This window comes from Micromonospora sp. NPDC049257 (assembly GCF_040678915.1).
In the GTDB taxonomy this organism is placed as follows: Bacteria; Actinomycetota; Actinomycetes; order Mycobacteriales; family Micromonosporaceae; genus Micromonospora; species Micromonospora antibiotica.
The window spans coordinates 1-114,760 of sequence record NZ_JBFAQU010000012.1; the positions used below are offsets into that span (position 1 = coordinate 1).

The following is a 114,760-nucleotide window of genomic DNA, read 5'->3' on the forward strand; positions in this document are numbered from 1 at the left end:
GCCACGCGGCGGCGAGCACGGTACGGCCGCTGCGGTCGGGCAGCACGTCCGGTGGGGGCGGCGCGGCGACGAGCTGGTCGGACCCGTCGGTCAGGGCGGCGACCACCCCCGGATGCGGCGGGCTGGTGGCGGGCGCCGGCTTCAACCCCGGCGGTACGGGCAGCGCGCTGCCCCTGGCGAACTCGGCCCAGCCCGTGTTCCAGGCCGTCCAGCCGTTGCCCGGCCGCAGCGGCACCTCGGTGCCCTTCACGGTGACCAGGTCGCCGACCTGGGTGACGCCCATCAGCCAGTCGGCGGCGGTGGACGACACGTTGGCGCAGCCGTGCGAGACGTTGGTGTAGCCCTGGTCCCCCTCCGACCACGGCGCGGCGTGGATGAACTCGCCGCCCCAGGTGAGGCGCTGGGCGTCCTCGACGTCGACCACATAGCCGCCGTCGGGCTCACCCCGGGTGTCGAAGCGGGTCTGCTGGTGCTTCTCCATGATCACCATCTTGCCGCTGGAACTCGGGGTGCTCGGCTTGCCGAGACTGACCGGGATCCTGCGGACCAGCTTGCCGTCCTGGAAGACCGACATCTGCTTGGTGGCGTTGTCGATGTCCAGGGCGACCTGCCGGCCGATCTTCGAGGTGGACCGCCGGTCGGCATCACCGACGTACTCCTTGCCGATCGGCAGCCCCTCCAGCGCGGACCGGACACTGATCGTCGTCCCGCTGCGCCAGAAGTCGGGCGCGCGGTAGTAGACCTGGCTGCCGTCCTCCAGCCACGACCAGGTGCCCGGCTGCGGCGGATCGGTCTTCACGAACAACCGTCGCTGCACGGCCGCTCTGGCCGCTGTGGGAACTGCCGGTTCGAACGCCACCGTCACCGGCATCGCGGTGCCGTACGTCTGGTTGCCGGCGAAGTAGAGCACGCTGGTCAACGCCGACCGGGTGGTGTTCGCCACCGTGGTGAACGTGGTGCGCCCGACGGTCGTGCGGCCCGCGTCACCGGTCGCGGTCACCTCCGCGGTGTAGGTCCGGCCACCACTCAACGGGGCCGCCGGCACCCAGCTCGACCCGTCCTCCCGCGGCTCCCCGGCGACGGACCTCCCCTTGTCGTCGGTGAGCTTCACACTGGTCACCCGCCCGTTGTTCACGGTGGTGCCGACCTCCGCGCTGACCGGTACGTCCTTCGCCCGATCGGCCGGCGTCACCGACACCGTGGGGGCCGCCGGCCCACCGGGCGCCGCCCCGGCCGCCGGCTTCCGCTCGGCGGTACACCCGCCGAGGACCAGCGGTGTGGCTGCGATGGTCACCGCCAGAAGCGTCAATCGCCGCCTCACGTCCATATTCCCGTCCCCCCGTTCCCCGTCCCCTTGGCCACATTCTGTACGGCGTTTCTCGGGCCGGGTCACGCTTTCGGGGAACCGGGCGGGCAACGGCCGGCCTTATCGACCCCATCGATGCCGGACGGGCCGGACGGGCACCGGATGTCCGGGATCGACCGCGTCGGGGCGGCACGGACAGTCAGTCCCAGTCCTGGTCACCGTGGTTGCGGTTCCACCGCCCACCGACCGGCGGGGTGTCCAGTCGGATGGCTGCCACCGCGTTACCGGCCAGGTCGTTGTCCTCCACCCGGCAGGAGACACAACTGCCCCGGGAGGTGATCCAGAGCCCGTGGGTCTGGGTGCGTTCGGGATGGTTGTCCCAGATCCGGTTGCCGCGCACCGTCGCCGAGTCGAACGCGGCGTCGATCGCGATGCCGGCCCGGGTCGGCGGCGCGTCAGGCAACTCGTACGGGGTGCCCGGCAGCGGGGTGTCCCCGCTCCACGCGGAGTAGGCGTCCGGGCGGACCGGGGCGAGGTGCAGTTCGGTGGCGGTGTTGGCGGCCACCACCGCCACCCGGGAGCCGACCCGCAGCACCTTGCCCCGGTGACTGTCCTGCGCCCAGTTCGCCGAGCGGTCGACCACGGACCGGGCGCTGTAGCGGACCGACTCGCCGCCGCCACAGGACGCCTCGGCACACTGCCGACCGTTGTTGCGGATCCGGTTGTCGAGCAGCATCGCGTCGGTCATCGGCCGGTCCACCCGGACGGCGTCCAGGCCGTTGCCCCAGAACTCGTTGCTCTCCACCACCACGTCCTGCGCCGGGTGCGGATAGCCGCGACCCAGATCGTGCTGGTGGTAGCCGTAACCGCCGTTGCTGCTGATCCGGTTGCCCCGCACCGTGTACGGGCCCGGCGTGTTGCCCACGCTGATCCCGTCGCCCACGTTGGCGTCGATGACGCAGTCGGTGAGCAGGCCGCCCCGGCCGGCGACCCCGGCGGTGCCGTTGCCGGACACGTCGTAGCCGGCCTCCAGGTTGCCGGTCATCGTGCAACCGGTGACGATCAGCCCGTCGGCACCCCAGTCCGAGATGCCGAAGCGGTTGCCCTGGCTGTGGCAGCCGATGATCCGGTAGCCACGCGGCGGCGTCCAGTGGTCCTTCTGGAGTTCGAGGAAGATGCCGTTGGTGCCGTTGGCGAGGGCCGTGCAGTTGGCGATGGTGAGCCGTTCCATGTCGCCCCAGCCACCGATGCCGATACCGATGCCCGCGCCGCCCATCTGCTCACCGTTGTCCAGCCGGCCGCAGCCGACCACCACCACCCCGTCGACCAGGGTGTCCTGGAGGAAGTCGCAACCCAGGCCGGTCGCACCGGTGTGGTGGATGTAGAGGTTGCGGAACACCCCGCGCACCACGTACTGCAAACCGAGCCCCTTGGCCAGGTAGTTGTACTCGGCCAGCGCCACCCCTGAGCCGTCGATCTCGAAGTCGGCGAAGGTGCAGTCGGCGATGTGCCGGTCCCGGTCCGCGCCGTGCTGCAACACCGTCCAGAACGCCAGCGGCGTCGGGTCGGTGCGGTTGCCCTCGTTGCTGAGCAGAAACCGGGTGGCCGCCGGGCCGGCGCCGATCAACGACACCCCGCTGCGCCACACCGTGCCGGCGTCCCGGATGGAGTAGATGCCCGGCGGGCACCAGATCACCCGGGCCCGCCCGTCGGCCGCGTAGCCGTCACCGAGCCGGTCCACCAGGGCGGCGAGCGCCGGCTGGTCGTTGGTCACCCCGTCGCCGGTCAACCCGTGGTCGTGGGCGTTGCACCACAGCGGTGCCCCGGCGACGGGGGGACGGCGGTCCCGCACGGCGACGGGCAGACCCTGGTACGGCACGGTGGCTCCTCTCGGCGGTGCGTCCACGACCGACGCGGCGGGTTCGCGACCGACGGCGGTTTCCCGGCCCACCGACCGGAAAACCCGCCCGCCCACCGCCGGCCCGTCCGGAACCGGACGAACACCGGGCAGCGCGACGGAGCCGGTCACCCCGCCCAGGGTGACCGGCTCCGGGCGTACCGCTCAGACGTTCGCCACCAGCAACGCCGGCTGTTCGACGCAGTCGGCGACGTGCCGCAGAAAGCCACCGGCCACGCCACCGTCGCAGACCCGGTGGTCGAAGGTGAGGCTGAGCTGGGTCACCTTGCGGACGGCCAGCTGCCCGTCGACCACCCACGGCTTGTCCACGATCCGCCCCACCCCGAGCAGCGCCGCCTCCGGGTGGTTGATGATCGGGGTGGAACCGTCCACCCCGAACACGCCGTAGTTGTTGAGGGTGAAGGTGCCGCCGGTGAGCCGGGCCGGCGACAGGGTGCCGGCGCGGGCGGCGGCGGTGGTCTCGGCCAGCGCGGCGGCCAACTCCCTGGTGGTCAGCCGCTGGGCGTCGCGTAGCACCGGGACGAGCAGGCCCCGGTCGGTCTGCGCGGCGATGCCCAGGTGCACCCCGGCCGACTGGACGATGCGCTGCCCCTCGGTGTCGACGTGCGCATTGAGCTGCGGGAACCGCCGCAGGCCGCTGAGGCAGATCCGGGCCAGCAGGGCCAGCACGCTGACCGGGGCGTCCGGGGTGGCCGCGTTGATCGCCGCCCGGGTGGCCAGCAACGCGGTGGCGTCCGCGTCCACCCAGATGGTGACCTCGGGAATCTCCCGACGGCTGCGGGAAAGCTTGTCGGCGATCACCCGGCGGATGCCGGTCAGCGGAATGACCACGTCGGACGCCTCGGCGGGGGCCGGCCCGACGTGCGCCGCCGGGGCCGGGTCCGCGACGGCGGCGGGCCGGTCCGGGTCGCCGGTGTGCCGCTGCGGCGCGGTGGTCAGGGCGGCCTCCACGTCGCTGCGGCGGATCACGCCGCCGGGGCCGGTGCCCCGCAGCCCGGCCAGGTCGACCCCGTGCTCGCGGGCGAGCCGGCGCACGATCGGCGAGATGACCAGGGGGGCCGTCCCGCCGGCCGGCGCGGTGCCGCCTCCGGCCGGCGGGACGACGCCGTCGGTGGACACCCCGGTGGCCGGGGTGTCCGTCCCCGCGCCGGCCGGGACCCTCGGCGCGGACGACGGGCCGACGGTGCCAACGGGGACGGGCCCGACGGCCGGCTCCGCGACGGGCGCGGCGGCCGGCTCCGGGGCCAGGGTCAGCCGGGGGCGTCGCCGCCGCCGGGTGCCGCCGTGGCCGGTGCCGTACCCGATCAGGACGTTGCCGGAGCCGGCCCGTTCCTCCTCGCGGTAGGTGGCGTGCCCGGCGGGCTCGTCGCCGCCGTCGGCCGGCGCGACGGTGATCAGCGGCTGACCGACCGGGCGCGTCTCACCGGCCGCGCCGTGCAGGGCGACCACCCGCCCGGCGTACGGGCAGGGCACGTCGACCACGGCCTTGGCGGTCTCCACCTCCACCACGCTCTGGTCCACGGTGACCACGTCACCGACGGCGACCTTCCACTCGACGATCTCGGCCTCGCTCAGCCCCTCACCGAGGTCGGGCAGGAGGAAGACCCGGGTGCCGGTGGCGGTACGGGCGCTCACGCCGCGCTCCCCTGGGCCAGCCAGCGCGGATCGGGCCGGTCGTCCCACTGCAGGCGGGCCACGGTGTCGAGGACCCGGTCCACCCCGGGCAGGTGGGTGTGCTCCAGCATCGGCGCCGGGTAGGGGATGTCCAGCCCGGCGACCCGCAGCACCGGGGCGTGCAGGGCGTGGAAGCAGCGCTCCTGCACCCGGGCGGCGATCTCCGCGCCGACCCCGGCGAAGCCCTGCGCCTCGGTGATCACCACGCACCTGCCGGTACGGCGCACCGAGGCGGTGACGGTGGCGTCGTCGAACGGCACGATGGTGCGTACGTCGACGACCTCCAGGTCCCAGCCGTCCTCCCGGGCGGCCTCGGCGGCCTCCAGCGCCACCGGCACCGCCGGGCCGTACGCGACCAGGGTGGCGTCGGTGCCGGGACGGCGCACCACGGCTCGGCCAAACGGGGCGGTACGGGCGGGCAGTTCAGCCTCGCCGCTGGCGAAGTAGAGCTTCTTCGGCTCCAGGAACACCACCGGGTCCGGATCGGCGATCGCCTCCCGCAGCAGCGAGTACGCGTCCTCCACCGTCGCCGGGGTGACCACCTTCAGGCCGGGGGTGTGCGCGTAGTACGCCTCGGACGAGTCGCAGTGGTGCTCCACCCCACCGATGCCACCGGCGTACGGCACCCGGATGACCATCGGCACGCTCAACGCGCCCCGGGTGCGGTTGCGCAGCTTCGCCACGTGCGAGGCGATCTGCTCGAACGCCGGGTAGGCGAACGCGTCGAACTGCATCTCCACCACCGGCCGCAGCCCGGACATGGCCAGGCCGACGGCGAAGCCGACGATGCCGGCCTCGGCGAGCGGGGTGTCGAAGCAGCGCTTGTCACCGAACCGGGCCTGCAACCCGTCGGTGATCCGGAAGACCCCGCCGAGCTGTCCCACGTCCTCGCCGAAGACGAGCACCCGCTCGTCGTCGAGCATCGCGTCGGCCAGCGCGGCGTTGAGCGCCTTCGCCATGGTCATGGTGGCCATCAGGCGTCCCCCTCCGCGTCGGCGGCCAGCTCGGCCCGGACCATCTCGCGCTGCTCGACCAGTTGCGGGGTCGGTTCGGCGTAGACGTGCTCGAACAGGCTCAGCGGGTCGACGGTCGGCTGGGCGTGCATCCGGTCCCGCAGGTCGGCGGCGTACGCCTCGGCCTCGGCGGCGATCTGTGCGACCACCGCGTCGTCCAGCTCGCCCCGGCTGCGCAGGTACGCCTCCAGCCGGGCCACCGGGTCGCGGTCCCGCCACGCCTCGACCTCGTCGGGGTCCCGGTAGCGGCTGGCGTCGTCGGCGTTGGTGTGCGCCTCCATCCGGTAGGTGTGCGCCTCCACCAGGTACGGCCCGTGCCCGGCGCGGGCGTGCGCCACCGCCCGGGTGAGCACCGCCAGGACGGCGACGGGGTCGTTGCCGTCGACCTGCTCGCTGGGCACCCCGTAGCCGACGCCCTTGTAGGCCAGGCTCGGCGCGGCCGTCTGCCGGGACAGCGGCACGCTGATCGCGTACTTGTTGTTCTGCACGAAGTAGACGACCGGGGCCTTGAACACGGCGGCGAAGTTGAGCCCCTCGTGGAAGTCGCCCTCACTGGTCGCGCCGTCGCCGATGAAGGCCAGCGCGACCGTGTCCCGCCCCTGGTAGGACTCGCCGTAGGCCAGGCCGGCGGCGTGCACGCACTGGGTCGCCAGCGGGGTGCACTGCGGCGCGGTGTGCACCACCGTCGGGTCGTACCCGCAGTGCCAGTCGCCGCGCAGCAGGGTGAGCACCTCGACCGGGTCGATGCCCCGGGCGGTCAGCGCCATCGACTCCCGGTAGGTGGGGAACACCCAGTCGTCGTCGCGCAGCGCCAGCACCGCGCCGACCTGGCACGCCTCCTGGCCGCGCGAGGACGGGTAGACGGCGAGCCGGCCCTGCTTGGTCAGGGCGGTGGACTGTGCGTCGAAGCGCCGGCCGACGACCATCCGCCGGTACATCTCGCGCAGCGTCTCGACCGGCGGTTCGGGCAGGTCGGCGCGGGGCGGCAACGGGGTGCCGTCGGGGTCGAGCAACCGGACCGGCGCGGTCTGCGGGAGCAGGCCGGCGGTGGGGTCGGGGGCGACCGGGGTGGCCGGTCGACGGGTACGCGGGGATGCCCTGCGGACCGCCTGGGGTGTGGTCGTCACGGCGGGGACCTCCTGGACGTGTGGTGGCCCTATGCTCCAGCCGTTGGATGATTGACTCAACATTCCCGGTGAACGCGGGACGATTGGCCTACCGAGGAGTATCTGATGAGCCAGCAGACCACCCCGCCGCCGGGCCCACCGGGCGCAACGGGACGTTCGGTCACGCCGCTGGACGAGGTGGACCGACGGGTCCTCGACGAACTCACCCGGGACGGCCGGCTGTCCATGCGCACCCTCGCCGAACGGGTGCACGTGTCGCGCACCAACGCGTACGCCCGGGTGGAGCGGCTGCTGCGCGACGGGGTGATCACCGGGTTCCGGGCCCGGGTGGCACCCGAGCCGGCCGGGCTGGGCACCTCGGCGTACATCTCGTTGACCATCCAGCAGAACACCTGGCGGGAGGTGTCGGCAGAGCTGGCCCGGGTGCGCTACATCGAGCACGTGGCGCTGCTCAGCGGGGAACACGACGTGTTGGCGCTGGTCCGCGCGCCGGACAACGCCACCCTGCGGGACGTGGTGCTCAGCCGGGTGCAGGGCATCGCCGGGGTGCTGTCCACCCGCACCTGGCTGGTCTTCGACGAGTTCGACGGGGCCGGCAGCCCCTGGGCCTGAGTGACGGCCCGGCGCGGTTGGTCAGCGTTCGGGTGGGGCGGCCAGGCCGGCGCGGTCGGCCAGGGCCAGCAGCGGCTCCAGGGAGTAGCGGTCGCCGTCCAGGCCGGCGTGCGGGTCGCCGCGCTCGGCGAACCGGGCCGGCATGGTCAGCACGTCGAAGTCCTCCGGGCGGGCGTCGTCCAGCTCCGCCCAGTCCAGAGGGGCCGACACCAGCGCCGCCGGGGTGGGCCGGATCGAGTACGCCGACGTGACGGTGTGGTCGCGGGCCATCTGGTTGTAGTCGATGAAGACCGGCCGGTCCCGCTGCTCGCGCCACCAGGTGGTGGTGACCAGGTCGGGCAGCCGACGCCCCAACTCGTGGCCCAGGGCGAGCACCGCGCGTCGGCACTCGCCGAAGCTCCACCGGGGCTCGATGGACAGATAGACGTGCAGGCCGCGCCCGCCCGTGGTCTTGGGGTAGCCGACCATGCCCAGCTCGGCGAGGAAGGCCCGGACCTCGTGCGCCACCGGCACCACCTGGTCGAAGCCGACCCCCGGCATCGGGTCCAGGTCGATCCGGAGCTGATCGGGGCGCTCCACGTCGGCCGCCGTCACCGGCCAGGGATGGAACCGCAGGGTGCCGAGGTTGGCCGCCCAGATCACCACCGCCAGCTCGCCCGGCGCGACCTCGTCGGCGGTACGGCCGCTGGGGAAGGTGAGGTGTGCGGTGCGCACCCAGTCGGGAGCGCCGGCCGGGAGCCGTTTCTGATAGAAGGCGTCACCCCGGTTGTCCTGCCGGGTGCCGATCTTCGCCCCCTCGAACACGCCGCGCGGCCAGCGCTCCAGCATCGTCGGCCGGTCCCGCAGGGCACGCAGGATGCCGTCGCCGACGGCGAGGAAGTAGCCGACCACGTCCCGCTTGGTCAGCCCGCGCTCGGGAAAGTAGGGCTTGTCGGGGCTGGAGACGCGGACCAGCCGCTCCCCCACCTGGATCTCCTCGGCCGCCGTCGCCACGCTCACACGGTAACGGCCACCCCCGACACCCGGAGCCGGCTCACCGGATCGCAGCGATACGCGGAGGGCTACGCCTCGGGTTGCCCGACGTAGGTGCCGCGCTGCGGCACGGTGTAGACCAGCCCACGCTCGCGAAGCTCCGCGACGGCACGCCGGGCGGTCCCCCGGGCCACCCCGAACTCCTGCACGATCGCCGCTTCGCTCGGAATCGGTCGATGCGCCGCGAGGTCACCGTTGCTGATCCGACCAGCCAAGATGTTTGCCACCTGGCGGTAGACCGGCACCGGGCCGTCTGGATCGATCATGGCAAGAAACTAATCGAGCCAAGACGAGGCAGGTTCTTTAGCTACGTCCCTAGACGTTCATGCTTGTACACCACTACCGTAAGTGGCAGCTCGTGACGATCAGTCATCTGGGCTGCCGGTAGCGGTCCGGGTACCTGATCGGGGATCGGTGCCCGGATCTGCCCGTACCCGGAGGGGTCCCATGCCGATGGACGACGGACCGGTCACGCCCGCCCTGGTCATCTGGACCGCGCAGCGGGTGGTGGCGCAGCACCACGAGGCACCGGACGGGCCGCCACCCCTGCGCCGTTGCTTCCAGTGCCGCGACGGCGGCTGCCACATGCTGACCTGGGCGCGCGACGTGCTCCGGGCTCACCGGCGACCGCCGCCACTCCCCCACTAGGCTCGCCGCCATGGCGATCTATCTCGACGTACACCCGGAGAACCCGCAGCCACGGACGATCGCCCGGGTGGTCGACCTGCTGCGCGGCGACGGCCTGATCGCCTATCCGACCGACTCGTGCTTCGCGCTCGGCTGCCAGCTGGGCAACCGGGACGGCCTCGACCGGATCCGGGAGATCCGGCACCTGGACAGCAAGCACCACTTCACCCTGGTGTGCCGGGACTTCGCGCAGCTCGGCCAGTTCGTGCACATCAACAACGCGGTGTTCCGGTCGCTGAAGGCGGCCACCCCGGGCAGCTACACCTTCATCCTGCCCGCGACCAAGGAGGTGCCGCGCCGGCTGCTGCACCCCAGGAAGAAGACCGTCGGGGTACGCATCCCCGACCATCCGGTCGCGCAGGCGCTGCTGGCGGCGCTGGGTGAACCGTTGGTGTCGAGCACCCTGCTGCTGCCCGGCGAGACGGAACCGATGACCCAGGGCTGGGAAATCAAGGAACGGCTCGACCACGCGATCGACGCGGTGATCGACTCCGGCGAGTGCGGCACCCTACCCACCACCGTGGTCGACTTCTCCGCCGACGAGCCGGAGATCGTCCGCTACGGCGCGGGCGACCCGACCCGCTTCGAGTAGGCCCGCCGGGTCAGGAACCGGGTTCCACGGGCGGCAGCGGCAACGGCTCGACCACCGGGTCGACGCCGTGGGTGGAGTGCGCGGGTGCCGGGCGGGCCGGCCCCGGGGTCCGGCGGTGCCGGCGACCCGCGCCCACCGGCCCGGCCCGCCGGGCCACCTCGCAGGTGACCAGGTGGATCGGGGCCGGTGGCACGGCGAACCGCCCCGGACCCCAGCGCACCCAGAGGGCGACCCGGCCGGCGTCGGCCTCCGCCGCGAGCTTCTCCCAGGTACGCCGCCGGTCGGTGTGGTCAACCTCGACGACCACCGGCGGGCCGTCGCGGCGGGCACACGCCACGTCCACTACCGAGTGGCGGTCCGTCATCGGCGGCGGCAGCGGCAGCACGCTCGCCGCCCGACGGTATGAGCGCCAGCCCTGCTCGGCGGCCCAGACCAGCACGGCGTCGATGATCAGCGCGGTCACCTCGTCGGTGCCCAGGTCGACGAACTCCAGCCCGGCCAGCCGCCCGGTGAGTGATGCCGCCAGCCGTTCGCCGTCCACCCGGGCAGGATATCGACTCACCGATCACGGTCCACCTCCACCCAGACCCGGCGGGGACCGGGCGGGCCGCCGGGCGGAGGACTCCGGTCGACCGCACCGACCGTGCGCCCGGGATCCGGCTCGCGGCCGGTCAGGTGGTGCTGTTCGGCCGGATCGGGTTCCTCGCCCGCGACCTGCTCGACGAGATACCGCACACCGTCGCCACCGTCTGAGGTTGCCGGACATTCGTCGACCGCGATCCGTTTCCGCAGCTCACCCAGGGGTACCGGGATGGCCGTCAGCCGATCAAGGAGGTCTGCCGGTGTCCACCGACGCCATCGTCCTGCTCAAAGAGGACCACAAGGAGATGCGCCGCCTCTTCCGCGAGTTCGAAAAGGCGCAGGAGGGACCGGCCAGTCGCCGCCGCAAGGTGGTCGACGAGATCGTGGCAGCCCTCACCACCCACACCTACCTCGAGAACGAGGTGATGTACCCGCAGGTCCGCAAGCTCCTGCCGGACCTGGAGGACGACATCCTGGAGTCGTACGAGGAGCACCACGTCGCCGACGTGCTCTGCGCCGAACTGGCCGCGATGGACGCCTCCGACGACCACTTCGTCGCCAAGACCACGGTGCTGATCGAGAACGTCGAGCACCACGTCGAGGAGGAGGAGCAGGAGTGGTTCCCCAAGGTGCGGGAGGCGCTCGGCCGCAACCAGCTCCAGGAGATCGGCGAGCGGATGATCGCGCTGCGCCCGGACGCGCCCCGCTCGCCCAGTGACCCGAAGGCGATCAAGAGCGCCCGGCACGCCACCACCGCCTGACCCGACCGGCAACACCCGCACCGGAGTACGTCAAGGGGCCCGGCCGGCTGGTCGGGCCCCGCTCGGTCCCGCCGGGGCGGTCAGCGAGGGCCCGCGTGGGTCCGGTCAGAGACCCGTGCGGTGCGGCAGGGACGACGCGGGGACGGTGGCCCGGTGCCGGGCGGCGGCCAGCTCGGGCCCGTGGCGGACCGCCCAGTCGGCGAGGCCGGACAGCGGACCGAGCAGGCTCTGCCCGAGCGGCGTGAGGCGGTACTCGACGCTGGGCGGGACGGTGGGATGGACGTCCCGCAGCACCAGGCCGGCCCCCTCCAGGCCCCGCAACGTGCGGGTCAGCATCCGCTGGCTGATGCCGTCGATGGTGCGGTGCAGCTCGTTGAACCGGTACGGCCGGCGGCCCAGCAGGGTCAGCACCAGCATCGACCACTTGTCGCTGAGTAGCCGCAGCACCTCGGTGACCGGGCAGTGCTCGTACTCGTCGGCCGGCACGGGCGTCGGCAGGACCGCCGCCACCAGGGAACGAACCTCCGTGTGCGGTACGGACATGAAAGTGCCTTCTTCCCTCGGTCGCCGAGCCCGAAGAGGATTGTGCCGTCCGCGATCCACGGTCGACGTCCGGTGCCTGACGGGGTCACCGGCCGGCAGCGGCAGGGAGGGGCGGCATGCGCGTCACGGTCATCAGCGGCGGCACCGACGGCATGGGCCGGGCGACGCTCGAAGCCCGGATCCGCCGTGGCGACGAGGTCGTCGCCATCGGCAGCAACCCGGCGAAGGGGCAGGCCGTGCGGGCGCTCTCCGGCCGGGTGCACTTCCTCCGGGCGGATCTGCGCTCGGTGGCGGAGACCCGCAGGGTCGTCGACACCATCAGGCGACGGTGGCCGAAGGTGGACGCCCTGGCACTGTTCGCCAACCGGCCGGTACCCCGGCGGGTGGTCACCGACGAGGGCCTGGAGCAGACCTTCGCGCTCTACTACCTGAGCCGTTACCTGCTCAGTCACGGTCTACGCGACCAACTGGACGCCGCCGAACAGCCGGTGATCGTCAACGTCGTGGGGGTCGGCATCACCCGGGGATCGATCCACTGGGACGACCTCCAGCTCACCCGGAAGTACGGCATGGTCGACGCACAGTTGCAGGCCGGCCGGGCGAACGACCTGCTCGGGGTGGACTTCGCGGCGCGGTCCGGCTCGCGGGCACGGTATGTGCTCTACCACCCCGGCTTCACCCGCAGCGGCGACCTGTCCACCATGCCGGCGGCGATCCGTGGGGTGATCCGGGCGGCGTCGGTCGTCGCCAGGCCGGTCGGGAAGTCGATCCGCCCCGTCGTGGCGTGGATCGACAACCCACCGTCGGATGCCCTGACCGCCAACGACCGGGGCAGACCCGTTCCGCTGTCGACCACGACGCTCGACCCGGCCGCCGCCCGCCGCCTCGGCACGATGACCGACTCGCTGGTCACCCGCCTCGACGCCGGCTGAGCCGGTGGTTCACCAGAGGGTCACCGGTGCGCCCGTCGGCGCGGGCAGGATCTGCCGTACCCGGCCGGGGGCCACACTGCGCTGCCGCCACTCCCGGGGATAACCCACCGAGACCTCCTCGAACCGCACCCCGTCCTTCCAGGTGGTACGCGGAATGTGCAGGTGCCCGTAGACCACCGTGGTGGCGGCGAACCGGCGGTGCCAGTCGGCGGTGGCCTCCGTCCCGCACCACTGGGCAAAGATCGGATAGCGCAGCACATCGGTCGGGTGGCGGTCCAACGGCCAGTGGTTGACCAGCACGGTGGGCAGCGCCGGATCGCGGGCGGCCAACCGGCGGGCGGTCTCCTCCAGCCGGGCCGCACACCACTCCTGCCGGCTCGGATACGGGTCGGGATGCAGCAGGAACTCGTCGGTGCAGACGATCCCCGTCCGGTACGCCTCGGCCAGCGCGGCCTCCCGGGTGTCGAACCCCGGCGGTCGCCAGCTGTAGTCGTAGAGCAGGAACAGCGGGGCGACCAGCGCCGGACCGCCCGGCCCCCGCCACACCCGGTAGTCGTCCTCCGGGGTGACCACACCCAACTCCCGGCACCGTCGCACCAGCAGGTCGTAGCGGTCCACCCCGCGCAGGGTCACCGGGTCGGCCGGCGGGGTCCACAGCTCGTGGTTGCCGGGTGCCCAGATGACGGTGTCGAAGCGTTCGGCGAGCGTGCCGAGCGCCCACTCGATGTCGGCCACGGTGTCCGCCACGTCACCGGCGACGATCAGCCAGTCCCGTGGCGAGGTGGGCCGCAGCGCCTCGACCAGGGCACGATTCTCCGCGTACCCGATGTGCAGATCGCTGATCGCGACCAGACTGCCCTCGGTGTCCTCCCCCAGCATCCGCCGATCGTACGCAGCCGACCGCCCGGCGTGGGGCCACCGCAACGGCCACCGCAAAGGCGGTGGCCGGCCGACCGAGCCGGTACCGGGGCACCGGAGCTCCGCACGATCGGAGAACCCGGCCGGCTGCCCGGCACCGGCAGGTACGCACGGGCAGCCCGAACGGCACCCGGTAGGATCGTCGGTGGGCCGTGACTGGCGCGTGGGGATGGAGCACCATCGGGAAGCGGCCCCGTCATGAGGACGCACGCCGAGCGCCTGGGCCTTCCGCACGTCACCTGGAGGTCGCATGTCGCGCAACGCCGAATCCACCGCTTTCCTCAGCGCGCTCGAGGTGATCCGGGCGGTCGAACCCCGGGTGGCCGACGCGATCGGCGCGGAGCTGACCGACCAGCGTGAGTCGCTGAAGCTGATCGCCAGCGAGAACTACGCCTCCCCGGCGACCCTGCTCACCATGGGCAACTGGTTCAGCGACAAGTACGCCGAGGGCACCGTCGGCCGTCGCTTCTACGCCGGCTGCCAGAACGTCGACACCGTCGAAGCGCTCGCCGCCGAACACGCCAAGGCGCTGTTCGGGGCCTCCCACGCCTACGTGCAGCCGCACTCCGGCATCGACGCCAACCTGGTCGCCTTCTGGGCGATCCTGGCCGACCGGGTCGAGTCCCCCGCCCTCAAGAAGGCCCAGGTACGCCAGGTCAACGACCTGACCGAGGCGGACTGGTTCGCGCTGCGCCGCGAGCTGGGCAACCAGCGGATGCTGGGCATGTCGCTGGACGCCGGCGGGCACCTCACCCACGGTTTCCGACCCAACATCTCCGGCAAGATGTTCGACCAGCGCAGCTACGGCACCGACCCGGCCACCGGCCTGATCGACTATGACCGGGTCGCCGAGGCCGCCCGGGAGTTCAAGCCGCTGATCCTGGTCGCCGGCTACTCGGCGTACCCCCGGAAGGTGAACTTCCGGATCATGCGGGAGATCGCCGACTCGGTCGGGGCCACCTTCATGGTCGACATGGCGCACTTCGCCGGCCTGGTCGCCGGCAAGGTCTTCACCGGAGACTTCGACCCGGTGCCGCACGCGCACATCGTCACCACCACCACCCACAAGTCGCTGCGCGGGCCGCGCGGCGGCATGGTGCTCTCCGGCCCGGAGCTGGCCGACCAGGTCGACCGGGGCTGCCCGATGGTGCTCGGCGGTCCGCTGCCGCACGTGATGGCGGCCAAGGCGGTCGCGCTGGCCGAGGCCCGCCGGCCCGACTTCGCCGACTACGCCCAGCGGATCGTCGACAACGCCCAAGCCCTCGCCGAAGGGCTGCTGCGCCGGGGCACCACCCTGGTCACCGGCGGCACCGACAACCACCTGGTGCTGCTCGACGTATCAGGCTACGGTCTCACCGGCCGGCAGGCCGAGCAGGCGCTGCTCGACTCGGGCATCGTGACCAACCGCAACGCCGTCCCGCAGGACCGCAACGGCGCCTGGTACACCTCCGGCATCCGGATCGGCACCCCGGCGCTGACCACCCGGGGTCTGGGCACCGCCGAGATGGACGTCACCGCCGAGCTGATCCACACCGTGCTCAGCCAGACCACGCCGGGCGCCAACGCCGACGGCACCCCGTCCAAGGCCAAGTACGTCCTCGACCCGGCGGTCGCCGACAAGATCAGCAAGCAGGCCACCGACCTCCTCGCCGCCCACCCCCTCTACCCCACCATCAACCTGGGCTGACTGTAAGCCCGGCCCGGCCCCGCCATTCCGGCACCCCGCCCCGCCCCGCTCCCTCGCGGTGATCAAGAGGTTTAGGTCACGAAAGCCCTCATCAGTGACCCAAACCTCTTGATCACCGACCCTCACCACCGTGCCGGCCCCACCACCGTGCCGACCCCGACCAGGGACAGCCGGAGGGTGGGGGTGAGGCCGGGTTGGGCTGCTGGGGTGATCAAGAGGTTTAGGTCAGGAAAGGTGGTTCTGGTGACCAAAACCTCTTGATCAACCGGGAGACCGGGGGCGGAGGCGGGGGCGGGGACGGGCGGGCAGGGGTGGGGGTCAGGGGAGGGGGCGCTTGAGGTGGTAGCGGTGGACTTCGGTGCTGCCCTGGATGTTGTTGACGTCCTCGGCGGCGGAGACCAACTCCCAGCCCTCCCGACCGACCCGGTTGAGGTGGGCGATGGCGGTGTCGCCGTAGGCCGTGACGTCGGTGCGTGAGCCGTCCGGGCCGTACCAGACGAACGAGACGTGGAACTGGCGTCCCTGCCCCTGGTAGCGGCGGACCAACAGGGCGTACTCCCAAGCGATCATGCGTCCATTATGGCCACCGGCCCATCCGTCGCACAGCACGGGAGGTGGCGGTTCGATGACACGCGGTGCCGGTCGGCGCGGTGACCGGGTCGGCCGGAGCACGGCAACCGCGCGGTCAGCGGAGGCCGGTCAGTTCGTCGGTGATCAGGGCGGCCAACCGGTCCAGCCCGAGGTCGATCTGCTCCGGGGTGACGGCGCTGACCGACAGTCGCAGCGCGTCGACCGGGCGGCCGTCGTCGTAGAAGTGCGCCATCGGCGTCCAGAGCACACCGTACCGCTGCGCGGAGCGCCGCAGCAGCGCGTCGTCGACCGGGAACGGCACGGTGACCACCACGAAGAAGCCACCGGCCGGCGCGTTCCAGCGCACCGGCGAGCCGGCCGGGAAACGTCGCCGCAGGCCGGCCAGCAGGTGGTCCCGGTTGCGGGTGTACGCCGCCCGTTCCCGCCGGTTCGCGGTCACCAGTGAGCAGGCGTGCTCCAGCAACGCCCCGCCGATCACGGCCTGGGCCAGCGGCGACGTGTTCACCGAGACCATGCTCTTGATCTTGGCGAGCTGGTCGGCGAACAACCCCACCGCACCGTCGAGCCCGCCGACCCGCTGGTCGGCCACCAGATAGCCGATCCGGGCCCCGGGGAGCACCGTCTTGGCGAACGAGCCGAGGTAGACCACCCGGCGTCGGGTGTCGAGCGCCTTGAGCGTCGGCACCCGGTCGGCGTCCCCGGCCGGGAAGAGGCCGTACGGGTTGTCCTCGATCAGCAGCAGGTCCTCCTCGACGGCCAGGCCGAGCAACCGCCGCCGGTCGGCCACCGGGATGCTGGTGCCGGACGGGTTGGCGAAGTCGGGCATCACGTAGCAGGCCCGGGGCCGCAACCCCTCGTCGCGCGCCCGACGCACCTGGGCCCGCAGGTCGGCCAGGTCGATTCCGGTCGGGCCGGCGGCGACCGGGCGCACCGGCAGGTCCACCAGCCGGGCCGCGCCGGTCAGCCCCACGTACGTCGGGGCGACGGCGAGCAGCACGTCGGTCGGGCCGGCCCGTAACGCCCGCAGCACCAGCAGCATCGCCTCCTGGCAGCCGACGGTCACCACCACCGCCTCGTCGTCGACGTGGACGTCCTCGTCGACGGCGAGGTTGCGGGCGATCAGATGGTGGATGATCCCCTTGGTCCGGCCGTACTGGAACAGGGTGCGGCGGACCTGGTCGGGGCTCTGCCCGAGGTCGTCGGCGAGGTGCCGGCGGAACCGGTCCAGCCAGCGGCCCGGCGCGTCGTCGTCGAAGAACTCCTCGTAGGGTCGCCCGGCGGCCAGCGACACCGCGTCGGGCCAGTGCTGGGAGACCTCGTTGAGGAAGTTCATCGAGTTCAGCGCCGGGTCGTCGACCGCCGGGTGCAGGGTCGCCAGGTCCAGGTCCACCAGATGCTCCAACGGGTCAGCCTCCGGTCAGGGTACGCAGCCGCCGGGCCTGCCCCGGGTCGGCGCAGCCGGTCAGGGTCAGCGCGTCGCGCAACTCGACGGCGAGCAGGTCGAGGGCGGCCCGCGCGCCGGCCCGGCCACCGGCCGCGAGCGCCCACAGCATCGGGCGGCCGAGCAGCACCCCGGTCGCGCCGAGGGCGAGCGCGCGCAGCACGTCCGTGCCGGACCGTACCCCGCTGTCCAACAGCACCTCGATCCGCTCGCCGATGGCCGCGACCACCTCGGGCAGCATGGTGGCGGTGGCCGGTGCACCGTCGAGCTGCCGGCCGCCGTGGTTGGAGACCACCACGGCGTCCACGCCGACGTCGGCGGCGCGGACCGCGTCACGCGGGTCGAGGATCCCCTTGACCAGCAGCGGCAGCCGGGTGCGCTCCCGCAGCCAGGCCAGGTCCGCCCAGGTCAGCGCGGGGGCGAAGGCGGCTTCGGTGTGCGCGGCGATGGCGGACACCCCGGGCGTGCCGGTGTGGGCCAGGTCGTCGCGGCCGGCAGGCAGGTTGGCGGCGGTCACCTCCGGCGGCAACGCGAAGCCGTTACGCACGTCGCGCAGCCGCCGGCCGAGCGCCGGCACGTCGACGGTGACCATCAGCGCGGCACAGCCGGCAGCCTGTGCCCGGTCGAGCAGATCGGCGACCAGGCCCCGGTCGCGTAGCCAGTAGAGCTGGAACCAGACGGGCCCGTCGGTGGCGGCGACGACCTGTTCGATCGGGGTGCTGCTCAACGTGCTCAGCACGTAGGGCACCCCCGCTGCGCCGGCCGCCGCCGCGAGCGCCGGTTCGCCGTCGGGATGCAGCAACCGTTGGTACGCCATCGGCGCGACCGCCACCGGCATCGCCTGTTCCCGCCCGAGCAGCTCTGTGTCGGTGCGGGGCCGCTCCACCCCGGTCAGCACCCGGGGTAGCACGGCGACCCGGTCCAGGGCGGCCCGGTTGGCGGTGAGGGTGGTCTCGATGCCGCTGCCCCCGTCGACGAAGTCCCAGACCCCGGTTGGAAGGGTCGCCCGGGCCAGGTCGGCGAAGTCCGCCAGGCTGACCGGCGGCCGGTCCGCCTGGCCGGCGGTGGCTGACCCGGCACCGACCGACCCGACGGACTCCGACCCGGCACCGGCCGAGCCGACGAGTGCCGAGCCGACGGAATCCGACCCGGCGGTGGCCGACCCGGCGGTGCCGGGGTGCTCCGTCACCGAGCGTCCCCGACCGTGGCGGCGGCCGGGGCGTCCGCCGCCGGGGTGGGCAGCCCGAAGACCTCCCGGAGGAAGGCGGCGGCCTCGTCCTGGGCACGCCGACCGGCGTCGAAGACACCGGGCATGGCGAAGAAGCCGTGGATCATGCCGGAGTAGCGGGTGGCCCGCACCGGCACGCCGGCCTCGCGCAGCCGCTGCGCGTACCGCTCCCCCTCGTCGCACAGCGGGTCGTGTTCGGCGGTGACCACCAGGGCCGGCGGCAGGCCGGACAGGTCGTCGGCGAGCAACGGCGAGGCCAGCGGGTCGGCCGCGTCCGCCGGGTCGGCCAGGTAGTGACCCCGGTACCAGTCGACGGAGTGCCGGTTGAACAGCAGCGGGTCCTGCTCGTCGGCGGCGGCCCGGGGGTCGGCGGCGGTTGCCGGGTCGACGGCGGTTGCCGGGTCGACGGCGGTTGCCGGGTCGGTGCCCCGGCCGGGGCGCGGGCGGTCGGCCCGCTGGTCGGTGTTCGGATAGACCAGCAGCTGCCCGGCCAGCCGGGGGCCGCCCTCGGCGCGGGCCAGCAGGGTCACCGCCGCTGCCAGGTTGCCACCGGCGCTGTCCCCGCCCACGACCAGTCGCTCCGGGTCCACCCCGAGGTCGGCGGCGTGCTCGGCCAGCCAACGGGTGGCGGCGTGGCAGTCCAGCACCGCCGCCGGGAACGGGTGCTCCGGGGCCAGCCGGTACCCGGCCGTCACCACCTGGCAGGGGGTGGCGTTGGCCAGCCGGCGGCAGATCCCGTCGGCGGTCTCCACACTGCCCAGCGTCCAACCACCACCGAAGAAGTAGACCAGAGTGGGCAGCGGGCCGTCGCCGGCCGGCCGGTGCACCCGGACCCGCAGGTCCCCGGCGGGGCCGGGCACGGTCGTGTCGCGTACCTCGTGGACCGGCTCGACGTCGCCGCCGCCGGCCCGGATCGCGGCGAGGTCGGCGGCGCGGGCCTCGGCGAGGGTCTGGGTGTACAGCGGTGGGGTGCCGGCGGCGGCCCGCGCGGCCCGGTAGGCCACCACCTGGGGATCGAGGGACATGGGATCGGCTCCTATCCGCCGGTGGTGACGAAGAGCTTGTCGATGCCGCGCAGGAACAGGCTCCCGCTGTAGTCGGGCCGCTGGCTGACCGCGAGCCCGGGGAACCGGGCGAACAGCCGGGGCAGGCCGATGCGGCCCTCCAGGCGGGACACGGCCGCGCCGAGGCAGAAGTGCGGGCCGACGCCGAAAGCCAGCGACGGGGGGCCGTCGCGGCGCGGGTCGAACCGGTCCGGCTCGGGAAACCGGCGCGGGTCCCGGTTGGCCCCGGCGATGATCAGCAGCACGTTCTCGTCCCGGGCGACCGGCACGCCGCCCAGCACGGTGTCCCGGGGCGCGGCGCGGGCCAGGAAGTGCACCGGGCTCTGCAGCCGCAGCACCTCGTCCACGCAGCCCTGCGCCAGGGTCTCGTCACCCGGCAGCGCGGCCACGGTCTCCGGGTGGGCCAGCAGCACCGGCAGGCCGTTGCTGAACATGTAGACGGTGGTGACGAAGCTGGCGTTGAACAGCACGATCAGGTTGCTGATCAACTCCTCCTCGGTCAGGTCGACCTCACCGGAGTCCAGCGCCTCGACCAGCCCGGAGATCAGGTCCTCGCCCGGCTGGCGACGACGGTGCACGATCAGGTCCCGGTAGAGCGCCCGCAGCTCCTCGGCAGCCTGGTTGGCCAACGCCAGCCGCTCCGGGGTCTTGCCCGCCACGTCGAGAAACTCGTCGATCCAGTCGACCCGCTGCCGGTACCAGGCCAGCTCGCTCTCGGGCAGGCCGATGAACTCGGCCATCACCAGCGCCGGCACCGGGTAGGCGAAGTCCGCGACGAAGTCGACCTCGGAGCCGTCCGCGCCGGCGTCGGCCATCCGGTCCAGCAGGGTGTCGACCACCCGGACGATCACCGGTTCCAGCGCGCCGAGCCGGCGCGGGGTGAACGTACGGGAGAACACACCCCGCATCCGCCCGTGGTCGGGGGCGTTGACGAACATCATCGACGACTGGAAGGTCCGCAGGATCTCCTCGTCCTGCCAGCCCGGTGGGGCCTGCTTGTACCACTCCGGGTCGCGCAGCACCTGGTCGACCAGGTCGTAGCCGACGGCCACCGCGCTGACCGTACTGTGCTCCGGGCGGTTCGGGATGACGCTGATCGGCCCGTGCTCGTGCAGGGCCGCATACCACGGATAGGGGTCCTGCCGGCCGGCCTCGCTGTAGAGACCGGTCAGGATCTTGTCGACGTCCACGATGGTGCTTCCTCCCCAGGAATGACCGGGGGGCGACGGGGTCACCCCCGCCGCCCCACCGGTGTCACAGACCGAGCAGTCGAAGTGGTACGGCGTCCGCCAACGCCTGGTTGCCGGCGTCGTTCGGGTGGATGTGGTCACCGGCGTCGTACGCGGGCAGCAGCCGGCTCGGCTGGGCCGGGTCACGCAGCACCGCGTCGAAGTCGAGCAGCCCGTCGAACTCGGCCGCCCCCGGGCCCCGCAGCCAGGTGTTCACCGCCTGCCGGGTGGCGTCCTTCTCCGGCGTCCACACCCCCGGGTTGCCGTGCCCCTCGTACGGGGTGAGAGTGACGGCGAGGCTGCGCAGGCCGCGCGCCTTGGCCTGCTTGTTGATCTGCCGCAGCGAGGCGATGATCCGGTCGGCGGAGTCGTCGGACATCCAGATGTCGTTGATGCCGAGGTGGGTCACCAGGGTCTTCACGCCGGTCTGCGGGAAGACGTCCTCGTTGAGCCGGGCCAACGCGTTCGGACCCAGCTCGTAGTAGCCGGGGAAACCGCCCGCGCCGGGCTCGGTGCCCTCGTGGTTGAGCCGGTTGCCGGCCAGGCTCAGGTTGAGCACCCCCGGGGTACGCACCTCGGGACGGGCGGCGACCAGCCGCCCGGCGAGCAGCTCCGGCCAGCGCTTGTTGGCGTTGACGGTGCTGCCGTTGGCGTCCCCGATCGAGTCGCTGAGCACCACCACCGCACCGGGGTTAGCCGGACGCAGCACGTCGATGCCGGACAGGAACATCCAGCAGCAGTCCGGACGGATGGTGAAGCCGGCGCCGTCGGCGGCGGTGGTCAGGTCGTTCGCCCCGATGAAGGTGGTGACCTTGGACTGGCCGTGGAAGGTGACCGGCCCGGTGAGCACCGGGAAGTGCAGGGTGACGACCAGGTCCTCCTGCTCGGCCACCTGGTAGGTCAGCGGGTCGCTGAGCAGCTCGGCACCCTTGTTCATGGTCGCCGAGGTGGCACCGCCGAACTTCAGCTCCCGCAGGGTGCCGGGGACGATGTCCGACCGGTCGGTGACGGTGGTCTTGTCGGGACGGGCGACGGTGGCGTGCCCGACCTGCACCGCCTGCTCGCCGTAGAGGTTGCTCAGCCGGACCCGCAGCCGCTCCCCGCCCACGGTGGTGCGCACGGTCATCCGGATGCTCTGGTTGTTCAGGCCGGTGTTGGTCAGCCCGGCGGTGTTGCCACGGGTGACCGCCGCGGCCCACGTACCCGCCCACTGCGGCCGGGCGGCTGCCTCGCCGCCGGCGTCGGACGGTCCGGCGCTGGCCACCACCGCCGGGGCGCTCACGACCAGCAACACGGCCGCGGACGCTATGACCTGCCATCTCTTCGGGGTCGACATTGAACCTCCATGTTGGGCCGCCCAGGGCCGGCGCCCATTGACGGCACCGCCCGGACGATGGTCCAGAAACCTAGCGGCGACGTCTGACAGGCGTCAATCAACCCGATAGACATGATCAAAAGTCCATGATGGCCGGTCACTCGCCGTTCGGCTCTGTCCCCCGGCGACACCGTCGGCCTAGGCTCGCTAGCGGCGGCGGTGCGGTCGCCCACTTCCCGCACCCCGTCGCGGGCCGGGCTCTGAACTGCTCGGACGCCATCCCGGCCGGTCGCCACGGCGGGTCCCACCGGGCCGCCGACGACCCGCCGCATCGACCTGGGGGCTGTGCGATGACCGACGGGGCCGACCGATCCACCACCTACGTACACGACGCGCTGGAGTTGTTCGCCGGGTTCGGCGACCGGGAGGCGCTGGTCGGCGACGGCCGGCGGCTGACCTACCCGCAGGTCGCCGCCGAGGTACGCGGGCTGGCGCACGCCCTCACCCGCCACGGGGTACGCCCCGGCGCGGCGGTGCTGGTGATGCTCGGCAACGCCGTGGAGGGCCCGCTGCTCCAACTCGCCCTGCACCTGCTCGGCTGCCGGACGATGTGGATCGCCCCGGTCACCTCCCGGCGGGAGATCGACGAGTTCGTCCGGCTGGCCCGCCCCGACGTGTTCGTGCACCACGCGTACGCCCCGGACGGGCTGGGTGACCAGATCGCCGCGTCGCTGCCCGGGGTGCCGGTGCTGCGACTGGGCATCGAGCTGACCGCCACCACCCCGCCGGCGGACCCGGACCCCGCCACCACCCCGCAGGTCGGCGTGGGCCTGAGCGCCGACGACCCGTCGGTCGGCCTACCGGCCGGGGTGCCCGTGCCGGAGTCGTTCCTGCAGACCAGTGGCACCACCGGCACCCCCAAGCTGGTGCACCACCGGGAGAGCTTCTACCGGCAGGTGCTGGCGCTGGCGGCCGACTTCCGGGCCGCCGGCTTCCCCCTGCTGCGGCACCTGTCGCACTCCCCGATGTGGCTGGCCAGCGGGCAGATCACCACCCTGTTCAACCTGTTCACCGGCGGCGTGCTCTTCCTGCGCCAGCAGTGGGACCCGGCCGCCTTCATCGCCACCGTGGACGCCGAGCGGCTCACCTCCACCTTCGTCACCCCGCCGATGCTCTACGAGGTGCTCGACCATCCGGCCCTGCCCGGCGCGGACTTCTCCGCCATGTTCATGTTCAACGTGGGTGCCGGGCCGGCCGCGCCCGCCCGGCTGCGCCAGGCCATCGCCCGGTTCGGCCCGTGCCTACGCATCGTGTACGGCCTCAGCGAGGCGGTGGTGATCTGCGCCCAGCCCGGCCTGACCGAGGACCCGGCGCACCCGGAGCGGCTCGGTTCCTGCGGCCGGCCCTACGGGGACGTCACCGTGGAGATCCGCGACGCCGACGGGCAGGCGCTGCCGGCCGGCACGGACGGCGAGGTGTGGGTGCGGACGAAACTGAGCTTCCACGGCTACCACGGTCAACCCGAACTGACCGCCGAGACGCTCGTCGACGGCTGGGTACGCACCCGCGACATCGGCCACCTCGACGACGACGGGTTCCTCTACCTGGTCGACCGGTTGCAGGACCGAATCCTCACCCGCCAGCGCAGCTGGCCGATCTACTCCCGGCCGATCGAGGACGTCCTCGCCGGGCATCCGCAGGTACGCGCGGCGGCGGTGATCGGGGTGCCCGACCCGGTCGCCGGGGAGCTGCCGTACGCGTACGTGGTGCGGACGCCGGGGGCGACGGTGACCGGGGCGGAGCTGATCGACCTGGTCACCGCCGAACTGAGCGACACCTGGGCGCCGGGTGCGGTGGAGTTCGTCGACGCGCTGCCCCTGAACCGGTCGGCGAAGGTGGACAAGCGGGCGCTGCGCGAGCGGTACACCACCGGCGCTCCCGCCGATCCGGTCGGCAGCCCGTCGTGACCGCCGACGCCGACACCGGCCCCCGTACGGCCACCGACGCCGACGGCGACCCCCGTACGGCCACCGACGCCGACGGCTACCCGGCCGACGGCGACGCCGTCGGGGCTCCCGGCGGGGCGTCGGGCCTGCGGGCGGGAGCCGACCCGACCGGTCCCGGACCGGCCGCCGGTGAGGAACACACCGGAGCGGGTGGCGCCCAGGCGGGTAAGGCCGGGGCGGGCGACACCGGGTCACTCGCCGCGCCGCCGGGCCCCGAGCGGCGGGCCGCCCGGCGGGAACTGGTCACCCTGGTCGCCGCCGACCTGATCTCCAACCTGGGCAGCCGGATCTCGGTGATCGCGATCCCCTGGCTGGTGCTCACCACCACCGGCAGCCCGGCCAAGATGGGCATCGTCGCGGCGGCGGAGTTCCTGCCGTACATGCTGTCGAGTTCGTTGGCCACGCCGTGGGCGGACCGGTTCGGGGTACGACGTACCTCCATCACGGTGGACGCGGCGAGCGCGGCCGTGATCGCGGTGGTGGCGCTGGCCCCGTGGCTCGGCTTCGGGGCGCTCGTCGCCCTCGTCGCGGTGGCCGGCGGACTGCGCGGCATCGGCGACCGGGTCAAGCACGTGATGTTCCGGCCGGCCGCGCAGCGTGCCGGGGTGGAGCTGATCCGGCTCACCTCCGCCTACGACGGGCTGGCCCGCGGGGTGGCGCTGTTCGGCACGGTCATCGGCGGTCTGCTCATCGACTGGGTGGGGGTGACCCGGGCGATCTGGATCGACGCGGGCACCTTCGCGGTCTGTGCGCTGCTGGTCGGGGTGCTGGTACGCCCACCCGCCAGCGACGCGCCCGCCGCACCCCGGGAGGGCTACTTCCAGGCCCTGCGCACCGGATTCGGCTACCTGCGCACCGACCGGGTGCTGCTGACCATGCTGGTGGTGGTCTCCACGCTGAACATGTTCGCCGCCGCCAACACCGCCGTCTGGGTGCCGCTGTGGGTCCGCGACGAGTTCGGCGACCCGGCCGGGTTCGGCCTGGTGCTCGGGGTGTTCGGCGGTGGCGCGCTGCTCGGCAACGTGGTCTTCACGATGCTCGGCCCCCGGCTGCCCCGGACCCTGATCTTCGCGGCCGGGGCGGCGTTGAGCGGTGCGCCCCGGCTGCTGGTGCTGGCGCTGACCGACCACCTGGTGGTGGTGCTGGTGGTGACGTTCCTGTCCGGGATCGGCATCGCGGCGGTCAACCCGCTGCTCGGTGCGGCCCTCTACGAACGGGTGCCGGACGCGTTGCAGACCCGGGTGCTGGGGATCTCCGGCTCGCTGGCGTTCGTCGGACTGCCGGTGGGGGCGCTGCTCGGCGGCTGGTCGGTGGCGGCCCTCGGGCTGCGGCCGGCGCTGCTGGTGATGGCGGTGGTGTGCGCGGTGCTGACCGTCGCGCCGCTGGTCGCCGGGCCACTGCGGATGGGACGGTCCACCCCCGCACCACCCACCGTCAAGGCCTGACCCGGGCCCAGAGGTGTACGGCGTCGAGGGCCGATCCGGGGGCCAGGTGACCGGCGTCGACGCGAGTCGGCGCACCGGGACGACCATCAGGCGATCCGCCCGGTCGCAGTGATCGACCACGCCGGTACGGTCGGCTAGATTGCCGGCCATGTCATCGATGTTGACCGAGGCCACCGATCCGTACTGCCTGCGTGAGGGGGAGAGTGCCGCGCTGCTGCGCGACCATCCGTGGCACCGGTTCGTGGTGCTCGGCGACAGCGTCGCGGAGGGCATGTGTGAGCCGGTCGAGGGGTACCCGGACGTGCAGTGGGCCGACCGGATCGCGGCCGAACTGGCGGCGGTACGCCCCGCGTTGGCGTACCTCAACCTGGGTCGGCGCGGGCTGCGGGCGCAACAGGTCCGGGCGGGCCAGCTGGACCGGGCGCTGGCCTTCTCCCCCGACCTGGCGCTGGTGGTCTGCGGCGGCAACGACGCCTTCCGCACGGCGTTCGACCCGGACGCGGTCGACACCGAGCTGACCGCGATCGTCGGCGCGCTGCGCGACGCCGGGGCCGACGTGATCACGGTGGGCATGTTCGACGTGTCGCACAGCCCGGCGGTCCCGGCGGCGCTGCGGCCCGGCCTCGGTGCCCGGATGCGGCTGCTCTCCTCGCGTACCGGCCGGCTCGCCGACCGGCTGGGCGCGCTGCACGTGAACCTGACCGACCACCCGGCCGGCACCGACCCCTCGATGTACAGCAGCGACGGACGGCACGGCAGCGCCCGCAGCGACGCCATCGCCGCCGCCGAAACCATCCGCCGCCTCGCCACCCACCTCGGCACCCACCCCTGACACCCCACCGCCCGCCGAAGCTCAACCAGCCCGCCGGGCCTAACCAGCCCGCCGGGCCCAACCGGCCCGCCGAGGCCCGGCCTACCCGCCGGGGCCAATCGGCCCGCCGGGGTCGATCAAGAGGTTTACGTCATCCGAAGCCGCTATCCCGCCCCAAACCTCTTGATCACCGCACCCCAGCCCGGCCAGCGCCGGGTGATCAAGAGGTTTGCGTCAACATTCCGCGATCTGGTGACGCAAACCTCTTGATCACCGGGGCGGGGGGCGGAGGGGGGCAGGGCGGAGGGGGCGGGGCGGGGGCGGGGCGGAGGGCGGGGCGGGGGGCGGGGTGGGTCAGTTGGTGAGGAGGATGCCGGTGAGGAGGACGCCACGGGCCAGGTTGAGGACCTCGTCGCAGCCGGGGAAGCCGACCCGGGCCAGGGCACCCGAGCCGGTACGGCCGAACAGGTACGGGGCGATGCTGTAGGGCACCTCGGCGGTGACCGTCTCGCCGGTCTCGATCTGGACGAAGTCCATCTCCACCCGGTCGGCGGGCCAGTACCGCTGGAGGATGTCGCCGCCCCGGTCGAGGGCGGCGCGCAGGCCCTCGACCCACTCCGCGTCGCCCATCTCCCGGCCGATGAGCACCCCGTGGCCGGCCGAGCCGTCGGCCGGCTTGACGACCAGGTTCTCCCGGTCGGCAAGTGCCCGGTCCAGTTCGGCGTCGGTGAACGCCACGGTGTGCGGCACGTACCGGCGGACCAGGGCCTGGTCGTCGGCGGAGAGCAGGTCCAGGTCCTCGTAGAGCCAGGCGAAGTTGATTTTGTTGCCGAGCAGCCAGGCGGCGGTGCTGACGAACATCGGCAGGGTGCCGGCGTCGAGCGCCCCGGCCACCGCGTCCAGGCCGGCGCTCGGGGTGACCCGGTTAGGCACGAAGAGCCGGAACAGCGCGTCGACCGGTGCGCCGCCGACGACCAGCCGCTTCGCGTCGTCGAGGGTGGCCGTGCCGACCGGGGCGATCACCAGGTCGATGCCGAACCGGCGGGCCTGGTCGATCAGCGGCGAGAGGATCTTGATGAAGTCGTCCGGGGTCTCCAGGCCGGGGTAGTCGGCGTCGAAGTCGAGCAGCAGCGCCACCCGGGCCCCGTCGGGCAGGGACAGCCCGTCGCGGATCGCCACGAACCGCTGGTCCAGCAGGGAATCCGCCGGCCGCACCGGCAACCCGTCGAGGATGCCCTGCTCCTGGTAGAGCGCCGCGTACCGGCGGACCACCGTGTCGGCGTCGAAACCGCCGCCCAGGCTGCTGTCGATGTTGTACTCGACGATCCTCGGCACCCCACCGGAGATCAGCACGTCGGGCCGGTAGGCGGCGAGCAGCTCCTCGGACAGCTCCTCGGACTCGTCGAGCAGCCGCGTCGCCCCCGCGGGCACCCCGAGCAGCTCGCGCAGCTCCCCGGCGGTGCGGGCCCGCCGCCGGCAGGCGTCCAGGATGAGCTGGGCGATCCGGTCGCAGACCTCGTTCAGCTCACGGAACGCGTCCGCCGGCATGACCGGGGGCCGGGCCAGCCGCCACTGCTTGTTGTACGTCGCACAGCCGTAGAAGATCTCCCGCCAGGCGGCGGCCCCGCTGGACACCATCGCCGTACGGGCCGGCTCCGGCAGCTCGCGCCACGCCTGACCGGGCTCGGGCCAGAGGTAGTTCGGATCGGTCATGATCTGTCCTTCATGGTCAGTTGGATGGCGGCGGTGAGTTGCTCGCGGCCCGGCTGCACGGCCCGGTCGAGCACCGGCGCGAAGGGCAGCACCGCACCGTCCGGCCGGGTGACCCGGCGCGGCGGCGCGACCAGCGGCACCCGCTCCAGCACCGAGGTGATGATCTCGGCGGCGATGCCGCAGGACCGGTTGGAGTCGTCGACCACCACCAGCCGGCCGGTACGGGACACCGAGTCCAGCAGGCCGTCGAGGTCGAACGGGTAGATCGTGCGCGGGTCGAACACCTCCACCGACACCTGGTCGGCCAACTCCTCGGCGACGGCCAGCGCGTCGTGCACCAGGTGCCCGACGGCGACGACGGTGACGTCGTCGCCGGCCCGGCGGACCACCCCGCGCCCCAGCGGCACCGGGGCGAGGGTGGCGAAGTCGACGTCGTCGCGGACCTCCAGCGCGGCGGCCGGGGCGAAGACCACCACCGGGTCGTCGTGCCGGATCGCCGAGGCCAGCAGCCCGTACGCGTCGGCCGGGGTGGCCGGCACCACGGTGACGATCCCGACGTGCGCGAACAGCGAGTACGGGTGGTCGGAGTGCTGCCCCGCCCAGCCGGTACGGGAACCGGAGCCGGGCACCAGGTAGGTGACCGGCACCGAGCACTGCCCGCCGGTCATCATCGGGAACTTGTGCGCGTGGTTGACGATCTGCTCGAAGACCAGAAACAGCAGGGACGGGATCTGGAACTCCACCACCGGCCGCAGCCCGGCCAGCGCGGCCCCGGTGGCGAAACTGGTGAACGCCTGCTCCGACAGCGGGGTGTCCAGCACCCGGTCCGGTCCGAACCGCTTCAGCAGGCCCGGGGTGACGTTGGACGCGCCCACCCGGATGTCCTCGCCGAGCAGGAACACCGACTCGTCCCGGGTCATCTCGTCGGTCAGCGCCCGGGTGAGCGCCTTGCGGTAGGACAGCCGTGGCATCTCAGGAGCCTCCCCGGGCGGTCAGCCCACTGGCGTACAGGTGGTCCAACGCACCGGCCGGGTCCGGTTCGGGGCCGGCCAGGGCGAACGCGACGGCCGCGTCGAGGGTGGCCTCCACCTCGGCGTCGACCGCCTCCCGGTCGGCCGGGGACAGCCGGGCACCCTGGATGTCCACCGGGTCCCGGGACCGGCCGTCGGCCACCTCCTGCGGCGTGCGGTACGCCAGGCGTACCGCGTGTTCGAAGGTGTGGTGGGCGTCGAACCGGTAGGTGCGGGCCTCGACCAGCTCCGGCCCGCCGCCGTCGCGCATCCGCGCGACGGCGGCGGCCGTGACCTGCCGGACCGCCTCCGGGTCCTGTCCGTCGACGACGACGGCCGGGATGCCGAACGCCTCGGCCCGCCCGGTGATGGTGCCGGCGACCGCGCCGGCCACCGGCATGGTGGTGGCGTAGCCGTTGTTCTCGCAGACCAGCAGCACCGGCACCCGCCAGAGCGCGGCCAGGTTGAACGCCTCCAGCAGCATCCCCTCGTTGACCGCGCCGTCACCGAAGAAGCTCGCCCCGACCACGGGGTTGCCGCGCTGCCGGTGCGCCCACACCGCGCCGGTGAGGATCGCCGGGGACGCCCCGACGATGGCGTTGGCGCCGAGCACCCCGATGGAGAGGTCCGCGGCGTGCATCGAGCCGCCCCGGCCCCGGTTCAGTCCGGTTTCCCGGCCGCACAGTTCGGCCATCATCCGGGCCGGGTCGGCACCCTTGGCGAGCACGTGGCCGTGCCCCCGGTGGGTGCCGGTGACCAGGTCCCCCGCGTCGAGTGCGGCGCACACACCGGCGGCGACCCCCTCCTGACCGAGGTAGGGGTGGATGCCGCCGACGATGTGCCCGGAGCGGACCAGGGCGATGGCCCGCTCCTCGAACCGACGGATCAGCCGTACCGTGCGGTAGAGCCGGGCCGGGTCGGCGTCGGTCACCGGTCGCGGCCCTCCTTGACGGCGGCGAGGATGTCGTCCCAGAGCTGCGCGCGGGCGGTCAGCGCCAGGTTGACCGTGTCGGCGCACTCCTGCCACTTGGTGTCGTCGTCGCCGCACAGGTCGGCGAGCATCTGCATCGCCATCGGGGTGTGCTGCTCACCGTCGACCTCGATGTGCCGCTCCAGGTAGTCGACGAAGGTGTGCAGCCGGTTGCTGCGCTCGTTGACGGCGACGACCTGGGTGAACATGTCGGGGATCAGGTCCTCCCGGCCGAACGCGAACGCGGCGGCCTGACAGTGCACCGGGGTCGAGGAGATGATCTGCCAGGTGGTGGCGGCGAAGGCCCGCGACGGTGCGGGCACGCCCGCCTCGACCAGCGCGTCGGTGACCGACGAGCCGGCGCGCAGCAGCTCGACCAGCCGGTCGACGGCGGTGGTGTCCGCGCCCGCCTCGCCCATCCCCCGCACGTACAGCTCGAAGTGGCTGATGAAGCCCTCGCCCAGCTCGTCGCTCTCCTCCACCATGACGATGTCGTTGATCAACCGGCGGCTGCCGGTCGGTCCGGTGGGGATCCACGGCACGTCGACGCAGGTGAGTTGCCGCTGCAACGACTTCAGCAGGGACATGAAGTCCCAGACCGCGAAGACGTGGTGCTCCATGAAGGTGACCAGCGCCTCGTGGGTGTCCAGGTTGGCGTAGAGCGGGTGCTTGACCACCACGTCGCGGCGGTCGGTCACCGCCTTCTCCAGCCGCTCGATGCCCGGGTGTGTCTTGCCCCAGTCGTACCGTGACATGTTTCTAGCCTTCCTGCTGGGCGCGCTCGCGCCAGATGACCGGGCAGTAGTCGGGGTCCGCGTAGTCCGGCCGACCCTCGGGGGTACGGCGGACCAGCACGTCGTGGTTGTACGCGGCGAGGGTGCCGTCGGAGAGCGGGAACTCCCGGTGGGCGTTGTCGCCGTCCTGCAGGTGCAGCGAGATCGCCCGGCGCGGGCGTCCGCTGACGTTCGCGCCACTGCCGTGGTAGGTGCGGCAGTGGTGGAAACTCATGTGCCCCTTGGGGATCACCATCGGGATCTTGCGGATCTGTGCGCCGTTGTGCGCCGCGTTCTCGGCCAGCATCTCCTCGAGCTGGTCGCGGTCCCGGTCGGCGAAGTGCCGGACCACGGTGTCGTCCGCGCCGATCTCCGACCACCGGTGCGAACCGTCGACCATGGTGATGGTGCCCATCTCCTCCCCGCAGTCGTGGAACGGGATGAACGCGGTGAGCATCCGCTCCGACGACGAGGACGACCAGTAGTGCTTGTCGAAGTGCCAGGGCACGATGTTCGACGGTTCACCCGAGATCGGCGGCTTGTAGATCAGCGTGGACTGGAAGATGCGGATCTCGTCGGCCTGCGCCAGCCGGGCGGCGACCGCGCCGATCAGCGGCTTGCGCAGGATCGCGGCGATCCCGTCGTGCTCGTAGTGGACGTAGTCGTTGTGCCGCTGCACCGGCCCCTTCGACGGGTCCCAGTAGGCCAGCTTCGGCGGGCGCACCGGCAGGGTGCGGTCCCGCTCACCGTCGTAGTAGCGGTCGGTGGCCGCGGTCAGGGCGTCCACCTCGGCGTCGGTGAGCAGCTTCTTCGTCAGGTACCAGCCGTGCTCGGCGTAGTGCCGCACGTCCTCCGCTGAGGGGAGCAGTGACTCCTCCTCGGCGGTCAACGTCGGATGTGTCGTGGTCATGCCCCTACTCCTCGTGCCGTGCCGACCGCGACGGCGGGGGTCGCCCCCGCCGCGGCCAGCTCCCGTTCCTTGGCCTCGTAGAGCGCCCGGATGTTGCCGCTGCCGAAGGTGCGCGCCCCCCGCCGCTCGATCAGCTCGAGGAACAGGGTGCGGCGGACGTGCATCGACTCGGTGAAGATCTGCAACAGCTGCCCGCCGTGGTCGGCGTCGACCAGGATGCTGAGGTCCCGCAGCCGGTCCAGCGGCGCGTCCACCTTGCCGACCCGCTGCTCCAGGGTGTCGTAGTAGGCGGCCGGCGTGCCGGCGAAGCGCACCCCGCGGGCGCCCAGCGCGCCGACCGCGCCGACGATGTCGTCGGTGCGCAGCCCCAGGTGCTGCACCCCGGCCCCGTGGTGCTCGGTGAGGAACTTGTCGATCTGACCGGGCCGCCGACCGGCGTCCGGCTCCAGCAGCACCAGGGTGACCCGCCCGGAGGCGTCCTGCACCACCTTGGAGTTCATCGCCTGCCCGGCGACCTCGATGTGCTCCTCGAAGATCTGCGCGAAGCCGAACACCCGCTCGTAGAGCGCGACGGTGTCGTCGAGCTGACCGGGCGGCACGCAGACCGCCAGGTGGTCGATCTCGGCGAGCAGCCGCGGGTCGGTCCCGCCGGCCGGGGTCGCCTCGATCGCGCCGGGCAGGAAGTCGTCGGAGTCTCCGCGCCGCTCCACCAGCCGGTGCAGCACGTCACCGAAGCCGCCCACCTCGGCGGTCACCACCTCGGCGTCCGCGCCGGTCCAGGTGCGCGGCGGCGTCACCGGCGTCGCACCCCGGGCCACCAGCTCCGCGTACGCCCCGGCGGCGTCGCCGACCTCCACCGCCACCACCGCGATCCCGTCACCGTGCCGGGACACGTACGTCGAGGCGGGATGGTCGGCGGTGAGCCCGGAGGTCAGCACCATCCGGATGTCGGCCTGACCCAGCAACAGGGAACGCTGCCCGACCAGCCCGGTCTCCGGACCGCCCTGGCCCCGCAGGGTGAAACCGACGGCGGTCCCGAAGTAGAAGGCCGCCTGTCGGGCGTCCCCCACGTACAGTTCAATGTGGTCTATGCCACGAATATCCATCTCTCCAGCCCTTCCCCATGTCCCCCCGTGACTGCCGTCCGGGCGCGTGCGGCCCGGGTCGCAGCGTCGATCACCTCCCCGGCCCGGCGGGCCGGACGCCAGCCCCGGTGGTACGCCGCAGCAGCAGGCTCACGTTCTGCCCGCCGAATCCGAAGGAGTTGGTGAGCGCGAATTCGGCCCGGCTCGCCCGTGGCACGTCGCGGACGTGGTCAGCCGGGCAGTCCGGGTCCGGGTCGTCCAGGTGGTACGTCGGCGGCAGCAGGCCGGCGCGCAACGCCAACGCGCAGGCCGCCGCCTCCACCACCCCGGACGCGCCGAGCAGGTGCCCGGTGAGCGCCTTGGTGGAGCTGACCGGCACCCCGCCGACCCCGAAGACCTTGCCCAGCGCGGTGCTCTCGGCGATGTCGCCGAGTTTGGTGCCGGTGCCGTGGGCGTTGACGTAGCCGACCTCGGCCGGCGGAACGTCGGCCCGGGCCAGGGCCTGCCGCATGCAGTCGGCCGCCCCCTCACCGTCGGGCCGGGGCATGGTCGGGTGGTGCGCGTCGGTGGTGCTGCCGTAGCCGGCCACCTCCGCATAGCTGCGGGCGCCCCGGGCGGCAGCGTGCCCGGCCCGTTCCAGCACCAGCAGGGCGGCCCCCTCGGCGAGCACGAACCCGTTGCGTCGCCTGTCGAACGGTCGGCTCGCCTCGCTCGGGTCGGCCCAGCCGCGGGCCAGCGCGCGGGCGTTGCCGAAGGTGTCGGCGAAGGTCGGGAAGAGCGGCGCCTCGCTGGCCCCGCAGAGCACCACGTCGGCCTCACCGGCCCGGATCAGCCGGGCCGCGTCGGCGACCGCCTGGGCCCCGGAGGCACAGGCCGTGCCGACCGACGAGCTGTAACCCCGGATGCCGTGGGCGATGGCGATCCGCGCCGACGCCATGTTGGGCAGGATGCCGGTCAGCAGGTACGGGCTGACCGCCGCCCGGCCCCGCTCGGTGCGGGCGATCACCTGCTGCTCCAGGGTGGACATCCCACCGACCCCGCCGACGATGACGCCGATCCGCGCCGGGTCGACGTCCCGGCCCACCTCGATGCCCGCGTCGGCGAGCGCTTCGGCGGCGGTGAGCAGGGCGAACAGCACGACCCGGTCGAGTACCTTGGTTTCCGGGCCGGTGGCGACCGTACGCGGGTCGATCGGCGGGAGCACCCCGGCGACCTCGAGCGACTCCCGGGCCGGGTGTCCCTCGGGCGGCCGGCTCAACCCGGACGTCCCGGTGGTCAACGCGGCGAAGGTGGCGTCCACCCCCCGCCCGACCGGGCTGAACAGGCCCATCCCGGTGATCACGACGGTCATGATGACGACCCGGCGAGGTAGCGTTCGCGCAGCGCCACCTTGCGGACCTTGCCGGTGACGGTGACCGGGATGTCGTCGGCGCTCACCGGCACCACCCGACGCAGGGTGGCTCCCACGTCCGCCCCGAGCGCGGCCCGGATCGCCTCGGTCCGGTCGACGGTCGGGTCCGCCCCGGCGGCCAGTTCCAGCAGCACGTCGGTGGTGACCGTGTCACCGTCGGCGACGATCAGCACCGTGCAGTCGGTGACGTCGGGGCAGGCGGCGAGCACCCGTTCCTCGGACAACGCGGTGAAGTAGCGCCGCCCGTCGGGCAGCGTCACCGAGTCGACCGCCCGGTCCAGGTGGTAGTAGCGACCGTCGGCGTCGGCGTGGACCAGGTCACCGGTGAGGTACCAGCCGCGCAGCCGGAACCGGTAGCTGGTCACCGAGTCGTTCCAGTAGCCCCGGAACAGCGACGGCGAGTCGATGCCGAGGAAGCCGACCTGACCGGGGGGCAGCTCGTTGCCCTCGGCGTCGAGGACGGCCACCCGGGCGAACCGGTAGGGGCGGCCCACGCAGCGGCCGTACCGGTCGGTGTCGGTGGTGTGCGTGATGTGGAACATCGAGTGCCCCATCTCGCTGGAGCCGAGGCCGTCGATGAAGACGGAACCGGGGACCCGGGTGACGCCCTGCCGGGTGAACACGTCCCGCGAGCCGACCGCGACGAGCCGGCGTACGTGCGGCTCGTGCGAGCAGTCGCCGGTGTTGAACCACAGCCGCACCGAGTCCAGGTCGTACCCGCTCAGGTCGAAGCGGGCCAGCTCCGCCCAGGTCATCGAGAAACCGAAGACCCCGTCGGGCCGCCACTGCCCGATGGCGTCGAGGACCCGCTCGCCGCCCTGCTCGGACAGCAGGAACATCTCCGCCTGGTTGCCCAACGCCTGGTTGACCATGAGCACCGTCGCGGTGTGCGGGGCGGGCAGCGCGTTGAGGATCCGCCGGGTGCCCTGCGCCTGCGGCATGGACAGCAGGTGCCGGGTGGCGGCGAAGAGGCTGGCGTGCGAGTGCAGCACCGCCTTCGGTACCCCGGTGGTGCCGGAGGTGTGGGTGATGACGATCGGGTCGTCGGGGTGGTGCCGGTAGTCGGCGGGGGCCTGCGCCGGGTCACCGCTGCCGGCCTCCTGCGGGGTGCCCAGCAGGGGTGCGCCGAGGTCGTGCCCGGCCAGCAGCTCGGTGTGCGCGGCGTCGGTGAGCACCCCGGCACCGCGCAGCCGGCGGATGTACTCGGCGGCGATCTCGGGGCGCAGCTTGCCGTTCATCAGCGCCGGGATCGCGCCGAGCCGGGCCAACGCCAGGAAGCTCAGCACCATGTCGGCGGCGGCGGTGGCCCAGACGGCGACCGGGTCACGGGGCCGCACCCCCCGGTCGTGCAGCCAGGCCGCCCGGGCGGCGACCCGCTCGTCGAGCTGACCCAGGGTGAGCGGCTGCCCGGCGGGGTGCCCGTCGACCGGGGTGTCGAAGGTCAGCCCCGGCCCCTGCGGGTCCGCACCGTGGGCGAGCACCCGGGCCAGCACGTTTCCCGCGCCGAGTTGCGGATCGGCGGCGAGCGCACCCCGCAGTCCCTTCGTCCTCATTGACTGTCTCCTCCCCCCAGCAGCACCGCGACCGCACCGGTAGGCGTCGCGTCGGGTGCCTCGTCGATCAGGACCAGCAACGCCTCGTCGGCGTCGCCGTCGTACAGCAGCAGTTCCCCCTCGGCGGTGGCGTCGGCCCGTGGGTCGCCGGTCGGGCTCAGGCACACCACCGGACCGGTCAGTCCCCAACGGGCGGCGACCTGCCCGGCCACGCTGTTGGGCACCGACTGGAAGAAGAACAGTGGACCGACCCGCCCCCCGGCGGCGACGGTCGACCGGACGTGCGTGGCACTGGGCCGGTCCCCGGCGGCGCTGACCAGCACCACCGCGCACCGGGCCCCGGCCGGGGCCGGGCTCGGGCGACGTTCCAGGCACCGCCCGGCCGCCGCCGCGACCAGCGGCGCGAACGCCGAGTGCACGAACCCGGGCAGCGGCGGTGGTGGCCCGTCGCCCGGCTCCGGCCAGCGCGCCTGCGCCAGCACCCGGGGTGCGCCGTGGCCGGCCGGACGGCCCGGGACGATCCCGTGCCCCGGGCCGCGCGTGCCGGTCACGGCGCACCCACCAGCAGTGCGGTGTTCGCGCCGCCGAAGGCGGCGTTGAGGCTGAGCGCGTACCGGCTGGTGACCGGGCGGGGCGCGGCGGTGACCACGTCCAGCGGGCAGGCCGGGTCGGGGCCGAGCCAGCCGGCGTTGACCGGCAGTTTCCCGTGCCCCAGCGCCGCCACGGTGACCACCAGTTCGAGCAGGCCGGACGCTTCCAGCGCGTGCCCGTGCAGCGCCTTGGTGGAGCTGACCGGCACCTGCCCGGCCTGCTCGCCCAGGGCCAGTCGCAGCGCCGCCGCCTCGGAGGCGTCACTGAAACCGGTGCCGGTGGCGTTCGCGTTGACGTAACCGACCGCCCCGGCGGGCAGGCCGGCCCGGCCCAGCGCCGCTCCGACCGCCCGGGCCAGCCCCGCGCCCTGCGGATCGGGTTGGCAGGGGTGGTGGGCGTCGCCGGCCCGCCCCCATCCGACCAGCGTCGCCACGGGGCTGCCACCCCGGGCGCGCAGCGCGGCGGCGGACTCCAGCACGACCGCGGCCACCCCGTCACCGAGCAGCAACCCCTGCCGTCCGACGCTGAACGGACGTACCGCCCCGTCGGCGGCGAGCGCACGGCCGGCGTCGAAGAGCGCGAACTGGTCCGGTTCCACCAGGTAGCCGGCGGCCACCACGACCCGGTCGGTGTCCCCCCGGTGGATCATCGCGGCGGCGTCGGCCACCGCGCTGCTCGCCGAGACGCAGGCGGTGGTGTAGACCCGGGTGGGGCCGCCGAGGCCGCACCGCCGGGCCAACCGGACGGCCAGTGTGGGCAGCTCCGGCCAGGCCGGACCGGCGTCGTCGCGTTCCCCGTCGGCCCACCACGGGTCGTCGGTGTCCGCGACCGGCCGGTCGTCGGTGTACGGGCCGGCCAGGGTGGCCGGGCCGCCGTGGGTGGCCAGCAACAGCGCCGCACCGGCCCGCTGTGCCGGGTCGAGCCCGGCGGTGACGCAGGCCGCGTCGACGGCGTCGGCCAGCTCCTGCGGCAGGGTCGCCACGTCGGGCCGGGTGGCCGCGACGGTCACCCGGCGGCCGGTGGTGGCGAAGCGGCCCACCGGCCGGAACGCCGGTACGCCGGACAGGACCCCGGCCAGCAGCGCGTCCACGCCCCTACCGAAGGCGCTGACCGCGTACGTGCCGGAGATCGTGACGGGTGCCCGCTCAACCATCGGCGGGGGCGGGTAGGTAGGTGTGGAACACGGTCAACGCGTCGTCGACGGTACGGATACCGGCGAGCTGGTCGTCGGTGAGGTCCAGCTGGGTGCCGTAACGCTGTTCGACGAGGTGCACCAGCCACGCCAGTTCCATCGAGCCGACCCGGTGCGGGACCTGCTCGACGGGTTTGCCGGTGAGTTCGGCGAGCATGCTCACCAGGTCAGCTCGCCCCAGGTCGGGCTGACCGGACATCAGCGGTTGTCGGTGGTCGCCCCGGCGACCCGGTCGGCGACCATGGTGGTGAACTCCCCCACCGTCATCAGGGCCAGCTTCTCCGACTCGTCGTCGGCGAACCGCAACCCGTACCGGTCCTCCACCCGGACGGACAGGTCGGACAGGGCGAGGGACTCCAGGTCCACCCCGGACGGGCCGAGGGTGGTGTCGTCGTCGATCCCGTCGACGTCGTAGTTCATGTCCTGGAGCTGCTCGATGACGAAGGTTCGGACCTCGTCTCGCATGACGGTTACCTCTCTCGATGGGCGAGTTGCCGGCACCCGGTCGGGGCACCGCGCGGGGACGGTTCGGGCGTACCGCCGACGGTCGGCCGGTGGCGACGCGGTGGTGACTCCCCGGCGGTCCTCGGGGACCGGCCGGGGGGTGGGATGGAGCGGACCGCTCACGGGGCCGCCGTTCGCAGCACGTCCAGCGAGCGGACCAGTTTGCCGGTGGTGGTACGCGGCAGTTGCGCCACCATGTGCAGGGTGCGGGGCCGCTTGTAGCCGGCCAGTCGTTCGGCGAGCAGCTTGTCCAGTACGTCCTCGGACAGCGGGCCGTCGGGCTGCACGAAGGCGGTGATCCCGTCGTCGTAGGTGACCACGGCGGCGGCCACCCCGGGCAGGCCGGTGAGGGTGGCCTCGACCTCGGTGAGGTCGACCTTCAGGCCCCCCACGGAGACCTGCGAGTCGAGCCGGCCCCGGACGGTGACCAGGCCGGTGTCCGGGTCGACGGTGCCCGCGTCGCGGGTACGCAGCCAGCCGTCGGCCCAGCGGTCGGGGTCGCTGAGCCCGACGTACGGCGAGGCGGGACAGCTGATCAGCAGCTCACCGTCGGACTCGCGGACCTCGATGCCGGGCGCGGGCATGATCGCCGGCCGGTGGCTGCCGTGCAGGTCGGTGCCGATGACACCGACCTCGGTCATCCCGTACATGTTGCCCAGTGGTACGCCGTGCCGGTCGGTGAACGCCTGCACGACGGCCGGCGGGACCAGCTCCCCACCGGTGGTCATCCGCTTGAACTGGGGCAGGGGCCCGTCCGGGCGGGTGGAGGCGAGCAGGCCGATGTGGAAGGGCACGCCGAGGACGGTGGCCGGGGTGTCCTGGGCGGCGATCGCGGCCAGCACGGCGTCGCCGCCGAGCCGCTGCGGCGGGACCAGCTCGACGCGGGCGTGCAGACCGTAGAGCAGCCCCCCGACCAGGCCGAGCACGTGCACCATGGACGGCAGCAGGATGATCCGCTCGCCGGGCAGCGCCACCCCGTCGATCCGGGTGTAGCGGTGCACCTCGGCGACCAGGTCGGCGGCGGTGCGTCCGATCACCTTGGACGGTCCGGTGGAGCCGGAGCTGAGCTGGATCACGGCGTGGCCGCTGACCGCCGGGCGGTCCGCGTAGCCGGTCACGCTCTCGGTGACGTCGACGAAGACCTTCAACGCGCCGCCGGTGGTGCGGGCCGGGGCCACCACCACCTGCGGGGTGAGCCGGTGCAGCGCGCGGTCGACCTCGTGGTCGGTGAGCCGGTGGTCGAGCAGCACCGCCTGGCCACCGCTGCGCCACGTGGCCAACAGATTGACCACATAGGACAAAGAGGGCGGCAGACGCAACGCGACGGCCCCGCCGGGGCGCAGTCCGGCGGCGCGCAGCCGGTCCTGTGCCTCGACGACCAAGCGGTGCAGGGTGGCCCGGTCCACCGGCTCGGGCAGCCGGAGACAAATGTCGGTCGGACGGCCGCAGAACAACACGTCGTCCACCCAACCGGGGTCTTGCGCCGCAGGATCTTCCGTCGGGCGATACATGGTCACCGCCGGTCACCGTCCAGCATAGAATCGGGCAAAAGCGCCCATAAATGATGTCTCTTGGCGTGCTCACGGCACCCTACGACAGCCCGGAAGAGCATTTCTAGATGCGAATGGCTAGATCATAAAAGGCGGCCGGCCGGATTGCCGCCGCTCGATCGGCCGGGCAGGATCGGGCGCGTACGCCGACCCGGGACACCGCCGGCGGCATCGCCGTGCCCGCCGATCCGATGTGGAACCAGGCAGCCCGACGACGCCCCACCCCTGGTCAGCACCGGTCATCATGGACGGTGGACCGGGCACCGCAGGCGGCACCGGCGGATGCGGACGGAGGTGTGCCCGGCGACAGGTCCCTGCCGCCGGGCACACCCCCGGAAGTGACGCACAGTGATCAGTCGGTGGCGCTCCTCGGTCGTGGGACGGCACCCCGCAACACCAGCGCGCTGTTGAACCCGTCGAAGCCACGCGCACAGACCAGCGCCACCCGACTGACAGGCCGACGCGGGGCCCGCAGGAAGTCCAGCTCGCAACCCGGGGCCGGATCGACCGGACCGGCCGAGGCGGGCAGCGTGTCGCGGTGGAAGGCGAGCAGCGCGGTCGCCACGTCCAGGGCCGACCCGCCCTGGTGGGCCCGACCGGTCAACGACTTGTGGGTGCTCACCGGCGGCGGCCGGTCACCGAAGACCGCCCGCAGCGCCGTCGCCTCACTGCGGTCGTAGCGGGGCACCCCGAGGGCGTCGGGCACGACCAGGTCCACCTCGTCGGCGGTGCTGCCGGCGCGGGCCAGCGCCAGTCGCATCGCCCGCGCGTACGTCGCCGGGTCGCCGGCGGTGTCCGGGCCGGTGTGCACCGCGTCGTGGGTGGCCGCCCAGCCGGTCACCTCCCCGTAGATCCGGGCACCCCGGGCCAGGGCGTGCTCCCGCTCCTCCACCACGAAGACCGCACCCCCCTCGGCCGGCACGTACCCGCCGGCCACCCGGTCGAACGGCCGGTACGCCGCCGCCGGCTCGTCGACGGCGCTGAGCAGCCCGGAGCGGAGCTGACAGGCCAACGCGTACGGGCTCAGCGGGCACTCGGTCGCCCCGGCGATCACCACCGACGTGCCCCGCCGGATGGTGCGTACCGCGTGCGCGAGGCTGTCCAGCCCACCGGCGGCCTCGGCGACCAGCACCCCCGACGGTCCCTTGAACTGGTGGTGGATGGACAACTGCCCGACGCTTGCCGCATAGAACCAGGCGATCGACTGGTACGCCCCGACGGTGCGGCTCGACCCGCCCCAGAGCCGTTGCAGCTCCCGCTGCCCGAACAGGTTCCCCCCCGACGAACTGGCCAGGGTGACCGCCCAGTCGTACGGGTCGGGGGCGCGGGCGGGCAGTCCGGCGTCGGCGAGCGCCAACGCGGTCGCGGCGAAGCCGAGCTGGGTCCACCGGTCGGTCTGCACGAGCTGCCGGGTGTCCACGTACGCGGCCGGGTGGAAGTCGGGGACCTCGCCGCCGACCCGGGTGGGGTAGCCGGTCGGGTCGAACAGGGTGATCCGCCCGGTCCGCCGGACGCCCCCGGTCACCGTCCGCCAGTGCGCGTCCACGCCGATGCCGCTGGGCGCGACCACCCCGATCCCGGTCACCACCGCCCGCCGGTCCCCGTCCGGGTCACCGGGGGCGGTCGCCCGGGGCGGGCCGGAACCGGCAGCGGTCACCCCAGCAGCGGAGCGCGTCACCGCGTCACCGCCAGCCGACGGAAGAGCATCGCGGACTGGAAGCCACCGAACCCGCTGCCCACCGACAACGCCACGTCGACCGGGGTCTCCCGGGCCACGTTCGGCACGTAGTCCAGGTCGCACTCCGGGTCCCGGGTGGTCCAGTTGGCCGTCGGCGGCACCACGCCGTACTCGATGGCCAGGGCGCAGGCGGCCATCTCGATGGCGCCGATCGCGCCCAGCGAGTGCCCGACCATCGACTTGATCGAGCTGACCGGCACCCGGTACGCCGTCGGGCCGAGGGCCCGCTTGAACGCCGCCGTCTCGTGCCTGTCGTTCTGCCGGGTCCCGGACCCGTGCGCGCTGACGTAGGAGACCGCCGACGGGTCGAGGCGGGCCTGCCGCAGTGCCGCCGCGATGGCCAACCCCATCTCCACCCCGTCAGGTCGCAACCCGGTCATGTGGAAACCGTTACTGCGGCTGCCGTAACCGGCGACCTCGCAGTAGATGTGCGCGCCGCGCCGCCGGGCATGCTCCCACTCCTCCAGCACCAGCACCGCGGCCCCCTCGGCCAGCACGAAACCCTGCCGGTGGGCGTCAAAGGGTCGGCTGGCGTGCCCCGGGTCGTCGTTGTCCGGGCTGGTCGCTCGGATCGCGTCGAACGAGGCGACGGTGACCGGGGAGATCGGCGAGTCGGCGGCACCGGCCAGCACGATGTCCGCCTCCCCGTCGACGACGAGCTGGTGGGCATACCCGATGGCGTCGATGCCGGAGGTGCAGCCGGTGGAGACCACCTGCGCCGGGCCGTGCAGCCCGTGCCGGCAGGCCACGTCGGCGGCGAGGCTGCTCGGCACCAGCGCCTGATAGAGGTACGGCCCACCGAGGGCGTGGTCGACCAGCCAGTGCCGACCCGAGTCGCTGACCCGGACGTACTCCTGCTCCAGGGCGGTGGTGCCGCCGACGGCGGTGCCCAACACCACCCCGGCGACGTCCCGCTCGGCGTCGGCCAGGTCGAGCCCGCTGTCGGCCAGCGCCTCCGCCGCGCAGGCCAGCGCGAACTGCACGTACCGGTCGGAGCGTTGCCGCTGCGCCGGGGTGAGCCCGGCGGCGTCCGGGTCGAAGTCGCACTCGGCGGCGATCTGCGACCGGTACGGCGACGGGTCGAAGAAACTGATCCGCCGGGTGGCCGTGCGCCCCTCGGTGAGGGTCTTCCAGAACCGGTCCCGGGTGACGCCGCCCGGGGCGACCACCCCGACACCGGTCACCACCACGCGGCGGCCGGTCACGACGGGCCCCGCTGCTCGACCAGCTCGGTGTCGACATGGCCGAGTTCCGGGCGGGGGGCGAGCGGACCGAGGTGGAAGACCACCTCGGCGGCGACGTCGCCGGTGTTACGCAGCCGGTGCCGCACGTTGCGCGGCACGAACAGCGCCTCCCCGGCGGCCAACGGCACCGGCACGTCGTCCAGGTCGACGATGATCGCGCCGCGCACGAGATAGAGGAACTCCTCGCTGTACGGGTGGTAGTGCTCGGCCACCCGGTCACCGGGGTCCACCGTCACCACCCCCATGAACCCGGAGGTGCTGCCGACGGTACGCGGGCCGAGCAGCACCCGCAGTTCCCCGCCGCGCCGCCGGTCGGCCGGCACGTCCCGGGCGGCGACCAGTCCGGTGGTGACCTCACTCATCGCCGCCTCCCGCGTACGCCCGCTCGATCCGTTCCTTGATCACGGCCAGTTGCACCCGGCTGTTGGTGTTGATCCGCTCGGTCATCGCCGCGTCGTCCACCGGGGCGGTCGGCTTCATCGCGAAGTCCTGCACCCAGGTCATCCGGGTGCCCGCAGGCTCCGTGTCGTAGTACCAGTGGATCCGCATGTACTCGAACGGACCGGTCTCCACCCGGCGGGCCCGCACCTGCCAGGTCGCCGGATCGGTGGTGCGCTCGCTGACCCAGCTCCACGCGACGCCGTTCTCGTCGGGGTGCATGGTGAGCCGGAACCGCACCGTGTCCCCGTCGCGGTGCAGGATCTCCACCACGGCGTACTCGGTGAACAGGTCCGTCCAGCGCGCCACGTCGTTGGTGATCTCCCAGACCAGCGGCAGCGGGGCGGCGATGAGGATGCTGTTCTCGGTGTGCCCGGCCGGCCCGGCGGCGGCCACCAGGTCGGCCACACCGCCGATGCTGAGCTGCCCGGCCTGCTCGGGGATGCGTACCCGCCAGCGGTCGGCGACCACGGCGGACAGCTCCAGCAGGGCCAGCGAGTCCATGCCCAGTTCCTCCAGGCTGGCGGCGGGCGCGCGGGCGGCGGCGGCGGCGTCGAGGCCGCACCGGGTCACCAGGATCTCGGTGATCTCACTGGTGAGTGCCGTGCCATGGGTGACGGTCATCTCGGGTCCTCCTCCACCGGGCGGCTCACCCCGGTAGCCGTCACCTTCCGGCCGGGCCCGTCACCCGGGCGTCACCCGCCGACCCGCGACACCCCCACAAAGTGGTGACGTTGCGTTGACGCAGGCTGTGTATCGGCTATGCGAGAGCTGTCCATTGTGATGGAGGTTCGCAGTTCAGAGGCAATATCGCCCAGTCACGATACCTACACTATTGTTGACTGAGAGTAATCACATTGGTAGTGTTCGTGCCGGCCGGTCCGGTGGGAACGGCGGGTCCGGCAGCACAGCGAAGCGACCCGGCCACCGCGTCACGACCGACCGCGTCGGGACACCGGACGATCTGGACCCAGGCTTGCGTGCAGGGGGTGCGCCGTGACCGGTCATGCCAGCACGCCGACCAGTGACGTCCCGGCCGACCCACCGGTACGCCTGCACCTGCTCGGCGGCTTCCGGCTGCTGCACGGCGACCACCCGGTGGTGGTCCCCCGAGGGCTGCAACGGGTGATCGCCGTGATCGGCCTGCGCCCCGGCGCCACCCGCAGCAACCTCGCCGGCCTGCTCTGGCCCGAGGTGCCCGAGGAACGGGCGTTGTCGTCGCTGCGCACCGCACTGTGGCGGCTGCGCCAGGACCCCTGCTGCCCGCTACTGATCAGCGGAGACACCGTCCGCCTCGACCCGACGGTCCGCCTCGACGTGGACGACCTCGTCGCCACCGCGGCCCGGGTCCGCGACGGGGACGACCCGCGCACCACCGCCGTCGCGCTCGCCGCCGGCAGCCGTGACCTGCTCCCCGGCTGGTACGACGACTGGGTGCTGCTGGACCGGGAACGACTGCGCCAACTCCGCCTGCACATGCTGGAACAGCTCGCCGTCGACCACCTCGACGCCGGCCGGCACGGCGAGGCGTTGCAGGCCGCCCTGGCGGCGATGGCCGCCGAGCCGCTGCGCGAGACACCACACCGCCTGGTGGTACGCATCCACCTCGCCGAGGGCAACGCGTTCGAGGCGGTACACGCCTTCTACGTCTACCGGGACCTGCTCATGCGGGAACTGCGCCTGGAACCCTCCCCCACGATGTGCGCCCTGGTCGACGAGACCCTCGCCCCCATCCGGCAGGCCACCCGCCGCACCCCGGCGGCCCGCCGTCACGATCCGGACGAACGGTGTGACGACCAGGTGACACCTCCTGCGCCAGGGTGGATCCACCGAGAGCCCTGGACCGATCGGGGCGCACCACCGGCGAGAGGGGTCCGATGAGCCGTCTGGTGATCGTCAGCAGGATCATTCCCGGCGCGGAGGGGCGGGTCGCCCAGATCTTCGCCGAATCCGATGCCACCGAACTGCCCGGACTCACCGGGCTGCGCCACCGCTCCCTCTACCGCCTGCACGACCTGTGCGTACACCTGATGGAGACCACCGAGGTCGACCTGGACACCCTGGTCACCGCGTACAACCACCCGCTCTACCAACGGACCAACGAGCGGTTGTCGGCGCACACCTCGGCGTACCTGCCGACCTGGCGCTCCCCCCGGGACGCGCCGGCCGGCTGCTTCTACAGCTGGGACGTCTCCGACGCCCCCAGCCCGGAGGCCCTGCGCTGAGCAGCGCGGACACCGCCTCGGGCCACCACCGGGCCCGGTCACCACCACCGGTGGGTACGGCGACGGCGACACCGTGTCGTGACGTCGCCACCGCCCGACACCGGTCATTTCACCTGCGCAACGAGGGGCGGTCCTCCCTGTCGTCCGACATTCGCGTGTGCAAAGCTGCGGCGGGTCTTCGCGTTTTCCTCGCGACTTCAACGACATACGCAATAGGGAGGTAGCCGTGCCGTCGACTTTCGGGCAATGGCTGATCGTGATCCTGGCCCTGCTGGTGGGCCTGGTCGGAGGCTGGGCGCTGTGGGGACGGCAGAAGCCGGCCGCCACCTCGCCCATCGTGGAGGGTGACCCGGTCGTCGGGCTCTCCGCCGAGGAGAAGGCCGCCGCCGCCACGATCGACACACCGCGCCCGATCGCCACGGTCGACACCTCCCCGGCCCCCGCCGCCGTCGTGGACCAGCCCACCCCGCACACCGCGCCGGACACCGACCACGCCGCCCCGGCCACCGACTCGACCACCCTGACCGCCGACTCGACCGCCTTGACGACCTCGACCGCCGACTCGACCGTCGACGAGCACGCCATCACCGCCGTCGACGGCACGCCCACCACGATCGCCGCCGAGCGGTCCGCCCCGTTGGCCGACATCGACGACGAGTCGACCACCGCCGACCTGACCGGTCGTACCGTCTCGGACGAGAAGCCCGCGAGCACCGACGCCGACGAGACCGTCGCGCCGGTCCCCGCGCCCCGGGCGACCGTCGAGGACACCCCCGACACCCCGGGTACGGCGACCGCGCTGCCGCAGCCGACCACGGTCGACCCGGACGGCCCGGCCGCGAGCAGCACGGAGACCGGGGCCGACCCGCTCGCGGCTCCGAGCGCCGAGACCACGCAGCCCGCCGAACCGGCCATCGAGCCGGCCGCCGCCGAACCGGCCGCCGAACCGGCCGTGGCCGAGCCGGCCATCGAATCGGTCGCCGCTGAGCCGGCCATCGAGCCGGTCGCCGCTGAGCCGGCCACGCAGGTCTCCACCGTGGCGGACGGGGAGTCGACGATGCCGGCGAGCGTGCCGGACCCGGACCTGTCGGGCGCGGACGACGTGGACACCGCCCCCGTGGCCGTCGCGCCGGCGGTTCCGGCGCAGCGCACCTCCGTCGAGGACACCGCCCCCGCCGCAGAGGACACTCCGGTCCCGGCAGCCGCCCCGCTGTCGGACGCCTCCCCCACCCAGGGCGGGTCGGCGGACGACTTCCGTCGCATCCAGGGTGTCGGCCCGAAGATGGCCGCCGCGCTCCAGTCCGCCGGCATCCACACCTACCAGCAGCTCGCCGCGCTCGACGAGACGGGCCTGCGGGAGACGATCCGCGCCGCCGGACTGCGCGCCACCGCGAGCCTGGCCACCTGGCCGCAGCAGGCGAAGGTGCTGGCCGGTGCGGGTGCCGAGGCCGAGCGGGTGCTGCCCACGCCGACCGGTGGCGACACCCGGGACTGATCCAGCTCACCCGACAGGGCCGGTGGGCGGGCGTCATGCGCACCTACCGGCCCTGTCGCGTTTTCGGCCGGAACCCCGCGATTCGGCCTGAACCCCGGCTCCTGCGGTCGCGCGACCGCACCAGACGCGGCACCGCGCCGAAACCCGTGGACTTCCACATGTGCCCAGCCGCACGGGCGTCCCCGGTGCCGGGTCGACCTTCAGCCGGCTGGGTGGGGGTCACCGACCACCGTCGCGTCGGGTCGATCGCCGGAGAATCCAGCATCATCGCGCTGACCGTTCCGGAATACCGTTTATCCGGTCCCGGCCGGTGGGTACATGGGCGTCACCTCGAACACAACACAAGCCGGGAGGCACCCCCATGCGCGGTTCGTCGATCCTCGGAGTCATCGTCGTCATCTGGCTGGTCATCGGCGCCATCGCCGCTGGTCAGCGAGGCTATTACGGAAACGATGACACCAACTGTGCCGAGGCCGGCACCATCCTGGTGACCATCGTGGCCGGGCCGCTCAACTACATCGGCGCCAACCCGAAGATCGACTGCAAGCTCCCCGAGCCGTCGAAGTAAACCGTCGCACCCCGGCCCGCGCCCACCCCTCGGGGCGCGGGCCGCATCATGTCCGCTCCAGATCACCCCCACCCACCCCGCCCTGAAACCCCCCACCCACCCCCTAAACCATCCTAGGAGCCTACCCCACTACCCCCACCTCCCGCCCCCACCTCCGCCCACCCCAAGCCGCCCCAAGCGCCCCAGGCCACCCCAGGCCGGTGATCAAGAGGTTTACGTCACGCCGACAGGGTTTTCTGACGTATACCTCTTGATCACCTGACGCAAAGCTCTTGATCACGGGAGGGAGGGAGGGAGGGAGGGGGGAGGGGGAGGGGGAGGGGGAAGAGGGGCGGCGGGAGGGGGTGGGTCAGCCGCCCACGTGGATGCCGGGGCGGCGGGAAGGGTCGGGTTCACTCTTGCGGATGATCTCGCGGACCACGGGTGGGGTGTCGCCCCGACCGAGGATCAGGTAACGCAGCAGGTGGGCGAGCGGGTTGCCCTCGGACCACTCGAAGTGGGCGTGTGGTCGGACGCCGGTACCGTCGCGCAACGCCAGCAGGATCGCGGCGATCGCGTTCGGCACCGCCGGGCTGCTGGCCCGCAGCACCCGGAAACCGCCCACCTCGACCCCGTGCACCCGCAGCACCCGGCTGAACTCCGACGGGTCCACCACGTCGATCTCCAGGAAGAGCACGTCGGAGGCGCCCGGCACCGGGTTCATGCCCCGCTGGACCCGCTCCTTGACCCGGTACTCCTTGAGCGCGCCGGTGTCCCGCTTGTTGGCGATCAGGTGCAGTCGACCGTCGTGGGCCAGTGACTCGGCGACGAACCGCCGGGCCGGCCCGTCGAAGTCGATCCGCTCGGCCCGTAGCTCGGTGGTGCGGGTGATCCGGGAGACCAGCGAGACCACGACGATGCCGGCGATGAACAACCCGGAGATGGCGATCCCGTCCGGCTTCTCGATGACGTTCTCGACCAGCGCGTAGAGCAGCACCGCGGTCAGCACGGCGAAGCCGGACGCGGCGAACCGGTGCCGGGCCCGCAGGGTCGCGATGGTCACCGCCACCGCCCCGGAGACCATCATCGCCAGGATGCCGGTGGCGTACGCGCCGGCCTGGGCGTTGACGTCGGCCCGGAAGGCGACGGTGATGACGATGCTGATCAGGGTGTAGACCAGCACCACCGGCCGGACCGCCCGACCCCACTCCGGTGCCATCCCGTACGACGGCAGGTAGCGCGGCACGATGTTGATCAGGCCGGCCATCGCCGACGCCCCGGCGAACCAGAGGATCAACACGCTGCTGATGTCGTAGACGGTGCCGAACCCCTCGCCGAGGCGGGCGTGGGCCAGCCAGGCCAGCGCCCGGCCGTTCGCCGCGCCACCCGGCTGGAACTCCCGGGGCGGGATCAGCACGGTGGTGACGAAGGTGGTGGTCAGCAGGTACCCCGACATGATCAGCGCGGCGGCGGTGAGCAGCCGGCGGGTGTTGCGGATCCGGGCGGCCAACCGCTGCTCGCGGTCCGCGCCGGCCCCGCGTACCAGGGGCATCATGCTCACCCCGGTCTCGAAGCCGGACAGGCCCAGGACCAGCAGCGGGAAGGCCAGCACCGCCGGGCCGAGCAGATCCCCCACCCCGGAACCCCCGGCGGTCAGGGCCGCCGTCCAGTCCCGCACGGTGCCCGGATCGGCGGCGATCTCGGCCAGACCGACGGCCACCACCACCGCGTTGAGACCGAGAAAGACCACCACCAACGGTACGGCCACCAGCACCGCCTCGCTGAACCCGAGCAGGAAGACCCCACCGAGGACGAGCAGCAGCGCCACCGTCACCAGCACGGCCACCCCGTCACCGTGCGGTGCCGACGACGGCAGGTACGGGTTCTCCAACAGGTGCACCGTCGCGTCGGCGGCGGAGAGCGTGATCGTGATGATCCAGGAGGTGGCGACGAAGCCGAGCAGCACCAGCACGAACAGTTTGCCCCGCCAGAACGGCAGCAGCCGCTCCAGCATCGCCACCGACCCCTGCCCGTGTGGGCTCTCCCGGGCCACCCGCCGGTACATCGGCAGCATCCCGAGCAGGGTGAGCGCCACGATCAGCAGGGTGGCCAGCGGGGAGAGCGCCCCGGCGGCGAGCGCCGCGATGCCCGGCAGGTAGGACAGGGTGGAGAAGTAGTCGACCCCGGTCAGGCACATCACCTGCCACCAGGGGTGCCGGCGTTGGCTACCCTCCTCGGTCTCCGGGCCGACCGGCTGCACCCGGTACGCGAACAGCCACCGGCGCAACGCGCCACCGGGCTGCGCCGGCCGGGCATGGCTGTCCACGCACTCCGGGAGCCCCACCGGTCCCGGCCGGGTGCGTTCGCCCTGCCCGGCGGCCCGTGCCTCGCGCAGCGCCCGCCCATGCCCCGGCGGCGGCGTGCTCCCCCGCCGTTCCCGGGTCCGCCGCTCCCGCGCCCCGTCCCGCCCGTCCGCCATCCCCCGACCGCCCTCGTAGGCCCTGACCCGACGGTAGGCGCTGAACCGGCCCCCACCGGCCAGAACAGGGGAAGCCGGGCGGACCGGCCCGGCGACGCTACCCCGGGCGGGGCCGGCCCGGCAGACCGGGCGGGCCGGGCGGGCCGGGGCCGTCAGACCGGGCAGAACGGGCAAAACGCTGGGGAGGGCAGGGCCGGGCCGGGTCAGGGCGGTCAGGGCGGGACGGTCGGGCCGGGACCCGCCGGCCGGACCGGGTGGATGGCCGGTCGGGAGCCGGGCGCGGCCACCGGGCGGGTAGTCAGGTGCGGCGGGGATGGCCGGCCGGCACGCGGCGCAGGGCCGCCAACAGGGCCGCCGGGTCGGTCACCGTGACCGTGGCCGCCGGATGGCGCAGCCACCGGCCGGGGGCCAGCCCCGACACCGGTGTGCCGAAGCGCAGGCACACCCCGGCCGTGGTGCCGGTACCGAAGGTCACCCCCCGGTCGGCCAGGGACAGGTGCGGCCCGACCGCCCGCCACCAGCGGTACGGCCCACTGCGCTGCACGTCGACCACGTTCCCCCGCCCGGTCCGCAGCTGCCAGCGGCCGAACCGGATCACCAGTTCCTCGTCGTCGAGCAGCACGGCGCAGGTCTGCGGACGGATGCCGAGCAGCGCCAGCGGAACCCGGAACCCGGGGTCGAACCGGAAGGCGAACCGTTGTACGGGCATGACCGACGGGTACCCCGCGCGCGTGGCCCGACACCCGAACGGGCCGAACCGGTGGGGCCGCCCGAGGGCCGCCCGCGCACCGTGCGAGACGGCCGCCCCGGATGCCGCCCGCCGGGTCATTCCAGGGCGCGGGTCCAGTCCTCGACGTGGGTGCCCAGGTGGTCGGCGACGGAGCGCCAGTAGGGGCCGTCCTCGGCGTGGATCCGGACCCACGGCTGCACGCCGTCGCGGGCCCCGGCGCACAGCAGGTCGTACATCGCCCGGGCCCGGGGGGCGAGGGTCGCGGCGAGCGCGGGACGCTCCGCCGCCGGTAGGTCGTACCCGTCGACGAGGGTGCGCAGCCGGTGGGCCGACTCCGCGACCGGCCGGTCGGGGCGCATCCCGGCCATCGCCTGGGCGGCGTACGCCAACTCCCAGCGGCGGGTGCCGGGGCCAGCACCGTCCCAGTCGATCAGCACCCAGCCGCGTGGGGCGCGGACCAGGTTCCACGGTGCCGCGTCGTGGTGGCAGAGCAGGTCCGCGCCGTCGGGTCGGATCGGCACCTGCCAGCGGGCCGGCCCGGGGGGCGTGAAGTCGGCGACCGCGCGGTGCAGGTCGGCCAGCAGCCGGCCGATCGAGGCCAGTTCCGCCGTGCGGTAGAGACCCGAGGGGTGACCCAGCTCCCCCGGCACGTACTCCAGCACCTGGCGGCCCTGGTCGTCGCGGCCCAGCGGGCGGGGCGCACCGTCGAAACCGACGTCGTGCAGGTGGGTCAGCAGGGCGTCGACGGCGTCGGTCCACGGGCCGACCGGCCGGCGGACGGTGTCGCCGATGCGGACCACACCGGTGGTGACGTTGCCGGGCAGCGGTTGTTCGATCGGGCTCACCCGGCCATCCTGGTCGAACGGACGCGTCCCCGCGCGCCGGTTTCCCGGCGCGCGGGGACCCCCCGTCCCGGCTGCTACTGCAGGAACGCCCCCAGCGGTGAGAGCAGCAGCCGGCCGAGCGCCGCGGCGTTGTCGTCCAGCCGCGCGCGCTCGCCGTCTCGGGCCTGCGGGTCGTGCCGGCAGCGCCAGATCTTCTGCGCGTTGCGCCAGGCCACGTCCCGGGTGTACTCGACCAGTTCGCCCTGGTACCAGTCGTCGATGTCGCCGTTGAGCATGTCGAGCAGCAGTTGCCACCGCTCCAGGTAGCCCCGCCGCAGCGACGGGATCTTGTCGGCGAAGATATCGTTGATCTTGAGATAGTCGCGGTGCTGTTCGGTGCCGTCCACCGGCTCGGACTCCAGGTGGTCGAACGTGGTCACCAGGGCGAACGGCAGGTCGAAGTTGATGTGCGCGTTCACCCCCGCCGCCGCCGACGGCAACGGCCGGGCGTCCGGGCCCTTCATCCGCTTGAACAGGCACGACCAGGCGCGCGGGGTGGTCGGGCTCGACTCGGTCCACAGCCGCATCGCGTCGAAGTAGCGGGCGGCGAACTCCACGTCCAGCCGGGACAGGAACACCGGGTCCGCGAAGTAGTCGTCGTAGAGCCCCTCCAGCACCCGGCTGGTGATGGTCAGGTAGAGCCGGTTGAAGTCGGCCAGCGGGCAGCTGCCCTCCAACGGCGGTAGCCGGACCAGCAGGTCCTGAAGTTTGGTGAGGTGGTCGACCACCGCCGGGACGTCCTCCGGATGGTCGGCGAGCAGATCGACGATGTCCACGTGGACGGGGCCCCAGACCGGTTCCGTCATGTCTCCTCCACAGTGGTCGGGGCAGCGCCGTGCCGTCGTTGACGAGGGACAGCCTGGCAGCGTCGACCGGGCGCGGGATCAGTAGAACGACGTATTCGACCGCGCCGTACGTACGCTCACTCGCCCCGGTTACGCAGGTGGATGGCGCTGGCCTGGACCCGGGTGCGCACCTGGAGCTTGTCGAAGATGTGCGACACGTGCACCCCGATGGTCCGCTCGCTGATGAACAGCCGCTGACCGATCTCCTTGTTCGTCAGACCTTCGGCCACCGCGGCGAGCACCTCGCGTTCCCGGGCGGTCAGCGTGGTCAGCTCGTCGACGACCGGCCCGGCTACGACGGTTACCGACCCCGACCCCGACCCCGCGGGCCGGCGGTGCCCCACCCCGGTCGACCGGGGACGGCCCTGCCTGCGGTCGACCCCGGTGGGTTGGGCACGGTCGGTCAGCTCCACCCGCGCCCGGCCGGCCAGCGTCCTGATCTCGCTGGTCAACGGCACCGCCCCCAGGCTCAACGCCATCTCGTGGGCCTGTCGCAACAACGTGCCGGCGGCGCTGCTGCGACCACGCCGGGCCAGCAACGCCTCAGCCTGGCGCAACCGCGAGTAGGCAGCCGGGTAGGGGTGGTTACGCTTGTCCCACTCGGCTGCCGAACGGGCCCAGGCGTCCGGGTCACCCCGGCCGTCGAGCCGGGTCAGCTCGGCCGTGCACAGCGCCAGGAAACCGTCGGCGACGACCCGTACCGGCCCGGCCGCCGTCGCGCTCTTGGCCGTCACCCGGTCGACCGCGTCGCGCAGCCGCCGCACCGCCGTCGGGTCCACCGCCACGGTACGACTCGCGTGCGCCTCCGCCTCCGCGCGCAGCCCGTGCCAGGCCAGCGTGCCCAGCAGCACCACGTCGTCGGAGCGGCTCTCGGTCATTCCCCGCTGCACGGCCTGCCGGGCCACGTCGTGCCGGCCCTGCCACATCGCCAGCCCGGCCCGCAGGATCAGCATCGGCAGGACGTGCCGGGGCGCACCGCCACCGGCGAGCATCGTCGCCACCGCCTCCAGGTCCCGGTCGGACGCCTCGACGTCGCCGTACCCGACGGAGAGCCGGCAGCGGGCCAGCAGCAGCTCCACCGCGTCGGCCCCGGACGGGCGGTGCCGCAGCGCCGCAGCGACGACCTTCTCCGCCTCCGCCCACTGGCCGACCCGGAACAGCCCGTTGGTGGCGATGGCCAGCAACCGGGTCTCGTAGGTGCGGCCCAGGCCCAGCTCGGCGACCCGCTCGGCACCCCGGCGGGCCACCACCACCCCCTCCTCCAGGATGTTCAGCGGCCCGGTCAGCAACTCCGCCAGGTGCAGGTACGCGCAGGCCACGTCCTCCGGGCCACCGGAACGTTCGGCGGTCTCCAGGGCCCGGCGGACCACGGCCAGGCCCGAGTCCGGGTCCTCCAGGAACGCCTCGCTGAAGCCGAGCGCCGCGCTGGCCAGCACCACCGAGTTGGTGCTCCCGTCGACCGTCGCGGCCAACTCCAGGGCCTCCCGGGCGCGCTGACCGGCGTCGGCGTAGCGGCCCTGGAGCACCAGCAGATGGGCCAGTTGGGCGGCGGCGGCGGCCCGTTCCCCCGCGGTGCAGGCGACGGACTCCAACACCCCCCGGTACTCCGCCTCGGCGGGCGCGGACCGGCCGGCGGCGGCCAGGTAGCGGGCCCGCCGGATGCGCACCCCGCAGGACGGATCGAGCGGTTCACCCCCGGCCAGCTCGGCCAGCAGGGACAACGCCCGGGCGTGCTCGCCGCTCTGGTGGGCGGTCTCGGCGGCGTGTTCGAGCAGCACCGCCCGGTCGACCTCGGGCGGTACGCCCCCCGGCCCGCTGGTCGGGGTCGCGGCCAGCTGCAACGCCGCCGACCAGTGCCGGTGCGCCTCGGCGAAACCGTGCAGCCGTTGCGCCTCCCGGGCGGCGGCCATCGCCGCCGGCAGGGCCCGGGCGGGCTCGCCGGCCAGCCGCCAGTGATGGGCCAGCCGGGCCTGGTGCAGCTCCGCCGGGGCCTGGGTCAGCGCCTCCGCGTAGCGGCGGTGCAGGCCGGCGCGCTCCGCCGGGAGCAGTTCGTGGGCGAGCACCTCGGCGACCAGCCGGTGCCGCAGCCGGTAGCCGTCGTCCGCGCCGACGAGCAGCCGGTGGGCCACCGCCTCCCGCAACGCCTCGATCAGTTCCGGCTCGGGCAGCCCGAGCACCTCGGCCAGCAGCCAGTGCTCGACCGGCTCGACCCCGGCGGCCACCGCGTGCACCGCCGCGTGCGCCTGCCGGGGCAGCACGTCCACCCGGGACAGGAAGATCTCCCGCAGCGTGTCGGACAGCCCGTCGCGGCCGTCACGCAGGTCACGGGCCAACTCCTCGACCACGAACGGGTTGCCGCCGCTGCGCTGCCAGACCTGGTCGGCGGCTTCCGGGGCGAGGGGTGTACCGACGATCTCGCCCGCCAACCGGTCGGTGTCGGCCCGGTCGAGCGGGGCCAGGTCGAGCACCCGCACCGACCGCAGCCGGCGTAGCTCGGTGAGCACCCGGCGCAGTGGATGGGCCCCCTGCAACGACTCGGCCCGCACCGCCGCCAGCACCGACAGTTGCAGGTCACCCAGGCCGGCGAGCAGGTAGAGCAGCAGTTGCCGGGTGGTCCGGTCCACCCACTGGAGGTCGTCGAGGACGAGCACCAGCGGCCGGCCCTCGGCGATCAGACTCAACCCCCGGGAGACCCGTTCCAGCAGCGCCCCGGCGCTGTCCGCGCCGCTGCTGTCCTCGGCGAAGGTCCGCAGCAGTCCGCGTACCGCCGAGGAGGTGCGGGCCTGCGCGGCGGTGAGGTCGGCGTCGAAGCGGCGCAACGCCTGGAGCACCGGATGCAGCGGGGAGGCGTCGCCGATGTCCAGGCAGGAGCCGGTGAGCACCACCGCTCCCGCGTCCCGCAGCCGTGCCGCAGCCTCGGTCAGGAGCCGGGTCTTACCCACCCCGCTCTCCCCGGTGACGAAGACGGCGGCGGTCTGCCCGGGGCCGATGTCGTCGTGGAGCGCGGCGCGCAGCGTCGCCAGCTGGTCGGCACGGCCGACGAGCGGCGCGCTGTCCACTTCGCTGGCCATGTCCGCAGCCTAGTCACAGGTCCCCGCACCGTTCTACGGGCTTGATTCGTCTCTGGTACCTCTCGCGTCGAGTTTGCGACTAAAGGTGGTCGCCCGCCGACATACGTCGTTCGGCAGATCCCCCGTCCTACCGGTGGTGACACTCTCCGGAAGTCATCAGACCACTGCGGAGGAAGGGTGGGTGGGATGCCACTGTCCACGGTCGGTACCGGTCGGGAAGACGTCACCACGACGCCCTGGCCGGTCCCGCAGGAACGCCGAACGCTGACCGTGCTCTTCGCCGACATCGTCGGCTCGACCGCGCTGACCGAACGGCTCGACCCGGAGGACGTCCGGGCGGTGCAGTCCGCCTACTTCGACACCGTCGCCGGGGTGCTGCGCCGCTGGCAGGGCACGGTGGAGAAGTACGTCGGCGACGCGGTGATGGCGTTGTTCGGGGCGCGTACCTCCGATGGTCTCGACGGTTACCGGGCGGTGCGGGCCGCCCTGGAGATCCAGGCCGCGCTGGAGCGCCGGGAGCTGCCCGGTGGGGTGACGCTGCGGGTCCGGGTGGGTGTCGCCACCGGCGAGGCGGTGGTCGACCTGGCCGCCGCCCGCGACGGTGGCCACGGCATGGCCTCCGGCGCGGTCCTCACCACCGCCGCCCGCATCCAGGAGTACGCCCCGCCGGGCGGCGTGGTCGTCTGCGCGGCGACCCACCGGGCCACCGCCGGCCTGGTCGAGCAGCACGCCCTCGCCCCCGCAGCGCTCACCGGCAAGGCCCGGCCGGTCGACGTCTGGCAGGTCACCCGCACGGCGAACCCGCGCCCGCCCCGCCACCACGGTCCGCTGGTCGGCCGACGCCGTGAACTCGCGACCGCCGTCGAACAGCTCACCCGGGTCGCCCGGGAACACCGTCCACGGTGGGTGGCCCTGGTCGGCCCGGACGGCATCGGCCGCAGCCGGCTGCTGGCCGAGCTGCGCCACCGGCTGCCGGCGGTCGACGGCACGCCGGTGCGCTGGGCGGTGGGGCACTGCCCGCCGTACCCGGAGCAGGTGTTCGGGCCGGTCGCGGAGCTGCTGCGGGACCTGCTGGGGCGGCCGGCCGACGACGCGGCGGGGACCGTCGCGGCACGGCTGGCCGCCCTGGTCGACGGACTGGTCCCGGCGGGTCAGGTCCCGGCGACGGTGGCGGCGCTCACCGCGCTGCTGGACGCGCCGGACCGGTCGGCGGTCGCCGGGGCGGCGGCGGTGCGCCGGGTGCTGCTCGCCCTGGCTGCCCGCCGGCCGGTGGTGGTCGGCGTGGACGACCTGGACCGGGCGGCCCCCGAACTGGGCCACTTCCTGCACTCGCTGTTCGCCGCCGCGACCGCCCGGGGACTGCCGCTGGCGGTGCTGGCCACCCACCGACCCGACCGGGCGGACCACGTCCCCGCGCCGGCGGGCGGACACCACCGGGTGGAGTTGGCGCCGCTGGGCACCCTCCACAGCGGCCGGTTGCTGCGCCTGCTGCTCGCCCACGCCGGTCAGCCGGTCACGTCGGCCGCCCGGATGGTGCCGCTGGTCGCCGGCCGTCCCGGTTACGCAACCGCCTACGTCCACGCGTCGGCGCTCCCGACCGGTGACCCGTCGGTGCGCCCGACCGAGCCGCCCCTGCCCGAACCGCTGCGACGTCGCGCCGCCGCCCGGTTGGACCGGTGTGACGGCCCGCACCGGGCGGTCCTGATGGCCGCGGCGACCCTCGACGGGGAGTTCGCCGCATCGGCGGTCGACGTGCTGCTCGGCTGGGCGGCGGGCCGGGCGGCGCAGGCGTTGCGTCGACTCACCGACGCCGGGCTGGTCCGGTCCGGTTCCCACGGCGGGCACGTCATCGTCGACCCCGCCCTGCGCCGCTGTGCGTACGACCGGCTGCCCCGGATGCTGCGCGCCGAGTTCGCCCGGCGGACCGAGGCCACCCGGTCCGCCGGGGCCGTCCGGCGGACCGGGACGGCCCGGCGCGCGCAGAGCATCCGACGGGCCGGGGTCGACCGGCCGGCCGGGACCCGGCACCGCACCGGTACCGGCTGGTCGGTCGGGGCCGACCGGCCGGTCGGCCACCCCGGGCCGGTCCCGGCCACGGTCAGCTCGCCGCACGGTCGGGAAGCCCGATGGCAGGCGGCCGCCCCCCACCGCGCTCCGCTCCCCGCCGGCACCGCCGCATCCGCCACCGGGAGCAGGACCGGCGGGCCCCGACCGGCAGTCGCGGGCCCCGCCACCGCCGGTCCGGGGCCGGTGGCCGTCCTTTCCGACGGCGGCGGGCCGCGACCGGGGGTCGTCCTTCCCGGGGGCGGCGGGCCCCGACCGGGGGTCGTGGGCTGCCCGGAACCAGGGTTCATGCTGATCGCAGCCGGCCCGACGGGTCTGCCGCCGGCCGGTCTGATGCCGGGCACCGCCATCGGGCGACCGCGCGCCGGCTCGACGCGGGACGACCGGTGGGCGGGGGTGCCCGGCGGGTCCGCCGCCCGACCCGTCGACCCCGGGTTGCCGGGCCCGGGTGGCGTCGTCGTGCCGCTGCCCTCGCGCGGGACCGGCGTACCGACCGGCCGCCGGCCGACGACCGGCGGGCGGCGACGGGGGGAAGGGGTGCCCCGCACCGCCGTACCGTTACCGGCGCGGGCCGCCTGACCGTCGGCGGGCGTCCGCGCCTGACCGTCGGCCGTGCCGGATCCGTCCGGTCCGAGCACCCACCCCTCGTCAGCGGGGCGCCCCGGTGACCGGGGGCGGATCGGCACCCATGGCCCGGACCGCCTCCCCGGCGTAGAGGCAGGCGACACGGTGGCCGGGGGCCACCTCGACCATGGGCGGGTCGGTCCCGGCGCAGGCGGCACGCGCCTGCGGGCAGCGGGTCCGGAACCGGCAGCCGCTCGGCGGGTCGGTCGGGCTGGGCAGTTCACCACTGAGGATGATCCGCCGCCGGTCGCGCTCCACCCGGGGATCGGCCACCGGGACCGCCGACAGCAACGCCGCCGTGTACGGGTGCGCCGGCTCCCGCCAGAGCTGCGCGGGGGTGCCCGTCTCCACGATCCGCCCCAGGTACATCACCGCGATCCGGTCACTGAGGTGTTCCACCGCGGCCAGGTCGTGCGCGATGAACAGGTAGGTCAACCCGAGGTCCCGTTGCAGCCGGCGTAGCAGGTTCATGATCTGTGCCTGCACGCTCAGGTCGAGCGACGCGATCGGTTCGTCGAGGACGATGAGGTCGGGTTCACCGGCCAGCGCGCGGGCGATCCCGACCCGCTGACGCTGGCCACCGGAGAGTTCGTGCGGGTGCCGACCGGCCGTCTCCGGTCGCAGCCCCACCAGGTCGAGCAGTTCCGTGACCCGACGTCGGCGGGCGTGGGCGGAGCCGGCCAACCGGTGCACGACCAGCGGTTCGGCGATGCTCGCACCGACGGTCAGGCGCGGGTCCAGCGACGCCTGCGGGTCCTGGAACACCATCGCCACCCGGCGGCGCAGCCCGCGCAGGCGGCGCCGCGACCACCCGGTGACGTCCTGCCCACCGACCCTGATCCGCCCGGTCGTCGGGTCGACCAGCCGCAGCAGCGCCAAGCCCGTGGTCGACTTGCCGCTGCCCGACTCCCCCACCAGGCCGAGGGTCTCGCCGGCCCGTACGGTCAGCGACACCCCGTCCACCGCGCGCACCGGTGGGCCACCGGGGCTGGGAAACCAGACCGTCAGATCGTCGATCTCGGCGACGGTTGCGGTGCTCATCGGTCCTCCCGGTGGAGCTGCTCGCGGTCACCGGAGACGCGACGGGCGTCCCCCGTGGGCGGGCCGCCGCCGGTGGGCGGGCCGCCGGGGAGGGGATAGAAGGTGCGGACCCGGTGCCCGGGGGTGATCGGCGTCAGCGGGGGCAGTTCGTGTGCGCAACGCGCGTCACCCCGGACCGGGCAGCGGGGCCAGAACGCGCAACCGTCCGGCAGGGCGAGCGGACTGGGCGGCGCGCCGGGGATCGCGGCCAGCTCCTCCCCCGCCGCGCCGGGCCGTGGCCGGGCGGCCAGCAGGGCCCGGGTGTACGGGTGCCCCGGTGCGGCGAACACCGCGTCGACCGGTCCCTGCTCGACGATCCGGCCCCCGTACATCACCGCGACGGTGTCGGCGATCCCGGCCACCACCCCGAGGTCGTGGGTGATCCAGACGACGGCGGTGCCGAGCCGGCGTCGCAGGTCGGCGACCAGCTCGACGATCTGCGCCTGGGTGGTGACGTCCAACGCGGTGGTCGGCTCGTCGGCGATGAGCAGCTCCGGTTCGCAGGCCAGGGCCATCGCGATGACGACCCGCTGCCGCATCCCCCCGGAGAACTGGTGCGGGTGCGCGTCCACCCTGCGGCCGGGGGCCGGGATGCCGACCAGGTCGAGCAGCTCGACGGCGCGGGCCCGGGCCTGCCGCCGACTCATCCCGAGGTGCTCCTCGCACGCCTCGGTGACCTGGCGGCCGACGGTCAACACCGGGTTGAGGGTGGTCATCGGGTCCTGGAAGACGAAACCGACGTGCCGGCCACGCCACCGGCGGCGCTCCGGCTCGGACATGGTGGTCAACTCCCGGCCGAGCAGCCGGACCCGGCCGGTGACGGTGGCGGAGCGCGGGGCCAGGCCGGTGGCGGCGAGCACGGTCATGCTCTTGCCGCTGCCGGACTCGCCGACCAGGGCGAGGGTCCGGCCGGGGGCCACCGACCAGTCGACGCCGGCGACCGCGCGGGCGGGACCGTTGCGGGTGCCGAGGGTGACCGTCAGGTCGTCGATGGCCAGCACCGGCGCGTCCCCGGCAGCCCGGGGCGACGGTACGACGGGCGCGTTCATCGGCTGCTCCTGCGGGCCTCGCTGACGGTGAGCTGACGCGGGTCGAGCACGTCCCGCAGCGCGTCACCGACCAGGTTGAAGGCGAGAACGGTCAGGAAGATCGCCGCGCCGGGGAAGAATCCCAACCACCAGGCGTCGGTGACGAACCCGCGCCCGTCGTAGAGCATCCGGCCCCAGGCCGGCGCGGGTGGCTGGACGCCGAGCCCGAGGAAGGACAGCGCCGCCTCGGACAGGATCGCGAAGGCCAGCGACAGCGAGGTCTGCACGATCAGCGGGGCGGCGATGTTGGGCAGCACGTGCCGGCGCAGGATGCGCAGGTCGGAGGTGCCGATGGAGACGGCGGCCCGGACGAACACCTGCTCCCGTACGGCGAGCACGCTGGCCCGGGTCACCCGGGCGAAGATCGGGGTGTAGACCACCCCGACGGCGACCATCGCGGTGACCAGCCCGGGGCCGAGCACCGCGACGATCGCCACCGCGAGCAGCAGGACCGGAAACGCGAAGAGCACGTCCATGCCCCGCATCGCGATGTTGTCCGCCCAGCCGCCGTACCAGCCGGCGAGCAGGCCGACGCTCACCCCGACGGCCAGGGCGATGCCGACGCTGACCAGGCCCACCTGCAACGACACCCGGGCCGCCACCAGCACCCGGCTGAGCACGTCGCGGCCCAGTTCGTCGGTGCCGAACGGGTGTGCGCCGCTGGGTGGGCGCAGCATCTGGTCGACGTCCACGTCGTTGGTCCCGGCCGGCGCGAGCCACTGCCCGGCCAGTCCGACGACCAGCAGGACCAGCAGGACGACCGTGCCGGCGACGGCCGGCGGGTCGTGCCGCAGCGCGGTCACCGTGCGCCGCAGGGTGCCCGGCTCGGTGGCCGTCGCCGCCGGGTGGTCGGCGCTCATCGCAGCCTGATCCTCGGGTCGAGGCGGGCGTAGAGGACGTCCACCAGCAGGTTCGTCAGCAGGAACAGGGTGGCCACGAAGAGCACCGCACCCTGCAGCACCGGATAGTCCCGGGCCTGCACGGCGTCGTAGGTGAGCCGACCGATGCCGGGCCAGGCGAACAGCACCTCGATCACGATCACCCCGCCGACCAGGCTGGCCAGCTGCACCCCCACCACCGTGACCACCGGGATCAGCGCGTTGCGCAGCACGTGCCGGACGACCACCACCCGGCGGCGCAGCCCCTTGGCCTCGGCGGTACGCACGTAGTCCTCGGCGAGCACCTCCAGCACCGAGGAACGGATGAACCGGGTGAGGATGGAGGCGGTGACCAGGCCGACGGCGGCGGCCGGCAGGGCCACGTGCGACGCCCAGCCGGCCGGGTCGTCGGTGAGCGCGACGTAGCCCGACGGGGGCAGCCAGCCGAGGACCCCGGCGAAGAGCAGGATGCCCATGATGCCCGTCCAGAAGTCGGGGACGGACACCCCGAACTGGCTGAACACCCGGGCGGCGTGGTCGACGAACGAGCCGCTGCGCACCGCGGAGAGCACGCCGAGCGGGAAGGCGACCAGCAGGGCCAGGAGCACGGCGGTCACCGCCAGGGACAGGGTGGCGGGGAGTCGCTCCAGCACGATCGTGGTGACCGGCTGGCCGCTGCGGAAGCTGACCCCGAGGTCACCGGTGAGCGCGTGGCCGACGTAGCTGAGGTACTGCACCACCAGCGGACGGTCCAACCCGGAGCGTTCCCGCAACGCGTCGTAGGTCTGCTGGTCGAAGCGGGTGCCCAGGGCGACCCGGACCGGGTCGCCGGGGACCAGTTGCAGCAGCAGGAAGACCACCAGGGTCACCCCGAGCAGGACGACGACCGACTGGAGCAGCCGCCGCAGGACGAAGCGTCCCACCTCGCCCCCTCAGCGGTTCAGGGCGACGTCGCGGAACCGGATCGCCCGGTCGGTGCGGACCTGGTAGCCGGTGACCTTCGCCGACCAGCCCTGCACCACGTCCGGGTTGTAGAGGTAGATGTAGCTGGCGTCGTCGACGATCTGCTTCGCCGCCCGCTCGTACGTCTGTCTGCGTACGCCCTCGTCGGTCTGGGTGCGGGCCTGGTCGAGCAGGGTGTCGACGGCGGGGTTGCTGTACCCGTGGAAGTTGAACGTGCCGCCGGTGCGGTGCTGGGCGTAGTAGAACTCGTCCGGGTCGATGTTGCCCAGCCAGCCGAGCAGGAACGCGTCGAAGTTGCCCTTGCCCTGCTCGTCGAGCCACTGGGCGAAGTCCAGGGTACGGATCTTCACGGTGATCCCGACGTCCTTCAACTGGGCGGCGATCACCTGGGCGGCGGTGACCGTCTCCGGGTACTCGCTGGTGACCATCAGGTCCATGGTGCGGCCAGTGACGCCGGCCTGGCCGAGCAGTTGCCGGGCCTGGTCCGGATCGTGCCGGTACGGAGCGTAGTCGTAGTACCAGGAGCTGCCCTTGGGGATGGCGGTCTGGTTGACGGTGGCCTGCCCGAACTTGGCGGCCTTGGTGATCGCCTCCCGGTCCAGGGCGAACGCGACGGCCCGGCGCACGTTCACGTCGTCGTACGGTTTGCGTGCCTCGTTGAGGGCGAGGTACCAGTAGTCGGTCGAGGGGGTGGTGGCGACGGTCACCGCGTCGTCCTCCTTGAGGGCCGGCACCTGCTGCGGTGGCAGGTTGTCGGTCCACTGCACCTCACCGCCGCGCAGGTTCTGCATGGCCACCGTCGGGTCCTTGACGAAGGTGAAGGTGACCCCGTCGAGCTTCGGTTTCGGCCCCCAGTAGGCGTCGTTACGGGTCAGTTTGATGGTGTCGCCGGAGGTGTAGGAGGCCACCGTGAACGGGCCGCTGCCCACCGGCCGGGTCTTGATCGCACCGGACTCCACGTTGGACCGCTGGACGATCGCGACGCCCTTGAAGCCGCCGAGGTTGGCCAGCAGGTTGGGGGTGGGCGCGGTCAGCGTGATCACCACGGTGGCCGGGTCGGGCGCGGTCACGGTCTTGACGGTGGCGAACTTGTACGCCGCGTTCAGCTTCTCGTTGATGATCCGCTGGTACGAGTAGACGACGTCCTGCGCGGTCAGCGGCGACCCGTCGGAGAACCGCACGCCCTCGCGGAGGGTGAACGTCCAGGTGAGCTGGTCGCTGCTGGTCGTCCACTTCGCGGCCAGCGCGGGCCCCATCTTGAGGTCGGCGTCCGGCTCGACGAGGGTGTCGTAGACGTTCTCCAGGACCTGGAAGCTGTAGTAGGCCGACGTCCGGTGCGGGTCGAGCTGGTCCGGTTCGCCGCCGATCGCGGCGGTGAGCGTGCCACCGGCCGACCCGGTGGCGGTGGACCCGCCGTCGACGTCGACGCTCTCTCCGGCGCTGCACCCGGCCAGCCCGGTCAGGGCGACGGCGAGCGCCGCCGCGATGATCCTCGATCTGGTCATGGACTCGGTCACCCTTCGTCGCCTGGCAGATCAGAGAGCGAGTCTTCTCCGCCAGGTAGAGCGATGTCAATAAATCCCGGCAAAGTAGGGTGATTTTGGAGGAATCAGCGCGGTGCCGTGACCGTCCGGAGAGGACTGCGGCACCCTCGGCCACGAACCGGTCGCACCGCGCCGAGAGGCCGGGCCGTCACCCGTGGAGGGTGCACCACGGACCACCCTGTTACCCACTGTGGACCTGTCAAACCCTGGGCTGCCGGTCAGTCGTCGGCGGGTCGGGCGAGGGTGCGGCTGCGCCCCCGGAACTCGGCCACCACCTCGTCGCCCCGGGTCACGGTGACGTCGTAGATGCCGCTGCGGCCGTACCTGACGCGTTCGGTGGCGTACGCGGTCAGCAGGTCGCCCTCGCGGACCGGGCGCAGGAAACTGATCTCGCCGCCGGCCGCGACGGTGGCCGGGCCGTGGGTGTTGCAGGCCAGCGCGAAGGCGGTGTCGGCGAGCAGGAAGACGAAACCGCCGTGGCCGATCCGGTGCCCGTTGAGCATCCCGGCGGTCACCCGCATCCGGGCCACCGCCACGCCGTCCCCGGCCGAGACCAGCTCGATGCCGAGCCCCCGGGAGGCCACGTCGGCGTCGAACATGTCGTGGGCGGCCGTCCGCCCGGCACCATCGCCACGCGGTACCCGCCCGGGCACCCGACCGGTGCTGTCGCCGCGCGGCACCCCCTCGGCACCATCGCCACGCGACACCCGGCCAGTGCTGTCGCCGTCGGTCCCCCCGGTCGGGGCGGGTGCGCTGGGGGGTGGACTGTGGTCCGGCACGGGTTCCTCCTGGGGTCACGGCAGCGGCGGCCGGCACGGGCTACCGGCTGCCGCTGCCGACCGTACGCGGACGGGTCGGTCGCCACGCAGACGTGGCGGCGGGGGGTGGCCCCCGGCCTCCGCCTGCTTTCGCGGTGGGGGCCGGCCGGTCGGGCTATGCTCACGGACGTGTCGGCGGTGGGGCCCGCCGTCCCGGTCGGACCGGGAGAACCGCGTCGGAGACGCCAACGGTCCCTGCCAGTGGTCCGGGTGCTGGTGGGGAGGTCCTGATGACGCAGGGGGTACCGCGTCGCGTCGATCCCGACGTCGACCTGCGCGTGCCGGCCGACCGGAGCGAGCTGACCGCGCGGCCGGCGACCGTGCTGGGTGCGATCGCCGTCGGCGGGGTCCTCGGGGCGCTGGCCCGCGCCGGGGTGCAGGCCGCCCTGCCGCACACCCCGACCGGATTCCCCTGGTCCACCTTCGCCGTGAACATCACCGGTTGCCTGCTGATCGGCGCGCTGATGGCGGTGCTCGGCCGGCGTCGGGTCGGCCCGCTGGTCCGGCCGTTCCTGGGGGTCGGCGTGCTCGGCGGTTTCACCACCTTCTCCGCCTACGTGGTCGACGTGCACCGGGCGCTGGACGCCGGGGCCGCCCCGACGGCGTTGGCCTACCTGGCCGCCACCCTGGTCGGCGGGCTGCTGGCGGTCGCCGCCGGTGACGCCCTGGCCACCCGCCTGCTGGCGCGGGGGCCGGGCCGGGCCGGACCGCCGGGAGCGGGTCGGGTGGACGGGGAGGTTCCCCGGTGACCGTGTTGCTGATCGCGCTCGGCGCGGCGCTGGGTGCGCCGCTGCGCTACCTCACCGACCGGGCCGTGCAGGCCCGGCACGACTCCCGCTTCCCGTGGGGGACGCTGACCGTCAACGTCGCCGGTTCGCTGCTGCTCGGCGCGGTGGTCGGGATGCCCGCCGGGCCCGCCGTGACCGCGCTGGTCGGCACCGGCTTCTGCGGCGCACTGACCACCTGGTCGACGTTCGGCTACGAGACCGTCCGGCTGGCCCGAGCCGGCGACCGGTGGCACGCGGTGGCCAACGCCCTGGTCAGCGTGGTCGCCGGGTTGGGTGCGGCGACCCTCGGTTTCGCCCTGGCCCGAGCGCTCGCCGGCTGACCGCGGGCACCCTCAGCGGACCGGGGTCGCGTCCGGCGCGGCCTGCCGCTGACCGTGGTCGTGGGTGTGGGCGTCGTCGTGGGTGTGGGCGTCGTCGTGGGTGTGGGCGTCGTCGTGGGTGTGGTGGCCGTGGGCGTGCCCATGGTGGTGATGATGGTGGCCGTGGCCGTCGACCGGGTCGTCAGGGTGGTCGTGGGGGGTCTGCGGGCGGCCCACCTTGTCGGCGAACCCCGGCATCAGCACCCGGTAGGCACAGGTGTCGCAGTTCATCCGGATGTCCCCGCGCAGCGCCTCGGCGTACCGCTCCAGCACCAGGTCGGCCAAGGCGTCGCAGTCACCGATCAGGTCCGCGACCCGGATGTCGAGCTCGGGATGGTCGGCGGCGTACGCCTGCGACTGCGCCACGATCCGGTCCGGCAGCACCCCGGCGAACAGGAAGTACGGCGCGACCACGATCCGGCGGGCACCGAGGCGGCGTAACCGGTCGAGCACCGCCGGCACGGACGGCTCGGCCAGCGAGATGAACCCCGGTTCGACCCCGGCGTAGCCGCGCCCCTCCCACAGCAGCCGGGCCACCTTCGCCACCTCGGCGTTGGCGTCCGGGTCGGTGGCGCCCCGCCCGATCAACGCCACCCAGGTGCCGGCCCGGTCGGCCCCGGCCAGTGCCGCGTCGATCCGCTGCTCCAGCACGGTGTGCAGCAGCGGGTGCGGGCCGAGCGGTCGCCCGTACCGGTAGGTCAGGCCGGCGTGGCGTTCCTGCTCGCGGGCCATCGCGGCCGGGATGTCGCCCTTGCCGTGGCCGGCGGCGGTGAGCACCAGCGGCAACGCGACCAGCGCCCGGTGACCCTTCGCGACCAGCGCGGTCACCGCGTCGGTCAGCGGCGGCCGGGACAGCTCGATGAAGCCGCCCTCGACGTCGCCGACGACGGCCCCCGCCCGGTCCCGGACCCGGTCGACGAGCGCGGCGAACTGGTCGACCCCGGCCGCGCTGCGCGTGCCGTGTCCGACGATGACCAGAGCGGTCATGTTTCCTCCAGGTAGAGCAGGGCGTTGAGGGCGGCGGCGGCGACCGCCGAGCCACCCTTCTCGCCGATGTTGGACACGGCGGGCAGGCCACTGGCCCGCAACGCCGCCTTGGACTCGGCGGCCCCCACGAAGCCGACCGGCAACCCGACCACCAGCGCCGGGTCGGCGGCCACGCCGATCAGTTCGACCAGGGCCGTCGGCGCGCAGCCGACCACCCAGACCGCCCCCGGTCCGACCCGGTCCAGGGCGATCCGCACGGCCGCCGCCGACCGGGTCAGGCCGGTCTCCCGGGCCAGCGCGGCGGCGGCCGGGTCGGCGACCGGGCAGACGATCTCCCGCCCGGCCCCGGTGATCCCGGCGGCCACCATCGCCACGTCGGTGACGATCGGCGCCCCGGCCCGCAGTGCGGCCAGCCCATCGGCCAGCGCCACCTCGTCGCAGACCAGGTCGGTGACGTAGTCGAGGTCGGCGCTGGCGTGCACCACCCGCTCGACGACCGCCCGGGTCAGCGGCGGCAGGCCGCCCAGGTCGACCCGCTCGCGCAGGATCCGGTACGACTCCTGCTCGATGGGGTGGACGACCCGGCTCACCGGCCACCTCCCGGGGCGGGCCGGCAGCGGGCCGGGTGGGTACTGGTCATGGTGCTCCTCGTCGGTCGGTGACGGTCCGGATGGCGTCCACCGGGCAGACCTCCACGCACTCCAGGCAGCCGGTGCAACGGTCGGCCCGGACGGTCAGGCCGCCGGGCACCGGACGGATCGCGTGGGTGGGGCAGGTGAGCAGGCAGGCCCCGCAGCCCTGGCAGGCGTCGATGGACACCGGTGCCGTGGCCGGGCCGTCCGCTGCGGTGAACGGCGGATCCACCGCGGGCGGGACGACGGCGACCAGGTCGGGCGGGGGCACCTCGGGGGTCATCCGCGCCACCGGTAACCCCGGGGGGTGACCATCCGGCCACCGACCAGCCGGGTCTGCGAACTACCCACCACCACCAGGCCGTACATGTCGACCACGCTCGGGTCGAAGGTGGCGAGGGTGGCCAGGTGCACCCGCTCGTCGGGTCGGCTGGCGTTGCGTACCACCCCGACCGGGGTCTGTGGCGGGCGGTGCGCGGCGAACGTCGCCAGCACCGCGCCGAGCTGCCAGTCCCGGGCCCGGCTACGCGGGTTGTAGAGCAGCGCCACCAGGTCCGCCTCGGCGGCTGCGGCGACCCGTCGTTCGATCACCGCCCACGGGGTGTGCAGGTCGGACAGGCTCAGGTAGACGTGGTCGTGGCCGATCGGCGCACCGAGCAGGGCGGCGGCGGCCAGCGCGGCGGTCACCCCGGGCACCCCGACCACGTCGATCCGCTCGTCGGCGTACTCCAGGGCGGGGCTGGCCATGGCGTACACCCCGGCGTCGCCGGAACCGACCAGCGCCACGGCCTGCCCGGCGGTGGCCTCGACGACGGCGCTGCGGGCCCGTTCCTCCTCCGCGCCGAGCCCGCTGGCCAGCACCCGGGTGCCCGGCCGCAGCAGGTCACGGACCTGGTCGACGTACTGGTCTAGGCCGACGACCACGGCGGCCCGGCGCAGCTCGGCGACGGCGCGCGGGGTACGCAGGTCGGCCGCGCCGGGGCCCAGGCCGACGATCGCCAACCGGCCGCGCGGGGCGTGCCGGGCGACCGCGACGGTGGCCATCGCCGAGGCGGTCTTGGGCACCAGCAGGGTGCCACCGCCGCGCAACGCCGCCGCCTCGGCGACGCTGGGCGTGCCGACGGCGGCCCGGACCACCTCGCTGGGGTGCGGCACGTCGACCGTCGCCAGCTCCGCCGCCGGCCAGGTCCGCAGCGGTACGCCCAGCGCGTCGGCGGTGGCCCGGATGCCCTCCTCGTCGGCCTTCACGTCCACGCTGGCCAGGCAGCTCAGGCTGGCCGGGCTCAAGCCGGCGTCGGCGAGCGCCCGGCGCAGCAGCGCCTCGACCTCGGCGGCGGGCACCCCCCGGCTCGATCCCACCCCGGCGACCAGGGACGGCGGCCGCAGCACGACGGTACGGTCGTCGACCGGCACGACCCGGTCGGTGACCAGCACCCGGTACCCGCCCTCCAGATCGGGCCCGACGGCCCGGTGTTCCCCGGTGGGCGGTTCACGGTGGACGTTCGGCGGCAGGGCGGGTAGTGGCCATACCGCGTCGGTGACCAGCCGGACCGGTTCGCCGTCGAGGATCGCCCGGGACACCGCAGCGACCGCCCCCTCGACCGGCCAGCCGAGGGTGTCCAGGCCGGGCAGGTCGACCGCGTCGGTGGCGGTGGTGACCACCGGCCGGGCGTCGAGCACCGCAGCCACCTCGACGGCGAGCGCGTTCGCGCCCCCCGCGTGGCCGCCGAGCAGGGCGACGGCGTGCCGGGCGGCCTCGTCGACCACCACCACCGCCGGGTCGGTGCGCTTGTCCCCGAGCAGTGGCGCCAGCACCCGCACCACCGCGCCGGTGGCCAGGAACGCCACCACCGCGTCGTACTCCGTCCAGGCCGTCCGCAGCGCGTCGGCGACCCCGTCGGCCTCGACGAGCCGGGCGTGCGGCCAGGCGGCGGCCAGGGTGCGGGCGTGCCGGCGACCGGCGGCGGTGGCCGCGACGAGTCCGATCCGGTGCGGGCCGGTGCCGGGCGTGTCCTGCTGCCGGTGTGCTGCGATGCCGGTCACTGACGCTCCCCGGTGAGGACGACCACCGGGTTGGTGGCCGCGAGTCGGATGGATCCGCCGGGCAGGTCGGCGAGGCGGGCGGCGGTGAGCTGGCTGCCCGTCACCGTGTAGCCGGCGCGGCGCAGCAGGTGCACGGCCGGGGCGATTCGGTCCAGGGCGGCGAGGGTGACCACCACCCGGTCGGGGCGGCGGTCGGCGACGGCGCTCAGCACGTCGGTCCCCCCGCCGCCGACGAAGACGGCATCCGGATCGGGCAACCCGGCGAGGACGGCCGGCGCGTCACCGGTCACCACCCGGACGTCGACGCCGTGCCGGGCGGCGTTGCCGGCGACCGGTGCCGTCGGGTCCCGTTCCACGGCGATCACCGCCGCACCGAGCAACGCGCACTCGATGCCCACCGATCCGCTGCCCGCGCCGACGTCCCAGACCAGTCGACCGAGCCGGGGCCGCAACCGGGCGACGGCCAGGGCCCGCACCTCGGCCTTCGTGATCATCGAGTCCCGGTGCCGGTACGCGGACTCGGGCAGCGCCCAGCCCTCGGCGGGTGCGGCAGCCAGCTGGTTGTCCGCCCGCACCCGCCCGACCCGGACCGGAGCGTCATCGCCGGCCGGAGCGTCATCGCCGGCCGGGCCGGTGTCACCCGACCGGCCGGCGACCTCGCCCCGCTCGGCGGTGCCGGGACGCCGGGCGGGCCGCGCCCCGGGGTCACCGTCGGTCGCGGCCAGGCTGAGCAGGACGTGCGGGTCGGCCCAGGCCCGGGTGGCGGCCTCCTGCGGGGTGGTCCAGGTGACCCGCTCGGCGGGGGTACCGAGGTACTCGGCGACCACCAGGCGGCGGGACCAGCCGACCAGACCGGCCCCGATCTCGGCGGCCCCGGCGTCCGGCGCGGTGAGCACGGCGACGGCGGGCAATGCCCGGCAGGCGTTGAGCGCGGGACCCAACTCCCGGCCGTGGGCGGTGACCACCACGGCACCGTCCCAGTCGAGCCCGGCGCGGGCGAAGGCGGCGGCCACACTGGACACCGCCGGGAGCACCCGGACCGGCAGTCCGGCGGCGCGCAGCCGGCGTACCACGCCGAAGAACCCGGGGTCGCCGCTGGCCAGCACGACGGCCGGCTGCCCGGCGGCGTGCGCGGCGGCGAGCCGGTCCAGCGCCGGGGCGAGCGGGCCGAGGGTGACGGTGTCGACGCCGGGCGGCACCGGCACGGCCGCCAGGTGCCGGGCCGCCCCGACGACCAACCCGGCCCCGGCCAGGGCGGCCACCGCCGACGGGGGCAACGGCCGGCCGGCCGCGTCCATCCCCACCACCACGACCGGCTCCGGCACCCCGACGAGCGACTCCGGCCCGGTCCCGCCAGGCACCGGCTCCTGGCGCGTCACGCCGGCCACCGGCCGGACGAGGCGACCAGGCGGTCGCCGGTGAAGTCGACCATCGCCACGTCGACGGTGAGCGCCGGCCCGGCGAAGCGGCGCAGCACCTGACGGACCCGGTCGCAGAGCAGGTCACCGGCGGGACGCAGCAGCCCGGCGGCCTCCCACAGCTCGTAGGCGTGCCGGCCGGTGTTGGCCGCCACCACCGCCGCCACCAGGTCGGCGTCGCCGCCGGCCTCGGCGGTGACCGCGCCGAGCAGGGACAGGTCCACCTTCGACCGGGTGTAGTGGGTCATCAGGATCCCGGCGGCGAGTTTGGCCAGCTTGCCGGCCATCCCGACGAAGACCACCCCGGTCATCGCGTCACCGACGGCGGCGGTGACGGCCGCGCCGGTGAAGTCGCCGACCTCGACGAAACACACCTCCGGCAGCTCCGGCAGCAGCGCGCGGGCGGCCCGTTCGGTGCGCCCACCGGTGCACAGCACCACGGTCCGCTGCCCCTGGGCGGCCATCACGTGCACCGCCTGCACCACGCTGGCCCGCCAGGAGGCGGTGGAGAACGGCCGGACGACGCCGGTGGTGCCGAGGATCGAGATGCCGCCGACGATGCCGAGCCGCCGGTTGGTGGTCTTGCGGGCCATCACCTCACCGCCCGGCACGCTGATCACCACCCGTACGCCCATCTCGGTCAGGTCGACCACCTCGGCGACGGCCTGGCCGATCATCCGGCGGGGGGTGTCGTTGATGGCCGGACCGCCGACGGCGAGGCCGAGCCCGGGGCGGGTGACGGTGCCGACGCCGTCCCCACCGGCGAGTTCCAGGCCGGGTCGGGGTCGCCAGCCGACGGTGGCGGTGAGGTGCGCGCCGTGGGTGACGTCCGGGTCGTCCCCGGCGTCCTTGACCACCACCGCCTCCGCTGTCGGTTCGGGCCGGGCGGTCAGGTCGCAGCGGGCCACCGCGAAGGTCACCCGCCGGCCGGCGGGCAGCCCGATCTCCACCTCCCCCGGCGGTACGCCGGTGACCAGGGCGGTCACCGCCGCCTTCGCCGCCGCCGTCGCGCACGCGCCGGTGGTCCAGCCGGTCCGCAACGCCACCGGCCGGACCTTCGCGGTACGCGGTAGGTCCGGCTCGCGCAGCGGCGGCTCGGGGTAGGTCACGGTGTCGCGTCCTCCGCTGCGGTGGCCCGGGAGCGGCGCAGCTCGGCGCGGGCGGCCGGCTCGGCCCGGCGGAAGGTGTGGAAGTGCCCGGGGTGGTAGAGGTGCGACCGGGTGCCGGTGGCGGCGAGTGCCGGCCCGACCAGGAACAGGGTGTGCTTCCACAACCGGTGTTCCTTGACGGTGGCCGCCAGGTCGCCGAGGGCGCACCGCACCACCAGTTCGTCCGGCCAGGTCGCCTGGTAGGCCACCACGACCGGGGTGTCGGCCGGGTAGCCGCCGGCGAGCAGTTCGGTCTGGGCCTGCCCGGCGCGGGCGGCGGACAGGAACAGCGCCATGGTGGTGCCGTGCCGGGCGAAGTCGCGGACCCGCTCCCCCGCCGGCATCGGCGTCTTGCCGCCCTCCAGCCGGGTGAGGATCACCGACTGGGCCACCTCGGGGATGGTCAACTCCCGGCCGACGATCGCGGCGACGGCGGTGAACGAGGAGACCCCGGGGACGATCTCCACGGCCAGGTCGAGGGCCCGGCACAGGTCGAGCTGCTCCTGCACGGCACCCCACAGCGCCGGGTCGCCCGAGTGGATCCGGGCCACGGTGAGCCCGTCGGCGGCGGCCCGCCGGTACAGCGGCAGCACCCCCTCGATGGGCAGCTGCGACGAGTCGACGATCTCGGCGTCGGGGCGGGCGTGGGCCAGCACGTCGGCGTGCACCAGGCTGGCCGCCCAGATCACCACGTCGGCGTCGGCGATCACCCGGGCGGCGCGCAGGGTGAGCAGGTCGGCGGCGCCGGGCCCGGCCCCCACGAACCACACCTTTCCGGTGGACGTCACAGTTTTCCTCCCCGCCCGTCCCGGCGGGCCGGGACCAGCAGCGTCGACAGGTAGGGCAGCTCGTCGTCCGGGCCGACCGGCCCGATCCGTTCGTCGGGCAGGCCGAGGCCGCAGCCGAGCACCGCATCGGCGAGCCGGTCGTGCCGGCGCAGCTCGTCGACGAGTTCCCGGTGCCGCCGCCAGCCCTTGTAGACCACGACGGTGCCGGGCCCGGCGAGGGCGTCGGCGACCAGCGCCGGGCCAGCGGTGGCCGGCAGCAGGGTCAGCGGCTCCCGCCCCTGGCACAGCGGGACGCCACTGCGCGCGGCCAACTCCTGCATGGCGGTGACGCCGGGCACGGTCCGCACCTCGACCGCCGGCCGCAGCGCGCGGACCCCGTCGGCCAGGTAGGTGAAGGTGGAGTAGACGTTGGGGTCGCCGATGGTGGCGAAGGCGACCGACCGGGCCCCGGCGGCGAACGCGTCGACCACGGCACGGGCCGCGGCGTCCCAGGCGGCCTCCCGACGGGCGGTCACCCCGCCCCGGTCGTCGAGGGCGAACGGCAGCCGGCGCAGCCGGTGCGCCGGCACGTGCGCGCGGACCGTCGTCTCGGCCCGGCCGGGGGGCGTCGCCGGGTCCGCCGCCAGCCGGTCCAGCACCGGTACGACCACCAGGTCGGCCTCGGCCAGCACCCGGACCGCCTTGAGGGTGAGCAGTTCCGGGTCCCCCGGCCCGACCCCCACCCCGGTCAGCGTGACCGGCCCGGTCGGCGCGGCCCGGCCCGTGCCCCCCTCGACGACGGACGGGCGGTCCGGCCCGGTCGGCGCGGCCCGGTCAGTGGCGGCGACGGGCGGGTGGTCCGCCCCGGCGTCGGTCACCGGGCCGCCGCCTCGACCAGTCGGCGGGCGGCCCGGGGGTGACCCGCCCAGTGGGTGTGCAGGTACGAGGCGTGCACCTGCCCGGTGACGAACCCGTGGGCGGTGTCGTCCCAGCGCCAGGCGGGCCGGTCGCCGTGCCCGGGGTCGGTGACGGTGCGGTGGAACTCGTGGCCGCGTACCCGCTCACCGGCGGGGTGGACCGGGGATTCGGTGGCGGCGACCGCGTCGCGGTAGCCGAGGGTGAGCCGGCCGGACATCCGGGCGTGGTGGTCGAGCCGCCCGCACATCGGCACCCCGTCCAGGGAGCGGCCGAGGTAGAGCAGCCCGGCGCACTCGGCGACCACCGGCCCGGCGAAGCCGGCCAGCTCGGCACGGAGCCCGGTGTTGTCGCTCAGCGCCTCGACGTGCACCTCGGGGAAGCCGCCGCCGATGACCACGGCCCGGGTGCCGGCGGGCAGGGCCGGGTCGGCCAGCGGGTCGAACGGGGCCACGGTCGCCCCGGCGGCGGTGAGCAGTTCGGCGGTCTCGGCGTACGAGAAGGTGAAGGCGGCACCGGCGGCGACCGCGACGACCGGACGGTCCACGCCGGCCGGGCCACCGACGGCGGTGCCCGGGTCCCAGGCGTCCACGGTCAACGGTGGGGCGCTGCGGGCCAGGTCGAGCACCGCGTCGAGGTCGACGGTGGACGCGACGAGCCCGGCGAGCGCGTCGACGACGGCCAGCGACTCCGGTGCCCGTTCGGCGACCGGCACCAGCCCCAGGTGTCGGGCCGGCGCGGCCACCTCGACGGCCCGGGTGACCGCCCCCAGCACCGGTACGCCCACCTCGGCGAGCGCGTCGCGCAGCAGGGTCTCGTGCCGGGGCGAACCGACCCGGTTGAGGACCACCCCGCCGATCCGTACGGCCGGGTCGAAGGCGCGCATGCCGAGGACCAGCGCGGCGGCCGAGCGGCCCTGCGCGGTGGTGTCCAGGACCAGCAGCACCGGCGCGTCGATCAACGTGGCGACGTGGGCGGTGGAGGCGTACCCGGCCCGGCCGACCGCGCCGTCGTGCAGCCCCATCACCCCCTCGACCACGGCGACGTCGGCGGGGGTGGGGACGCTCGCGCCGTGCCGCAGCAGCGGGGCGATCAGCTCCTCCCCGACCAGCCACGGGTCGAGGTTGCGACCGGGGCGGCCGGCGGCGAGCGCGTGGTAGCCGGGGTCGATGTAGTCGGGGCCGACCTTGTGCGGGCTGACCGTGAGGCCCCGGCGGCGCAGCGCGGCGAGCAGCCCGGTGGCGACGGTGGTCTTCCCGTGCCCGCTGGCCGGGGCGGCGACCACCAGCCGGGGCAGCGCCCACGGGCCGACCGGCGCGGCGGGCCCGGCCGACGGTGGCCCGCCCGGCGCGGGGCCGCCCGGGTGACCGGTCGGCGCGTTGCCCGGCGGGCGGCGCTGGTCGGTGCGGCGGGTCGGTCCGGTCACCACTCGATGCCCTTCTGGCCCTTCTGACCGGCGTCCATCGGGTGCTTGACCTTGGTCAGCTCGGCGACCAGGTCGGCCGCCTCGACCAGGCGCGGGTCGGCGTCCCGGCCGGTGATCACCACGTGTTGGAAGCCGGGCCGGTGGGTGAGGGTGTCGACCACCTCGTCGACGTCCACCCAACCCCACTTCATCGGGTAGGTGAACTCGTCCAGGACGTACAGGCCGTAGCGCTGCGCGGCCAGGTCACGCTGGATCTGCCGCCAGCCCTCCAGGGCGTCGGCGGCGTGGTCGGCCTCGCCGCCGCGCTGGATCCACGACCAGCCCTCGCCCATCTTGTGCCAGGCCACCGGGGCGCCCTGCCCGGTGTCGGCGTGCACCTGGCCGAGGGCCCGGAAGGCGTTCTCCTCACCCACCCGCCACTTGGCGCTCTTGACGAACTGGAACACCCCGATCGGCAGCCCGGCGGTCCAGGCCCGCAGTGCCAGGCCGAACGCGGCGGTGGACTTCCCCTTCATCTGCCCGGTGTGCACGATGGTCAGCGGACGGTGCCGCCGCTGCCGGGTGGTCAACCCGTCGGCGGGGACGTGTTCCGGCTTTCCCTGCGGCATCAGCGCACGCTCCGATTCGCTCCGACGGTGGCGAGCCCGGCCAGCGGGTCGGCGGTGACCGTGTCCAGGCGGTGGTGGGCCGCGCCGAGCTGGTCGGCCAGCCGGCGGGCCAGGTGCAACCGGACCGGGCCGGACTCACAGTCCACCACGACGCAGGGTGCGCCGGTGGCGGCGAGCACCGCCGCCGCGCGCGCCGACCGGTCCAGCGGCCGGTGCCCGGCGGTGGCCCGGCCGTCGGTGACGACCAGCACCAGCGGACGCCGGCGCGGGTCCCGCAGCCGCTGCACCCGCAGCAGGTCGACGGCGGCGAGCAATCCCTCCGCCAACGGGGTACGCCCCCCGGTGGGCAGCTCGGCCAGCCGCGCCGACGCGGCCAGCACCGACGAGGTGGCCGGCAGCAGCACCTGCGCCCCGGAACCCCGGAAGGCGACCACCGCCACCGTGTCCCGACGCTGGTAGGCGTCGGTGAGCAGGGCCAGCACCGCACCCTTGACCGCCGACATCCGCTGCCGCGCGCCCATCGACCCGCTGGCGTCGACCACGAACAGCACCAGGTTGCCCTCGCGGCCCTCCCGGACCGCCTCCCGCAGGTCGTCGGGGCGCAGCAGCAACCGCCCGCCGCACCGGCCCCGCCGGGCCTGGTGCGGGGCGGCGGCACGCAGGGTCGCCGGCAGGTGCACCGTGGCCGGCCGGCCGGCGGGCACCCGCGCGCCGGTGGTCCGCCCGCGCCCGGTCCGGGCCCGCGACCGCCGGCCGGGCACCCCGTCACCCACCCCCGGTGCGGTGAACAACCGGGCCGTCAACCCCCGCTGCGGTACGGCCACCGAGCCGGCGCCCGCCGGGTCACCCGGGTTCGCGGTGCCGCCCTGGCCTGGTCGCCCCGGACGGGCACCGGTGTGCTCGGCGGACCCGTCGTCGGGGCGTCCCGACCGGCCGTCGGCGCGGTGTCCGGTGTCCGGCCCGTCGTCGCCGTCCGGTCCGCCGTCGTCGATGCGGTCCGGCCACCGGTCGTCCCCGGACTGTGGGGAGGCCGGACCGGTCCGGGCGCGCGGGTGGTCGTCGTGGCCCAGCGGACCACCAGCGTCCTGCGGCCCACCGGTGGCATCCTGCGGCCCACCGGCGTCGTCGGGTGGCTGTGGACCGGACCCGCCGCCGGGGCCACCCGTCGAAGGGCCGCCCGGCCCACCGCCGTCCGGGCCGCCGGGGTCACCCGGACCGGCCGGGCCGGTATCCGGCGGATCGTCGTCGGGGTGCTCGTCGCGGGCCCGCTGCAACGCCTCGTCGAGGCGTTTCTCGTCCAGGCCGGGGGTGTCGAACGGGTCACGACGACGCCGGTGCGGCAGGGCCAACCGGGCGGCGACCCGCACGTCGTCGGCGGTCACCCGGTCCCGCCCCTGCCAGGCGGCGTGTGCCACGGCGGTCCGGGCGGTGACGATGTCGGCGCGCATCCCGTCCACGTCGAACGCGGCGCAGACCTCGGCGATCTGCCGCAACGCGGCGTCAGGCAGCAGCACCGCGTCGAGCCGCCCCCGGGCGGCAGCCACCCGGGCGGCCACCTCGGCGTCGGCGGCGGCCCAGCGGGCGGCGAACCCGACCGGGTCCGCGTCGGCGGCGAGCCGGCGGCGCACCACCTCCACCCGGACGACCGGGTCCCGGCTGGCCGCCACCTCGACGGTCAGCCCGAACCGGTCGAGCAGCTGCGGACGCAGCTCACCCTCCTCCGGGTTCATCGTGCCCACCAGCAGGAAGCGGGCGGCGTGACTGACCGAGACGCCCTCCCGTTCGACGTGGCAGCGGCCCATCGCGGCGGCGTCCAGCAGCAGGTCGACCAGGTGGTCGTGGAGCAGGTTCACCTCGTCGACATAGAGCACCCCCCGGTGGGCGGCGGCGAGCAGGCCCGGCTCGAAGGCGCGTACCCCCTCGGCGAGGGCCTTCTCCAGGTCCAACGAGCCGACCACCCGGTCCTCGGCGGCACCGACCGGCAACTCCACCAGCCGGGCCGGACGGCGCTCGACCGACGCGGCGGCCGGGTCCTCGTGCCCGGCGACGCCCGGGTGCGGACCGTCCGGGCAGGTCGGATCCGGGGCGGCCGGGTCGCAGCCGAACCGGCACCCGGCGACCCGGTCCACCGGCGGGAGCAGCGCGGCCAGGGCCCGCACGGCGGTCGACTTGGCGGTGCCCTTCTCGCCCCGCACCAGCACCCCGCCGATCGCCGGGCTGACCGCGTTGAGCAGCAACGCCAACCGCATGTCGTCCATCCCGAGCACGGCCGAGAAGGGAAACCCGCTCACTGTGCTGCTCCGGCTCGCGACTGCGGGGCTCGCAAACCCGGCTCACTCCTCGCGCTCACTGCTTTTCCTCCAGGTCGCCCTCGGTGGCCAGGTACGTCTCCCGCAGCCGGTCCAGGGTGGCGGGCTCCGGCGCGGCCCACAGGCCCCGGTCGGCGGCCTCCAGCAACCGCTCGGTGATGCCGCGCAGCGCCCACGGGTTGGACCGTTCCAGGAACTCCCGGGTCTCCCCGTCGAACAGGTACGCCTCGGCGAGGCGCTCGTACATCCAGTCGTCGACGACACCGGCGGTGGCGTCGTAGCCGAACAGGTAGTCCACGGTGGCGGCCAGCTCGAACGCGCCCTTGTAGCCGTGCCGGCGCATCGCGGCGATCCACTTCGGGTTGACCACCCGGGCCCGGAACACCCGCCGGGTCTCCTCGCCGAGGGTGCGGGTGCGCACGTCGTGCGGCATCGCCGAGTCGCCCACATAGGCGGCCGGGGCGGCCCCGGTCAGGTGCCGCACCATCGCCACCATCCCACCGTGGTACTGGAAATAGTCGTCGGAGTCGACGATGTCGTGCTCGCGGGTGTCCTGGTTCTTGGCCGCCACCGCGATCCGGGCGAAGGACCGTTCCATGTCGGCCCGCGCCTCCCGCCCGTCCAGGCCCCGGCCGTAGGCGTAGCCACCCCAGACGGCGTACACCTCGGCCAGGTCGGCGTCGGTGCGCCAGTTCCGGGCGTCGATCAGCGGCAGCAGCCCCGCCCCGTACGCCCCGGGCTTGGAGCCGAAGATCCGGGCGGTGGCCCGCCGCTCGTCGCCGTGGGTGGCGAGGTCGGCGGCCACGTGCGCGCGCAGGTAGTTGTCCCCGGCCGGCTCGTCGAGGGCGGCGACCAGCCGTACCGCGTCGTCGAGGAGGGCGACGACGTGCGGGAACGCGTCCCGGAAGAAGCCCGAGATGCGGACCGTGACGTCGACCCGGGGCCGGCCCAGTTCCGCCACCGGCACCACCTCGACGCCGGTGACCCGCCGCGACCGGTCGTCCCACACCGGCCGGCAGCCGAGCAGGGCCAGCACCTCGGCGATGTCGTCACCCTGGGTACGCATGGCGCTGGTGCCCCACACGGTCAGCCCGACCGACCGCGGGTACTCGCCGGTGTCGGCGAGGTAGCGGGCGAGTAGCGAGTCGGCCAGCGCGACCCCGACGTCCCAGGCGTTGCGGCTGGGGATCGCCTTCGGGTCGACGGAGTAGAAGTTGCGGCCCGTGGGCAGCACGTTGACCAGCCCCCGGGTGGGCGACCCGGACGGACCGGGGGGCACGAACCGGCCGTCGAGCGCGCCGAGGGTGTGGGTGATCTCGTCGGTGGTGCGGTCCAGCCGGGGCACCACCTCGCGGGCGGCGAACCGCAGCACCTCGGCGGCGTCGGGGCAGGACCCACCGGTCACCTCGGTGACCACCTCGTCGACCCGGGCGGGGTCCCAACCGAGGGTCTCCATGCCGAGGACGAGCCGCCGGGCCAGCCCTTCGATCAGGTCCACCGCGTCGGCGGCGGTGACCGACGGCCCGTCGACGACGTCGGTCAGCGCCGCCGGCACCGCCACCCGCGCCCCGGGCTCGGCGAGCAGCGCCTGCTCGTCGAGGTCGTAGCTGGCGGCGAGGGCCTGACGCAGGCCGGGCAGGGCCTGGGCGCCGCCCCACACCTGGGGGGCGCGCAGCACGGCGAGGACGAGGTTCACCCGGGGCTCACCGGTGGGCACCTCGGCCAGGATGTGCAGCCCGTCGCGGATCTGCACGTCCTTGACCTCGCACAGGTAACCGTCGAGGTGCAGCACGAAGTCGTCGAAGTCGTCGGCGTCGGGCATCGCCTCGGTGTGCAGGTCGTGGTGCAGTTCGGCGACGCGCACCAGCTCCCAGATCTGCCCCCGGACCACCGGCACCTTCGCCGGGTCGAGGGCCTGCACGGTGGCGTACTCGTCCAGCAGTTGTTCGAGTTTCGCCAGGTCGCCGTAGGTCTCGGCGCGGGCCATCGGGGGCACCAGGTGGTCGACGACGACGGCGTGCGCCCGCCGCTTGGCCTGGGTGCCCTCGCCGGGGTCGTTGACGATGAACGGGTAGACCAGCGGCAGGTCGCCGAGGACGGCGTCGGGGGCGCAGTCGGCGGCCAGGCCGAGGCCCTTGCCGGGCAGCCATTCCAGGGTGCCGTGTTTGCCGAGGTGCACCACCGCGTCGGCACCGAACCCGCCGTCGGCGACCGGCGCGGCCAACCACCGGTACGCGGCGAGGTAGTGGTGGCTGGGTGGCAGGTCGGGGTCGTGGTAGATGGCGATCGGGTTCTCACCGAAGCCGCGCGGCGGCTGGATCAGCAGGGTGACGTTGCCGAACCGCAGCCCGGCCAGGACGATGTCACCGTCGTCGGTGTAGAGCTGGCCGGGTGGCTCACCCCAGTGTTCCCGCATCCGGTCCCGCAGGTCGGCCGGCACCTGGTCGAACCAGCGCCGGTAGGTCTCCCCCGGCACCCGGGCCTCGGCGGCGGACAACTGTTGCGGGGTGAGCCACTCGACGTCGTGACCACCGGCGGCGATCAGTGCGTGGATCAGGGCGTCCCCGTCGGTGGGCGGGGGCGCGTCACCGAGGTGGTATCCGGCGGCGGCGAGGGCGGCGAGCAGGCGTACCGCCGAGGCGGGGGTGTCCAGGCCGACGGCGTTGCCGACCCGGGAGTGCTTCGTCGGGTAGGAGCTGAGCACGATCGCCAGCCGCCTGTCGGCGGGGGGCAGGTGCCGCAGCCGGGCCTGTCGGACGGCGATCCCGGCGACCCGGGCGGCCCGCTCGGCGTCGGCGGCGTAGACCGACAGCCCGTCGGCGTCGATGCGTTTGAACGAGAACGGCACGGTGACGATCCGGCCGTCGAACTCGGGGATCGCCACCTGCATCGCCGCGTCCAACGGGGACAGTCCGGCGTCGCTGCCGGCCCACTGGTCCCGGGTGCTGGTGAGGCAGAGCGCCTGGATCACCGGCACGTCGAGGGCGGCGAGCGCGCCGACGTCCCAGGCGTCCTCGTCGCCGCCACCGGAGGCGTCGGCGGCGACCGTCCCCCCGGCGGCGAGGACGGTGACGACGAGCGCGTCGCAGCGGGCGAAGAGGTCCAGCGGCCCGGCACCGGGGGTGAGCCCGCGCAGCGATCCGCAGTAGATCGGCAGCGGGTTCCCCCCGGCCGCGTCGACCGCGTCGGCCAGGGTGTGCACGAAGTCGGTGTTGCCGGCCAGCGCGTGCGCCCGGTAGAACACGATGCCCACCGTGGGCCGCCCGTCGCCGTCCGCCCGCCGCCCGTCCGGCCCGGCCGCCGGTTCCGCCGGGTCGATCGGGTCGACCGGGGCGGTCGGGTCGACCGGGGCGGTCGGGGGTCGACGGTCGAGAATGCCGTACGGCGGGGTGGGGGTGGGCGGGTCGAAGCCCTCACCGGTGAGCAGGACCGTGTCGGACAGGAACCGGGCCAGCTGGGCGAGGTTTGCCGCACCCCCCTCGACCAGGTAGGACAGGGCTTCGGTGGCCACCCCGGAGGTCACCGTGGAGGCCGCCATCAGCTCCGCGTCGGGCACCGCCTCGCCGCCGAGCACGATCGTGGGGACGCCGGAGCCGAGCACCGCCGCGAGGCCGTCCGGCCACGCCTGCCGACCACCGAGCAGCCGTACGACGGCCAGGTCGACCCCGTCGAGCAGGGCCGGCACCGCGTCCACGTCGACCCGGGTGGGGTTGGCGAGCCGGTAGTCGGCGGCGCTGGCCCGGGCGGCGAGCAGATCGGTGTCGGCGGTGGACAGCAGCAGGATGCGCACGTTCGGCTCCGGAGAGTGACGTCCGGCTCGACCACAGGGCCGGGCCGAGCGGGGCGGGAGGGACGCCGGTCAGCGGCGGCGGAGGTACGACGCACCCGCCTGCGGCGGGGTACCCGGACCGGCCGTCAGCGGTACGTGGCAGGCCGACCGCCCCGGCGGCGGCCGGCGACGGTGGGAGAGGTGGGAGCACGCGGCGGCGCGGGCTCGACGGTGATGCAGAAATCACCGACCGTGATGGGGTCGGCAGTGACGCTGTGCGTCATCGGGTCCTCCTCGGGTGTCCACGCCCTGGGGTTCTCCGACGGCCGAAGTATCCTGGCTCCCGGATCGACGCTCACCCCCGGCCTTCCAACCGTGCACGCACGGTCGTGACTCACGAGGGGGGATCGCTCCCCGGTGACAGTGGCGGGACCGCGTCGGAATCGCACCGACTTCCTTCACTGCCGTCAGGCCGCGAATGCTGCCATACTCCTCACCCCGAGGTCAACGGTGGCCACCGGCCCCGCGACGGCACCGATCGACCCCTGTGGCGAGGCCGGCAGCCGCCCGCCCCGCGCATCCCACGGGTGGGTCCGGCCCCGCCCGACGGCCGACCCGCAGCCGCCCCGTGCGGCGCACCCGCAGATCCTCCGAGGCGACCCGCAACCCGCCTGAGGGAGGTCCGCCGGCCGCCACCAGCCGGTGCGGAGCCGATCGAGGCACCCATCCCGGGACCGACCGTCCCGGGACCGACCGTCCCGGGACCGACCGTCCCGGGACCGACCGTCCCGGGACCGACCGTCCCGGGACCGACCGTCCCGGGGCCGACCGTCCCTGGCGGTCGGAACACCTCTCTCGCACCCTGTCGAGCTGATGACGTCAACGACTCGGGGTCGGCACGGTCCGACCCGACCGGACGGGCGTCGGGCCGGGCCGTCCCACCCGGGGGGACCGATCCGTCACCGTCATCAGCTCGAAAGGGCCCGCGACGACATACCCACACACCCCTGGCCCGCAGCCGCCGGCGCGGCCAACGGCCGCGCCCACCACCACGGCCGCACCCCACGGCCCGCCCCCACAGACACCCACCCCGCAGACCCCTGGCCACCCTCTACGCAGCGGCTGAGGGGTCAGCGGAGGCGACGCTCGGGGTGGGTCCGGTTCCAGGCCCGCATCCGCTCCGGGTATCCGGTCTTCGCCGCCTCGTAGAGGGGCACCGCGTGCCGGTGGGCCAGCTTCGCCGCCGTACGTGGGGAGCCGGTGCGGCGGCGGATCCACTCCCCGTCGTGCGCGATCGCCACCACTGTGGTGTCGGTGGCGGTCGTCTCGGGTTCGAGATAGAACTCCACCCCCCGGTGGGCGGCCACGAAGTCCGCCAACGCGGTCAGGTCGTCCCGGGTGGCCTCCCGATCGAGCTTGGTCGGGATGCCCTCGTCAGCCCGGGTCCGTCGGCTGAACCAGCCCATCTGCCCGTCCTCTCCTCGGCGTCCCTCCAGTGGAACACCCCTGCCTGGCAGGGCGCTGCGAGCCCGGTGACAACCGGCTGGACGGGGCAGACCTCGACGCCCCCGGGCGTACGCGCCACGCCCGGGACCGTTCAGCCCAGGGCGGCCAGCTCGTCGGGGGTGAGTCGCAGCGCGGCGGCTGCGACGTTCTCGGCGAGGTGGGCCGGGTCACCGGTACCGGGGATGGCCAGCACGTGCGGGCCCTGGTGCAGCGTCCAGGCGAGGCGTACCTGCTGCGGGGTGGCGTCGTGGGCGCGGGCGACGGCGCGTACGGCCGCGTCGTGGTCGGTACGTGCCCCGCCTTCGCGGTTGACGCCGGTCAGGGAGAAGAACGGCACGTAGGCGATCCCCCGGGCACCGCACTCGCGGACCATGGCGTCCTGGTCGCCGCGGTTGTCCAGGGCGTAGTTGTTCTGCACGCAGACCACCGGGGCGATGGTCTGCGCCTCGTCGAGGTGGTCGACGCGGACGTTGGACAGGCCCAGGTGCCGGATCAGACCGGCGTCGCGCAGCTCGGCCAGCGCACCGAAGCGTTCGGCCACGGAGTCCGGCGCGGGCCGCTTGACGATCCGCAGGTTGACCAGGTCGAGGTGGTCGCGGCCGAGCCGACGCAGGTTCTCCTCCACCTGGGCGCGCAGCTGCGCCGGGCTGGCCTCCTCGCGCGTGCCGGTCGTCGGGTCGGCCCGGAAGCCGACCTTGGTGGCGATGACCAGCCCTTCCGGGTACGGGGCGAGGGCGGCACGGATCAGTTCGGTGGCGTACCGGGCGGGGCCGGTGCCGACCTTCAGGGTGCCGCCCGGCGAGACGTAGAACGCGGCGGTGTCGATGTGGTCGACGCCCAGTTCGACGGCCCGGCGCAGGACGCGCAGCGCCCGGTCCCGGTCGGGGTGGGCGGTGAGCCGCATCGAGCCGAAGCCCATCCGGTGCACGGTGCGGTCGCCCAGGGTCCAGCGGCCCGCCGCTGCGGCGGTGATCTCAGTTGGCATCCGGCGACCCTAGCCAGCGGCGACGACCCGGCGTAACGGCCGCGCACCCGATACCGGTGCGGGCCGGGAACTGTTAGTTTTTCTGTACTGGAGCGGTGTGTTCCGACGGCCCGACGCCGGCCGGTGGACGAGTCGCCGGCACCAGGGCCAGCGTCGGGATCAGCAGCACCGGCACCACCAGCAGGGCATGCAGGATGCCGACGTGGTCACCGAGCAGGCCCAGCAGCGGCGGGCTGGCCAGGAACGACGTGTAACCGATCACCGCGACGACGCTGACCCGGGCGGGGGCGTGCTCCTCGTCGTCGGCGGCGGCGCTCATCCCGACCGGGAAGCCGAGCGACGCGCCGAGCCCCCAGAGGACCACCCCGACGACGGCCAGCGGGCCGGAGCCGGCCAGCACCGCCAGCAGCGAGCCGGCGGCGGCCAGCAGGATCGTGCCGATCAGCACCGGCACCCGGCCCCAGCGGTCGATGGCCACGGTGCCGACGGTCCGGCCGATGGTCATGCCGGCGACGAAGACCCCGAAGACGGCTGCCCCGGCGGCCTCGCTGACCCCGTAGCCGTCGACGAAGGCGACCGCCAGCCAGTCGTTGGCGCTGCCCTCGGTGAACGCCATCACCAGCACCAGTGCGCCGATGAGCAGGGTGCGCGGCTCCCGCCAGGCCGCGAGCAGGCCACCCCGGCGGGCCGACGCGGCACCGTCCGCGGTGGAGGCGGGCAGGGCGGGCAGGAAGTTCCGCGCCCCGAGCAGGGTGCCGCCGAGCACCACCGCCGCCAGCACCGCCAGGTGGACGGTGATCGGCACACCGAGCCGGGCCGCACCCGCGCCCAGCCCGGCACCGGCCACCGAGCCGAGGCTCCAGGCGGCGTGGAAGCGGGGCAGGATGGTGCGGCCCAGCCGTTTCTCCACCGCCGCGCCCTCGACGTTCATGCCCACGTCGCAGGTGCCGGAGCCGTAGCCCAGGGCGAACAGGCCGACCGCGACGCCGGGCAGCGAGCCGAGCGGGGTGGCGACGCCCACCCCGGCCAGCCCGACCGCGACCAGCACGGTGGAGGCGACGACGGTGCGGGCCGGGCCGAGCCGCTGGGTCACCAGGCCGGCGCTGGTCAGCGCCAGCACCGCGCCGCCGGACATGGCCAGCAGCAGCAGGCCGAGCCGGCCGGCGCTGAGGCCGAGCGCGTCGCGGACCGCCGGGACCCGGGAGAACCAGCTGGCCACGGCGAGGCCGTTGAGGGCGAAGACCACCGCGACTCCGGTACGGGCGGCCCGCACCACCCGGGGCGCGACGGTACGGGGCTCGGTGGCGGCGTTCACGGCAGTGCGGTCCCTTCGGCCGGGGGCCCGTCCCCGGGGTGGGCACGACGGTCCTCACCGGAGATCTCACACCGGTTTCGTCACGGCCACAAGCACGATGTGCCCCTTACCGCAGCCCACTGCCCCGACGCCCCCACCCCCACCCCGCCCCCCACCCCCACCCACTCAACGCCCCCGCCCCCGGCTTTCCCCGGTGATCAAGAGGTTTGCGTCACCTGCCGAGGATTTTCTGACGCAAACCTCTTGATCACCAAGCGGGGTACGGACCCAAGGGGGCGGGGACGGGGGTAGGGGGTGGGAGTGGGAGTGGGAGGGTCGGTTGTTTCGGGTTGGTGCCGTCGGGGTTCGATGCGGATCCGGTGCGCGCGGAAACGGAGCGGATAGTGTCGACAATGGTGGTCAACCGTCCAGGATATCTGCCTTTCACCATTTCCGTACTGTCCGAACAGTTGGGCATTCCGGTAAGATCGGAGACAGGCGGATGACCGATCTAGGACTGCCGACTGTGAAGTGGATCACACACAATGTGACCATGACAACCGGACTCTGGCGCGGCCGGGCGGTACGGGCGGTGGCGTGCCTCGCCCTGGTGGCGTCGCTCGCCGGCTGCATGCAACTCAACCTCGGCCTGACCGTCAACGCCGACGACACCATCGACGGGCAACTCCTGTTGACCGCGGACAGGTCCGTGCTCAGCAACCGCAACAAGAACATCGCGGTGGCCTACGCCGAACTGCGGGAGAACATTCCCAGCCTCCCCGTCGGCGAGGAGACCGTCTACCAGGACGAGCGTTACTACGGCGCGCAGATCACCTATCGGCACACCCCGTTGAAGGATTTCACCAGCGAGAGTGTGAATCTTGTCCGCGACGGTGATCTCTATCGTTTCAGCCTGCCGCTCGATCCCAAGAAATACGGCGGAAAAGTGGCCGAGCAGAATCCACAGAACCAGCAGGCGTTCATGCAGCTGATGTCGTTCGAGATATCCGTGACCTTTCCCGGGCGGGTGATCGACACCAACGGCACCCTCAGCGGGCGCTCGGTCAGCTGGAAGGTCGTGGCCAACCAGCCCAAGCCGGCCGAGCTACGGGCGATCGCCGAGGCCCCGCCCCGGCCGACCCCGTCGGCCACCCCGGTCGCCGCCGCCGGCGACGACGACCCGGGTTCCTTCCCCTGGCTGCTGGTGGCCGGTGCGGTCCTGCTCCTGCTGCTGGCCGGTGGGGTGGTCACCGTGCTGCTGCGCCGCCGCGCCCGTGCCACCACCGTCCCGTCCACCCCGCCGGGCCCGACCGGCACCACGGACGGGGCCGCACCGACCGATCGTCCGGGGCCGGTCTGACCCCGGCACACCACCACGGCACCCGGGCGGCCCGCCCCACCGGCCGTCGCACCTCACCACCCGCACCTACCCTCCCCGCACCACTCGAAGGGAGATCGCCGTGAACGATCTCTTCACCTGGGCCGCTCTCGGCAGTGTGGCCGGCGCCAGCGCCGCCACCCTGCTCACCGCCAACGTCGTCGGCGGACTGATCGGCCCGAACAGCGACAAGGCCCGCAAGTGGATCGCCCTGGGCGTCGCGCTGACCCTGTCGTACGCCACCGCGGCGTTCGCCACCGGGGCCGGCGGCGAGAAGTGGCTGATCGCGTTCTTCAACGGCCTGGTCATCTTCTCCGCCGCGCTGGGCGTCAACCAGCTGCCGCCCGGCAACCGGCAGCCGACCCAGGCGTCGGCCGGCCAGCTCGCCCAGGGGCGCGAGCCCCGCTTCGTCCGTTCCTGGGTCTGAGCGGAGGCGCGTCATGATCTTCGGAATCATCAGCGCCGCCGTCCACGTCCTGTGCGGGGCGACGCTCGGGGTCCTCACCGGCGGACCGGTCGGCCTGCTCGTCGGGGCGGTCGTCGGCCTGCTCGTCGGCGTCCCGTTCGGCTGGTCGGTCGCCGCCGCCCGGGTGTACGGCCCGGACGCCCGGGGCGTGCTGCTCTTCGTCGTCGACCACACCTGGAGCCTGCCGAACACCGCCGTCGGGGCGCTCTACCTCGCCCTGCACCTGGTCTTCGGCCACTCGCTGGACCGGCCCACCTCGCAGCACAGCTGCCGGGTCAACCTGGTCGAGGGGGTGTCCCCGCGCTACGCCACCACCATCGGCACCGTCTGCGCCGGGTCCGGCCCCGGCATCCAACGCCACGAGGACGTGCACATCTTCCAGGCCCGGCTGCTCGGGCCGCTCTACCTGCCGCTGGTCGTCGGAAACTACGTCCTGTTCACCGTCGCCCCGGTGTGGCTGCTCTGGCACGACCACACCAACGCCCCGATCAACCGGTTCACCCGGTACTTCGAGATCGGCGTCTACCCGCACGTGTGGAACGAGGCCATCGCGTACCGCATCCAGGGGACGCCGCCGCGATGACCGGCGACGGGCGGGGACCGGTCGAGGCGGCCACCGCCGCGCTGGCGGCCTGGCTGGCCGGGGTGGCCGGCGAGGACGTCCCGGTCGGCCCGCCCACCGACGGGGGTGCCGGGTTGACCCTGTGGCCGCTCGCCCTGCGGCCGGCCCGGCAGACCCGGGGCACCGGCACCCGGGAACCGTACCGGTTCACGATCCGCTACCTGGTCAGCGCCGCCGGTCCGACTGCGCTGGCCGGGTTGGACCGGGTCCTGACCGCCGCCGCCGAGGCGGGCGAACCGGAACTGGTCCTGGAGGCCGGCGACCCGGCGCTGTGGGTGACCCTGGGCGTCACCCCCCGCCCGGCGCTGCTGGTCGACGTGCCGGCCCAGGTGACACCCGCGTCGCCGGTCGCACCACCGGTGCTGCACCCGCTGCGGTTGCACCGGCTGGCCCTGCGGGACCTGGCCGGCCGGGTGGTCGGCCCGCAGCAGCAGCCGTTGGCGGCGCTGCGGGTGGAACTGGTCGGCACCCCGTACGCCACCCACACCGACGCGGGCGGCCGGTTCCGGATCGCCGGGGTCCCGCACGACCCGGAGCACCCCGGACGACCGGTCCGGCTGCGCCTGGTCGGCCGGGGCCGCACCCTCACCGCCGAGGTCGACCCGGCCGACGCGGACCTCGTCATCGTCTGCGAACCCCCGGCCCGCTGACCCGGACCGCCCGCGTACAGGAGGACCGATGCCCCAGTACTTCTCCCCCGGCATCTATGTCGAGGAGGTACCCAGCGGCGCCCGGCCGATCGGGCCGGTCGGCATGGCCACCGCCGCGTTCGTCGGGGTCGCGCCGAACCGCACCGCCCACGTCGACCGGGCGCTGGCGGTCAACAGCTGGTCGGAGTTCCTGCGCCTGTACGCCGACGGCGACGACCTGGAGAGCACCCCGCTGGCCCGCGCGGTCTTCGGCTTCCTCGACAACGGCGGCAGCCGCTGCTGGGTGGTCAACGTCGGCGCGGGCGGCCAGCTCACCGGCACCGGACAGCGTCGCACCGGGCTGCAACTGGTGGAGGCGATCGACGAGGTGGCCATCCTCGCCGCGCCCGGCTTCCACGACCCGGTGTCGCACGACGCGCTGCTGAGCATGGCCGAGCGGCTGCGCACCATGGTGGCGATCTGCGACCCGCCGCCCGGCATCGAGGACATCTCGACGCTGACCCGGGTGGCCACCCCCGGCCCTCGCCCCACCACCGGCAAACCCGCCGACGGCAAACCCGCCGACGGCAAATCTGATGACGGCAAGCCCGGCGACGGCAGGAGTGGTGACGCGGCGACGTCGGGCGACGGGCCGGCCGGAACCGCCCACCGGGCCCGGCAGTCCGACTACGGCGCGTTCTACTTCCCCTGGCTGCGGGTGCGTGACCCGCTCACCGGCGAGCTGGTGCTCACCCCGCCGAGCGGGCACATGGCGGGCATCTGGGCCCGCACCGACGGGTTGCGCGGCGTCCACAAGGCCCCCGCCAACGAGCCGGTACGCGGCGCCGTCGACCTGGAGTACCTGGTCACCCGCTCGGAACACGACGTGCTCAACCCCAAGGGGGTCAACGTCATCAGGTACTTCGCCGGGGAGGGCATCCGGGTGTGGGGGGCCCGGACCCTGGCCGCCGAGGCCAGCGAGTGGCGTTACCTCAACGTCCGCCGGCTGTCGATCTCCATCGAGCAGGCCATCGCCAACGGCACCCGGTGGATGGTGTTCGAGCCCAACGACTACTCGCTGTGGCGGTCCATCCGCCGCGACATCGGCGCGTTCCTGACCCGGGTGTGGCGTGACGGGGCGCTGCTGGGGCGTACCCCGGAGGAGGCGTTCTTCGTCAAGTGCGACGAGGAGACCAACCCGGTCGACGTCCGCGACGCCGGGATGGTGGTCGCGCACATCGGCATCGCGGTGGTCAAACCGGCGGAGTTCGTGGTGTTCAAGCTGAGCCAGTGGGCCGGCGGCACCGAGACCGAGACGATCGGAGGCTGACATGCCGACCACGGCCACGCCACAGCCGGGCGCCCCGGTCGACCCGTACCGGGCGTACAACTTCAAACTGCTCATCAACGGCGTCACCAACGGGCACTTCACCGAGGTCAGCGGCCTGGAGCTGACCATCGGCCGGCTGGCCTACCGGGAGGCCGGCAACGACCGGATCCGGTCGGTACCGGGGCAGGTCGACTATGCGCCGGTGACCCTGCACTTCGGACTGACCCCGTCCCGCGAGCTGTGGGACTGGGTGCACAGCGCGGCGACCGGGACGGTGAGCCGCCGCAACGTGTCGGTGGTGCTGCTGGACGCCGCCGGCACCGCCGAGGTGCTGCGCTGGAACCTGATCAACGCGTGGCCGATGCGGTGGCGCGGCGCACACCTGCACACCCTGTCCCAGGAGATCGCCATCGTGGCGCTGACCCTCGCGTACGAGGGGCTGGAACTGGAGGCCGGCGGTGCCACCGCGCCCACGACCGCGTAACTGGCTGGCCGCCCGGCTGCGGGCCGCCGCCGACGCGGTGGACCCGGCCGCCGGCCCGACCGCGCCGGTCCCGGACCCAGCCGGACACTTAGCGGCACCGGCCACGCCGTTCGCCGGTCCGGTGCTCGCCCCGCCCGCACGGCAATCCGAACCGGTCGATCCGGCAGCGTCCCCACTGCGGCGGCCGGGGCAGCCGCCGGAGCACTGGCTGCGGGTGGTCGCCGCGCACGCCCCCGGCCTGCTGCACGACCTGGTCGGGCCGGGCGACGACCTCCCGCCGGGTCCGCCGCCGACCGCCGGTCCCGGGCAGGTAGTCCTCCCGGGGGTACCCGGGCGGTCCGCCCCGGCAGCCGCCGGGCACCCTGCGCACCCCTCCCGGCCCGGCTCCCCGCCGGTCGACCGGCCACCCGCGCCGACCGGAACCACCGGGCCCGACGACCGCTACGGAACCACCGACCCCTACGGAACCACCGGGCCCGACGGCCCACCGGTCGCAGCCGGCCCGACCGCCCCTGCCCGGACGGGGGTCGACCAGCCGGCCACCGGCCGGCCGGGGTGGCGGACCGCGCAGCCGACGCCACGGTCGTACCCGACGGCTCCGGACCGCCGTGAACCGACGGCGACGGCCCGCTCCGGCCGCGCGGGTTCGCTCTGGTCCCGACTGCGCGGGGCGGCCGGGTCCGGCTGGCCCCACCGGTCGGCCAGACCCGGCGGGTCAGGACCGACCGGTCCGGCCGGGCAGCGCCCTGGACCGGGGCCGGCCGGGCGGCCGGCCGCAGCGGGCCCGCCGGTCGTCCCGGCGGGTCCGGGCTTCGCACCGCCGCCCGACGGCCCACCGCAGCCGGGCCCCGGCGGAACCCGGGAAACGGTCCCCAACCGGGCCGGCGGGACGAGCCCCGACGGGACCCGGTGGGGCGGCCCCGGCGGAGCACCGGGGGCGGGTGCCGCCGCCGCGCCGGAGACGGGTGCCGCCGGGCCGGTGCCGCCGGGCCGCCCCGGGCCGTCAGGTGGCCGACCACCATGGATGGTGGACCCGGGCGGCCCGACGGACACCGGCCCGGGCCGGCGGACGCCCGGCGGCCCGGCCGGTTCCCCGGCGACCGGACCCGGCGCGCGGATCGACGGGCCCGGCGCAAGTACCGGCCCCGTCGGCGGTGACGCCGCCGGTCCCCACCCGGCCGGGCCGGCGGACGGCCGCGCCGCCGCTGCGGCGACCCGGCGACCGGGCGCGACACCTCCGGTGCTGCGGATCGCCCCCGACCCGACGACCCACCCCGGCGGCGCCCCGCCGGGCCGGACGTCCGGACGGGGACCGACCGACCCCACACCCCCCGGCGCCGACGACAGATGGCGGGCCGGTGGGCCCGGCGGATGGCGTGCCCGCGCGGATGACGGGTGGCGGCTCGGCGGGACGCCACCGCCGGGGCGGGACACCGGCAGCGGCCGTCCGCCCCGGTACACCGACGATCTCCGGCCGGACGACGGGAGCCGCTGGCCGACCGGCGAGCCGACCCCGGCCGGCGACCCGTGGCCGGCCCTGCCCGACGAGCCCACCGTCCCGGCCGGCACGGTCCCGGCGACCGGTGCGCGGGACACCTGTCGCAGCGGCGGGACGGCGTGGGCGGGCGTACCGGCGGGGGCGGTGGCCGGTCCGTGGCCGGCACTGCCCGACGACGGCGGATGGCGTACGCCGCTGGTGGCCGGGCTCGACGACGTCCGGTACGGCCGGCTCGACGCCGAACAGCGGGGGTGGTGATGGAACGGGTGGCGTTCCTGGTCGACGAGTCCGGGGTCCGGATCGACTGCCTGCTCAACCCGCAGACCGTGCAGGTCACCCGGGTCGCCGGGGTACGCCCCCGGGGCAGCGCAGACGGGCAGCTCACCGGCGTCGGGCTGGCCGACGACCCGCTGGTCTTCACCGGCGGCGGGCGCACCGAACTCGTGCTGGACCTGCTCTTCGACACCGACCTGGTGGAGGGACCGACCCCGCCCGAGGACGTCCGGATGCTGACCCGGCCGCTGTGGATGCTGGCCGAGAACTCCGCCGTGGCGCACGGCTGGCAGCGTCCACCGCTGGTCCGGCTGGTCTGGGGCAAGACGTGGAACGTGCCCGGGGTGGTGGTGGCCGTCGCCGAACGGTTCGACGTGTTCACCCGCACCGGCTCACCGCGCCGCTCCTGGCTGCGGTTGAAGCTGCTGCGGGTGGCCGAGTCGGCCGACGAGGCGCAGCAGGGCTTCGCCGAGGAGCTGGCCGCCGCGTCGACCCCCGCTGTCGGGGTGGGTCAGGCGGTGGTGGCCACCGGGGACGGCTCGGCCGCGCCCGGCTACTCCGGTGTCCGCTTCGACCTGCTCGCCCACGACGCGCTCGGCTCGCCGCTGCGCTGGCGGCTGCTCGCCGAACACAACCGGATCACCGACCCGTTCACCGTGCCGGCCGGCACCGCCCTCGCCGTACCCCCGCCGACCGGCACCGACCCCACCACCGGCACCGGCGCGGTGGCCGCCCTGGGCCTGCTGACCGACGGGGGCCTGCTGACCGACGGGGGCCTGCTGGCCGGCACGGGACCGTGGCGCGGCGGGGACCTGTTCGCCGGCCCAGGTCCGGCCGGCCCCGACGGAGGTGTCCGGTGAGCGCCCGGCCGTCGATCCTCCTCGACGGGGTGCCGCTCGACGGGACAGCGGCCCACCGCATCCGGTCGGTACGGGTGGCCGCCCGGCTCGACCAGCCCACCCAGTGCGAGGTGGTGTACGCGGCCGACCCCGGCCCGGCCGCGCGGGGTCCCGGTCCCGGCCCGGCGGTGCCGACCGGCGCCACCCTCGACGTCCGGCTCGCCGGGGAACGGCTGTTCACCGGCGAGGTCACCTGCGTCGAGGTGGAGTACGCCGCCGACGGCACCGCCCTGTTCCGGTTGCGCGGCTACGACCTGCTGCACCGGCTGCGCAAGCGGCAGCAGCTGCGGGTCTTCGAGGCGGTCACCGCCGCCGACCTGGCCCGTGAGCTGTGTGCCGAGGTCGGGCTCGACGTCGACGTCGACGCCGACGGGCCGCGCCTGGAGCGGCTGCTCCAACACCGGCACAGCGACCTGGAGCTGCTGTTGGAGGTGGCCGGCCGGGCCGGCCTGCACCTGGCCGCCGACGGCGACCGGGTCCGCCTGGTCACCCTGGACGGGCACGGTGAGCCGCTGCCGTTGGCGCTGGGCCGGTCGCTGCACTCGGTGCGGTTGGCCACCAACCTGGACCGGGCCGCCGGCGGCAGCGCCGCCCTGGGCTGGCACCCGCAGCGGGCCGAGCCGCTCGGTCAGCAGGTCGACACCGCGCGGACCGGTCGACGGGTGCCGCTGCGGCCCGACCCGGCGGTGGTCGGCGCGGACGGCGTACGGACCCTGGTGGACCAGCCCGGTCGCAGCGACGACGAGTTGGCCGCACTCGCCCAGGCCGGACTGGACGCCCGGGTCGCCGCACTGGTCACCGCCGAGGGGGTGGCCGAGGGGGACCCGGCGTTGCGACCCGGTCGGCGGATCACGCTGACCGGGGTGGCCGAGGAACTGGCCGGGGCGTACGTGCTCACCGAGGTGGTGCACACCATCGACGGCACCGGCCACCGCACCTGGTTCTCCACCGCCCCGCCGCCCTCCCCGACACGCGTCCCGGCCGGCGGGGCGGTGGTCACCCTCGGTGTCGTCACCTCCGTCGACGACCCGGACCAGCGCGGCCGGGTACGGGTGCGGCTGCCCGGCTACGGCGACCTGGACGCGGGCTGGCTGGCGGTGCTCTGTCCGGGGGCCGGACGGGACAAGGGCATCGTGGCGTTGCCCGACCCGGACGACACCGTGCTGCTGGCGTTGCCCGGCGGCGACCCGGTCTCCGGGGTGGTGCTGGGCTCGCTGTTCGGCGTCGTCGCGCCGTACGACACGGGGGTCGCCGACGGGCGCGCGGGCCGCTGGTCGGTGCGGACCGGCAGCGGTCAGACCATCGTGGTCGACGACGCCGCGCGGACGGTGCGGCTGGCCACCGACGCCGGCAGCTTCCTGGAGCTGACCCCCGAGCTGACCACCCTGCACGCCGCGACCGACCTGGTGCTCTCCGCGCCGGGCCGGGCGATGGTGGTACGGGCCCGCAGCGTCGACTTCCTGCACGCCGACACGACCGAGGACGCGGCGACCGCCCGGCAACAGGCCGGCGCGCTGGCCCGCGCCCACTCCGGAGGTGGCTGATGCGTTGGATCCACCTGAACTCGCTGGTCGCCTGCGACCACGACGGCCGGGTCACCAACCGGGCGTCACAGCACTGGCTGACCGTCGCCGGGGTCCCGGTGCTGGTCGACGCCGACCCCGAGGGGCGCGACATCGTGGCCTGCCCCAACTACGGGCCGACGGTCAAACCCTGCGCGAAGACCCTCGCGGTGCGGGTCGGCTACAGCGACTGGCTGCGGGTCGACGGGCACCGGATCGTGCTGTCGCACCTGGACGGCTTCACCGACGGCACACCGCCGGGTCTGGTCCACCACACGGTCCACGACCCCCGGCAGCGTCTGGTGGAGGCCGACCGGTGAGGGCGTTGCGGTTCGTCGGGGCCGGCTTCGACGCCGGCCGCACCGGTGGTCTGGCGACGACCGCGACCGGCGGGCTCGCCGTGACCGAGGGCGACGAGACGGTACGCCAGGCGTTGTACCTGCTGCTGTCCACCACGCCGGGCGAGCGGCTGATGCGCCCCGGGTACGGCTCACGGCTGCACCGGTTGGTCTTCGCCCCCAACGACGACACCACCGCGGGACTGGCCATCCACTACGTCCGGCAGGCGATCCGCCGGTGGGAACCCCGGGTCGAGATGATCGACGTGGACGCCGGCCCCGACCCGGACGACCCGTGGCGGCTGGTGATCCGACTGGACTACCGGGTCCGGGCCAGCCTCTCCCCCGGCCAGCTGATCCTCTCCGTCGACCTGCTCCCCGACGACACCGACCCGGCCGGTGGCCCGACCGCCGCCGGGGACCGGGCCGCCCGGCGTCCGGCGTCCGGCACCGACCGCCCTGCCGCCGAGGGGGACCCGTCATGACGCTGCCCGTGCCGCACCTCGACGACCGCACCTTCCTCGATCTGGTCACCGAGGCCCGGGAGCGGATCCGGCAGTCCTGCCCCGGCTGGACCGACCTGTCCGCGCACGATCCGGGCATCGCGCTGGTGGAGGCGTTCGCGCACCTCACCGAAGTGATGATCTTCCGGCTGAACCAGTTGCCGGACAAGGCGTACGTGCAGTTCCTCAACCTGCTCGGGGTGACCCGGCACGCGCCCACGGCGGCCTGGGCCGACGTGCGTCTCGTGCGTACCGGCGGCGACCGGGCGGCGGTGCGGATCCCGGCGGGCACCCGGATCGCGGCGGCCCGGGGCGCGGACCCGAAACCGGTCGTCTTCGTCACCACCGAGCCGGCGCTGCTGCCCGAGGGGGCCGCCGAGGTGACCGTGCGCACCCACCACTGCGACATCGTCGACGCGGAACTGCTCGGCGTCGGCACCGGCCAGCCGGGGCAGGTGCTGCGGGCCGCCCGGGCGCCGTTGGCGCGCACCGCCGAGGCGTGGGACCTGCTGCTCGGGGTGGAGGTGGCGGCCGGCGCGGTGGAGTTGGGCGCGGCGGCCCGGGAGCACGAGGGCACCCCGTACGAGCTGTGGCGGCCGGTGGACAGCTTCGCCGGGGTCGGCCCGCAGGCCCGGGTCTACCTGGTGGACCGCTGCTCCGGGGTGGTCACCTTCGCCCCGGCGCTGGACCTGCGCCCGGCCGGTGACGGGCCGGCCGGCGGGCCGGTGACGGTCGCGGCGGTGCCACCGGCCGGCGCCCGGATCCGACTCTGGTACCGGGCCGGCGGTGGCCGGGCCGGCAACGTCGCCGCCGGCACCCTGACCAACCTGCGGGACCCCCTGCCCGGGGTACGCGCGGAGAACCCCGCGCCGGCCAGCGGCGGGCGGGACCTGGAGACGCTCGACTCGGCGCTGGTCCGGGGCCCGTACGAGTTCTTCGCCCAGCAACGCGCGGTCACCGCCCGGGACTTCGAGATCCTCGCCGCCGGTTCCGGCGGGGTGTCCCGGGCCCGGGCGTTCACCAGGTCGGCGGTGTACAGCTTCGCCCGCCCCGGCGAGGTCGAGGTGGTGCTGGTGCCGTACGTGCCGGACGAGGCCCGACCGGGTGGCCGGCTGCCGGTGTCGGTGCTGCGCGCGCACGAGGTGGAGGAGTCCCGCCGCCGGGTGGAGGCGGACCTGGACCGGCGGCGGGCGTTGGGCACCAGTTGCCGGGCCGGCTGGGCCCGCTACAAGGCGGTGTCGATCCGGGCCCGGGTGGTGGTCCGCCGGGAGGAGGACGCGGAGGCGGTCCGCCGGCGTATCCACGACCGGCTGCACCAGACGCTCAGCCCACTGCCCACCGGGCTCAATCCGACCGGTTGGGCGTTCGGCGAACCGCTGCGCGCCTCCAACGTGTACCGGATGCTGGAGCACGCCGAGCCGGGGGTGCGCTACGTCGAGTCGGTCCGGTTCGTGGTGGACGAGGCCCCCGACGCGCAGGTCCGTGCCCTCGCCGTCGACCAGTACCAGGCCCGCACCTGGTACGCCGGCCGGGGACCGGTGCTGTTCCGCTCGTCCAACGCCGGGGTCGGCTGGGAGCCGGCCGGCCGGTTCGACGACGACGAGACGGTCGTGCGGGTCGGCCCCGCCCCGGCCCCGGTACGTCCCGGCGTGGTGGCCCGTCCCGGCGCAGTGGCGGTGGTCACCACCCGGGCGGCGGGTGGGTCCCGGGTGCACCTGAGCACCGACCTCGGCGAGACCTGGTCCCCGCTCACCGGTCTGGACTCGCGGATCACCGACCTGGCCTGGATCGACCGGGACGGCGCGGGCGCGCTCCTGCTGGCCACCGACACCGGCCTGTACGAGGTCTCGCTGCTGCCCGGGGCGGTGCCGTTGCAGATCCTGGTCGACCCGGCCGACGCCGACCGGGGCTTCTACGCCGTCCGGTCCTTCGTCTCCGAGCGGGGTGCGCCGGGGGTGGCGGTCGCCGCACAGGCCAGCTTCGGGGTCTACCTGTCCACCGCCGGTGGCCGCCCCGGCAGCTTCACCCACGTCGGGCTGGCCAACGTGGACAACCGCGTCCTCGCCGTGCAGTACGACGGCCCGGCCACCCTGCTGTGGGCCGGCGCGGGCGAGCCGGACCCGAAGAAGCCGGGCCAGGGCTGCCACCGCACCCGGCTGTTCGAATCCGACGTGAAGTGGCAGCAGGTGCAGGCCGGTTGGGTCGGCGGCACCTGCCGGGACCTCGCCTTCGTCGGCACCCTGGCCGTCGCCGCCACGCAGAGCGGCGGGGTGGTCCGGCTGGACACCCTGGCCGCGCAGGCGCAGTGGCAACCGGTGACGGTCAACTGCGGCCTGCCGCTGCGGGACCGCACCCGGTTCGTGCCGGTGGACGCGATCGCGGGCAGCGCCGCCGGGCCGGGCGGCACCGGACGGCTGATCCTCGCCGGTGGCGAGCGCGGGGTGCACCGCAGCACCGACGCCGTCGACTGGACGGCCAGCGCCAACCAGGCCACCGCCGACGTGGTGACCGTCCCCGACACCTGGCTGCTCTGCTCCGGCGAGCACGACATCGAGGTGGTGGGCCACGATGCGCCGGGCGGCGATTGAGCGGCTGCTGCCGGCGGCCTACCAGCGGGCCGCCGGACCGGGCAGTGTGCTGGCCGCCCTGCTGGACGTGATGGAGGCGCTGCACGCCCCGGACGAGGCGCTGCTCGCCGAGGTGGACGCGCTGTTCGCCCCGTACCGCACGCCGGACGGGTTCGCCGGTTACCTGACCCGCTGGGTGGCGATGGACCACGTGCTCGGTCCACCCCGGCCGGACGCCCCACCGGCGTTGCCGGTGGGGCGGCTGCGGGACCTGGTCGCGCACGGTGCGCTGCTGGCCCGCTGGCGGGGCACCCCGTACGGGATGCGGACCGCGTTGGAGCTGGCCACCGGGGTCACCGGTTTCGTCCTCGACGAACCGGTCGACCGGCCGTTCCACCTGGTGGTCCGGGTGCCGCCGGAGGCAGCCGGACTGCTGACCGTGGTCACCCGGATCGTCGAGGCGGAGAAGCCGGCGGCGGTGACCGCCGAGGTCGTCCTCGCCGACGATCCGCCTGCCGACGCCGAGATCGGGCCCGGTCCGTCCGGTGGCGTGTCCGGGCCTGGTCCGTCCGGTGGTGCGTCCGGCGTCGGCGGCGGGCCGGTGCCGTACGGGCCGGCGGTCGGTCGCGCCACTGTCCCCGCCCCGGGTTCCGTTCCCCCGCCCGGACCGTCGTCTGAGGAGCCGTCATGACCACCGAATGGGCCGTAGTCGCCGCCGCCGGACAGTTCACCCTCGACCCGGCCAACCGGGGCGAGCTGACCTTCACCGTCTCCAACCCGGGAGTCGCGCCGGACACCGTGGTCTTCGACGTCGCACCGGGCGACGGCAGTCAGCGGACCTGGTTCACGGTGGCCGAGCCGCAACGGGTGGTGCCGGGGCAGAACTCGGTGTCGTTCCTGGTCCGCCTGATGGTGCCGGCCGGCACCGCACCCCGGCGGTACGACATGACCGGCTTCGCGTACTCGGCGAACACCGCGCCGGAGGAGAGTTCCCGCTCCAGCGGCCGGGTGACGTACGAGGTCAGGGCGGTCGCCCCGCCGAAGCGGACACCGTGGCCGTGGATCGCGGCGGCGGTGGCGCTGGTGGTGCTGGTCGGCGCGGTGGTCGGTTACCTGCTGACCCGCCCGGACGACGCGCCGGCACCGACCGCACCGCAGGTGGTCGCGGTGGAGGCCGAGGCCCTGCTCCCCGGGGCGAAGACGGAGTCACCGGCGGGGGCCGCGGTGAAGGTGGTCACCCAGCCCGACTGTTGCGGGATCGCCTGGTCCGGTGGCGGGCAGCTGTTCTTCCAGGGGTTGGCGGTGGGTGACCGGGTGAGTCTCACCGTCACCCTGCCGACCGATGCCACCTGGTCGTTCGCCGCTTCCCGGACCACCTCCGCCGACTATGCCAACACCATCTGGCAGCTCGACGGCGTGCAGTTGGGCGGCACCTTCCTCGGCTTCTCGAAGCTGCCGGCGCTGCGGGCCGTCGAGGACGTCGGCACGGTCCGGCTGGGCCGGGGCCCGCACACCCTCACCCTGATCGCCGTCGGCAGGACGCAGGGCACCGAACGGTACTTCGCCGGGGTGGACCTGATCCGGTTCACCGAGCTGCCCGGGGCGGGCACGCCGTGACCGGTCGGCAGAAGCTGCTGCTGGTGACGGTGGCGGTGCTGCTGGTGGCCGCCTTCGTCACCGCGGTCGGGGTGGGCCGCGCCGACCGGGGCGACCCGGCCGACGCCGGTGCACTGGGCTGGCTGGGCCGGCTCGGCGGGGGCGGCAGCGCACTCGACCCGGCGACGGTCCGGGCCGACTGTGACCGTGCCGGCGACGTGCTGACCTTCGTCGGTGGGTGCGTGCTGCGGGTGGCCGACCCGGGCGCGCTGCGCACCCTGGTCCTGCGCAGCGCGGCGGCCTTCACGGTCGCCGCCCCCGCGCCCGGCGACGCCGACCTGACCGTACGCGACGACGTCACGCCCACCGACGGAGGCGGGGCCGTCGCGAAGATCGCCGTCGACCGGGCCACCGAGGTCGACCTGGGCTGCCCGGGAGGTGCCTCGTGCACGGTCACCATCGCCACCTCGTGACCCGGCACCCGTCCGGGCCCGGAATGGGCCGCAACGAGCTGGACCGGACCGGGACAGCCCACCGGGGTAGGCCGGACCGGCCAGGACTGGAGCGGGGTGGACCGGGGCGGTGTCGGAGCGGAGGGAGGCCGGGTGTGGGCGAGTTGCGCAAGCCGTTCCTGCTGTTGGCGTTGCTGGCGGTGGCGCTGGTGGTGGGATTGGAACTGGGGTCGTCGCTGCTCACCGGCGGCGGCGAGGCGGGTGGGGCGCTGCTGACCAGCGCCCGGGACCTGGGCGTGGATGTCGGCGACGTGGGCGGGATCAGTGAGCCCTCCGGGCGGGGCACCGGCTACCTGGCGCTGATCGACATGGTGGCGTTGTGGACGACCGGGCTGTTCTGCCTCAGCCTGGTGCTCTCCGACCGGGTGCAGGGCCGGGTGCAGGGGGTGGCCACCCTGGTCTTCTCGATCCTGCTGCTCCTGGCCTCGCTGGTGCTGCTGGTGATCGCCTTCGTCGAGTTGACGGTGATGGTGTCGCTCTTCCTGGCCGTGCCCTTCGGCACCCTGGCCTACCTGGCGCTGTGGGGATTCTTCCCGGTCGGCGAGGCCAGCCTGCTGCTCGGTCTGGTGCTGCTGTTGAAACTGGTCTGGGGTGGGCTGCTGCTGCTCGCCCAGCCCCGGTTCCTCCAGAACAAGGGTTTGGTCCTGCTGGTGCTGACCACCCTGGTGTGCACGGTCGTGCTGGAGTTCCTGCACCGGCTGGTGCCGGTGATCCTGGTCAGCATTCTCGACGACGTCGGGGCCCTGGTCTTCGCGGTCGTGGCCATCGTCTGGGGCCTGGTGCTGTTGATCGGCTCCATCCCCGCCATCGTCAAGGCCGTCCGCGTCACCGCCACCGTCCGATGACCCGACCGGTCGGCAGGGGATCGGTCGGCCATCGCCGGTCCGGCGGGGATCGGTCGGCCATCGCCGGTCCGGCGGGGATCGGTCGGCGCGCTGCGGGTCAGTGGGAAAGCCGCCCATCGTGGTGAGCCGGCGGCGGGGCATGGCAAGGCACGGACCGGTATGCCTGTCCGTCATATTCATGCCGCAGAGGCATACCGCTCCCTGAGGGAAACCACCTGCCTTCCACTACTCTGCGTGAAGCCGATTCCGCCCGGCCGAAGCCCAGGCACCTGCACGTCCCAGGCGACCCCGACCGACCGGCCGGCCGGCGGACCCGGCGGCCAGCATCGTCCGCCACCGTGGCAGGGCGGACGTGCCCACCAGGCCCGGCTCCGATCGGGTCAGGACACGTGGGCCCGGTAGGCGTCGATGGTCGCGGCGAGGATCTCCGGGCCGGGCCGGGACCAGAGCGCCGCCTGGAACACCTCGACCTCGACCGGCCCGGTGTACCCGGCGGCGTCGACCGCCGCACGCAGCCGGCGCAGCTCCACACAGCCTTCCCCGGGCAGCGCCCGACCGAGCAGTACGCCCTCCGGCAGCGGGGTGACCCAGTCCGCCGCCTGGAACGCGGCGATCCGGGCGCCGGCCCGGGCGATCTGCGCGTACACCGTGTCGTCCCACCACACGTGGTAGGTGTCGACCACCACCCCGACCACCGCCGGGTCGAACCGTTCGGCGATGTCGAGCGCCTGGCCGAGGGTGGCGATCACACACCGGTCGGCGCTGAACATCGGGTGCAGCGGTTCGATGGCCAGCCGTACCCCGGCCGCCGCCGCCTCGTCGGCCAGGGCGGCGACGGCGTCGGCGACCTGCCGGCGGGCCCCGTCGACGTCCCGGCTGCCGGGCGGCAGCCCACCGGAGACCAGCACCAGTTCCCGGCTGCCGAGGGTGGCCGCCTCCTCGATGGCCCGCCGGTTCTCGTCCCACCAGTCCGGGGCGGTGAAGAACCCGCCCCGGCACAGCGAGGTGACGGTCAGCCCGGCGTCCCGGACCAGCCGGGCCGCCCGCTCGACGCCGAATTCCTGGACGGGTTCGCGCCACAGGCCGATGCCGGGCACCCCGGCCGCCGCGCAGCCGGCGACCGCCGCGGCCAGCGGCCAGTGCTGGGCGGTGGCCTGGTTGAACGAGAACCGTTCCAACCCGGTCGCCACGCCACCGCCAGGCACCGCACCACCACCGGCCGCCGCCCCGGTCACTGGGTCACCCCGGCCACGGTGAAGTACGCCCGCGCCCGCGCGGCGGCCAGCTCCGCGTCGGGCAGCAGGCCGGCGTCGTCGGCGAGGACGAGCAGCCGGGCCAGGTGCGCCGGGGACCGGCCGGACTGCTGCCCGGCCAGCATGGTGAAGTGCTCCTGGTGCCCGGCCAGCCAGGCGAGGAACACGATGCCGGTCTTGTAGAACCAGGTCGGCGCGGCGAACAGGTGCCGGGCCAGCGGCAGGGTCGGGGCGAACACCGCGTCGTACCGGCCCAGGTCACCGGCGTCGAGGGCGGCGAGCGCGGCGGCGGCGGCCGGCGCGATGGCGGCGAAGACGCCGAGCAGCGCGTCGGAGTGACCCTGCGCGTCGCCCCGGATCAGCTCCGGGTAGTGGAAGTCGTCGCCGGTGTAGAGGCGTATCCCGGCGGGCAGGCGACGGCGCAGTGCGACCTCCCGGTCGGCGTCGAGCAGGGACACCTTGATCCCGTCGACCTTCCCCTGGTGTTGCTTGATCAGGTGCAGCACCGTCTCGGTGGCCTCGTCGAGGTCGGTCGAGCCCCAGTAGCCGGCCAGCGCCGGGTCGAACATGTCGCCCAGCCAGTGCAGCACCACCGGTTGGTCGGCGGCGGTGAGCAGCTCGTCGTACACCCGTAGGTAGTCGTCGGGGCCGGTGGCGGCGGCGGCCAGGTGACGGCTGCACATCAGCACCGGGCGGGCGTCGGCGGCGGTGACGTCGGCGAGTTGCTCGGCGTACGCCCGGATCACCTGGGGCACCGTGGCCGGGCCGGGTGGGAGCTGGTCGGTGGCGACCCCGGCGACGATCCGGCCGCCGACCGCGCGGGCCTCGGCGGCGCTGCGCCGGATCAGCTCCCGGGTGGCCGGGTGGTCCAGGCCCGCGCCGCGCTGTGCGGTGTCCATCGCCTCGGCCACCCCCAGCCCGTACGACCAGAGGTGGTGCCGGAAGGCGAGGGTGCGGTCCCAGTCGACGGCGGCCGGGGCGCCCGGCACGTTCTCCGCGCGCGGGTCGGCGACGACGTGCGCGGCGGCGTACGCCACCCGGCTGGTGGACGGGCCGGTGGGCCGGGCGTGGCCCGTGCCCCCGCGCAGCCGGTGGGTGCCGCCGTCGGGCAACCGGACGGTGGCGGTCACCGGGACAGCTCCGGCACCTCGACGCGGCGGCCCTCCCGCGCGGAGCGCAGCCCCAGCTCGGCCAGTTGCACCCCGCGCGCCCCGGCCAGGAAGTCCCAGGCGAACGGGGATCCGGTGACGACGTGCCGCAGGAACGCCTCCCACTGCACCTTGAACCCGTTGTCGAACTCCTCGTTGTCGGGCACCTCGGTCCACTGGGCGCGGAAGTCCTCGGTGGCGGGCAGGTCGGGGTTCCACACCGGTTTGGGGGTGACCGCCCGGTGCTGGACCCGGCAGCGGCGCAGCCCGGCGACGGCGCTGCCCTCGGTGCCGTCGACGTGGAACTCGACCAGTTCGTCGCGGTGCACCCGGGTGGCCCAGGACGAGTTGAGCGCGGCGACGATCCCGCCGTCGAGTTCGAAGATCCCGTAGGCCGCGTCGTCGGCGGTGGCGGGGTAGGGGCGGCCGGCCTCGTCGACGCGCTCGGGGATGTGGGTGGCGGCGAGGCAGGTGACCGCGCGGACCGGGGCGAACAGCTCCTCCAGCACGTACTGCCAGTGCGGGAACATGTCCATCACGATGCCGCCGCCGTCCTCGGTGCGGTAGTTCCACGAGGGCCGCTGGGCGGGTTGCCAGTCACCCTCGAACACCCAGTAGCCGAACTCGCCGCGGATGGACAGGATGCGGCCGAAGAAACCGCCGTCGATCAGCCGGCGGAGCTTGCGCAGCCCGGGGAGGAAGAGTTTGTCCTGCACGACGCCGGTGCGGATGCCCGCGGCGTCGGCGGCCCGGACCAGTTCGAGCGCGGCGGCGCTGGACTCGGCGAGGGGCTTCTCGGTGTAGATGTGCTTGCCGGCCTCGATGGCCTGTCGGATCGCCTTCTCCCGTTGCTGGGTCACCTGGGCGTCGAAGTAGATCTCCGCGTCGTCGCGGGCGAGGGCGGCGGCGAGGTCGGTGGTCCAGTCGGTGAGGCCGTGCCGTTGCGCGACCGCCTGCAGGCGGGTCTCGTCCCGGCCGACCAGGATCGGCTCGGGCCAGATCCGGGTGCCGTCGCCCAGCGGCAGTCCACCCTGCTCACGGATCGCGAGCAGGGAACGGACGAGGTGCTGGCGGTAGCCCATCCGACCGGTGACGCCGTTGACGATGATGCCGATCGACCTTCGGGTCATGGGTCGTCCTTCCCCTGTGCACGGTACATAGGTAAGCGCTTTCCTAGCAGCCTAGGTGGCGGCCCGACCACGGGCAAGGGCCCGCCCCGACCGTTGCGGTAACCTGTCCGCTACCGCGCGGCCCGGATCGGGTCCGGACACTTTCGGGGGTGCCCATGGCGACGCTGGCCGATGTCGCCCGTCGCGCCGGGGTCTCCCCCGCCACCGCCTCCCGGGTGATCAACGGCAGCAGCAAGCCCGTCGCCGACAACCTGCGCGAACGGGTGCTGCGGGCCGTCGCCGACCTGCGCTACGTGCCGAACGCGCACGCCCAGCTGCTGGCCCGCCCGCAGCGCAGCGTGGTCGGCGTGGTGGTGCACGACGTGTCCGACCCGTACTTCGCCGAGCTGACCCGGGGGCTGCAACGGGTCGCCACCGACCACGGCCGGCTGGTCATCATCTGCAACAGCTACCGCGACCCGGAACGCGAGCTGGAGTACGTGGAGATGCTGCGCGCCCAGCAGGTCGCCGCGATCGTGCTGGCCGGTTCCGGCTACCACGACGCCACCTTCACCGCCCGGCTCGCCGAGAAGCTGGCCGCCTACGAGACGACCGGTGGCCGGGTGGCGGTGGTGGGCCGGCACGAACACCCGGGCGACGCGGTGATGCCGGCCAACACCGACGGCGGCCGGCTGCTCGGCACGGAACTGCTGCGCCGGGGGCACACCCGGATCGGGGTGGTCGCCGGCCCGCAGGTGCTGACCACGATCACCGACCGGCTCGACGGGCTGCGGGCCGCGCTCGCCGAGGGCGGCCACCCGCTGCCCGCCGAGCGCATCCGCTACGCCGACTTCGACCGCGACGGTGGCGCCCGCGCCGCCGGTGAACTGCTCGACGCCGTCCCCGGGTTGACCGCCCTGGTGGCGTTGAACGACTCGATGGCCGTCGGTGCGCTGACCCTGCTGCGCGCCCGCAACGTCGCGGTGCCCGGGCAGGTCTCGGTGGTGGGCTTCGACGACATGCCGGTCGCCGCCGACGTCACCCCGGCGCTGACCACCGTCCGGCTGCCGCTGGTGGAGCTGGGCGCGCGGGCGATGACCCTGGCCCTGGGCCCGGCGGCGGACCGGCCCCGGGTCGAGGTGCTGCCGGCCACCCTGGTCGTCCGGGACAGCCTCGGCCCCGCCCCGGACTGATCCGCCCGCACCGGGCAGGCACCACGGCGGGTGGGTGGGCGGGGTCGGCACCGGCTCAGGCCGGGGTCGTCGCCAGCTCGGCGAGCCGGTCGATCTGCCGAGGGTCGGACAGCGCCGAACCCACCGCCACCACCCGCACCCCGGCGGCGAGGAAGTCGGCGGCGTTACCGGCGTCGATCCCACCGGTCGCCACGAACCGCAGCTCCGGCAGCGGGCCGGCGACCGCCTTGAACCACTGTGGGCCGAGGCTGACCGCCGGGAACGCCTTGAGCCAGATCAGCCCGTGGTCGAGCGCGAGCTGCGCCTCGGTGGGGGTGGCCACCCCGGGCAGGTGCGGGATGCCGTAGCTGACCGCCGCGTCGGCCACCGCCAGGTCCAGCCCGGGGGCGACGGTGAACGCCGCCCCGGCGCTGGCGGCCTGCCGGACCTGGGCGGGGGTGCGCACCGTGCCGGCGCCGACCCGCCGGCCCCGGTCCTTGCCGGCCTCCACCGCCGCCCGCAGGGACAGCGTGGCGTCCGGGGTGCGGATCGGCACCTCGACCACGTCGATGCCGAGGTTCCAGGCCCGTTGGGCGAGCCGGACGGTCTCCGCCGGCGGCAGGTCCCGCAGGATCACCATCACCCGCGCGGTGCCGAACAGGGGTGCGAAGTCGTGCGCGGTCATCGACCGTTCCTTCCGGTGGCGGGGGTGGGGAGCAGTCCGGCGTCGACCAGGTCCAGGCTCGCCCAGTCCCCCGCCGGCAGGGCCAGGAGCCGGTCGGCCAGCGCCCGGCGCGGTGGCGGGGCGGTGTCCCCGGCCACGGTCAGGGCGGGGGCCGCGCAGAGGTGCCCGAGCCGCAGGCAGTGCTCCAGGTCGAGGCCGCGCAGCAGCCCCGACAGGCAGCCGGCGGCGAACGCGTCGCCGGCCCCGACCGGCTCGTGCACCGGCACCCGCAGCGCGGGGACGAAGACGTCCGGTCCGCCGCGGGGCAGCGCGGTGACACCGACGTCGGCGTCCTTGACCACCACCAGTTCCGGACCGGGCAGCAGGTCGCGTACGGCGTCCGGGGCGGTGACGCCCCACAGGGCGCGGGCCTCGTCGAGTCCGACGAGGACCACGTCGGCGGCGTCGGCGAGCCCGCGTAGCACCGGCGCGGCGGTCTCCGCCGACCACAGCCGGGCCCGGTGGTTGACATCGAAGGTGACCCGGGCGGCGGGCAGTGGCCGGTCGGTGAGCGCCCGGCGCACCAGGGCCGCACAGGACGGCGAGAGGGCCGCGGTGATCCCGGACAGGTGCAGCAGCCGGGTCCCGGCCAGCGCCGGGTCGTCCAGCACCTGCGGGTCGAGGTGGGACGCCGCCGAGCCGGACCGGTAGTAGTGCACGGCGGTGCCGCCGGGCATCGGGTCCTTGAGGTAGACGCCGGTCGGGGCGGTCGGGTCGACGGTGACCAGGCGGGTGTCCACGCCGGTGGCGGCGACGTGCCGCAGCACCCGCCGACCGAACGGGTCGTCGCCGACCCGGCTCACCCACGCCGTCCGGTGGCCGAGCCCGGCGAGCGCGGAGGCCACGTTGGACTCGGCACCGCCGACGGAGACGCCCAACCGGTCGGCCCGGTCCAGCGGACCCGTCGGATCGGGGCTGAGCACCACCATCGACTCGCCGACGGTGACCACCTCCGGCCCGACCGACGCCTGCTCAGCCGACCGGTCGGCGGACAGTCCCGCGGCCGACCGGTCGGCGGACACTCCCGTGGCCGGCCGGTCGGCGGATGGTGCCGTGGCCGGCCGGTCGGCGGTCACACCGGCTCCGCGGCGGCGAGCAGGGCGACCACGCCGGCCCGGTCGCGTACCCCGTCGGCGACCAGCACCCGGTGCCGGCCGGCGCGGCGGCCACCGGCGGGCACCACGGCCGGCCGGTCGAAGGCGAAGGCGACGCAGACCCCCGGGTACATCGCGGTCCGCACGAACCACCTGTCGCCCAACCCGAGGCCGGTGAAGACCAGGGTGTACGCCCCACCGTCCGGCGCGACGCCGGTCAGCGCGACCCAGCGGGCGGCGCTGCCGTTGGCCGCCTGCTCCCCGTCGGCGTCGGCGGTGAACGTGACCGGCTCCCCGTCGGCGACGGCCCGCCAGAAGAACCCGCCGTAGCCGGCCCCGTCGGGTCGCCCGTTGGTGGCCGGGCTGCCCAGGTGGACGTCCCGATCGGTGGGGGCGGTGAGGGTGTAGTCGACGTCGAGGGCCCAGGCGTCGGGGGCCACCGGGGTCGCGGCGAGCCTGCGGTGCTCGGTGAGCAGCACCCCGCCGTCGCGGTCACGCCACTGCAACACGTGCGCCAACCGGTCCGGGGTGCGTTCGCGCCACCGCGTGTGGGCAATCACCCCGTGGTCGTCGCGCCAGGTGTAACCGGTGTCCCGGACGTACGTCCGGCCACCCCACAGGTTGGTGCCGGCGACGTCCTGCACCGCCAGCGACGCCCCGAGGTGCCAGACGTGGTCGGCGGGCAGGGCGTCGGTGACCGGGGTGCCGGCCAGCGTCCGCACCGGGTGCAGGTAGGGCCGGGGCCCGTGCTTCGGGTCCAGGTCGGGGCGCACCACGTACCGGGCCACCTCGACGTCACCGACGTGCAACCGGGGCTCGTCGTCGCCCGGGCCGTCCGGGTCGAACCGGACCTGCGGCGGGGCGGATCCGGTCGGGTCCGCGCCGGGGCGGGCCGGTTCCGGGCCGAGCTGGGCCGGGGTGGGGTGGGGGTGACCGGTCACGGTGCCTCCGTCCGGGTGGTGGACCGGCGGGCGGCGACGGCGTGCAGGGCGGCCAACGCGTAGCCGGCCAGGATCGGCACCGCCACCGGGGTGACCAGTATCCCCAACAGAGCGGCCACCGCGCAGACCCCGCCGGCCGCCGCCCAGGTCCCCGGCCGGGCCAGGCCGGTCCGGGCGGCGACTCGGGCCGCGGCCCGAAAGCCCCGGCCGCCGGTACGACCGATCGCCACCACGGTCAGCCCGGCGTACCCGGCCAGCGCGGCGGTGACCACGGCGGTGCCGGCCAGCGCGACGCCGCCACCGGGCACCCGGCCGGTGGCCAGCGCCACCAGGTCGACGCCGAGCGCGACGGCGACGGCCACCCCGACGGCGCTGGCCACCAGGCCGGCGGGCAGGGCCCGGCCGAACCGGGACAGCGTGGTGCGCAGGTCCGGCCAGCCGCCGAGGGTCAGCCGGTCGTGCACGGCAGCGCTGGCGGTGGCCAGGGCCGGTGCGAGGGTGAGCACCGGCAGCGCGGCCAGCGTCACGGCGAACCCGAGCAGCGCCAGGTCGGTGGCGTCGCGCAGGGTGTCGCGCCAGTCCCGGCGCAGGGGCGCCTCGGCCGGCTCCGTCACCGGTACGGCGGTCATCCCTTCAACCCGCTGGTGTTGATGCCCTCGACCAGCATCCGTTGGAAGGCCAGGAAGAACAGGAAGACCGGCAGCAGCGACAGCACCGACATGGCGAACATCGGGCCGACCGCGCTCTGGCTGGTGGAGTCGATGAACAGGGTCAGCGCCACCGGCACGGTGTAGTCGTCCAGGCTGGACAGGAAGACCAGTTGCCGGAAGAAGTCGTTCCAGGTCCAGATGAACGAGAAGATCGCCGTGGTGACCAGCGCCGGGCGGCTCAGCGGCAGGATGACGTGCCGGAAGATGCCGTACGGGCTGGCACCGTCGATCTTGGCGGCCTCGTCGAGTTCGCGCGGGATGCCCCGCATGAACTGCACCATGAGGAACACGAAGAACGCCTCGGTGGCCAGGAACTGCGGGATGAGCAGCGGCAGGTAGGGCCACTCCCCGCCGACCAGGCCCAGGCTGCGGAACAGGATGTACTGCGGCACGATCAGCACGTGGCCGGGCAGCAGCAGGGTGCCGATCATGACGGCGAACCAGACCCCCCGCAGCCGGAACCGCAACCGGGCCAGGGCGTACGCGGCGAGCAGGCAGGAGGCCGCGTTGCCGACCACGGTCAACAGGCTGACCATGGCGCTGTTGAGGAAGAACGTGCCGAAGCTGAGGTCGAAGTTGCCCCAGCCGGCGGTGTAGTTGCCCGGGGTGAACCGCTCGGGCAGCAGACCGATGTTGTTGACGATCTCTTCCTGCGACTTGACCGAGGTGCCCACCATCCACAGCAGCGGATAGAGCACCACCGCCACGATCACGATCAGGATCAGCAGGCGTACGGCCTGCCGGCCGCCCTGCCGGCGACGGCCGGGCCGCCGCGCCGTCGAGGTCACCGCCACCATCACTTCTCCCCGTCGGAGTAGTGCACCCAGAACCGCCCGGTGCTGAAGAAGACCACGGTGATCAGGCCGATCGCGATCAGGAACACCCAGGCCATCGCGGAGGCGTAGCCCATCTCCAGGTCGGTGAAGCCTGCGATGTAGAGCTTCAGGGTGTACATCAGGGTGGAGTCGACCGGGCCGCCGGTGCCGTTGCTGAGCACGAAGGCGGCGGTGAAACCCTGGAACCCGTTGATGGTCTCCAGCACCAGGTTGAAGAAGATGACCGGGGAGAGCATCGGCAGGGTGACGTGCCAGAACTGCGACCACCGGCTGGCGCCGTCGACGGAGGCGGCCTCGTACAGCTCGGTGGGCACCTGCTTCAACCCGGCCAGGAAGATCACCATCGGGGCCCCGAACTGCCAGATCGCCAGCACCATCAGGGTTTGCAGCGCCCAGTCCGGGTCGCTGACCCAGGGCAGTCCCTCGATGCCGAACAGCGCGAGGAACGAGTTGAACGCGCCGTCCCGATTGAACATGTTGACCCAGACGATGGCCAGCGCGACGCTGCCACCGAGCAGGGACGGCAGGTAGAACAGCGCCCGGAACAGGCCCACCCCCCGCCAGGCCTTGTTGAGCAGCAGCGCCACCCCGAGCGCTGCGGCCAGCTTCAACGGTACGGCCACCAGGGCGAAGGTCAACGTGACCCGGACCGCGTGCCAGTACGACGGGTCGGCGGTGAACATCCGCTCGTAGTTGGCAAGCCCCACCCACTGCACCTCGGACAGCGGGGTGAGGATGTCGTAGTTGGTGAAGCTCAGCCAGAGCGAGAGCAGCATGGGGATCGCCGTGACGCCCATCAGTCCGATGAGCCAGGGCGAGAGGAATACGTAACCCGCCAGTCCTTCGGCGTGCCGGTCCCGCCCACCCCGACGCCGGTTGGCGCGGGGGCGGGCGGAACCGGTGCGTCCGGTCCGGCCGGGGGCCGTGGTGAGGGCCACGGGGCCGGCTCCTTTCGTCGACCGCGATCCGTCGATCAGGCGATCGCGGACTTGCAGGCGGCGATGAACTGCTCCGCCGCCTGGGCCGGGGTGGCCCGCTTGTACTGGACGTTCTCGGCGGCCTTGACCAGCTCGGACTTGACCTTGCTGTGCCCCTTGATCGGCACCTGCGGCGACTGGCCGAACTTCTGCGCCAGCTCGGTCTCGACCTGGATGGACTGCTTCATCGCCGGGTCGGTCACCGTCTCACTGACCTTGGCCCGCAGGTCCATGTTCGACGGCAGCCCCCGGTCGGTGCCGAGCAGCGCCGCCGCCTCCGGGTCGTTGGCCAGGAAGTTGATCACGTCGACGGCGGTGTCGCGGTGCTTGCTGCTCTTGAACACCGACCAGTACATCGAGGCGCGGGCCCACTGGGCGCTCGGGTCACCCGGGTAGGCGACGACGCCCAGCTCGTCCTTGGTGTTCTTCTTCAGGTCCGGCATCTGGTTGACCCACACCCAGGAGGTCGCGGCCTTGCCGGTGACCACCAGCTGCTTGGTCACGTCGCTGGCGTTGCCCTCGTGGATCACGTCGGGGGTGGGGGTGGCGCCCCGGTCCCGGGCGCCCTTCCACAGCTCGAACCACTTCGTCACGTCCTCGGCGGTGAAGCCCAGGTCCTTGCCGTTGTAGAGGTCCTTGCCCTGCTGGCGCAGCCAGACCCAGAACGCCTTGTAGTCGGCGCTCGGGTCCTGGGTGCCGGGGATCTTGGTCCGCTTGGCCACCTGCTCGGCCCAGGCGATGTGCTCCTCCCAGCTCTGGCCGGTGGTCGGTTCCGGGAGTCCGTTCTTGGCCAGGAGGGTCTTGTTGTAGACCAGGCCCTGGGTGTTCTCGCCGGAGGCCACCCCGGCCAGCTTGCCGTCGACGACGCCGTACTCCAACAGGCTCTTGGGGAACTTGGACACGTCGAGCTTGCCGGAGTCCTGGTAGCTCTTGAGGTCGAGCACGGTGCTGCGGCCGGCGTACTCGGACAGGTAGTTGTCGTCGATCTGGAACAGGTCCGGCGGGTTGCCGCCGGCGGTGAGGGTGGCCAGCTTGTCGAAGTAGCCCTGGTTGGCCTGCCAGGTCTTCTCGAAGGTCACGTTCGGGTGCTTCTTGGTGTAGAGGGCGAGGGCGTCCTCGGTGAGCTTGGCCCGCGCCTCACCGCCCCACCAGAAGATGGAGAGCTTGATCTGGCCGTCGGCACCGGCGTCGTCGTCGCCGCAGGCCGCCGCGCCGAACATCAGCGGTACGGCGACGGCGGCGGCGACCAGGCCGCGCAGGAATCGACGACGGGGTGCGGGGGTACGGTGGTGCGGCTCGGCCGGCGTGCCGGCGGTGGGGGACGTTGCGGGGTGCATGCGCTCACTCCTCGGGCTAGGAGGCGACGACGCCACCGGTGGTCACGGTCGGGCTGCCCGGGTCCGCAAGGCGATGCGGGCCCGGGCCATCCGGAACGGATCCGGGACGGGATCGACCGGGTAGGGGTCCGGTCGAGTCGCGAATGACCAGTTCGGTCTGGAGCATTACCTGTGCGGTGGTGCGTCGGTCGCCGACGGCCGCTGCCCGTCCCCCGCCGCGGGGGCGGAGTTCGGAGTCGTGTTGCAGCAGCATGTCGACGGCCGTCCGGCCGGCGGCCGCGGTTGGCGTGGCCACCGTCGTCAACTTGGGGCGGGTGAGTCGGCTCAGCGCGATGTCGTCGACGCCGACCACGCTGACGTCCTGCGGCACCCGGATGCCGAGGTGGTCGAGCCCCTCGATCAGCCCGATCGCCATCAGGTCGTTGTAGGCGAGCACGGCGGTGACGCCGCTGTCGCGTACCTGGGTGGCCAGTGCGCTGCCGCCGGTCTCGGTGGGCGGGTTCGGCCCGAGCACGGTCAACTCGGCCCCGCCGGAGCGGGCGGCGGCCCCGGCCGCCCGGCGCATCTGCTGGTTGGTCCAGGAGCCGCGCGGGCCGCCGAGCAGGGCGAGCTGCCGGTGGCCGAGGCCGAGCAGGTGCTCGATCGCGGCGCGGGCCCCCTGGCCGACGTCCATCATCACGCAGGGCAGGCCGGTGACCTGCCGGTTTATCACCACCACCGGGACTTCCCGGCTGACCTGCTCGATCAGCGCGTTGCTCATCCGGGGGCTGCACAGCAGCACCCCGTCGACCTGCTTGGCCAGCGCGTGGACCAGCTCCTCCTCGGCGGCCGGGTCCTCGTTGGTGTCGGCCACGAAGACGTGGTAGTCGCGGTGCCGGGCCTGCCCCTCGGCCGCCTTGATCAGCGGTGGGAAGAACGGGTTGGCGATGTCGGCGATGATCAGGCCGATGTTGTGGGTCCGGCCGGTGATCAGGGCGCGGGCGGCCCGGTTGGGGCGGTAGCCGAGTTCCTCGGCGCAGGCCAGCACCCGGACCCGGGTCTCCGGGTTGACCAGGTGGGGTGCGGAGAAGGTGCGGGACACCGTGGAGATGTGCACGCCCGAGGCCCGCGCGACGTCGCGGATGGTGGCTGGCACGGGCGGCCCTCTCGTCGATGGTGTGGTCGGGGTCACGTGGGTGCCGCCAATTAATGCAAACGGTTGCTCCACTGTCAACGGGAGTTTGTTACAGGTCGATTGCGGAGGCGCTCCCGCCATGCCCCTTTAAGCCCACGAAACGGGATCTATGACACGGGATTGGCATCGATCGTTGACGTGCTCTTCATCGCCGTGGTTTCTTCACTGCAAACCTTTGCAGCAACCGGGGAGGTCCACCCGATGTCACCACCAGCGGCGTCCCGCCGCCGGCACGCCCTGGTCGGCACCGGGGCGCGAGCCGAGATGTTCGTCCGCGCCCTGGTCACCGAGCACGCCGACACCGCCGAGCTGGTCGCCTTCGCCGACGTCAACCAGACCCGGATGGACGCGCACAACCGGTGGCTGACCGAGCTGGGCCACCCGCCCGTGCCGACCTACCGGGCCGACGACTTCACCGCCATGCTCGCCAAGGAACGGGTCGACGTGGTCCTGGTGACCAGCGTCGACGTCACCCACGACGAGTACATCGTGGCGGCCCTGCGGGCCGGCTGCGACGTGGTCACCGAGAAACCCATGACCACCGACGCTCCCCGCTGCCGACGCATCCTCGACGCGGTCGCCGAGACCGGCCGGCAGGTCACCGTCGCCTTCAACTACCGCTACAACCCGTTGCACGAGCAGGTCCGGCGGCTGCTCGCCGACGGCGCGGTCGGCGAGATCGGCTCGGTGCACTTCGAGTGGCTGCTCGACGTACGGCACGGCGCGGACTACTTCCGCCGCTGGCACCGGGACAAGGCCAGCTCCGGCGGGCTGATGGTGCACAAGGCCAGCCATCACTTCGACCTGGTCAACTGGTGGCTCGACGCCACCCCCGTCGAGGTGTACGCGGCCGGGCGGCTGTTCTTCTACGGCGACGACGGCCGCCGGCACGGCTACGCCCGCGACTACGACCGGGCGCACGACTCCCCCGCCGCCACCGACGACCCGTTCGCCCTGCGGCTGGCCGAGCACCCCCGACTGCGGGAGCTCTACCTCGACGCCGAGGGTGAGGACGGCTACCACCGCGACCAGAACGTCTTCGCCCCCGGCGTCACCATCGAGGACGACATGGCGGTGCTGGCCCGCTACTCCACCGGCGCGACGATGACCTACCACCTCACCGCGTACGCCCCCTGGGAGGGCTACCGGGTGATGGTCAACGGCAGCCGGGGCCGGCTCGAACTGGAGGTCACCGAGAGCGACTTCGTCAGCCCGGCCGCCGCCGGTGCGCTCAAGGGGGCGGCCCTGCACGGCGACGAGGCCGCCGCCGAGCACGGCGAGGCCACCCTGACCCTGCG

General features: G+C 74.0%; 101 protein-coding genes, 3 pseudogenes and 2 riboswitches (1 of these 106 cut by a window edge). Of the genes and pseudogenes, 34 read left to right on the forward strand and 70 right to left on the reverse strand.

Going from position 1 to position 114,760, the window contains the following annotated elements:
• The 5 genes from AB0K25_RS18630 to pdhA form a co-directional block, all read right to left on the reverse strand.
• On the reverse strand, window positions 1-1,327 hold a 1,327-nt coding region (locus tag AB0K25_RS18630), incomplete at its 3' end, for an Ig-like domain-containing protein (protein WP_363821362.1).
• A 178-nt stretch (window positions 1,328-1,505) separates the two neighbouring features.
• Window positions 1,506-3,185: a right-handed parallel beta-helix repeat-containing protein gene (locus AB0K25_RS18635; protein WP_219462388.1), complete on the reverse strand. Its 1,680-nt coding sequence runs from the start codon at window positions 3,183-3,185 to the stop codon at window positions 1,506-1,508.
• Window positions 3,186-3,368: 183 nt separating this feature from the next.
• Complete coding sequence (locus AB0K25_RS18640) at window positions 3,369-4,859, reverse strand: dihydrolipoamide acetyltransferase family protein (RefSeq protein WP_357536729.1); 1,491 nt, start codon at window positions 4,857-4,859, stop codon at window positions 3,369-3,371.
• Window positions 4,856-5,872, reverse strand: coding sequence for an alpha-ketoacid dehydrogenase subunit beta (locus tag AB0K25_RS18645; protein ID WP_219462392.1), 1,017 nt, complete (start codon window positions 5,870-5,872; stop codon window positions 4,856-4,858). The genes AB0K25_RS18640 and AB0K25_RS18645 overlap by 4 nt, the downstream gene beginning before the upstream one ends.
• Window positions 5,872-7,071, reverse strand: coding sequence for a pyruvate dehydrogenase (acetyl-transferring) E1 component subunit alpha (gene pdhA, locus AB0K25_RS18650; RefSeq protein WP_219470002.1), 1,200 nt, complete (start codon window positions 7,069-7,071; stop codon window positions 5,872-5,874). The genes AB0K25_RS18645 and pdhA overlap by 1 nt, the downstream gene beginning before the upstream one ends.
• A gap of 72 nt (window positions 7,072-7,143) precedes the next feature.
• Here pdhA and AB0K25_RS18655 point away from each other — a divergent pair, with 72 nt between their 5' ends.
• Complete coding sequence (locus AB0K25_RS18655; protein ID WP_219462394.1) at window positions 7,144-7,650, forward strand: Lrp/AsnC family transcriptional regulator; 507 nt, start codon at window positions 7,144-7,146, stop codon at window positions 7,648-7,650.
• Between the two features lie 21 nt (window positions 7,651-7,671).
• Here the strand turns inward: AB0K25_RS18655 and AB0K25_RS18660 are convergent, their stop codons facing one another.
• On the reverse strand, window positions 7,672-8,643 hold the full coding sequence (locus AB0K25_RS18660) for a DNA primase small subunit domain-containing protein (protein ID WP_219462397.1): 972 nt from the start codon (window positions 8,641-8,643) through the stop codon (window positions 7,672-7,674).
• 68 nt (window positions 8,644-8,711) lie between these two features.
• On the reverse strand, window positions 8,712-8,948 hold the full coding sequence (locus AB0K25_RS18665; protein WP_204922898.1) for a winged helix-turn-helix domain-containing protein: 237 nt from the start codon (window positions 8,946-8,948) through the stop codon (window positions 8,712-8,714).
• Between the two features lie 187 nt (window positions 8,949-9,135).
• On the opposite strand from AB0K25_RS18665, the gene AB0K25_RS18670 reads away from it, so the two are divergent.
• On the forward strand, window positions 9,136-9,330 hold the full coding sequence (locus tag AB0K25_RS18670; protein WP_219462398.1) for a hypothetical protein: 195 nt from the start codon (window positions 9,136-9,138) through the stop codon (window positions 9,328-9,330).
• 10 nt (window positions 9,331-9,340) lie between these two features.
• Window positions 9,341-9,961 carry an L-threonylcarbamoyladenylate synthase gene (locus tag AB0K25_RS18675; RefSeq protein ID WP_219462400.1) on the forward strand — a complete coding sequence of 207 codons (621 nt, stop codon included), beginning with the start codon at window positions 9,341-9,343 and terminating at the stop codon, window positions 9,959-9,961.
• Window positions 9,962-9,971: 10 nt separating this feature from the next.
• Here AB0K25_RS18675 and AB0K25_RS18680 read toward each other — a convergent pair whose 3' ends face one another.
• Entirely contained in the window at window positions 9,972-10,502 is a 531-nt protein-coding gene (locus tag AB0K25_RS18680; RefSeq protein ID WP_357536733.1) for a hypothetical protein, read from the reverse strand.
• Window positions 10,503-10,803: 301 nt separating this feature from the next.
• Between AB0K25_RS18680 and AB0K25_RS18685 the strand changes: the two genes are divergently transcribed.
• A complete protein-coding gene (locus tag AB0K25_RS18685; RefSeq protein WP_219462405.1) occupies window positions 10,804-11,304 on the forward strand; it encodes a hemerythrin domain-containing protein in 501 nt (166 codons plus the stop codon).
• Between the two features lie 105 nt (window positions 11,305-11,409).
• Here AB0K25_RS18685 and AB0K25_RS18690 read toward each other — a convergent pair whose 3' ends face one another.
• On the reverse strand, window positions 11,410-11,847 hold the full coding sequence (locus tag AB0K25_RS18690; protein ID WP_357536735.1) for a helix-turn-helix domain-containing protein: 438 nt from the start codon (window positions 11,845-11,847) through the stop codon (window positions 11,410-11,412).
• A 116-nt stretch (window positions 11,848-11,963) separates the two neighbouring features.
• Between AB0K25_RS18690 and AB0K25_RS18695 the strand changes: the two genes are divergently transcribed.
• Complete coding sequence (locus tag AB0K25_RS18695) at window positions 11,964-12,779, forward strand: SDR family NAD(P)-dependent oxidoreductase (protein ID WP_357536737.1); 816 nt, start codon at window positions 11,964-11,966, stop codon at window positions 12,777-12,779.
• A 9-nt stretch (window positions 12,780-12,788) separates the two neighbouring features.
• On the opposite strand, the gene AB0K25_RS18700 is transcribed toward AB0K25_RS18695, so the two are convergent.
• A complete protein-coding gene (locus AB0K25_RS18700; RefSeq protein WP_357536739.1) occupies window positions 12,789-13,658 on the reverse strand; it encodes a metallophosphoesterase in 870 nt (289 codons plus the stop codon).
• 181 nt (window positions 13,659-13,839) lie between these two features.
• A riboswitch (ZMP/ZTP riboswitch) is annotated at window positions 13,840-13,929 on the forward strand.
• 18 nt (window positions 13,930-13,947) lie between these two features.
• Between AB0K25_RS18700 and AB0K25_RS18705 the strand changes: the two genes are divergently transcribed.
• The gene (locus AB0K25_RS18705; protein ID WP_363821371.1) at window positions 13,948-15,384 is read left to right on the forward strand and encodes a glycine hydroxymethyltransferase; all 1,437 of its coding nucleotides are present in this window, start codon (window positions 13,948-13,950) and stop codon (window positions 15,382-15,384) included.
• Window positions 15,385-15,702: 318 nt separating this feature from the next.
• Here the strand turns inward: AB0K25_RS18705 and AB0K25_RS18710 are convergent, their stop codons facing one another.
• The 6 genes from AB0K25_RS18710 to AB0K25_RS18735 form a co-directional block, all read right to left on the reverse strand.
• Entirely contained in the window at window positions 15,703-15,954 is a 252-nt protein-coding gene (locus AB0K25_RS18710; RefSeq protein ID WP_089003913.1) for a hypothetical protein, read from the reverse strand.
• 115 nt (window positions 15,955-16,069) lie between these two features.
• Window positions 16,070-17,377, reverse strand: a complete 1,308-nt coding sequence (locus AB0K25_RS18715) for a PLP-dependent aminotransferase family protein (RefSeq protein WP_255597594.1) — start codon at window positions 17,375-17,377, stop codon at window positions 16,070-16,072.
• A gap of 4 nt (window positions 17,378-17,381) precedes the next feature.
• Window positions 17,382-18,449 (reverse strand): alpha-hydroxy acid oxidase, encoded by a 1,068-nt coding sequence (locus AB0K25_RS18720; protein ID WP_363821522.1) that lies wholly within the window; start codon window positions 18,447-18,449, stop codon window positions 17,382-17,384.
• Window positions 18,450-18,601: 152 nt separating this feature from the next.
• Complete coding sequence (locus AB0K25_RS18725; RefSeq protein ID WP_363821374.1) at window positions 18,602-19,669, reverse strand: alpha/beta hydrolase; 1,068 nt, start codon at window positions 19,667-19,669, stop codon at window positions 18,602-18,604.
• Window positions 19,670-19,680: 11 nt separating this feature from the next.
• Window positions 19,681-20,901 carry a cytochrome P450 gene (locus tag AB0K25_RS18730; RefSeq protein ID WP_363821525.1) on the reverse strand — a complete coding sequence of 407 codons (1,221 nt, stop codon included), beginning with the start codon at window positions 20,899-20,901 and terminating at the stop codon, window positions 19,681-19,683.
• A 61-nt stretch (window positions 20,902-20,962) separates the two neighbouring features.
• The gene (locus tag AB0K25_RS18735; protein WP_219470008.1) at window positions 20,963-22,246 is read right to left on the reverse strand and encodes an SGNH/GDSL hydrolase family protein; all 1,284 of its coding nucleotides are present in this window, start codon (window positions 22,244-22,246) and stop codon (window positions 20,963-20,965) included.
• Window positions 22,247-22,602: 356 nt separating this feature from the next.
• Between AB0K25_RS18735 and AB0K25_RS18740 the strand changes: the two genes are divergently transcribed.
• The 3 genes from AB0K25_RS18740 (at window position 22,603) to AB0K25_RS18750 (ending at window position 26,535) form a co-directional block, all read left to right on the forward strand.
• Window positions 22,603-24,219: an AMP-binding protein gene (locus AB0K25_RS18740; RefSeq protein ID WP_219462417.1), complete on the forward strand. Its 1,617-nt coding sequence runs from the start codon at window positions 22,603-22,605 to the stop codon at window positions 24,217-24,219.
• Between the two features lie 278 nt (window positions 24,220-24,497).
• Window positions 24,498-25,703: an MFS transporter gene (locus tag AB0K25_RS18745; protein ID WP_219470013.1), complete on the forward strand. Its 1,206-nt coding sequence runs from the start codon at window positions 24,498-24,500 to the stop codon at window positions 25,701-25,703.
• A gap of 148 nt (window positions 25,704-25,851) precedes the next feature.
• Window positions 25,852-26,535 (forward strand): SGNH/GDSL hydrolase family protein, encoded by a 684-nt coding sequence (locus AB0K25_RS18750; RefSeq protein WP_208566500.1) that lies wholly within the window; start codon window positions 25,852-25,854, stop codon window positions 26,533-26,535.
• A gap of 333 nt (window positions 26,536-26,868) precedes the next feature.
• Here the strand turns inward: AB0K25_RS18750 and AB0K25_RS18755 are convergent, their stop codons facing one another.
• The 17 genes from AB0K25_RS18755 to AB0K25_RS18835 all read right to left on the reverse strand — a co-directional run bounded on the left by AB0K25_RS18755 (window position 26,869) and on the right by AB0K25_RS18835 (window position 43,820).
• Window positions 26,869-28,227, reverse strand: a complete 1,359-nt coding sequence (locus AB0K25_RS18755; protein WP_363821378.1) for a hypothetical protein — start codon at window positions 28,225-28,227, stop codon at window positions 26,869-26,871.
• The gene (locus AB0K25_RS18760) at window positions 28,224-29,198 is read right to left on the reverse strand and encodes a transketolase C-terminal domain-containing protein (RefSeq protein WP_208566502.1); all 975 of its coding nucleotides are present in this window, start codon (window positions 29,196-29,198) and stop codon (window positions 28,224-28,226) included. Before AB0K25_RS18760 ends, AB0K25_RS18755 begins: the two co-directional genes overlap by 4 nt.
• Before the next feature lies 1 nt (window position 29,199).
• The gene (locus AB0K25_RS18765) at window positions 29,200-30,168 is read right to left on the reverse strand and encodes a thiamine pyrophosphate-dependent dehydrogenase E1 component subunit alpha (protein WP_363821381.1); all 969 of its coding nucleotides are present in this window, start codon (window positions 30,166-30,168) and stop codon (window positions 29,200-29,202) included.
• Entirely contained in the window at window positions 30,165-30,962 is a 798-nt protein-coding gene (locus AB0K25_RS18770) for a DUF3050 domain-containing protein (RefSeq protein ID WP_208566504.1), read from the reverse strand. The genes AB0K25_RS18765 and AB0K25_RS18770 overlap by 4 nt, the downstream gene beginning before the upstream one ends.
• Window positions 30,963-30,966: 4 nt before the next feature.
• Window positions 30,967-31,890, reverse strand: a complete 924-nt coding sequence (locus tag AB0K25_RS18775; RefSeq protein ID WP_219462425.1) for a phytanoyl-CoA dioxygenase family protein — start codon at window positions 31,888-31,890, stop codon at window positions 30,967-30,969.
• Window positions 31,887-32,996, reverse strand: coding sequence for a 4-hydroxyphenylpyruvate dioxygenase (gene hppD, locus AB0K25_RS18780; RefSeq protein WP_219462426.1), 1,110 nt, complete (start codon window positions 32,994-32,996; stop codon window positions 31,887-31,889). The genes AB0K25_RS18775 and hppD overlap by 4 nt, the downstream gene beginning before the upstream one ends.
• Before the next feature lie 70 nt (window positions 32,997-33,066).
• The gene (locus tag AB0K25_RS18785; RefSeq protein WP_219462428.1) at window positions 33,067-34,326 is read right to left on the reverse strand and encodes a beta-ketoacyl-[acyl-carrier-protein] synthase family protein; all 1,260 of its coding nucleotides are present in this window, start codon (window positions 34,324-34,326) and stop codon (window positions 33,067-33,069) included.
• Complete coding sequence (locus AB0K25_RS18790) at window positions 34,323-35,939, reverse strand: class I adenylate-forming enzyme family protein (RefSeq protein ID WP_219462430.1); 1,617 nt, start codon at window positions 35,937-35,939, stop codon at window positions 34,323-34,325. The genes AB0K25_RS18785 and AB0K25_RS18790 overlap by 4 nt, the downstream gene beginning before the upstream one ends.
• Complete coding sequence (locus AB0K25_RS18795) at window positions 35,936-36,460, reverse strand: beta-ketoacyl synthase chain length factor (protein ID WP_308291096.1); 525 nt, start codon at window positions 36,458-36,460, stop codon at window positions 35,936-35,938. Before AB0K25_RS18795 ends, AB0K25_RS18790 begins: the two co-directional genes overlap by 4 nt.
• Window positions 36,461-36,486: 26 nt before the next feature.
• Window positions 36,487-37,683: a beta-ketoacyl synthase N-terminal-like domain-containing protein gene (locus tag AB0K25_RS18800; protein WP_208566509.1), complete on the reverse strand. Its 1,197-nt coding sequence runs from the start codon at window positions 37,681-37,683 to the stop codon at window positions 36,487-36,489.
• The gene (locus AB0K25_RS18805; protein WP_208566510.1) at window positions 37,676-37,921 is read right to left on the reverse strand and encodes an acyl carrier protein; all 246 of its coding nucleotides are present in this window, start codon (window positions 37,919-37,921) and stop codon (window positions 37,676-37,678) included. Before AB0K25_RS18805 ends, AB0K25_RS18800 begins: the two co-directional genes overlap by 8 nt.
• A complete protein-coding gene (locus tag AB0K25_RS18810; RefSeq protein WP_208566511.1) occupies window positions 37,921-38,187 on the reverse strand; it encodes an acyl carrier protein in 267 nt (88 codons plus the stop codon). The genes AB0K25_RS18805 and AB0K25_RS18810 overlap by 1 nt, the downstream gene beginning before the upstream one ends.
• A 158-nt stretch (window positions 38,188-38,345) precedes the next feature.
• Window positions 38,346-39,737, reverse strand: a complete 1,392-nt coding sequence (locus AB0K25_RS18815; RefSeq protein WP_219470016.1) for a class I adenylate-forming enzyme family protein — start codon at window positions 39,735-39,737, stop codon at window positions 38,346-38,348.
• A 391-nt stretch (window positions 39,738-40,128) separates the two neighbouring features.
• The gene (locus AB0K25_RS18820; RefSeq protein WP_363821530.1) at window positions 40,129-41,364 is read right to left on the reverse strand and encodes a beta-ketoacyl synthase N-terminal-like domain-containing protein; all 1,236 of its coding nucleotides are present in this window, start codon (window positions 41,362-41,364) and stop codon (window positions 40,129-40,131) included.
• Between the two features lie 86 nt (window positions 41,365-41,450).
• Window positions 41,451-42,719 carry a beta-ketoacyl-[acyl-carrier-protein] synthase family protein gene (locus AB0K25_RS18825; protein WP_363821388.1) on the reverse strand — a complete coding sequence of 423 codons (1,269 nt, stop codon included), beginning with the start codon at window positions 42,717-42,719 and terminating at the stop codon, window positions 41,451-41,453.
• A complete protein-coding gene (locus AB0K25_RS18830; RefSeq protein WP_363821391.1) occupies window positions 42,716-43,120 on the reverse strand; it encodes a cupin domain-containing protein in 405 nt (134 codons plus the stop codon). The genes AB0K25_RS18825 and AB0K25_RS18830 overlap by 4 nt, the downstream gene beginning before the upstream one ends.
• Window positions 43,113-43,820 (reverse strand): SRPBCC family protein, encoded by a 708-nt coding sequence (locus AB0K25_RS18835; RefSeq protein ID WP_208566514.1) that lies wholly within the window; start codon window positions 43,818-43,820, stop codon window positions 43,113-43,115. Before AB0K25_RS18835 ends, AB0K25_RS18830 begins: the two co-directional genes overlap by 8 nt.
• Window positions 43,821-44,192: 372 nt before the next feature.
• Between AB0K25_RS18835 and AB0K25_RS18840 the strand changes: the two genes are divergently transcribed.
• The 4 genes from AB0K25_RS18840 (at window position 44,193) to AB0K25_RS18855 (ending at window position 47,484) form a co-directional block, all read left to right on the forward strand.
• Window positions 44,193-45,077: a BTAD domain-containing putative transcriptional regulator gene (locus tag AB0K25_RS18840; RefSeq protein WP_219462436.1), complete on the forward strand. Its 885-nt coding sequence runs from the start codon at window positions 44,193-44,195 to the stop codon at window positions 45,075-45,077.
• Window positions 45,074-45,421 (forward strand): TcmI family type II polyketide cyclase, encoded by a 348-nt coding sequence (locus AB0K25_RS18845; RefSeq protein ID WP_208566516.1) that lies wholly within the window; start codon window positions 45,074-45,076, stop codon window positions 45,419-45,421. The genes AB0K25_RS18840 and AB0K25_RS18845 overlap by 4 nt, the downstream gene beginning before the upstream one ends.
• Window positions 45,422-46,220: 799 nt before the next feature.
• Window positions 46,221-46,916, forward strand: coding sequence for a helix-hairpin-helix domain-containing protein (locus tag AB0K25_RS18850; RefSeq protein WP_363821533.1), 696 nt, complete (start codon window positions 46,221-46,223; stop codon window positions 46,914-46,916).
• A gap of 361 nt (window positions 46,917-47,277) precedes the next feature.
• A complete protein-coding gene (locus AB0K25_RS18855; RefSeq protein WP_145919792.1) occupies window positions 47,278-47,484 on the forward strand; it encodes a hypothetical protein in 207 nt (68 codons plus the stop codon).
• Window positions 47,485-47,833: 349 nt separating this feature from the next.
• Here the strand turns inward: AB0K25_RS18855 and AB0K25_RS18860 are convergent, their stop codons facing one another.
• From AB0K25_RS18860 to AB0K25_RS18880, 5 genes are all read right to left on the reverse strand, one after another.
• A complete protein-coding gene (locus AB0K25_RS18860; protein ID WP_255597596.1) occupies window positions 47,834-49,942 on the reverse strand; it encodes an amino acid transporter in 2,109 nt (702 codons plus the stop codon).
• A gap of 298 nt (window positions 49,943-50,240) precedes the next feature.
• Window positions 50,241-50,651, reverse strand: a complete 411-nt coding sequence (locus tag AB0K25_RS18865) for a hypothetical protein (RefSeq protein ID WP_219462437.1) — start codon at window positions 50,649-50,651, stop codon at window positions 50,241-50,243.
• 116 nt (window positions 50,652-50,767) lie between these two features.
• Window positions 50,768-51,517 (reverse strand): phosphotransferase, encoded by a 750-nt coding sequence (locus AB0K25_RS18870; RefSeq protein WP_357536755.1) that lies wholly within the window; start codon window positions 51,515-51,517, stop codon window positions 50,768-50,770.
• A 74-nt stretch (window positions 51,518-51,591) separates the two neighbouring features.
• Window positions 51,592-52,362: a DUF5995 family protein gene (locus tag AB0K25_RS18875; RefSeq protein ID WP_357536757.1), complete on the reverse strand. Its 771-nt coding sequence runs from the start codon at window positions 52,360-52,362 to the stop codon at window positions 51,592-51,594.
• A 116-nt stretch (window positions 52,363-52,478) separates the two neighbouring features.
• Complete coding sequence (locus AB0K25_RS18880; RefSeq protein WP_357536759.1) at window positions 52,479-55,472, reverse strand: AAA family ATPase; 2,994 nt, start codon at window positions 55,470-55,472, stop codon at window positions 52,479-52,481.
• Window positions 55,473-55,658: 186 nt separating this feature from the next.
• Here AB0K25_RS18880 and AB0K25_RS18885 point away from each other — a divergent pair, with 186 nt between their 5' ends.
• A complete protein-coding gene (locus AB0K25_RS18885; protein WP_363821400.1) occupies window positions 55,659-58,115 on the forward strand; it encodes an adenylate/guanylate cyclase domain-containing protein in 2,457 nt (818 codons plus the stop codon).
• A 69-nt stretch (window positions 58,116-58,184) separates the two neighbouring features.
• On the opposite strand, the gene AB0K25_RS18890 is transcribed toward AB0K25_RS18885, so the two are convergent.
• The 6 genes and pseudogenes from AB0K25_RS18890 to paaI all read right to left on the reverse strand — a co-directional run bounded on the left by AB0K25_RS18890 (window position 58,185) and on the right by paaI (window position 64,312).
• A complete protein-coding gene (locus AB0K25_RS18890) occupies window positions 58,185-59,201 on the reverse strand; it encodes an ABC transporter ATP-binding protein (RefSeq protein ID WP_219462443.1) in 1,017 nt (338 codons plus the stop codon).
• Window positions 59,202-59,293: 92 nt separating this feature from the next.
• A pseudogene (locus tag AB0K25_RS18895) lies at window positions 59,294-60,289 on the reverse strand (ABC transporter ATP-binding protein); the annotation flags it as partial.
• Window positions 60,286-61,188: an ABC transporter permease gene (locus tag AB0K25_RS18900; protein WP_219462447.1), complete on the reverse strand. Its 903-nt coding sequence runs from the start codon at window positions 61,186-61,188 to the stop codon at window positions 60,286-60,288. The pseudogene AB0K25_RS18895 and the gene AB0K25_RS18900, both read right to left, overlap by 4 nt.
• A complete protein-coding gene (locus AB0K25_RS18905) occupies window positions 61,185-62,129 on the reverse strand; it encodes an ABC transporter permease (protein ID WP_219462450.1) in 945 nt (314 codons plus the stop codon). Before AB0K25_RS18905 ends, AB0K25_RS18900 begins: the two co-directional genes overlap by 4 nt.
• Window positions 62,130-62,138: 9 nt before the next feature.
• On the reverse strand, window positions 62,139-63,674 hold the full coding sequence (locus tag AB0K25_RS18910; RefSeq protein ID WP_363821404.1) for an ABC transporter substrate-binding protein: 1,536 nt from the start codon (window positions 63,672-63,674) through the stop codon (window positions 62,139-62,141).
• A gap of 257 nt (window positions 63,675-63,931) precedes the next feature.
• Window positions 63,932-64,312: a hydroxyphenylacetyl-CoA thioesterase PaaI gene (gene paaI, locus AB0K25_RS18915; RefSeq protein WP_255598210.1), complete on the reverse strand. Its 381-nt coding sequence runs from the start codon at window positions 64,310-64,312 to the stop codon at window positions 63,932-63,934.
• Window positions 64,313-64,761: 449 nt separating this feature from the next.
• Here paaI and AB0K25_RS18920 point away from each other — a divergent pair, with 449 nt between their 5' ends.
• Together AB0K25_RS18920 and crcB are read left to right on the forward strand one after the other, a co-directional pair.
• Entirely contained in the window at window positions 64,762-65,280 is a 519-nt protein-coding gene (locus AB0K25_RS18920; RefSeq protein WP_363821407.1) for a CrcB family protein, read from the forward strand.
• Entirely contained in the window at window positions 65,277-65,639 is a 363-nt protein-coding gene (crcB, locus tag AB0K25_RS18925) for a fluoride efflux transporter CrcB (protein WP_219462456.1), read from the forward strand. Before AB0K25_RS18920 ends, crcB begins: the two co-directional genes overlap by 4 nt.
• 141 nt (window positions 65,640-65,780) lie before the next feature.
• Here crcB and AB0K25_RS18930 read toward each other — a convergent pair.
• The 15 genes and pseudogenes from AB0K25_RS18930 to AB0K25_RS19000 all read right to left on the reverse strand — a co-directional run.
• A pseudogene (locus tag AB0K25_RS18930) lies at window positions 65,781-66,665 on the reverse strand (sirohydrochlorin chelatase); the annotation flags it as partial.
• Window positions 66,662-67,255 carry a precorrin-8X methylmutase gene (locus tag AB0K25_RS18935; RefSeq protein ID WP_219462457.1) on the reverse strand — a complete coding sequence of 198 codons (594 nt, stop codon included), beginning with the start codon at window positions 67,253-67,255 and terminating at the stop codon, window positions 66,662-66,664. The pseudogene AB0K25_RS18930 and the gene AB0K25_RS18935, both read right to left, overlap by 4 nt.
• A 46-nt stretch (window positions 67,256-67,301) precedes the next feature.
• On the reverse strand, window positions 67,302-67,580 hold the full coding sequence (locus tag AB0K25_RS18940; protein ID WP_357536768.1) for a 4Fe-4S binding protein: 279 nt from the start codon (window positions 67,578-67,580) through the stop codon (window positions 67,302-67,304).
• A complete protein-coding gene (cobJ, locus tag AB0K25_RS18945; protein ID WP_219470029.1) occupies window positions 67,577-69,331 on the reverse strand; it encodes a precorrin-3B C(17)-methyltransferase in 1,755 nt (584 codons plus the stop codon). The genes AB0K25_RS18940 and cobJ overlap by 4 nt, the downstream gene beginning before the upstream one ends.
• A 725-nt stretch (window positions 69,332-70,056) precedes the next feature.
• Window positions 70,057-70,653: pseudogene (gene cbiE, locus AB0K25_RS18950) on the reverse strand (precorrin-6y C5,15-methyltransferase (decarboxylating) subunit CbiE); the annotation flags it as partial.
• Window positions 70,654-70,715: 62 nt separating this feature from the next.
• Window positions 70,716-71,867, reverse strand: coding sequence for a cobalt-precorrin-5B (C(1))-methyltransferase (locus tag AB0K25_RS18955; protein WP_219462461.1), 1,152 nt, complete (start codon window positions 71,865-71,867; stop codon window positions 70,716-70,718).
• Window positions 71,864-72,694 (reverse strand): precorrin-4 C(11)-methyltransferase, encoded by an 831-nt coding sequence (cobM, locus tag AB0K25_RS18960; protein ID WP_208566531.1) that lies wholly within the window; start codon window positions 72,692-72,694, stop codon window positions 71,864-71,866. Before cobM ends, AB0K25_RS18955 begins: the two co-directional genes overlap by 4 nt.
• A complete protein-coding gene (cobI, locus tag AB0K25_RS18965; protein WP_357536825.1) occupies window positions 72,691-73,425 on the reverse strand; it encodes a precorrin-2 C(20)-methyltransferase in 735 nt (244 codons plus the stop codon). Before cobI ends, cobM begins: the two co-directional genes overlap by 4 nt.
• A gap of 122 nt (window positions 73,426-73,547) precedes the next feature.
• Entirely contained in the window at window positions 73,548-74,885 is a 1,338-nt protein-coding gene (locus AB0K25_RS18970) for a cobyrinate a,c-diamide synthase (protein ID WP_357536826.1), read from the reverse strand.
• Between the two features lie 125 nt (window positions 74,886-75,010).
• Entirely contained in the window at window positions 75,011-75,622 is a 612-nt protein-coding gene (gene cobO, locus AB0K25_RS18975; protein ID WP_219462465.1) for a cob(I)yrinic acid a,c-diamide adenosyltransferase, read from the reverse strand.
• Complete coding sequence (locus AB0K25_RS18980) at window positions 75,622-77,880, reverse strand: VWA domain-containing protein (RefSeq protein WP_363821537.1); 2,259 nt, start codon at window positions 77,878-77,880, stop codon at window positions 75,622-75,624. The genes cobO and AB0K25_RS18980 overlap by 1 nt, the downstream gene beginning before the upstream one ends.
• Before the next feature lie 88 nt (window positions 77,881-77,968).
• Window positions 77,969-81,721, reverse strand: a complete 3,753-nt coding sequence (cobN, locus tag AB0K25_RS18985; RefSeq protein ID WP_363821412.1) for a cobaltochelatase subunit CobN — start codon at window positions 81,719-81,721, stop codon at window positions 77,969-77,971.
• Between the two features lie 308 nt (window positions 81,722-82,029).
• A riboswitch (cobalamin riboswitch) is annotated at window positions 82,030-82,159 on the reverse strand.
• 671 nt (window positions 82,160-82,830) lie between these two features.
• On the reverse strand, window positions 82,831-83,166 hold the full coding sequence (locus AB0K25_RS18990) for a hypothetical protein (protein ID WP_219462468.1): 336 nt from the start codon (window positions 83,164-83,166) through the stop codon (window positions 82,831-82,833).
• A gap of 131 nt (window positions 83,167-83,297) precedes the next feature.
• A complete protein-coding gene (locus AB0K25_RS18995; RefSeq protein ID WP_208566534.1) occupies window positions 83,298-84,191 on the reverse strand; it encodes an aldo/keto reductase in 894 nt (297 codons plus the stop codon).
• Window positions 84,192-84,264: 73 nt separating this feature from the next.
• Complete coding sequence (locus AB0K25_RS19000; RefSeq protein WP_219462470.1) at window positions 84,265-85,506, reverse strand: MFS transporter; 1,242 nt, start codon at window positions 85,504-85,506, stop codon at window positions 84,265-84,267.
• A gap of 532 nt (window positions 85,507-86,038) precedes the next feature.
• Between AB0K25_RS19000 and AB0K25_RS19005 the strand changes: the two genes are divergently transcribed.
• From AB0K25_RS19005 to AB0K25_RS19080, 16 genes are all read left to right on the forward strand, one after another.
• A complete protein-coding gene (locus tag AB0K25_RS19005) occupies window positions 86,039-86,845 on the forward strand; it encodes a DUF3153 domain-containing protein (RefSeq protein WP_357536773.1) in 807 nt (268 codons plus the stop codon).
• Window positions 86,846-86,945: 100 nt separating this feature from the next.
• Window positions 86,946-87,290: a hypothetical protein gene (locus tag AB0K25_RS19010; RefSeq protein WP_219462471.1), complete on the forward strand. Its 345-nt coding sequence runs from the start codon at window positions 86,946-86,948 to the stop codon at window positions 87,288-87,290.
• A 13-nt stretch (window positions 87,291-87,303) separates the two neighbouring features.
• Window positions 87,304-87,912, forward strand: a complete 609-nt coding sequence (locus AB0K25_RS19015; protein WP_363821417.1) for a glycine zipper family protein — start codon at window positions 87,304-87,306, stop codon at window positions 87,910-87,912.
• A complete protein-coding gene (locus AB0K25_RS19020; RefSeq protein WP_357536775.1) occupies window positions 87,909-88,601 on the forward strand; it encodes a carboxypeptidase-like regulatory domain-containing protein in 693 nt (230 codons plus the stop codon). The genes AB0K25_RS19015 and AB0K25_RS19020 overlap by 4 nt, the downstream gene beginning before the upstream one ends.
• A 28-nt stretch (window positions 88,602-88,629) precedes the next feature.
• Window positions 88,630-89,910, forward strand: a complete 1,281-nt coding sequence (locus AB0K25_RS19025) for a phage tail sheath subtilisin-like domain-containing protein (protein ID WP_357536777.1) — start codon at window positions 88,630-88,632, stop codon at window positions 89,908-89,910.
• A 1-nt stretch (window position 89,911) separates the two neighbouring features.
• Window positions 89,912-90,394, forward strand: coding sequence for a phage tail protein (locus AB0K25_RS19030; protein ID WP_208566540.1), 483 nt, complete (start codon window positions 89,912-89,914; stop codon window positions 90,392-90,394).
• A gap of 1,240 nt (window positions 90,395-91,634) precedes the next feature.
• Entirely contained in the window at window positions 91,635-92,150 is a 516-nt protein-coding gene (locus AB0K25_RS19035; RefSeq protein WP_363821421.1) for a hypothetical protein, read from the forward strand.
• Window positions 92,150-93,025 carry a hypothetical protein gene (locus tag AB0K25_RS19040; RefSeq protein ID WP_357536830.1) on the forward strand — a complete coding sequence of 292 codons (876 nt, stop codon included), beginning with the start codon at window positions 92,150-92,152 and terminating at the stop codon, window positions 93,023-93,025. Before AB0K25_RS19035 ends, AB0K25_RS19040 begins: the two co-directional genes overlap by 1 nt.
• Complete coding sequence (locus AB0K25_RS19045; protein WP_357536780.1) at window positions 93,022-94,608, forward strand: phage baseplate assembly protein V; 1,587 nt, start codon at window positions 93,022-93,024, stop codon at window positions 94,606-94,608. The genes AB0K25_RS19040 and AB0K25_RS19045 overlap by 4 nt, the downstream gene beginning before the upstream one ends.
• On the forward strand, window positions 94,608-94,946 hold the full coding sequence (locus AB0K25_RS19050) for a hypothetical protein (protein ID WP_208566543.1): 339 nt from the start codon (window positions 94,608-94,610) through the stop codon (window positions 94,944-94,946). The genes AB0K25_RS19045 and AB0K25_RS19050 overlap by 1 nt, the downstream gene beginning before the upstream one ends.
• Window positions 94,943-95,449: a GPW/gp25 family protein gene (locus tag AB0K25_RS19055; RefSeq protein ID WP_363821425.1), complete on the forward strand. Its 507-nt coding sequence runs from the start codon at window positions 94,943-94,945 to the stop codon at window positions 95,447-95,449. Before AB0K25_RS19050 ends, AB0K25_RS19055 begins: the two co-directional genes overlap by 4 nt.
• Window positions 95,446-98,055, forward strand: a complete 2,610-nt coding sequence (locus AB0K25_RS19060; protein WP_363821428.1) for a putative baseplate assembly protein — start codon at window positions 95,446-95,448, stop codon at window positions 98,053-98,055. The genes AB0K25_RS19055 and AB0K25_RS19060 overlap by 4 nt, the downstream gene beginning before the upstream one ends.
• Window positions 98,036-98,725, forward strand: coding sequence for a phage tail protein (locus tag AB0K25_RS19065; protein ID WP_363821431.1), 690 nt, complete (start codon window positions 98,036-98,038; stop codon window positions 98,723-98,725). The genes AB0K25_RS19060 and AB0K25_RS19065 overlap by 20 nt, the downstream gene beginning before the upstream one ends.
• Window positions 98,722-99,651 carry a hypothetical protein gene (locus AB0K25_RS19070; RefSeq protein ID WP_357536787.1) on the forward strand — a complete coding sequence of 310 codons (930 nt, stop codon included), beginning with the start codon at window positions 98,722-98,724 and terminating at the stop codon, window positions 99,649-99,651. Before AB0K25_RS19065 ends, AB0K25_RS19070 begins: the two co-directional genes overlap by 4 nt.
• Complete coding sequence (locus AB0K25_RS19075; protein WP_363821434.1) at window positions 99,648-100,103, forward strand: hypothetical protein; 456 nt, start codon at window positions 99,648-99,650, stop codon at window positions 100,101-100,103. The genes AB0K25_RS19070 and AB0K25_RS19075 overlap by 4 nt, the downstream gene beginning before the upstream one ends.
• Before the next feature lie 134 nt (window positions 100,104-100,237).
• The gene (locus tag AB0K25_RS19080) at window positions 100,238-100,987 is read left to right on the forward strand and encodes a hypothetical protein (RefSeq protein WP_219462490.1); all 750 of its coding nucleotides are present in this window, start codon (window positions 100,238-100,240) and stop codon (window positions 100,985-100,987) included.
• 380 nt (window positions 100,988-101,367) lie between these two features.
• Here the strand turns inward: AB0K25_RS19080 and AB0K25_RS19085 are convergent, their stop codons facing one another.
• From AB0K25_RS19085 to AB0K25_RS19095, 3 genes are read right to left on the reverse strand one after another with little or no spacing between them, the layout of a single operon-like run.
• Window positions 101,368-102,165: a sugar phosphate isomerase/epimerase family protein gene (locus AB0K25_RS19085; RefSeq protein ID WP_219470037.1), complete on the reverse strand. Its 798-nt coding sequence runs from the start codon at window positions 102,163-102,165 to the stop codon at window positions 101,368-101,370.
• A 53-nt stretch (window positions 102,166-102,218) separates the two neighbouring features.
• The gene (locus AB0K25_RS19090) at window positions 102,219-103,370 is read right to left on the reverse strand and encodes a dihydrodipicolinate synthase family protein (protein ID WP_363821437.1); all 1,152 of its coding nucleotides are present in this window, start codon (window positions 103,368-103,370) and stop codon (window positions 102,219-102,221) included.
• The gene (locus AB0K25_RS19095; RefSeq protein WP_208566549.1) at window positions 103,367-104,518 is read right to left on the reverse strand and encodes a Gfo/Idh/MocA family oxidoreductase; all 1,152 of its coding nucleotides are present in this window, start codon (window positions 104,516-104,518) and stop codon (window positions 103,367-103,369) included. Before AB0K25_RS19095 ends, AB0K25_RS19090 begins: the two co-directional genes overlap by 4 nt.
• Window positions 104,519-104,673: 155 nt before the next feature.
• On the opposite strand from AB0K25_RS19095, the gene AB0K25_RS19100 reads away from it, so the two are divergent.
• Complete coding sequence (locus AB0K25_RS19100) at window positions 104,674-105,690, forward strand: LacI family DNA-binding transcriptional regulator (protein WP_208566815.1); 1,017 nt, start codon at window positions 104,674-104,676, stop codon at window positions 105,688-105,690.
• Between the two features lie 55 nt (window positions 105,691-105,745).
• Here AB0K25_RS19100 and AB0K25_RS19105 read toward each other — a convergent pair whose 3' ends face one another.
• Genes AB0K25_RS19105 through AB0K25_RS19140 form a run of 8 tightly spaced genes read right to left on the reverse strand, consistent with a single transcriptional unit; the run spans window position 105,746 to window position 113,423 of the window.
• Window positions 105,746-106,354, reverse strand: coding sequence for a bifunctional 4-hydroxy-2-oxoglutarate aldolase/2-dehydro-3-deoxy-phosphogluconate aldolase (locus AB0K25_RS19105; protein ID WP_208566550.1), 609 nt, complete (start codon window positions 106,352-106,354; stop codon window positions 105,746-105,748).
• Window positions 106,351-107,469, reverse strand: a complete 1,119-nt coding sequence (locus AB0K25_RS19110) for a sugar kinase (protein WP_308290775.1) — start codon at window positions 107,467-107,469, stop codon at window positions 106,351-106,353. The genes AB0K25_RS19105 and AB0K25_RS19110 overlap by 4 nt, the downstream gene beginning before the upstream one ends.
• Window positions 107,466-108,428 carry a PmoA family protein gene (locus tag AB0K25_RS19115; RefSeq protein ID WP_363821440.1) on the reverse strand — a complete coding sequence of 321 codons (963 nt, stop codon included), beginning with the start codon at window positions 108,426-108,428 and terminating at the stop codon, window positions 107,466-107,468. Before AB0K25_RS19115 ends, AB0K25_RS19110 begins: the two co-directional genes overlap by 4 nt.
• On the reverse strand, window positions 108,425-109,057 hold the full coding sequence (locus tag AB0K25_RS19120; protein ID WP_255597600.1) for a hypothetical protein: 633 nt from the start codon (window positions 109,055-109,057) through the stop codon (window positions 108,425-108,427). The genes AB0K25_RS19115 and AB0K25_RS19120 overlap by 4 nt, the downstream gene beginning before the upstream one ends.
• Window positions 109,054-109,935, reverse strand: a complete 882-nt coding sequence (locus AB0K25_RS19125; RefSeq protein WP_255597601.1) for a carbohydrate ABC transporter permease — start codon at window positions 109,933-109,935, stop codon at window positions 109,054-109,056. The genes AB0K25_RS19120 and AB0K25_RS19125 overlap by 4 nt, the downstream gene beginning before the upstream one ends.
• On the reverse strand, window positions 109,935-110,912 hold the full coding sequence (locus tag AB0K25_RS19130) for a sugar ABC transporter permease (protein ID WP_219462493.1): 978 nt from the start codon (window positions 110,910-110,912) through the stop codon (window positions 109,935-109,937). The genes AB0K25_RS19125 and AB0K25_RS19130 overlap by 1 nt, the downstream gene beginning before the upstream one ends.
• A gap of 35 nt (window positions 110,913-110,947) precedes the next feature.
• The gene (locus AB0K25_RS19135; protein ID WP_357536795.1) at window positions 110,948-112,288 is read right to left on the reverse strand and encodes an ABC transporter substrate-binding protein; all 1,341 of its coding nucleotides are present in this window, start codon (window positions 112,286-112,288) and stop codon (window positions 110,948-110,950) included.
• Window positions 112,289-112,304: 16 nt separating this feature from the next.
• Window positions 112,305-113,423, reverse strand: a complete 1,119-nt coding sequence (locus AB0K25_RS19140; protein ID WP_208566554.1) for a LacI family DNA-binding transcriptional regulator — start codon at window positions 113,421-113,423, stop codon at window positions 112,305-112,307.
• A gap of 240 nt (window positions 113,424-113,663) precedes the next feature.
• Between AB0K25_RS19140 and AB0K25_RS19145 the strand changes: the two genes are divergently transcribed.
• Window positions 113,664-114,760 carry the 5' portion of a Gfo/Idh/MocA family oxidoreductase gene (locus AB0K25_RS19145; RefSeq protein WP_219462499.1) on the forward strand. It continues 232 nt past the right edge of the window, so only the first 1,097 of its 1,329 coding nucleotides appear in the window; its start codon is at window positions 113,664-113,666; its stop codon lies off the right edge, out of view.

Excerpts from the sequence above, each read along its gene's own strand:
- AB0K25_RS18645 (WP_219462392.1), bottom strand. The coding sequence starts at position 5,872 with ATGGCCACCATGACCATGGCGAAGGCGCTCAACGCCGCGCTGGCCGAC.
- AB0K25_RS18655 (WP_219462394.1), top strand. The coding sequence starts at position 7,144 with ATGAGCCAGCAGACCACCCCGCCGCCGGGCCCACCGGGCGCAACGGGA.
- AB0K25_RS18665 (WP_204922898.1), bottom strand. The coding sequence starts at position 8,948 with ATGATCGATCCAGACGGCCCGGTGCCGGTCTACCGCCAGGTGGCAAAC.
- AB0K25_RS18670 (WP_219462398.1), top strand. The coding sequence starts at position 9,136 with ATGGACGACGGACCGGTCACGCCCGCCCTGGTCATCTGGACCGCGCAG.
- AB0K25_RS18675 (WP_219462400.1), top strand. The coding sequence starts at position 9,341 with ATGGCGATCTATCTCGACGTACACCCGGAGAACCCGCAGCCACGGACG.
- AB0K25_RS18690 (WP_357536735.1), bottom strand. The coding sequence starts at position 11,847 with ATGTCCGTACCGCACACGGAGGTTCGTTCCCTGGTGGCGGCGGTCCTG.
- AB0K25_RS18695 (WP_357536737.1), top strand. The coding sequence starts at position 11,964 with ATGCGCGTCACGGTCATCAGCGGCGGCACCGACGGCATGGGCCGGGCG.
- AB0K25_RS18700 (WP_357536739.1), bottom strand. The coding sequence starts at position 13,658 with ATGCTGGGGGAGGACACCGAGGGCAGTCTGGTCGCGATCAGCGATCTG.
- AB0K25_RS18705 (WP_363821371.1), top strand. The coding sequence starts at position 13,948 with ATGTCGCGCAACGCCGAATCCACCGCTTTCCTCAGCGCGCTCGAGGTG.
- AB0K25_RS18710 (WP_089003913.1), bottom strand. The coding sequence starts at position 15,954 with ATGATCGCTTGGGAGTACGCCCTGTTGGTCCGCCGCTACCAGGGGCAG.
- AB0K25_RS18725 (WP_363821374.1), bottom strand. The coding sequence starts at position 19,669 with ATGTCCCTCGATCCCCAGGTGGTGGCCTACCGGGCCGCGCGGGCCGCC.
- AB0K25_RS18740 (WP_219462417.1), top strand. The coding sequence starts at position 22,603 with ATGACCGACGGGGCCGACCGATCCACCACCTACGTACACGACGCGCTG.
- AB0K25_RS18750 (WP_208566500.1), top strand. The coding sequence starts at position 25,852 with ATGTCATCGATGTTGACCGAGGCCACCGATCCGTACTGCCTGCGTGAG.
- AB0K25_RS18755 (WP_363821378.1), bottom strand. The coding sequence starts at position 28,227 with ATGACCGATCCGAACTACCTCTGGCCCGAGCCCGGTCAGGCGTGGCGC.
- AB0K25_RS18760 (WP_208566502.1), bottom strand. The coding sequence starts at position 29,198 with ATGCCACGGCTGTCCTACCGCAAGGCGCTCACCCGGGCGCTGACCGAC.
- AB0K25_RS18770 (WP_208566504.1), bottom strand. The coding sequence starts at position 30,962 with ATGTCACGGTACGACTGGGGCAAGACACACCCGGGCATCGAGCGGCTG.
- AB0K25_RS18775 (WP_219462425.1), bottom strand. The coding sequence starts at position 31,890 with ATGACCACGACACATCCGACGTTGACCGCCGAGGAGGAGTCACTGCTC.
- hppD (WP_219462426.1), bottom strand. The coding sequence starts at position 32,996 with ATGGATATTCGTGGCATAGACCACATTGAACTGTACGTGGGGGACGCC.
- AB0K25_RS18785 (WP_219462428.1), bottom strand. The coding sequence starts at position 34,326 with ATGACCGTCGTGATCACCGGGATGGGCCTGTTCAGCCCGGTCGGGCGG.
- AB0K25_RS18790 (WP_219462430.1), bottom strand. The coding sequence starts at position 35,939 with ATGAGGACGAAGGGACTGCGGGGTGCGCTCGCCGCCGATCCGCAACTC.
- AB0K25_RS18800 (WP_208566509.1), bottom strand. The coding sequence starts at position 37,683 with ATGGTTGAGCGGGCACCCGTCACGATCTCCGGCACGTACGCGGTCAGC.
- AB0K25_RS18805 (WP_208566510.1), bottom strand. The coding sequence starts at position 37,921 with ATGTCCGGTCAGCCCGACCTGGGGCGAGCTGACCTGGTGAGCATGCTC.
- AB0K25_RS18810 (WP_208566511.1), bottom strand. The coding sequence starts at position 38,187 with ATGCGAGACGAGGTCCGAACCTTCGTCATCGAGCAGCTCCAGGACATG.
- AB0K25_RS18815 (WP_219470016.1), bottom strand. The coding sequence starts at position 39,737 with ATGTATCGCCCGACGGAAGATCCTGCGGCGCAAGACCCCGGTTGGGTG.
- AB0K25_RS18830 (WP_363821391.1), bottom strand. The coding sequence starts at position 43,120 with ATGAGTGAGGTCACCACCGGACTGGTCGCCGCCCGGGACGTGCCGGCC.
- AB0K25_RS18835 (WP_208566514.1), bottom strand. The coding sequence starts at position 43,820 with ATGACCGTCACCCATGGCACGGCACTCACCAGTGAGATCACCGAGATC.
- AB0K25_RS18845 (WP_208566516.1), top strand. The coding sequence starts at position 45,074 with ATGAGCCGTCTGGTGATCGTCAGCAGGATCATTCCCGGCGCGGAGGGG.
- AB0K25_RS18855 (WP_145919792.1), top strand. The coding sequence starts at position 47,278 with ATGCGCGGTTCGTCGATCCTCGGAGTCATCGTCGTCATCTGGCTGGTC.
- AB0K25_RS18860 (WP_255597596.1), bottom strand. The coding sequence starts at position 49,942 with ATGGCGGACGGGCGGGACGGGGCGCGGGAGCGGCGGACCCGGGAACGG.
- AB0K25_RS18865 (WP_219462437.1), bottom strand. The coding sequence starts at position 50,651 with ATGCCCGTACAACGGTTCGCCTTCCGGTTCGACCCCGGGTTCCGGGTT.
- AB0K25_RS18875 (WP_357536757.1), bottom strand. The coding sequence starts at position 52,362 with ATGACGGAACCGGTCTGGGGCCCCGTCCACGTGGACATCGTCGATCTG.
- AB0K25_RS18880 (WP_357536759.1), bottom strand. The coding sequence starts at position 55,472 with ATGGCCAGCGAAGTGGACAGCGCGCCGCTCGTCGGCCGTGCCGACCAG.
- AB0K25_RS18885 (WP_363821400.1), top strand. The coding sequence starts at position 55,659 with ATGCCACTGTCCACGGTCGGTACCGGTCGGGAAGACGTCACCACGACG.
- AB0K25_RS18890 (WP_219462443.1), bottom strand. The coding sequence starts at position 59,201 with ATGAGCACCGCAACCGTCGCCGAGATCGACGATCTGACGGTCTGGTTT.
- AB0K25_RS18900 (WP_219462447.1), bottom strand. The coding sequence starts at position 61,188 with ATGAGCGCCGACCACCCGGCGGCGACGGCCACCGAGCCGGGCACCCTG.
- AB0K25_RS18910 (WP_363821404.1), bottom strand. The coding sequence starts at position 63,674 with ATGACCAGATCGAGGATCATCGCGGCGGCGCTCGCCGTCGCCCTGACC.
- paaI (WP_255598210.1), bottom strand. The coding sequence starts at position 64,312 with ATGTTCGACGCCGACGTGGCCTCCCGGGGGCTCGGCATCGAGCTGGTC.
- AB0K25_RS18920 (WP_363821407.1), top strand. The coding sequence starts at position 64,762 with ATGACGCAGGGGGTACCGCGTCGCGTCGATCCCGACGTCGACCTGCGC.
- AB0K25_RS18940 (WP_357536768.1), bottom strand. The coding sequence starts at position 67,580 with ATGACCCCCGAGGTGCCCCCGCCCGACCTGGTCGCCGTCGTCCCGCCC.
- cobO (WP_219462465.1), bottom strand. The coding sequence starts at position 75,622 with ATGCCGCAGGGAAAGCCGGAACACGTCCCCGCCGACGGGTTGACCACC.
- AB0K25_RS18980 (WP_363821537.1), bottom strand. The coding sequence starts at position 77,880 with ATGGACGACATGCGGTTGGCGTTGCTGCTCAACGCGGTCAGCCCGGCG.
- AB0K25_RS18990 (WP_219462468.1), bottom strand. The coding sequence starts at position 83,166 with ATGGGCTGGTTCAGCCGACGGACCCGGGCTGACGAGGGCATCCCGACC.
- AB0K25_RS18995 (WP_208566534.1), bottom strand. The coding sequence starts at position 84,191 with ATGCCAACTGAGATCACCGCCGCAGCGGCGGGCCGCTGGACCCTGGGC.
- AB0K25_RS19005 (WP_357536773.1), top strand. The coding sequence starts at position 86,039 with ATGACAACCGGACTCTGGCGCGGCCGGGCGGTACGGGCGGTGGCGTGC.
- AB0K25_RS19015 (WP_363821417.1), top strand. The coding sequence starts at position 87,304 with ATGATCTTCGGAATCATCAGCGCCGCCGTCCACGTCCTGTGCGGGGCG.
- AB0K25_RS19020 (WP_357536775.1), top strand. The coding sequence starts at position 87,909 with ATGACCGGCGACGGGCGGGGACCGGTCGAGGCGGCCACCGCCGCGCTG.
- AB0K25_RS19025 (WP_357536777.1), top strand. The coding sequence starts at position 88,630 with ATGCCCCAGTACTTCTCCCCCGGCATCTATGTCGAGGAGGTACCCAGC.
- AB0K25_RS19030 (WP_208566540.1), top strand. The coding sequence starts at position 89,912 with ATGCCGACCACGGCCACGCCACAGCCGGGCGCCCCGGTCGACCCGTAC.
- AB0K25_RS19040 (WP_357536830.1), top strand. The coding sequence starts at position 92,150 with ATGGAACGGGTGGCGTTCCTGGTCGACGAGTCCGGGGTCCGGATCGAC.
- AB0K25_RS19050 (WP_208566543.1), top strand. The coding sequence starts at position 94,608 with ATGCGTTGGATCCACCTGAACTCGCTGGTCGCCTGCGACCACGACGGC.
- AB0K25_RS19060 (WP_363821428.1), top strand. The coding sequence starts at position 95,446 with ATGACGCTGCCCGTGCCGCACCTCGACGACCGCACCTTCCTCGATCTG.
- AB0K25_RS19065 (WP_363821431.1), top strand. The coding sequence starts at position 98,036 with ATGCGCCGGGCGGCGATTGAGCGGCTGCTGCCGGCGGCCTACCAGCGG.
- AB0K25_RS19070 (WP_357536787.1), top strand. The coding sequence starts at position 98,722 with ATGACCACCGAATGGGCCGTAGTCGCCGCCGCCGGACAGTTCACCCTC.
- AB0K25_RS19095 (WP_208566549.1), bottom strand. The coding sequence starts at position 104,518 with ATGACCCGAAGGTCGATCGGCATCATCGTCAACGGCGTCACCGGTCGG.
- AB0K25_RS19100 (WP_208566815.1), top strand. The coding sequence starts at position 104,674 with ATGGCGACGCTGGCCGATGTCGCCCGTCGCGCCGGGGTCTCCCCCGCC.
- AB0K25_RS19105 (WP_208566550.1), bottom strand. The coding sequence starts at position 106,354 with ATGACCGCGCACGACTTCGCACCCCTGTTCGGCACCGCGCGGGTGATG.
- AB0K25_RS19120 (WP_255597600.1), bottom strand. The coding sequence starts at position 109,057 with ATGACCGCCGTACCGGTGACGGAGCCGGCCGAGGCGCCCCTGCGCCGG.
- AB0K25_RS19125 (WP_255597601.1), bottom strand. The coding sequence starts at position 109,935 with ATGGTGGCGGTGACCTCGACGGCGCGGCGGCCCGGCCGTCGCCGGCAG.
- AB0K25_RS19135 (WP_357536795.1), bottom strand. The coding sequence starts at position 112,288 with ATGCACCCCGCAACGTCCCCCACCGCCGGCACGCCGGCCGAGCCGCAC.